Consider the following 111477-nt stretch of genomic DNA (forward strand, 5'->3'; position numbering starts at 1 on the left):
CCTCGCCCTGAACGTAAAGCCCCTTGAACGAGCCGTCGACCGCCGCATCCAGCATGTTCGGAATGCGCAAGCCCGGCTCATTGTTGATTTTCACGCCCCAGAGCTTTTCGAAGATATCGCGCGTCGCATCGTCGGAAATGTGCCGGTAGCCCGGCAGTTCGTGCGGGAAGGAGCCCATGTCGCAGGAACCCTGCACGTTGTTCTGGCCGCGCAGCGGATTCACGCCGACGCCGGGACGGCCGATATTGCCGGTAGCCATCGCCAGGTTGGCGATCGCCATGACCGTGGTCGAGCCCTGGCTGTGTTCGGTGACGCCGAGGCCGTAGTAGAGCGCGCCATTGCCGCCCTTGGCATAGAGTCTTGCCGCACCGCGCAGATCCGCCGCCGGCACGCCGGTGAAGATTTCCGTCTCTTCGGGACTGTGCTGCGGTTCGGCGACGAAGGCGGCCCAGTCCTCGAATTCCGACCAGTCGCAGCGCTCGCGGATGAACCTCTCGTCATAAAGCCCTTCGGTGACGATCACATGCGCCAGCGCTGTCATGACCGCGACATTGGTGCCCGGCTTCAGCGGCAGGTGGTAGGAAGCCTCGATATGCGGCGACCGGACGATATCGGTGCGGCGCGGATCGATGACGATGAGCTTGGCCCCTTGGCGCAGCCGCTTCTTCAGCCGCGAGGCGAAGACCGGATGGCCATCCGTCGGATTGGCGCCGATGATGACCACGACATCCGACTGCTCGATGCTGTCGAAATTCTGTGTGCCGGCCGAAGTTCCGAATGTCTGGCCGAGACCGTAGCCGGTCGGCGAATGGCAGACGCGGGCGCAGGTATCGACATTGTTGTTGCCGAAACCGGCGCGGACCAGCTTCTGCACCAGGTAGGTTTCCTCATTGGTGCAGCGTGAGGAGGTGATGCCGCCGATCGCCTCGCGGCCGTATTGGTACTGGATCCGGCGGAACTCCGACGCCACATGTGCGAAGGCCTCGTCCCAGCTCACCTCCCGCCAGGGATCGCTGACCTTTTCGCGGATCATCGGGTTGAGGATGCGGTCCTTGTGGGTGGAATAGCCGTAGGCAAAGCGACCCTTGACGCAGGAATGGCCGCGATTGGCCTGGCCGTCTTTCCACGGCACCATACGCACCAGTTCCTCGCCGCGCATCTCAGCCTTGAAGGAGCAGCCGACGCCGCAATAGGCGCAGGTGGTGACGGCCGAATGCTCGGGCTGGCCGATCTCTATCACCGACTTCTCCGTCAGCGTCGCCGTCGGGCAGGCCTGGACACAGGCGCCGCAGGAGACGCATTCGGATTCGATGAAATTTTCGTGCGCGCCCGATGAAACGCGCGAGCCGAAACCACGTCCCTCGATCGTCAGCGCAAAGGTTCCCTGCACTTCTTCGCAGGCACGCACGCAGAGCGAACAGACGATGCACTTGGAGGGATCATAGGTGAAATAGGGGTTGGACTCGTCCTTCGGCATCCATTTCAGATTGATATCGCCGTTGTTGCGCGCCTTGACGTGGTTGTCGCCTTCGTAGCCGTAGCGGACGTCGCGCAGGCCGACGGCGCCGGCCATGTCCTGCAATTGGCAATCGCCGTTGGCCGCGCAGGTCAGACAGTCAAGCGGATGGTCGGAGATATAAAGCTCCATCACGCCGCGGCGGATGTCCTTCAGCCGCCCCGTCTGGGTGTGCACGACCATGTTTGCCGCCACCGGCGTCGTGCAGGAGGCCGGCGTGCCGGCGCGGCCCTCGATCTCGACGAGACAGAGCCGGCAGGAGCCAAAGGCGTCGACCATGTCGGTGGCGCAGAGCTTCGGCACTTGGATGCCGGCCTCCATCGAGGCGCGCATGATCGAAGTGCCTTCCGGCACGCTGATCTGCTGCCCATCGATAGTGAGCGTCACCATGGTTTCGGATTTCGAAGCGGGAGTGCCGTAGTCGATTTCATGGATGAGTGACATGGTCGGCCTCCTGTACGGATATGGAATTGAGCAAGTCAGGGCGTGCGGCTGTAACTTTGAAGGACATCACTCAGCCGCCTCCACCATCGGCGCCGGCGAAAAATCCTCCGGGAAATGCGTCATGGCGCTCATGACCGGATAGGGGGTGAAGCCGCCGAGTGCGCAGAGCGAGCCGAATTTCATCGTATTGCAGAGATCGGCCAGCAGCGCCCGGTTCTTCTCCGGCTCGATGCCCTGCGCGATCTTGTCGGCTGTCTCGACGCCGCGCGTCGAGCCGATGCGGCAGGGTGTACACTTGCCGCAACTTTCCACCGCGCAGAATTCCATGGCGAAACGCGCCTGCTTCAGCATGTCGGCCGTCTCGTCGAAGACGACGATGCCGGCATGACCGATGAGCCCGTCTTTGGCGGCGAAAGCTTCGTAATCGAACGGCGTGTCGAACAGCGCCCGCGGGAAATAGGCCCCGAGCGGTCCGCCGACCTGCACGGCTTTGACCGGTCGTCCCGTTGCCGTGCCGCCGCCGATCCTGTCGACGATATCGCCGAGCGAAAGGCCGAAAGCTGTTTCGTAAAGACCGCCATATCGCACATTGCCGGCAATCTGCAGCGGGATCGTGCCACGCGAGCGGCCCATGCCGAAATCGCGATAGAAGGCGGCGCCCTTCTCCATGATGACGGGCACGGAAGCGAGCGAGATCACGTTGTTGATAACGGTCGGACAGTTAAACAGCCCTTTATGCGCCGGCAATGGCGGCTTGGCGCGCACGACGCCGCGCTTGCCTTCGAGGCTGTTCAGCAGGGCTGTCTCCTCGCCGCAGACATAGGCGCCGGCGCCGGTGCGTACCTCCATATCGAAGACGCGGCCGGAGCCGAGCACCGACAGGCCGAGTATCCCGGCCTGCCGGGCGATGCCGATGGCCGCGGTCATCACAGCGATCGCATGCGGATATTCCGAACGCGTGTAGACGAAGCCCTTGGTGGCGCCGGTGGCAAGTCCCGCGATCGCCATGCCCTCGATCAGCACGAAGGGATCGCCCTCCATGATCATCCGGTCGGCAAAGGTGCCGCTGTCGCCCTCATCGGCGTTGCAGACGATATATTTGCGGTCGCCGCCAGCATCGAGGACGGTCTTCCATTTGATGCCGGTCGGGAAACCCGCACCGCCGCGTCCGCGCAGGCCGGAATCGGTGACTTCCTTGACGATATCGGCTGATGCCATCGAAACGGCGCGGCGAAGGCCGGCAAGGCCGCCATGCGCCTCGTAATCCGCCAGCGAGAGCGGATCGATGACGCCGCAGCGGGCGAAGGTCAGGCGGGTTTGTCCTTTCAGGAACGGGAGGTCTTCAACCTCCCCGAGACAGAGCGGATGATCGCCGCCATTGAAGATCCCGGCGTCGAACAGAGCAGGCACATCCCCAGCCTTCACCGGTCCGTAGCCGATGCGCTTGCCGGCGACTTCGACCTCAACAAGCGGCTCCAGCCAGAACATTCCGCGCGAGCCGTTGCGCACGATCTCGGCATCGAGGCCGCGGGCGGCGATCTCCTGGGCAATCGCCTTTGCCACCTTTTCGGCCCCGAGCGCCAGCGCTGCGGCATCGCGCGGAACATATATCCTGACCGTCATCGGCGTGCCTCCGCAACGAGTTCCGCCGCCATCTGGTCGTCGATCCGGCCATAGACCTCGCCGTCGAGCATCGCCGACGGGGCGCAGGCGCAGAGCCCGAGACAGTAGACCGGCTCCAGCGTCACGCTGCCGTCGAGCGTCGTCTGGTGAAAATCGATGCCGAGCAGCGTCTTGACGCGCTCGGCCACCGCATCTCCGCCCATCGACTGACAGGCCTCGGCACGACAGAGCTTCAGCACATGCCGGCCGGCGGCATGGTCGCGGTAATCATGATAGAAGGTCACCACGCCATGCACTTCGGCGCGGGAGAGGTTCAGTTCCTCCGCGATCACAGGAACGGCTTCCCGCGGCACATAGCCGAATTCTTCCTGAACCTCGTGCAGAATGGGAAGCAGCGGCCCTTCGAGGAAGCGAAGATCGGCGATGATGGCACGAGTGCGCGCGGCAATATCGCCTTCGGCGATATGAATGGTCATAAGGCAGCCCTCCCGACGGCTTGCTCGTTGCGGAATGGCGGCCTCCTCCAGCCTGAGTGCTATTCCTCGGGCAGCATCTCAAGGAAGCCGCTGGCGATCAATAACGCTATCACGTCGATTGATAGGTTTTTCCTATCAAAGTTCCTCGTCCTGCACGAGCACTCTGGCTTCGTGCAGCAAGGCCGACACGAGCGGCGTAAAAGGTTCGCGATAAGGCGCAACAAGGCCGACCAGATGATGCGCCTCCGGCTCGACGATCGGGATCATGCGGATTTCCACCGGAAAACCAAAAGATTTGGCGACATTGCGCGGCATGATGCTCGCCCAGCGTCCGGTCCGAACATGCGAGAACAGCACGATCATCGAATTGGATTCGAGGGTCGGATGCACGGTTGCGCCTGCCTCCGTCAGGTGCCGATTGATGATTCGGCGGTTCTGCATGTCGGCCGTCAATAGACAGAGCCGAAGATCGCCGACCTCCTTCCAGGTCACATTGTCGCGATCCGACAACGGGCTGCCTGCAGCCGTGATCAGATGATAGCGCTCGGCATAGAGCGGAACGCTCGTGACACGGCCGAGCGGCTCGTTTTCGAGATAGGTGATGCCGGCATCGATTTCGAGGTTTTCGAGCATGCTCAGCACCTGCAGCGAATTGCGCGAGACAATCGAGAAGGTCACGCCGGGATGCCGTTCCTGAAACGGCGTGGTGATGCGCGACAGCATGGCGAGCGCCGTCGGAATGGCGGCGAGGCGGATGTGGCCGGAAAGGCCGCGGCGGGCGGCGCGCATTTCCTCGCGCATGGTGCGGGCGTCGCCGACGATGCGCCTGGCCCATTCGAGCACGCGCTGCCCCTCCGGCGTCAACCCCTGGAACCGCGAGCCGCGCTGCACCAGCATGACGCCCAATTGATCCTCAAGCTGCCGGATGGCGGCCGAAAGGGTCGGCTGCGAAATCCCGCACTCCTCGGCGGCGCGGCCGAAATGTTTTTCATTGGCAAGGGCGATGAAGAATTCCAGCTTGTCGATCATCCGGTCTCCCGCGACATTTCGCGTCCGGCCTTATCTTCGACGTAGCAGCCGTGCTCCGCAAGGGCGGGTCGCCAAAGCGCGTCCCGATCTTTCAGATTCGCTTCTCGCGCTTTGGGTCTTTATTGTCTCGTATGTCACTATCGCAGACCGCCGCACAGTTTTGCGCGACGTGCTTTAAAAGTTTTCTGCAATCGGAAAAAGATCGAACAGCGATTCGAGGAAGGCGAGCACGCTGACATTGCCGATGCTGTAATATACCAGCCTGCCCTGGCGGCGCGTATTGACCAGGCCTTCGAGCCTCAAACGCGCCAGCTGCTGCGAGACCATTGCCTGCTGTATACCGAGAATATGTTCGATTTCACTGACCGTCCGCTCCTCGCTCGCCAATATGCAGAGGATGAGCAGTCGGGTCTGGTGCGCCAGCGCTTTCAACAGGTCGCTCGCTTCATGGGCTTTTCCAGCGAGTGTGTGCAATTCCTGGCCGGTCATCCCCGGCTTGGGTTTGGGCAACGGCATTCGGTATCTCGAAGGGAGGCGATGGGTAGATCAGCACAATAGCATATTCGCACAATCGAATTCGTCAAAATGACGAAATGCCAAAAAAGGTCCAAGCAAATCAGCAGATAAGCTGACCGCCATTGATCTCGATCACCTGGCCGGTGATGTAGCCCGAGAGCGAGGGAGCCGCCAGGAAAAGATAGGCGGGAGCACAATCCTCCGCCGTGCCGAGCCGTTGCAGGGGGATGGATTTTCTCGTCTGCTCCAGCTTTTCGCGGGAGGAATAGCGCTCGTGGAAATCCGTCTCGATCGTTCCCGGCGAGACGCAGTTGACGCGGATTGCATCCGGGGCAAGCTCGCGGGCAAGCGCCTTGGAATAGGTCGCAACAAAGGCTTTCGAGGCCGAATAGATCGAGGAGCCGGGGCTGCCGCCGGTCAGCGCCGAAATCGAGACGGTGTTGACAATGGCGGCGCCCTCGGCCGCCTTCAATGCCGGCAGCAATGCGCGCGTCAGCGCCACCACCGACGTCTGGTTGAGCCGTATGACCGCCTCATATTCCACATCGGTCAGCGTGGCGGCGGGGAAACGGCCAAGCATGGTGCCGGCATTGTTGACGAGCACGTGCACCCTGTCGAAGAAAGCGAGAACATCTTCTGCAAATTGCGACGCCCCGCCGACGGCAGAGAAATCGGCATGCAGCAGCAGCGCCCGTCTTTCTGATTCAGCCGTCAGCAGAAAATCCGGCAGATCCCGTCCCGGCTTGCGCCCGGTATGGACGATCACCTTCGCGCCGCAGTCGAGAAACTGCCGGGCGACTTCGAGACCGATGCCGCGGCCGGCGCCGGTCACGACGACATTGCGATTTTCGAACAGTCTGGGATGAAACACGAGCCGTCCTCCTCGCGGACAGTGCCGCCGGTTGCGCCACTCGCCCTTAACATATGAGCGCGCCGACCGAAAGAAAGGCAGGCGTCGATCTTTCCCGGGGAAGACCAGGGTTTAGTTTTCGGTCTCCAGAAGCCGCGCGCCCGGTCCCTCCTTGCCGAGCCGGTCGCAGGGATTGCGCAACGGACAGCTTTCAATCGACAGGCAGCCACAGCCGATGCAGCCGGTCAGACGGTCGCGCAGCAGGCTCAGCCGCCTGATTCGCGCGTCGAGATCGTCTTTCCAGAGTGCCGACAGGCTCTGCCAGTCGGCGATCGTGGGCGTACGCCCCTGCGGCAGGGATTCGAACGCCGCCTGGATTTCCGAAAGCGGAATGCCGACACGCTGCGCCACCTTGATGATGCCGAGCCGGCGCAGCACATCGCGCCCGTAGCGGCGCTGGTTGCCGCGGGTGCGAATGCTCGAAATCAGCCCCTTGGTTTCGTAGAAGTGCAGCGCCGAGACGGCCAGGCCGCTGCGCTCCGCCACTTCGCCGACCGTCAGCAGCTTGCCGAGCGGCGTTGCCGGAATTGTATCCATCGCCTCTTGACCTCAAGATTAGTTGAGGTCTTATAAGCCTTGCTCCAGCAATCGTAAAGCCCAATCGCGAGAAGGAGCGACGCATGAAAACATCCATCAGGCTGGCGGTGATCTACGGAAGCACAAGAAAGGGCCGCATCTGCGACCGGGTGGTCAAATGGCTGACGCAGGAGCTCGTCCGCTTCCCGCAATTCGAAATCGACATCATCGATCCACTGGATTTTGCGCTGCCGCCCGACCGCGACATGGCGCACCCCGAAATCGACAGGCTCGCCGGGCGGCTCGGCATGGCCGACGCCTTCATCATCGTCACGCCGGAATACAATCACAGCTTCAGCGCCGCGTTGAAATCGACCATCGATCTGTTTTTCGAGCCCTGGCAGGGCAAGCCGGTCGCCTTTGTTTCCTATGGCGGCATCTCCGGTGGCTTGCGCGCGGTCGAGCAATTACGGCTCGTCTTTGCGGAACTCCATGCCGTCACCGTCCGCGATTCGGTCAGCTTTTCCGCGCCATGGAGCCGCTTCGACGTCGCCGGACGGCTTGACGATCCGAGCGACGCTCTGCACACGCTCGACCGGATGATGGCGCGGCTGGAATGGTGGACACGGGCGCTCATTGCCGCGCGCGGCGATCATCCCTACGCCGATATCGCCGCCTGAAACGAAGGGCTCCGGTTCCGTTCCCGGCAGGTACGGAACCTCTGGGGACACCCGGACAGGACTTCCGTCCGGGTGTTTTCCGATCATGCCAGCCTCATCCCGACCATGCGGACGGGTTGGCAATTTTTGCGGTTGCGGGAAGAAAACCCCGGTGGTAGTTTCCGCGCCGATTAACAGGGGAGCTCCGTATTGCCGGGGCTGAGATGCGAGGCGCAGGCTTCCGGACCCTTCAAAGCTGATCTGGGTAATGCCAGCGGAGCGAGGTTCAGATGTTTTCAGGCGCACAAGTGTCACTCTATCCGATGTCCGGCAATTTCGTCGGCATCATTCTCGATGCCGTCAAGGCGCTCGATCCCTATCGCGACCGGCTGCGGATCGAGACCGACGACATCTCCACACTGCTGGTCGGCCCGCCTGACATTCTCTTCGCCGCCATGCACGATCTTTTCGCCGCCGCCGCCCGGACCGGCGAGCATTGCGTGCTGTCCGCCGCCGTTTCACGCGGCTGCCCCGGCGAGCCCGACGACGCCATCTGCGGGGTCAACCCCGCCCTCGGTCAGGCAGAACCGCTTGCCGACCGTATAACGGCAGGACTTGCCGCCGTAGAAACCACTGCCGAAACCGGGCAGCCGACCGCTGCGCAATTCTCGCTCTATGTCATGGGAACCGGGACCCATATGGACGAGATCTATGGCTGCATCGACTTCCTGAAACGCTCCGGTACCTTCGACCGCGCCAAAAATTTCTGCACCAGGCTCTCGGGCGATGCCGGTGCCGTCTTTGCAACCATTCGTGAAGCCTTTTATTGCTTCGGCGACCCGGAGGGACATGTGACCCTCGATATCACAGTGTCAGCCAATAGCCCGACGAAAGCCTGATCGAACGCTGATGACAACGCTACCACCATCGGATTCGCGTCTTGCCGCGCTCCGCGCGGCTCTCTACCGGAGCATACCCGCTCTGCTCGCCGGCTGCGCCTTTTTGGCAGCCTGGGAGCTCTATGTCGATCTCTCCGGGATCAAACCGTCCATCCTGCCGGCGCCGTCGCGCATCGTCATCCAGGGCTGGCTGAACCGCGAGGCGCTGATATCAAACACCTGGCCGACGCTGGGTGCGACACTCGGCGGTTTCGCGCTGTCGCTGGCCTTCGCCTTCGTCTCATCGATCCTGATGGATTTCATGCCCTTCATGCGCCGGGCATTGCTGCCGATCTTCATCGCCAGTCAGACCCTGCCGCTGGTGGCGATCGCCCCCCTCGTCGTCCTCTGGTTCGGTTTCGGCCTGTTGCCGAAGGTCCTGCTGGTGGCCCTCGTCACCTTCTTTCCACTGCTCGTCGCCCTGCTGCAGGGCTATGAATCGACCGACCGCGACATCGCCGAATTGCTGAACTCGATGAAGGCGAGCCGCTGGCGCATTTTCCGTCTGGCACGGTTTCCCTCGGCGCTGCCCTATTTCTTCGCCGGCCTCAGAATCTCGATCACCTATGCCGTCGTCGGCGCGATCTTTGCCGAATATGCCGGCGCCGCCCGCGGCCTCGGCATCTATATCCTCAACGCCAAGAACAATTTCCGCCCCGATCTGGTGCTCGCCGCCGTCGTCGTCAGCGCCGTGCTGACACTCTGCCTCTTCGGGCTGACGTTATTGATCCAGCGCCTGGTCATGCCCTGGCAGCCATCCGGGGAGCGGCGGCGATGAACAAAACAATGCTTGAACTCGGCAATATCTCGAAGTCCTTCGACGGCATGAAGGTGCTGGGCGATATTTCGCTTGCGGTCGCAGACGGCGAGTTCGTTTCGATCGTCGGCCCGTCCGGCACCGGAAAATCGACGGTGCTGCGATTGCTGACGCAGGCGCTGCGCCCCGATTCCGGCACCATGCTTTTCAACGGCGTGCCGCTGGAACAGGCGCCGCATTCCTTTGCCTTCATGCCGCAGCGCGATGCGCTGATGCCCTGGCGCCGGATCATCGACAATGCGGCACTCGGCCTCGAGGTGAAAGGCATGAGCCGCCGCGCGGCCCGCGCCACTGTGGCGCCTTTGTTCGAGAGCTTCGGTCTTGCCGGCTTCGAACACCACTATCCCTCCGAACTCTCCGGCGGCATGCGCCAGCGCGCCGCGCTGCTGCGCACCGTCGTCCAGACCCAGGACATGCTGCTGCTCGACGAGCCCTTCGGCGCGCTCGACGCGCTGACGCGCACGCAGATCCAGGAATGGCTGCAGGGCATGTGGACCGAACACCGCTGGACGGCACTGCTGATCACCCACGACGTTCGCGAAGCGGTGTTCCTCTCCGACCGGATCTACGTGCTTTCGGCCCGTCCGGCGCGTATCATCCGCGAATTCCGCGTTCCCCTGCCCCGCCCGAGAAGCATCGCCGACCTCGGCTCGCCGGCGGCCCAGGCGATTGAAACCGAAATCCTGCAAACCCTGCTTCATCCGCTGCAACAGGATGATTTTAGGCCGGCCGGCCTAAAATCTGAATCCTGTTCTAATTTAAAGAGTTAGAGCATGATGCGTCCGAAAACCGCTCATACTTTTCGGCATCATGCTCCAGAGACCTGAGGAGGTCACCATGCTGCTTCTCACCCGCCGCCAGACGATCGTCGCCGCCATCGCGGCAAGCCTCGCCGGCCGCACCGCCTTCGCCCAATCGGCGCCCGCAAAGGTCCGCATCGCGCTCGACTGGACGCCCAACACCAACCATATCGGCATCTATGTCGCCAAGGCCAAGGGCTTCTATGAGGCGGCCGGACTCGATGTCGAAATTCTTCCCTTCACCGACACCAGCGCCGGAACGCTGGTGTCGAACGGCGTTGCCGATTTCGGCATCAGCAGCGAGATCGAGACCCTGACCCAGCGCGCCGGCGGCGGTGACGTGAAGATGGTCTATGGCGTCGTTCAGACGGAAACTGCGCGGCTGATCTTCAAGGGCGGACGCGACGACATCAAGAGCCCCAAGGATCTCGACGGCAAGACCTATGGCGGCTTCGGCGGCACCTGGGAGAGCGCGCTGATCTCCGCGATGATCCGCAATGACGGCGGCAAGGGCGAGGTCAAGACCGTCACCCTCGGCACCTCCGCTTACGAGGCGCTGGACAATGGCTCGATCGATTTCACGCTGGAGATCTACACCTGGGAAGGCATCGCCGCCGAGTTGGAAAACCGGAAGATCGGCCGTTTCCACTATTCCGATTATGGCATTCCCGACGAGCAGACGACGGTCATCGTCTCTAGCGACGCCTATCTCTCGGCAAACCGGGAACACGCCCGCGCCTTCATCCAGGCCACGCGAAAGGGCTATGCCTACTCCGTCGACCATCCCGACGAAGCCTGCGACCTGCTGATCTCCGGAAGCAACGGCGCACTGATGAATACGGACCTGGTAAAAGCCTCTCAGAAGGCATTGATCGAGGGGCACTTCCTGAAATCCGAGGCCGGCGTGATCGGTAAGCTCGACCCGGCAAAGGCCGAGGCCCTCGGCGGCTTCCTGCTCGAGAATGGCATTCTGGTCGACGCGAATGGCGCCGCGCTTAAGGAGAAGCCGGACTTTTCCACCTATTATACCAACGAACTTCTCGACTAAGCCCAACGCCTGCCTTGCCCGTCGCAGCTTTCCGCTGCAAAGTCTGAGACCCGGAGCATGATGTCGTCCGAAAACCGCTCACGCTTTTCGGCATCATGCTCCGGGCAGGGCGGGAGATAAGATGCGACAACAGCAGAGACTGGCCGGGGCGGACTTTCTGCGCGCGACGGCCTGTCTGCTGGTGTTTGCCCATCATCTCGCGCTGCGGCTGGATATGCGCAGAATTCCCGACGAACTGGGGCCAACCGCAAACATCCTCCGCTTCGGCAATTTCGGCGTCGCCATCTTTTTCGTGCTCAGCGGCTTTCTTCTTGCCCATCCCTTCTGGCGCGCGCTCGACGACGGCAGCAACATGCCGAGCCTCCGGCATTACACGATCCGCCGGGCGGCGCGCATCGCTCCGGGCTTCTGGTTCGCCGCGACCATCAGCTTCGCCCTCAGCCTGACGCTGCTGGCCCTGCCGCTGACGCCGGAGCTTGCGCTCCGCTACCTCTCCGGGCTGCTGTTCATGAGCCAGTGGCATTGGCGCACCTTCTTTCCTGTCGAAGGCGACGGCCCGCTTTGGTCGATTCCCTTCGAGGTCACCAGCTATGTGCTGCTGCCGCTCTGCTTTTTCCTGCTGTTTCGTTTGCCCGTCCTCAGGCAGCGTCCGTTGCTCGCCCGCTTCGCCTGGCTTTGCGTCATCACAGGCGTGCTCCTGGCCCATCTGCTGATCCTCACCCTGTTTCCGCTCGACGACATCGGGCGCGGCTGGCAATACGGCCTCCAGGGCGGGGCGAAGGAATGGATGCCGCGCTATAATCCGATCGGCTTCTTCGCCATCTTCGCCCTCGGCGCGCTGGCCGCCGGGGTCGAGGTCGTGCTCCCCAAAAGGCCCTCCGCCTGGTTCGATGCCGCGGCGCTGCTGGCCCTCGCCATTGCCGGCTACCGCCTCGTCATATCGCCCGGCGGCACCCCCGAAGCTTATGGCTGGCTCGAAATCCCCTACGGCTTCCCGGTTTTTCCGCTGGCAATCGCAACGGCGCTCGTTTCGCTCTGCCATTCGCGATACCTGGGCAGGCTGCTCGACAATGCTCCTGTCCGCTACATCGCCAGGATCTCCTTCGGCATCTATATCTGGCAGGAAATCATCCTGATATCGATCCAGAGGCTCGATCCGGGCTCGTTCGGCGCTGCCTCGGAAAATGTCGTCATCGGCTGGCTGCAGTCCTGCGGGCTGGCGGCAGCGCTTGTGCTGCTGGTTGCAAACCTCAGCTACACCCTGCTGGAAAAACCGGCCATCACTGTCGGAAACCGCCTGACATCCCGCCAATCCAATCGGGCTACTCCTTTCAAAGTATAAATCTCCCGACACCTCAACTAGAGGCATTAAGGTTAACGCGCAATACTCCCATTTTTGGTTTCTTTAGGGTTACGGAATTCTTATTTATCCCGATGACAAACGATACGTGACCATGTATCTGTCTCTGTGCAGTTCAGTATCGCATCTTGTGGGCCTTGCGTAATGAATGCTTTTACTTCGAAGACGAATTCACGCTTCGACCCGTCTCAGCGTCAGGACAAAACCAGGTCCCTGGTTATCGCGAATTCCAACATTCGCCAGCCCGATAGCTTTTCCCTTGTTGAAAGAAAGATGGCTGTGCAGCTCAGCGTGAAGCGTTTGATCGACATCGTCGCCTCGGTCAGCGCCCTCATTGTGCTGGCGCCGTTTTTTCTGGCGATCGCGCTCTTCATCAAGCTCGACGACGGCGGGCCAGTGCTTTTCCGCCAGATTCGCTGGGGACTGAACGGCCAGAAGATCACGGTCTTCAAGTTCCGAACGATGCGCGCCGAAGCTTGCGATCCGAGTGGCATCCAACAGACGGTCAAGGGCGACAGCCGGGTGACAGGCATCGGTGCGGTGCTCCGCAAGACCAATATCGACGAACTGCCGCAGCTTCTGAACGTCCTCAGGGGCGACATGTCGCTGGTCGGCCCGCGCTGCCACGCCATCAACATGCGGGCAGCCGGCCGGCTCTACGAAGAACTGGTGCCCGACTATCATCATCGCCACATCATGCGTCCCGGCATTACCGGTCTTGCGCAGACACGCGGATGGCGCGGCCCGACGGCGCGACCGCTTCAAGCCCGCGCCCGCATCGCCTGCGATATTTACTATGTCAGGAATTTCAGCCTGCTGCTCGACTTGAAGATCCTGCTCAAGACGATCGCTATCGAGCTGCGCGGCGGCACCGGCTTCTGAGATATCCGCCATCGCTGCCAGAGATAAGCGGTCCTGGCGCCGCCCGATGGGCGCTCTCTGCCGTATGCCGACAGATAAATGAACACAAAAAAGGCGGCTGTTGCGGCCGCCTTTGATCGTCGCAGTCGGTTGCCGATCAATCCTGTTGGACGATGCCGCTCAGATGCGTCATTTCCATGATGAAGTGCTCGAGCTTCGACTTGTGCTCGTGCAGCTCCGCATGTTCGAGTTCCTTGCGGGCGGCCTCGATTCGGCGGGTCAGTTCGTCCTTGTGGAGCTCCTCGACCGGAACGGCGGACTCGGCAAGCAATGTGCAGCCGGTCGGCAGGATATCGGCAAAACCACCGAACACCACATAGTCCTGCTTCTTGCCGGAAGCCGAACGCACGCTCACGACACCCGGCTTGATCGTGGTCATCGTCGGCGCATGGTGCGCCATCACGGTCATTTCGCCTTCAGTCGCGGGAATGACGACCTCGGTCACCATCTCCGACAGCAGCAGACGCTCCGGCGAAACGAGCTCAAAGTTGAAATTGTCAGCCATCAGTGACTTACCTTCTCGGCTATGGCTTTCGCATCTTGCAATTTAGTCCCGCAGAACGGGCAGTGCATTATCGCTTGGTCGAGATAACCGAGGCCTTCCTCGCTCTGGATCAGCCCCACCACCATCATCAGCACGCCGTTATCGGCGCGATAGATGGTCGGCGCTGCCGGCTCCGGAAGAGCCGCCACGACCCCTTTCAGGGAGTCGCAGCAGAATATCTCGTCCAGCGCGTCGCTCATTAAGCAGCTGCGAGCTTCTTGGCCTTTTCGACCGCTTCTTCCATCGAGCCGACCATGTAGAAGGCGGCTTCCGGCAGGTGATCATATTCGCCGTTGACGAGGCCCTTGAAGCCCTTGATCGTGTCTTCGAGAGCAACCAGCTTGCCCGGCGAGCCGGTGAAGACTTCGGCGACGAAGAACGGCTGCGACAGGAAACGCTCGATTTTGCGGGCGCGGGCAACAGCGATCTTGTCCTCTTCGGACAGTTCGTCCATGCCAAGGATGGCGATGATGTCCTGCAGGGCCTTGTAGCGCTGCAGTGTCGACTGGACCTTACGGGCCACTTCGTAGTGCTCTTCGCCGACGACCATCGGGTCGAGCATGCGCGAGGTGGAGTCGAGCGGGTCGACGGCCGGATAGATGCCCTTTTCGGCGATCGAGCGCGACAGAACCGTCGTTGCGTCAAGGTGCGCGAACGAGGTTGCCGGCGCCGGGTCGGTCAAGTCGTCGGCCGGAACGTAGATGGCCTGAACCGAGGTGATCGAGCCCGTCGTCGTCGTGGTGATGCGTTCCTGCATCTGGCCCATGTCGGTTGCGAGCGTCGGCTGATAACCGACGGCCGACGGGATGCGGCCGAGCAGAGCCGACACTTCGGAACCTGCCTGGGTGAAGCGGAAGATGTTATCGACGAAGAACAAAACGTCCTGGCCCTGGTCGCGGAAGTGTTCGGCGACCGTCAGGCCGGTCAGGGCGACGCGGGCGCGGGCGCCCGGCGGCTCGTTCATCTGACCGTAAACAAGTGCCGCCTTCGAGCCCTCGCCGCCGCCATGCTTGTTGACGTTCGATTCGATCATTTCATGATAGAGGTCGTTGCCTTCGCGGGTGCGTTCGCCGACGCCTGCAAAAACCGAGTAACCACCATGCGCCTTGGCGACGTTGTTGATCAATTCCATGATCAGAACGGTCTTGCCGACGCCGGCGCCGCCGAAGAGGCCGATCTTGCCGCCGCGTGCATAGGGAGCGAGAAGGTCGACGACCTTGATGCCGGTGACGAGGATCTGCGCTTCCGTCGACTGCTCGACATAGGACGGCGCATCCTGGTGGATGGCGCGCTTGTGAGCGGTAACCAGCGGACCTGCTTCGTCGACGGGCTCGCCGATGACATTCATGATGCGGCCGAGCGTCTCGTTGCCGACCGGAACCAGGATCGGAGCGCCGGTGTCGGCGACTTCCTGGCCGCGGACCAGACCTTCGGTCGAGTCCATCGCGATGGTACGGACTTCGTTTTCGCCAAGGTGCTGCGCAACTTCGAGAACCAGACGGACGCCGTTATTGGTGGTTTCCAGCGCGTTCAGGATCTTCGGCAGTTCGCCTTCGAACGCAACGTCGACGACGGCGCCGATAACCTGGGTGACTCTGCCGACAGAGCCGATCTTGGGGGTAGCTGCCTCAGCCATTTTCTGACCCTCTTTTCCTAGCCTCAGAGCGCTTCCGCGCCCGAAATGATTTCAATGAGTTCCTTGGTGATCTGCGCCTGACGCTGGCGGTTGTAGCTCAGCGTCAGCTTATTGATCATCTCACCGGCATTACGCGTCGCATTGTCCATAGCGCTCATCTTGGCGCCCATTTCGCCTGCGACGTTCTCGAGGAGCGCGCGGAAGATTTGGACGGAGATGTTGCGCGGGATCAGATCTTCGAGGATCGATGCCGGATCCGGCTCATATTCGTAGACGGCGCCTGCATGGGCGGCATCTTCGTTCTGCACCGCACCCGTCGACGCCGGGATGAGCTGCTGCGCCGTCGGGATCTGGCTGATCACCGACTTGAACTCGGAATAGAACAGCGTGCAGACGTCGAATTCGCCGGCGTCATACATCTCGATGATGCGCTTGCCGATCTGGTCGGCATTCTCGAAGCCGATCTTCTTGACGTCGCGCAACTCCTTGCGCTCGATGATCAGCGAAGCGAATTCGCGGCGAAGGATGTCGTAACCCTTCTTGCCGACGGTGAAGATCTTCACCGTCTTGCCTTTGGCAAGCAGCCTGCGGACATGTTCGCGGGCGAAACGTGCGATCTGCGAGTTGAAGCCGCCGCAGAGACCGCGTTCGGCCGTGCAGACCACCAAAAGGTGAACCTGGTCCTTGCCGGTGCCGGTCATCAGCGTCGGTGCGCCGTCCGCGTCGGTGACGGCCTTGGCGATGTTCGCCAGAACCGCACCCATGCGCTGCGAATAGGGACGCGCGGCCTCGGCCGCCTCCTGCGCACGCCGAAGCTTCGCCGCGGCGACCATTTTCATCGCCTTGGTGATCTTCTGCGTCGCCTTGACGGAGGCGATCCGGTTTTTCAGATCCTTAAGTGAAGGCATCCGTGATCCGTCCTAACTTAGGGCCTGATTACGAGAAAGACTTTGCGAAGCTATCGAGAGCAGCGGTGAGCTTGCCCTTGATATCGTCGCTGATTGCCTTTTCCGTGCGGATCGCGTCGAGGATGGCAGAGCCTTCCGAACGCAGATATGAGAGGAAGCCCTGCTCGAACTTGCCGACCGAAGCAACCGGCAGCTTGTCGAGATAGCCGTTGACGCCTGCAAAAATCACAGCGACCTGCTCTTCCGTCTTCAGCGGCGAGAACTGCGGCTGCTTCAGGAGTTCGGTCAGGCGTGCGCCGCGGTTCAGCAGGCGCTGCGTAGCAGCGTCAAGATCCGAACCGAACTGGGCGAAGGCGGCCATTTCGCGATACTGGGCGAGTTCGCCCTTGATCGAGCCGGCAACCTGCTTCATCGCCTTGATCTGTGCCGCGGAACCGACGCGGGAGACCGAGAGACCGACGTTCACGGCCGGGCGGATGCCCTGATAGAACAGGTCGGTTTCAAGGAAGATCTGGCCGTCGGTGATCGAGATGACGTTGGTCGGAATAAAGGCCGACACGTCGTTGCCCTGCGTTTCGATAACCGGAAGAGCGGTCAGCGAGCCGGCGCCCTGGTCGTCGTTCATCTTCGCAGCGCGCTCGAGGAGACGCGAGTGCAGGTAGAAAACGTCGCCCGGATAGGCTTCACGGCCCGGCGGGCGGCGCAGCAGCAGCGACATCTGACGGTAGGAAACGGCCTGCTTGGAAAGGTCGTCGTAACCGATCAGCGCGTGCATGCCGTTGTCACGGAAATATTCGCCCATGGCGCAGCCGGCAAACGGTGCCAGATACTGCATCGGAGCCGGATCGGAAGCGGTGGCGGCAACGATGATCGAATACTTCAGCGCGCCGCGCTCTTCGAGCACCTTGACGAACTGGGCGACGGTCGAGCGCTTCTGGCCGATGGCGACGTAGACACAGTAGAGCTTTTCGCCTTCCGGACCGTTGTCGTGAATGGCCTTCTGGTTGAGGAAGGCATCGAGCAGGATCGCGGTCTTGCCGGTCTGGCGGTCGCCGATGACGAGCTCGCGCTGGCCGCGACCGACCGGGATCAGCGCATCGATGGCCTTGAGGCCGGTCGACATCGGCTCATGAACCGACTTGCGCGGAATGATGCCCGGAGCCTTGATATCGACGCGCGAACGACGCGTCGCGTTGATCGGGCCCTTGCCGTCGATCGGATTGCCGAGCGCGTCGACGACGCGGCCGAGCAGTTCCGGACCAACCGGAACGTCGACGATGGCGCCGGTCCGCTTGACGGTGTCGCCTTCCTTGATGTCGCGGTCGGAGCCGAAAATAACGACGCCGACATTGTCGGATTCAAGGTTCAGAGCCATGCCGCGGATGCCGCCGGGGAACTCGACCATTTCACCGGCCTGGACATTGTCCAGACCGTAGACACGAGCGATACCGTCACCGACGGAGAGAACCTGGCCGACTTCCGAGACTTCTGCCTCTTTGCCGAAATTTTTGATCTGGTCTTTGAGAATTGCGGAAATTTCCGCGGCGCGGATATCCATCAGCCAACCTCTTTCAATGCGAGCTTAAGGGTAGAGAGTTTGGTACGAAGAGACGTATCAATCTGACGGGACCCGACCTTCACGATCAGACCACCAAGAATTGACGGATCAACCGTGACGGCAATCGTCACGTCTTTGCCGGTAACGCTCTTGAGTGCCACCTTCAATTCGGTTTCCTGCGCTTGCGACAGCGCATGCGCCGAGGTGACCTCGGCGGAGATTTCACCGCGATGGTTCGCGGCGATGATGCGGAAGGCCTTGATCATGCCCGGCAGGGCGAACAGGCGGCGGTTGCGCGCCACGACCTTCAGGAAATTGGCAAAGAAGCCGCTGATGCCGGCCTTCTCGCTGATGGCGACGATCGCCTTCAGCTGGTCTTCAGCGGAGAAAACCGGGCTTGCGACGAAGCGCTTCAGATCGGCGCTCTCATCCAGCATCGCCTGGAAACGGTCAAGATCGGCGGTTACGCTGTCGACGGCGCCCTGCTCGAGCGCCAGATCGAAAAGCGACGAGGCATAGCGCTCGGCAACACCAGATGTAAGCTGGGACGTGTCTGCCACTGGCACAAATTTCCCTGATTTCAACCCAAAATCCGGCTCTCGGCGGGCGCCGAACCTATGATCTTGAATTCGTTTTGATTTCCCCCAGAAATCACAAGAGAAGCCTCTTGCTTCTTCCGAAATTCGGGGTCCGTCTAACATAGGATGTTCGGACTCGCAACACGCGTAATGCCCGAATACGCCTTTCACATGAATTTCTGTTCGCAAAATTGCGCAATGGCCTGAAAGCAGGCCACAGAAGCCGTCTGCCGGCAGCAAGAGTCACGTCTGGATGAAACCGAAAGCGTAGAGCAGCGGTAGCGCGGCCAAAGCGATTTGCACAACCAGGAGTAAATAGTTGACGATATTACTCCCCTTATCGGACAGGATCGAGATGATACGGGCAAAGGCCGCCATCGCGAAAGAGGCGCCGAGCGCCATGTAGATCCAATCCTGGGCGAGCATGATCGCCGACAGACCGAAGCCGAGATAGAAACCGCCCATCGAGCGTCCCTCACCGAAGCCTTCCGGCCGTCCCTCCTGCGCCTGCAGACCGAGAAGACGGAAAGTATGGCCCGGCGCGAACATCATGATGAAGCCGGCGAGCGCCGTGAAAGCGGCGGCGCAAAAGGCAAGCTGCTCGCCAAGCTCGGTCGGAAAATAAAACTCCATGCGTCAGCCCCAAATCACCCGAATGATTCGGTGTTTTATGGCATGCGCCGGAAAAGGAGGAAATGGCGGCATTCTGTTTTAGAGAAAACTCTGCGGATCGATATCCAGCTGCACTTGCACCGATCCGCGCTCCTTGGGCGATTGCGACAGCATCGCCCGTAGAAACCCCTGCATATCAGAGTTCCGCCGGCCGTGCACCAGGAGGCGGAAGCGGTGGCGGCCGCGGACCAGCGCGAGCGGCGCTTCGGCCGGGCCGAGCACCGAGATGCCCGACACCTGCGGCGCGGCGTTGCGTATGCCGCGCGCATGGTTTTCAGCGTCATGGCGGGTTTCGGCCGAAACGATAATCGAGGCGAGCCTACCGAAGGGCGGCAACACGGCGCGTTCGCGTTCGGTGATTTCGCGCTCGTAGAAGGCGTCGGAATCGCCTGATACGATCGCCTGCATCACGGGATGCTGCGGCTGATAAGTCTGCAGCAGCCCATGGCTCTTGAGGCCGGTGCGGCCGGCCCGGCCGGTCACCTGCGACAAAAGCTGGAACGTGCGTTCGGCCGCGCGCGGATCGCCGTTGGCAAGCCCGAGATCGGCATCGACAATGCCGACCAGCGTCATCAGCGGAAAATTATGCCCCTTGGCGACGAGCTGGGTGCCGATGACAATATCCGCCTCGCCCTTGGCGATCGCGTCCAGCTCCAACCGCAGCCGCTTCACCCCGCCCATGATATCCGAGGAGAGAACGATCGTCCGCGCCTCCGGGAAATGCCGTTCCACCTCCTCGGCGATGCGCTCGACGCCTGGCCCGCAGGCGACGAGATGATCGAGCGTGCCGCATTCCGGGCAGGCCTCCGGCGTGCGCTCGGCATGGCCGCATTGATGGCATTGCAGCTGCTTGCGGAAACGATGCTCCACCAGCCAGCTCGAACATTGCGGGCACTGGAACCGATGGCCGCAGACCCGGCAGAGCGTCAGCGGCGCATAACCGCGCCGGTTGAGAAACAGCAGCGCCTGTTCGCGCTTCTCCACCGTCTTGCCGATCGCCCGGATCAGCACCGGCGACAGGAAGCCGCCCCGCTCCGGCGCGTGCCTGCGCATATCGACCAGATGCAGGTCCGGCATCGCCGCATCGCCGAAACGCGTCGGCAGGTGGACAGTGCTGTAGCGTCCGCTCTGCCCGTTGACCTGGCTTTCGACCGACGGCGTCGCCGATACCAGAATGACGGGAAAATCACCGATGCGGCCGCGCACCACAGCCATGTCGCGAGCATTGTAAAAGACGCGATCCTCCTGCTTGTAAGCGGGATCGTGCTCCTCGTCGACGATGATCAGCCCGAGATCCTCGAAGGGCAGGAAGAGCGCCGAGCGGGCACCGGCCACGACGCGCACCTCGCCGGTCACCGCCTGGCGCCAGACCTTCTCGCGCATACGCGGCGCCAGATCGGAATGCCATTCGGCCGGTTTTGCCCCGAAGCGGTCCTGGAAACGCTCCATGAAACTTGCCGTCAGCGCAATTTCCGGCAGCAGGATCAGCACCTGCTTGCCGCGTTTCAGCGTCTCGGCAATCGCCTCGAAATAAACCTCGGTCTTGCCGGAACCGGTCACCCCGTCGATCAGCGACACCGAAAATTCGCCCTTGCGGACGTCGGCAACGATCTCTTCGGCCGCCGCCTTCTGCGGCCCTTCGAGGCGCGCGGCAGCAAAATCGGGATCAGGCATCGCCACAACAGGCGGCGGTGGCAGGAATATCGTCTCGAAGATGCCGAGCGTGATCAGCCCGTCGACGACGCTCGTCGAGACGCCTGCCGCGTGCGCCAGGCCGCTGCGTGTCCAGGAAAGGCCGTCGGAGGCCGTGTCGAGCACCCGGGCGCGCGCCGGCGTCATCCGATCCGGTTCGCCGCCGACGAGCTTCAATCCCTCCACCATCGGTTCCGGCTCGAAGGCGTTCGGCGCCCTCAGCGCCATGCGAGCGACGAGGCCGGGCGGTGAGAGCGTGTAGGTCGCCACCCAGTCGATGAAATCGCGCATTTCCCGGGAGAGCGGCGGGCAGTCGAAGACATGGCTGATCGGCCTAAGCTTCTTCGGATCGACACCGTCCTCGCCGCCGTCCCAGACGACGCCGATCACCTGCCGGGGCCCGAGCGGCACCTGCACGACCGAGCCGGGCTCGACCGCCATGCCATCCGGCACCGAATAGGAATAGGGTTTGGGCGCCGGCATCGGCACCAGCACGGGAACCGTTCGGTTCGCGGGCGGTGCCTCGAAAAGCGCGCCAAAGAGATCGGACGAATCTGTGCTCATCGGGCGAGACCATGCCCGCAAATCGACGGAATTGGAACCGCAAAGACAAGGCGGCGTCTCCGGCGGAGAATGTGATTGCGCTCCTTTGCCGAGATCGCCCGTATCCCGAACGAAAAGGTTGCCGGGCAAGCGATTGGCCGCATAGATTGCCGGAAAATCTTATTCGAAATGCCGAAGCGCTGTTCTTCGGCCGCGGAAGTGGAGAGCACCAATGGCCAGACTGACCGAAGATGCCAAGGGCGTCTATGTGATCGCCGTAACCCCGTTCACCGATGACGGCGCGCTCGATCTCGAAAGCATCGACAGCATGGTCGATTTCTACGAGGGCGCCGGCGTCACCGGCCTAACGGTGCTTGGCCAGCTCGGCGAGGCCTCGAAGCTGACCGCCGAGGAATCGCGGATCGTGGTCGAACGGGTGCTGAAGCGGCTGGGCGGCCGTCTTCCCGTCGTCGTCGGCGTCTCGGCGCCGGGACTTGCGCCGATGCGCGAACTTGCCGAAGCGGTCATGGGAGTGGGAGCTGCCGGCGTCATGGTTGCGCCGCCCTGGACCGTCAAGACTGACGACCAGGCCTTCGCCTTCTACCAGTCGGTCGGCGAGGCCCTTAACGATACGCCCTTTGTGCTGCAGGATTATCCGCTCACCACCAATGTGACGATCGCGCCCCAGGTCATCGAGCGCATCGTCAACCAGGTGCCGAATTGCGTCATGCTCAAGCACGAGGATTGGCCGGGTCTTTCGAAGATCACTGCACTTCGCGCCGCTAGCGACAAGGGCGGCATGCGGCGCATCTCCATCCTTTGCGGCAATGGCGGGCTTTTCCTGCCCGAAGAGATGGGCCGCGGCGCCGACGGCGCCATGACCGGCTTCTGTTATCCTGAGATGATGGTCGGCGTTGTCGAAGCCTATGCCGCCGGAAATCCCGATCGTGCCCATGCGATCTTCGATGCCTATCTGCCGCTCGCCCGCTACGAACAGCAGCAGGGCATCGGCCTTGCCTCGCGCAAATATGTGCTTGCCAAGCGCGGCGTGATCAAATCCGCCACCCTGCGCAAACCGGGCGCCCGGCTCTCGGCGCTCGATATTGCCGATGTCGAGCGGTTGTTGGCGCGTCAGACGATCCGCCTCAAGGAGATCGGGGCGTGAGGCTCGACCCGTGCAGATCGAGACGATGTGTGTGTCCGTCCCGTCCGTTGGCCGGAAATCCGAGCGACTCCCAGAATTTCGCCGCGCCATCGTTTCCCGCATGAACGGTGACGATGCTGCAGGACGACCGCGCATGCTCGAGCAGCGCCGGGGCCAGCATCCGGCCGATGCCGCGCCTGCGCATTGCAGGGCTGATGTAGAAACGCCGCATCCGCAACGCCCCTGACATGGCGCCTTGGACGGTCATGCCGCCGATGCCGGCGAGCGCCTCCCCAACATAGGCGCTAAGCAATCTTTCACCGTCGCGCTCGAACCTGATATCGCCAGCCGCCCATTCGTCGACAAGGCGGGTGATATGGCGATACCCCTCTTGCCGGGCCGCGCTTTCGAGATCTGCGATTTCCCGCGGCAATCGATCGCGGATCATATGGATATCGATTGTCATGATCGTGGCGGGAATCTAGGCTGCAGGAACCGGGAGCTCGCGGCTCACCGCCGCAGCCGGCTGGCTGACCGGCATAAAGATCGCGTCGCCATCCCCAGCCATGTCGTGCACCGTATGTTTCTCCAGCGCCTTCGTCACCTCGTTGAGGTCGCCGTCCAGATGTTCGGCCGGAATGAGATTGCCGATCACGAAATCGAAGCGGTCGCCGCGTTTGTTCAGCAACTCGTGAAAGACCGTCATGTCGCGAAGCTCCGTCGACCATTTCGCCAGCCAGTAGAACAGGCCGGAATTGCGCGCCGTCATATGGACGGGAAGGATCGGCAAATTGTATTTGCGCGCCAGCCCGACGGCCGAGTTCTTCCATGGGCGCTCGTTCAGCCGGCCGTTCGCCCAGTAGGCGATGCGGCCCGAGGGAAAGAGCACCGTCGCCTTGCCTTCCCTTACCGCATGGTTGGTCAATTGCAGCGTCTCTCGCGCCTTCAGCTTGCTCTTGTATTCCTCCCGCCATTCGACGGGAATGATCATCTCGGCAAAGCGCGGATTGACGCGGATCGCATCGCGATTGGCAAAGAACATCATATCCGGCCGGCGCGCTTTCAGGAGATCGAACACGGCGACACCGTCGGCGATGCCGGTCGGGTGGTTGCTGACGAGGATGAAACCGCCAACATCGGGGATGCGTTCGCCATTGACGATGCCGATGTCGAGTTTCAGCACGTCGCTCAGATATTCGAACGACTGGAAACCTGGCATTTTGGCAACTGCATTGGCGAATTCGAGCGCCTTGTTATAGCGCAGCAGCGTGTAGAGGAACGGCCGCATGAGCGGCCAGAGTGGATTTTTCACAATCCTCTGCCCGCGTTCGGCAATCAGCGTGTCGACGATATGACCAGGCTTTCCCTGTGAAACGAGTGCGATCGCTTCCGCGAGCTGTCCGAAAGCCGTCATGGAATCGCGCCGTGCCATGAAAGATCCTGTCTATGGGGTATAAAACTATCGCAGTAGAATATGATCCAGGGATGACAAAGGTTTGGCCGGTATTAGCAATTTCATAACCGTTCCTGCTTCAAATTGGCGGACTTGAAGGCAAATTCAAGGCCAGCGACGTGAATGAACTGCTTGTAATCGCCGATCCCGGCCTGATGGCGGAACGGGCCGCGTGGCTCGAAAATCTCGCCCGCGAGCGCCGTCTTTCCGAGCACACACTCGATGCCTATGAACGCGACACCCGCCAGTTCCTGACCTTTCTGACCGGCCATCTCGCCGGCCCGGCGACACTTGGCGATATCAGGGAATTGCGCCCCGCCGATTTCCGCGCCTTCCTCGCAGCGCGGCGCAAACAGGGGTCCGGCGCGCGCTCGCTCGGCCGCAATCTCGCCGGCCTTCGCTCGCTGCTGCGCCATCTCGAAAAAAAGGGCCTGGTCAATGCCGCCGGTGCTGCTGCGATCCGTTCGCCGAAGCAGCCGAAATCGCTGCCCAAGCCGCTGTCGGACACCCAAGCAATCACCATCGTCAGCGACGAAGCCCAGCTCCATGACGAACCCTGGATCGCCGCCCGCGATGCGGCTGTCATGACCCTGCTTTACGGTTGCGGCCTGCGCATCTCCGAGGCGCTGGCTCTCGTTCCCGCTGACCTGCAGAAGGGCGCGACAACGCTGCGCATCACCGGCAAGGGCAACAAGACGCGGCTGGTGCCGCTGCTCTCGGTGGTTTTCGACGCGGTCGAGAAATACCGCACGCTCTGCCCCCATCATCTCGAAAGCAGTGAGCCGCTGTTTCGCGGCGCCCGCGGCGGCAAGCTGCAGGCGGCGATCATCCAGCGCGCCATGCAGAAGCTGCGCAGCGCCTTCGGCCTGCCGGAGACGGCGACGCCGCATGCGCTTCGCCACTCCTTCGCCACCCACCTGCTTGCCGGCGGCGGCGATCTGCGCACCATCCAGGAACTGCTCGGCCATGCCAGCCTTTCGACAACGCAGGTCTATACCGGGGTGGATGCCTCGCGGCTGCTCGAAGTGTATGATCGGGCGCATCCGCGCGCCTAATGCATGTCGCCCAAAAGTGCGCAGCGGTTTTGGGACAACGACATGCATAAACTATAGACCTAAAGCTTAAAGCGCATCGCATGCACCGGATTGAATGTGATGCGCTTTAAGCTTTCGTTAACGCATCCTCTTAAAGGAATATGCGCAAGCCGGGCGTAGAGCATGAAGCCTATAGAGCATGTGATCGGAACACCCATCATGACGACATCAATCGGCCGCCGGACGTCTTACCTCGCAGTGCCGGCCAATCTGTTGCTCTGGCTGATTGCAGCCTTTCACATGCTGCTTCTTGCCGCGCTGTTTGTCGCCTTCCTGGCCGCCAGGCCGGCGGCGGCCGAAGACGCGGCCTGCACCGGCCGCAACCTGATAGTCGAGCTGCAGCAGAACGATCCCGCCCGCTATGCCGAGGCGGTGAAGGAAGCCGACGCAACGCCGAACGGCAAGGGCATCTTCTGGAAAATCGAAAAGCCCGGACTTGCACCCTCGTGGCTGCTCGGCAGCATGCATGTCACCGATCCGCGTGTGCTGGCCCTGCCGCCGCGCGCCCAGGCCGCCCATGATGCGGCAAATACGATCATCATCGAATCCGACGAGATCCTCGATGAGCGCAAAGCGACCGCGGCCTTGCTCGCAAAGCCTGAATTGACGATGTTCACCGACGGTACGACGATCGACAAGCTGCTTTCTCCCGAGGACTACAAGCGCCTCGAAGCCGGCTTGAAGCAGCGTGGCATCCCGCTCGGTGCCGTCTCCCGCATGCGGCCGTGGATGATCTCGAGCGCCGTCGCCCTGCCGGCCTGCGAAATCGCCCGCAAGGCAAAAGGCGTGCAGTTCCTCGACCAGAAGATCGCCACCGACGCCGCTGCTCAGGGCAAACAGGTCAAGGGGCTGGAAACGCTCGCCGAACAGATCCAGGCCATGGCCGACCTGCCGATCGAATTCCATCTGAAATCGCTGATCGAGACGCTGGAGCTCGGCGACAAGATGAGCGATGTGGTGGAGACGATGACCGACCTCTATCTCTCCGGCGACATCGGCATGACCATGCCGATGCTGAAGACCGTGACGCCGGAGAATAAGGACGAAAGCAACGACTACGCCGCCTTCGAACAGCGCGTCATCCTCGACCGCAACAAGGTCATGGCCGAGCGCGCCGCCCCCATTCTCGACGGCGGCAATGTCTTCATGGCCGTCGGCGCCCTGCACCTGCCAGGCAAGGACGGCGTCATCGAACTGCTGCGCCAGCAGGGCTTTACCGTTACCGCGGTAAACTAAAGACTGACAGCACCTTTGAAGTGAACTTTGATTCCGAAAACCAATTGCTTTCGCCGGAGATGGAAACCATTAATCAGGCCGGCTCTTTATCGTCACCGCGGAAGCACAAATTGAAAATTATCAGCCATTTGCGAATGGTCGCAATTCTGGCCGCTTGCAGTATCTCATGCATCGCCACCGCCACTGAGGACCATCGCTTGCCGGCGGGGACGTATTGCGGACAGCTCCTGTCGGGCGGCGTCATGACAGAGGCGGAGACGACCTTCGTTTCAAGTGTCACAGACAGCAAGATAACGGGAAGCTACGTGTTCTTCGATAAAGGGCAAGCCGTCACGGGCTCCCTGTTCGAGCCGAACGACGACGATGACGGGAATGATTTGACTCGCAAACTCGTCTGGCAAGACAGGTATGGCCACGGGAATCTGGTTATAATCTTCACATCGGATTTCTCGGCATTCCAAGGAAACTGGGGTGACGGTGGGAAGGCGTCTTTTCCATGGAACGGGAAGCGTTGTGAACCAACGATAGCCAAGTCGAACTCCCGATTATTGCCGCCTGATCGATCAGTTGCAGCAAGTGAACCCAGCCCGCCGGCGATCACCCGAGCGTCATGCGGCGCAGCACATTGCTTTTCCAATAGAACTGATGAACAAGGGCGCCGGCGACATGCGCCGCGATCAGCGCCCAGAGAATGATCTTCAGGATATCCGCGTGGAACGAACCGGCGGGATCGATACCGAAATAGTAGGCGGCGATGCCGGAAAGCGGCATCGCGAAGATCAGGATGTAGAGGCCGGCATGGGCAAGCCTCGCTGCAAGACGGAAGATCGCCGGCTCCTGTGCGACCTCGTCTGGAACGCCCTTGGTAAAGCCCGAGCCTGAGGACGGCAAGCAGCAGGATGGCGATGCCGACATAGGCATGGATATTCGCCGACGAAATCTGCTCTGGCGTCGGTACCTGGCCTCTGCGCATCAGCCGACGCCAGATATTCATACCGTCGGGAAACAGCAGGTTGAAGAAGATCAGCAGCGCCACCGCCCAGTGAAGAAAACGCTGGCTCAGGCTGTAACTTATGATGGACGGCTGCTGCATTTTCTGGACCTTCGCGGATGCTGAATTCTACGATACGCAACAACTAAAACAGCCGCCTGCCTTCCGGCAAGCGGCTGTATGCTTTGTTACGAATATGTAAGATTACATATGGATCGGCTTGAAGAAGGTCGCGAGCGCGGCCTCTTTCACCGCTTCCGACATTGTGGGATGCGCGTGGCAGGTACGGCCGAGATCTTCCGACGAACCGCCGAACTCCATCAGTACGGCGATCTCGTGAATCATCTCGCCGGCGCCGAAGCCGACGATGTGGCCGCCGAGCACCCGGTCGGTTTCCTTGTCGGCAAGGATCTTGACGAAGCCGTCGGTCGCCAACATCGCGCGGGCTCGGCCGTTCGCGGTGAACGGGAACTTGCCGACCTTGTAGGCGACGCCTGCCGCCTTCAGCTCTTCCTCGGTCTTGCCGACCGAAGCGATTTCCGGCTGGGTGTAAACGACGCTCGGAATGACCTCGTAGTTCACATGGCCGTGCTGACCGGCGAGGATTTCGGCAAGCGCCACGCCCTCGTCTTCCGCCTTGTGCGCCAGCATCGGACCCTTGACCACGTCACCGATCGCATAGATGCCGTCGACATTAGTCTTGAAGTGACCGTCGATCTCGACGCGGCCGCGATTGTCGAGCGCCACGCCGGCCTCTTCCAGACCGAGACCCGCTGTATAGGGTTTGCGGCCGGTGGCGATCAGCACGACTTCGGCGTCGAGCGTCACCTTGTCGCCGCCCTTGACCGGCTCGAACGTGACCTTGGCGCCCTTGTCGCCCTTTTCGACGCCGGTCACCTTGGCGCTGAGATTGAAATCGATGCCCTGCTTGGCGAGCATGCGCTGGAACTGCTTGGATACTTCGCCGTCCATGCCGCCGAGGATGGTGTCGAGATATTCGACGACAGTGACCTTGGCGCCGAGGCGCGACCAGACCGAGCCGAGCTCGAGGCCGATGACGCCGCCGCCGACGACGATCAGCGTTTCCGGCACTTTCTCCAGCGCGATGCCGCCGGTGGACGAGATGATGGTCTTTTCATCGATCTCGACCTGGACGCCGGGAATGCCGGCGACGTCGGAGCCGGTGGCGATGACGATGCTCTTGCCTTCGATCTCCTGGACCGTGCCGTCTTCGGCGGTGACGGAAACCTTGCCGGCCGAGACGATCTTGCCGGTGCCCTTGATGGCATCGATCTTGTTCTTCTTGAAGAGGAAGGCGACGCCGTCGACATTCGCCTTCACCGTCGCATCCTTATGCGCCATCATATTGCCGAGGTTAAGCGTCGGCGCCGGGACGTCGATCCCGAGCGCGCTCATGCCGTGGCCGGCCTGATGGAACATTTCGGAGGCATGCAGCAGCGCCTTCGACGGAATGCAGCCGACATTCAGGCAGGTGCCGCCATAGGTCGCCCGCTTTTCGATGACGGCCACCTTAAGGCCGAGTTGGGCAGCCTTGACGGCGCAGACATAGCCGCCCGGGCCGGTTCCGATAATGATCACATCGTAGGACATTGCTTCTTTCCCTTTGGATTTTTCGTTTAATCGGCCGCGCGCGACAATGCGAGGCGGAAGCCGAAGCCGACGAGCGCCGCTCCGGTGACGCGGTTGAACCATTTGCCGCTGGCGATGAAGCGGTCACGGATCGTCTTGACCGTGAAGAAATAGGAGACGCCGGCAAACCAGGCGACCAGCGCCGTCGCCATGCCGATGCCGTAGGAAAACTGGATCAGCGCCGGCGTATCGTGATGCACGAGCGTCGAAAACAGCGACAGGAAGAACAGCACCGGCTTCGGGTTCAGCGCATTGGTGATGAAGCCCATGCCGAGGCACTTCAGCATCGAGACCGGCTCGCGGTCTTCGGCCGTCACCTCAATATCCCTCACCTTGAAGCCAGGCTCGCGGAACGACTTGATGCCGAGATAGACGAGATAGGTGACACCAGCCCATTTGATCATCGCAAACAGCATCAGCGATTTCGACACGATGAGACCGAGGCCGAGGATCGTGTAGCTGATGTGGAAGAGCAGCGAGAAGCCCATGCCGAGCCCGGTCATGACAGCGGCGCGGCGTCCATGCACGATGCTCTGACGCAGGATGACGGCGAAATCGGCGCCCGGCACGACGATGAAGATCGAGAAGACGGCCATCAGGCCAAGGAATTCGAGAATATACTGCATGCTGTTTTTGCCCCGTCGCTCTAGCGGCCGCCGCTCACATTGAGGATCGCGCCGGTTATATAGGAAGCCGAAGGTGACAGAAGATATAGGATCGCATCCGCCACCTCATCGGGCGTACCCGCGCGCTGCATCGGGACCGACGGCGCCATCTCGCGCGCCCGGTCGGGCAAGCCGCCGGAAGCATGGAGGTCGGTTTCGATGATGCCTGGCCTTATGGCATTCACGCGGATGCCTTCGGCTGCAACCTCGCGCGCCAGCCCGACGGTGAACGTGTCGATCGCCGCCTTCGAGGCGGCATAATCGACATACTGCGTCGCCGAACCGAGGATCGCCGCCATCGACGAGACGTTGACGATCGCGCCTCCCTCGCCACCGTGCCGGCTCGACATGCGGCGTATCGCCTCTGCGGCGCAGAGCATGGAGCCGGTCACATTGATGCGCAGCATGCGCTCGATCCGCTCCGCCGACATCTCGTCGACCCGCTGCGGATAGTCGACGACGCCGGCATTGTTGACGAGCCCGTCGAGCCGGCCGAAATGCCGGTCGACGGCCGCAAACATCGAGACGATATCTGCAGCCTTGCCGACATCGCCCTCAATCGCCACGGCCTCGCCGCCGCCTTTTGCAATCGCCGCAACGACGGCATCCGCGGCCTTGCGGTTGGAGGCGTAATTCACCGCGACACGCCAGCCCCGGCGCGCGGCGAGGCGCGAGACCGCAGCGCCGATGCCTCGGCTTCCGCCGGTCACGAGAACAACAGGTGCATCGCTCATGTCGCACACTCCTTGAAAACAAGCACGTCCCAAGGCGCCACGGAAGCCTTGCCCTCGCCCCAGGCGCTGGATTCGCGAATGGCAGGACCAAGGCCGGGAAGCACGAGCTTTTCAGCCGCCGCAGCGCCTTCCGGCTGCAGATTGTCCAGCTCACCCTCTGCATCCATGCCGTAGACGGCGCCCTGCCAGACCGTGCAGGCATTGAGATCGGCGCCGGTGGCGTCGCCCTCGGGGCAATTGAACATCAGGATGCCGATGGCACGCACCGGATCTTCCGATGGCATGACATAACCTTCCATCACGACTGCCGTCCTGAGCGCGCGGACCTTGAACTGGTTGCTGGCGGCGGCGGATGGAGAATTCAACGGTGCAAATCGCAATTCATAGGCACCGTCGCGATCGACATAGACGGCCCGTTCCTGCTTGCAGGCGGCGGCGAAGGCGGTCACAGGAACGCCGAAAAATGCGGCCGCCGCGATTGCAGCCACACCCTTCCGCCCCATCGTGATACCGATCCCACCGCTCATTGCAGCTTCGGCTCCCTTCGTCCGTCGGCATTCTCGATCACGCTGAAATCCGTCAGCAGCACCAGCGCGCGGCCGTCCTTGTCGAGCCCCCAGAAAACCGGATAGAAACCGTCACCCCAGCCGCTCCAGAACACCGCGACATTGCCCTTTTTGCCGGCGACCGGCCGGTGCAGTGCATAGGTGCCCTTGTTGGCATCGAGATCCGAGGCCAGCACATCGTCGTAGTAATTGATGTCGGCGTCAGGCTTCTGCGCCTGCAGCTGCGCTTCGCGTTCACCGATCAGAGGAAGCGTCTCCGCATCCATGTAGCAACCGAGACCTGCATCGACCGGATAGCCGAAAATCTCGCCGTCCTTCAGCGTCGCCGGATCCTGCCCGGGCAGGACCGCAAGCTCCCAATGATCCGGCTTGCCCTCGGCAAACCGCATGCTGGCGGCCGCGATGCGCCCGAAGGCCTGGTAGAGCGTCACCGGATATTCGCCCGGCGCAACCGTCCTGGCGAGCGGCGGACGATCGGGCTGCGCGAGCGGGTCGGCCGCGACGATGCGTCCGGAGGTCAGCTCGACATTCCCCATATGGATCACGCCGATCGACCGTCCGGAAAGTTCGGCGTCGCTGAGTGCCGCCAGCTCGAAATTGCTGCTTGCCTTGCCAACGTCCCAGCCGGCCGCCGACGCAGAGACCGGGACATGCGCGGCGGCAGCGCAAAGAAGAAGGCGCGCCGCTCGCATGATCCGGTTCCGCATCAAAAATGCTCCTTAGAGGTCGAGAACCAGACGTTCCGGATCTTCGAGGCTTTCCTTGACACGCACGAGGAAGGTGACCGCTTCCTTGCCGTCGACGATGCGGTGATCGTAGGAAAGCGCCAGATACATCATCGGACGGATGACCACCTGGCCGCCGATCGCCACCGGCCGCTCCTGGATCTTGTGCATGCCGAGAATGCCGGACTGCGGTGCGTTCAGGATCGGCGAAGACATCAGCGAACCGTAGACGCCGCCATTGGTGATGGTGAAGGTGCCGCCCTGCATATCGGCCATGGAGAGCGAGCCATCACGGGCTGCCTTGGCAAGACGGCCGAGCTCCTTCTCGATTTCGGCGATCGACATCTGGTCGGCGTCGCGGATGACAGGAACGACGAGGCCCTTGTCGGTGCCGACGGCCATGCCGACATGGCAGTAATTCTTGTAGATGACGTCGGTGCCGTCGATTTCGGCGTTGACGGCCGGCAATTCCTTCAGCGCATGCGTCACCGCCTTGGTGAAGAAGCCCATGAAGCCGAGCTTGACGCCGTGCTTCTTCTCGAAGATGTCCTTGTACTTGTTGCGCAGATCCATGACCGCCTTCATGTCCACCTCATTGTAGGTGGTCAGCATGGCGGCGGTGTTCTGCGCGTCCTTGAGGCGCTTGGCGATCGTCTGACGCAGACGCGTCATCTTCACGCGCTCTTCGCGCGAGGCATCCTCGACCGTCGACGGGCCACGCGCAGCGGCAGGAGCGGCGGGTGCGGCCGCCGGAGCGGAAATGCCCTTGGCGACGGCGGCGATGACATCACCCTTCAGCACCTGGCCGCGCTTGCCGCTACCGTCGACCTGGTCGGCGGAGAGGTTGTTTTCGGCCAGCATCTTCGAAGCCGCCGGGGCCGGCGGCATGGTGGAGACGGAAGCGCTCGCCGACGATGCCGCCGCAGCGGCAACCGGTGCCGGCTGGGCGGGAGCAGCCGGGGCTGGCCGGGCAGGCGCGGCGGCCGGTGCAGCAGCAGCCGGCGCGGCGGCAGCGGCAGCACCTTCGGCGATCTGGCCGAGCAGTGCGCCGAGCCCGACGGTTTCGCCGGCGGCAGCGACGATTTCCGAAAGCGTGCCGGAGGCCGGTGCCGGAACTTCGATGGTCACCTTGTCGGTTTCAAGCTCGAGAATCGGCTCATCGGCCTTGATGGCGTCGCCGACCTTCTTGAACCAGGTGCCGACGGTTGCCTCGCTGACGGATTCACCGAGAGTTGGAACGCGGATTTCTGTGGCCATTGTTCAGATCCTGATTTCGTGTGTTTTCGTTTATGCGTTTCAGACGGCGGGCGGCCGCAAAATGATCGAGGGCATCGGCAGAATTTCGAAACGGAAACCGAAACCGGAAGCGATGATCGGATCGCCGTCGGCAAGAAGCTGTGCCGCCGGCTGATCCTCGACTTCGACGATCGCCATGCCCCAGGCGCCTTCACCCTCGAAGACGGGACCGACTATAACAGCCGATCCCGCAAGGGCGTGCCGATGCCAGTATTCGACATGGCGTTTCATCGCCGCCATTTCCTCCCCGGTCCCGTCATGCGGGAAAGTGGGGCGCGGCGGCAGCAGTCTCAGAAAGAAATAAGCCATTGCGCCCCCCTTGTTTTAGCCGCCCAATGCATCCTCGAGGAATGCGGCGAGCTGCGACAGATGCTTGGACATCAGGCCCGTTGCCGGCGAGGCGGCGGCCGGACGGCCGGTGTAGCGGACGCGCTGGTACTTCGCGTCGATATGGGCGAGCACCCATTCGAGGAAGGGGTCGATGAACGACCACGCGCCCATGTTCTTCGGCTCTTCCTGGCACCAGACCATCTCGGCATTGCGGAAGCGCGACAGCTCGTTGATCAGCGCCTTTGCCGGGAACGGATAGAGCTGTTCGACACGCAGGAGATAGATGTCGTCGATGCCGCGCTTTTCACGCTCTTCGAGAAGATCGTAATAGACCTTGCCGGAGCACATGACGACACGGCGGATCTTGTTGTCCTTCTGCAGCTTGATCGGGCCGTCCTTGATCACCTCGGCATCGTCCCAGAGCAGGCGATGGAAGGCGGATTCGCCGGCCATTTCGGCAAGCGTCGAGACCGCCCGCTTGTGGCGCAGCAGCGACTTCGGCGTCATCAGGATCAGCGGCTTGCGGAAGTCGCGCTTCAGCTGCCGGCGCAGGATGTGGAAGTAGTTCGCCGGCGTCGTGACGTTGGCGACCTGCATATTGTCTTCGGCGCAAAGCTGCAGGAAACGCTCGAGGCGGGCCGAGGAATGTTCCGGACCCTGACCTTCATAGCCATGCGGCAGCAGGCAGACGAGGCCCGACATGCGCAGCCACTTGCGTTCGCCCGACGAGATGAACTGGTCGAAGACCACCTGCGCGCCGTTGGCGAAATCGCCGAACTGCGCTTCCCAGAGCGTCAGCGCATTCGGACGGGCGAGCGAATAGCCGTATTCGAAACCGAGCACGGCCTCTTCCGAAAGCATCGAATTGATGACTTCGTAGCGTCCCTGCGTCGGCGAGAGATTGGCAAGCGGGATGTAGCGTTCTTCGGTTTCCTGATCGTAGAGCACGGAATGGCGCTGCGAGAAGGTGCCGCGTTCGCAATCCTGGCCGGACAGACGGATCTTACTGCCTTCGACGCAGAGCGCGCCGAAGGAGAGCGCTTCGGCCATCGCCCAGTCGATACCCTCGCCGGTGGCGATCATATTGGCGCGGTTTTCCATGAAGCGCTGGATCGTGCGATGCGCGTTGAAGCCCGCCGGGATCTCCGACAGCTTGCGACCGATCTCCTTCAGCGTCTTCATCGGCACAGCGGTCTTGCCGCGGCGCTGCTCATCGGCATTGTCGGCCGTACGCAGGCCCGACCACTCACCGTCCAGCCAGTCGGCCTTATTCGGCTTGTACTGCTGGCCGGCTTCGAACTCCTGCTCGAGGTGGAGGCGCCAATCGGCCTTCATCTTCTCGACCTCACCTTCGGTGAGCAGGCCCTCGGCGACGAGACGGGCCGCGTAGAGCTGCAGCACGGTCTTGTGGGCGCGGATCACCTTGTACATCTTCGGCTGCGTGAAGGACGGTTCATCGCCTTCATTGTGGCCGTAGCGGCGATAGCAGAACAGGTCGAGCACCACGGGCTTGTGGAACTTCATGCGGAATTCCGTGGCGATCTTGGCCCCGTAGACGACCGCTTCCGGATCGTCGCCGTTGACGTGTAGGATCGGCGCCTCGATCATCTTGGCGACGTCGGACGGATAGGGCGACGAGCGCGAGAAGGCCGGGTTCGTGGTGAAGCCGATCTGGTTGTTGATGATCACATGCATGGTGCCGGCGACGCGGTGGCCGCGCAGACCGGAAAGGCCGAGGATTTCGGCAATGACACCCTGGCCGGCAAAAGCCGCGTCGCCATGGATCAGCAGCGGCAGAACCTTGGCGCGTTCGGAAAGCGGGATGATGTCACCGTCCCAGACCGCGGCATTCATGTCCTGCTTGGCGCGGGCCTTGCCCATGACGACAGGATCGACGATTTCGAGATGCGACGGGTTCGCCGTCAGCGAAACGTGGATCTTGTTGCCGTCGAATTCGCGGTCGGAGGAGGCGCCGAGATGGTACTTGACGTCACCAGAGCCCTCGACCTCGTCGGGAGCGGCCGAGCCGCCCTTGAACTCGTGAAAGATCGCCCGGTGCGGCTTGCCCATGACCTGGGAGAGCACGTTCAGGCGGCCGCGATGGGCCATGCCGAATACGGCTTCCTTGAGGCCGAGATGGCCGCCGCGCTTGAGGATCTGCTCCAGCGCCGGGATCAGCGATTCGCCGCCGTCAAGACCGAAACGCTTCGTGCCCTTGAACTTGACGTCGAGGAACTGTTCGTAGCCTTCGGCTTCGACGAGCTTGGCAAGGATCGCCTTCTTGCCTTCCGGCGTGAAGGCCACACCCTTGTCCGGTCCTTCGATGCGCTCCTGAATCCACGCCTTCTCTTCCGGATTGGAGATATGCATGAATTCGACGCCGAGCGTCGAGCAATAGGTGCGCTCGAGAATATCGATCATCTCGCGGATGGTCGCATATTCCAAGCCGAGCACGTTGTCGATGAAGATCCTGCGGTCGTAATCAGCGGCCGTGAAGCCGTAATTCTCCGGCGACAGTTCGCGATAATCGTCGACCGAAGCGGCGATGCCGAGCGGGTCGAGCTTGGCATGCAGGTGGCCGCGCATGCGATAGGCGCGGATCATCATGATGGCGCGCACGGAATCGCGCGTTGCCTGCAGCACGTCGCCAGCACTCGCCGGCTGGCCGGCAGCTTCGGCCTTCGCCTTGATCTTGGTCTCGATGACCTTCTCGACGATGCCCCAGTCGCCATCCAGCGCCGAGACGAGATCGCCGCTTGCCTGCAGCGGCCAATTCTTCCTGCGCCAGGAAGCGCCCTTGGCTGCCTTCTTCACATCGTTCGGATCGTCTTCCAGTGCCTTGAAGAAGGACCGCCACTGATCGTCGACCGAGTTGGGATCGTCTTCATAACGGGCGTAGAGCTGCTCGATATAGGCAGCATTGGCGCCATCCAGAAACGAGGTGATCTGAAATTGCTCGTTGGCTTCTTGCCGTGCCATGGTTTTACGCGGACGCTTCCGCCCGCCTCCTGACTTTGATGAATTTGCCGGCTCGATCGCCGACTGCCGCATTTCGATTGCCGCCTGTCCGCGGCGCATCTGCATGTCTCTTACCGTCAAGGCCGGGCGGAAAGGCGCAGATGCCGTTCCTCCGCCCGGGGTCTTTAAGTGGTTTTAGCCCTTGAGGACTTCCACCAGGGTCTTGCCGAGGCGGGCCGGAGACGGCGACACCTTGATGCCTGCCGATTCCATCGCCGCGATCTTCGATTCCGCATCGCCCTTGCCGCCGGATACCACAGCACCGGCATGGCCCATGGTGCGGCCCTTCGGCGCCGTACGGCCGGCAATGAAGCCGGCCATCGGCTTCTTGCGACCCTTCTTGGCCTCGTCCTTGAGGAACTGGGCTGCGTCTTCTTCAGCCGCACCACCGATTTCGCCGATCATGATGATCGAGGTCGTGGCTTCGTCGGCCAGGAACAATTCCAGGACGTCGATGAACTCGGTGCCCTTGACCGGGTCGCCACCGATGCCGACGGCCGTCGTCTGGCCGAGACCTTCGTTCGATGTCTGGAAGACGGCCTCATAGGTCAGCGTGCCCGAGCGGGACACGATGCCGACCGAACCCTTGCGGAAGATCGAGCCCGGCATGATGCCGATCTTGCACTCTTCCGGCGTCAGGATGCCCGGGCAATTGGGCCCAAGCAGTCGCGACTTGGAGCGGTCGAGGCGGGCCTTGACGCGCACCATGTCCATGACCGGGATGCCTTCGGTAATGCAGGTGATGAACGGGATCTCGGCGTCGATCGCCTCGATGATCGCATCGGCTGCACCGGCCGGCGGAACATAGATGACGGATGCATTGGCGCCGGTCTTTTCCCTGCCCTCGGCAACGGTTGCGAAGATCGGCAGGCTTTCGCCCTTCGAGCCGGCCCAGGTTTCGCCGCCCTTCTTCGGGTGGATACCGCCGACCATCTGCGTGCCGTAGTAGGCGAGCGCCTGTTCGGTGTGGAACGTGCCGGTCTTGCCGGTCAGACCCTGAACAAGGATCTTGGTGTCTTTGTTGACGAGAATGGACATGCGAGGCCTTTGTTTAGGAGAGGTTGGAAGACGTGGGGGACGTGCGACGATAGATGCCGCTGACGACCTCCTGCCAAGTATCGCTGCCTGCAGGCGAAAAGCGGACGCCCATCCGGTAGCAGTCTTCATTTTCAAAAGTGAATGCGGTGCGCTGTCTGCCGCGCGGCGAAATCTTCATCAGCACGAGTTCATTGCCGTTCCACGCGCCGGAAGCCGGCATGGGCGGCGCAAAACCTGCGGTATCGAACTGGTAGAGTTTGTAGCTCTGGTCCGATGTATCGAAGCCGAAAACATTTCGGGCCTCGAACGAAACTGCACCATCGCGCGTCTGGCGATAGCGCTGTTCGAGGAAAAACCCGCCGAACAGCGTCTCGCCGGAAAGCTCCGCACTGGCCTTGCCTTCACTCGTCCACGCCGACCCCGCGATGCACTCCTCCCCTTCCCATGCGCCGGCGAAGGCGTTGAGACGGAAATGAGCAGCGGAGGGCGTGGACTGGAAGGCCATGATCGTTCTCAGCCGTTGATCGCCGCGACGATCTTCTTGGCCGCATCGTCCAGGTCGTCAGCCGCCGTGATCGCCAGACCCGACTCGTTCAGGATCTTCTTGCCGAGCTCGACATTGGTGCCTTCAAGGCGCACGACGAGCGGAACCTTGAGGCCGACTTCCTTGACCGCGGCAATTACGCCCTCGGCAATGACATCGCACTTCATGATGCCGCCGAAGATGTTGACGAGAATGCCTTCGACCTTGGGGTCTGCGGTGATGATCTTGAAAGCCGCAGCAACCTTCTCCTTGCCGGCGCCGCCGCCGACGTCGCAGAAGTTAGCCGGCTCCTTACCGTAGAGCTTGATGATATCCATGGTCGCCATGGCAAGACCGGCACCGTTGACCATGCAGCCGATATTGCCGTCGAGCGCGACATAGGCGAGGTCCCACTTCGAGGCCTCGATTTCCTTAGCGTCTTCTTCGGTCTCGTCGCGCAGAAGCTTGACGTCGTCGTGGCGGAAGAGCGCATTGCCGTCGAAGGACATCTTCGCGTCGAGAACGCGCAGATGACCATCCTTCATGACGATCAGCGGATTGACCTCGAGCAGCGCCATGTCCTTCTCGTTGAAGGCCTTGTACAATGCCGGGAAGAGCGACTTGGCATCTTCGGCGGCAGCACCCTCGAGCTGCAGAGCCTTGGAGATCGTGGCAATGTCGGCAGCCGTCACGCCGGCTTCCGGATCGATGGCGATCGTCTGGATCTTCTCGGGCGTGTCGTGGGCGACAGCTTCGATGTCCATGCCGCCTTCGGTGGACACCACGAAAGCCACACGACCGACCGAGCGGTCGACCAGCAGCGAGCAATAGAGCTCGCGGGCAATGTCGGCACCGTCCTCGATGTAAAGGCGGTTGACCTGCTTGCCGGCTTCGCCGGTCTGCGCCGTCACCAGCGTATGACCCAGCATTTCCTTGGCATGGGAAACGACTTCGTCGATCGACTTGGCGAGCCGTACACCGCCCTTGGCCTCCGGCGACAGCTCCTTGAACTTGCCCTTGCCGCGGCCGCCGGCATGGATCTGGCTCTTGACCACGTAAAGTGGGCCGGGAAGCGACTTGGCGGCAGCCTCGGCCTCTTCGACCTTGAGAATAGCCACACCCTCGGCAACCGGCGCGCCATAGCCCTTCAGCAGAGCCTTGGCTTGATATTCATGAATGTTCATGGGTCTATCCCTATTTCGATTAGTTCAGCCCATCGACTACTTGAGGGCAGGCGCGATGTTGATGCAGGCTTCGCAGAGACCGGCGACGGCGCCGACGGACTTGTCGAAGGCTTCCTTCTCGGTCTTGTTGAGGTCGATTTCGATGATGCGCTCAACGCCGCCGGCACCGATGACGGTGGGAACGCCGACATACATGTCCTTGACGCCGTACTGGCCGGAAAGATGAGCAGCGCAGGGCAGAACGCGCTTCTTGTCCTTGAGGTAGGATTCGGCCATTTCGATCGCCGAGGCGGCCGGAGCGTAATAGGCGGAGCCGGTCTTCAGAAGGCCGACGATTTCGGCGCCGCCGTCACGGGTGCGCTGGATGATTTCTTCGAGGCGTTCCTTGGTGACCCAGCCCATGGTGACGAGGTCGGTCAGCGGGATGCCGCCGACGGTGGAGTAACGGGCAAGCGGCACCATCGTGTCGCCGTGGCCGCCGAGCACGAAGGCCGTGACGTCCTGGACGGAGACGTTGAATTCCTTGGCTAGGAAAAGACGGAAGCGCGAGGAGTCGAGAACGCCGGCCATGCCGACGACCTTATTGGCCGGGAGGCCGGAGAACTTCTGCAGTGCCCAGACCATGGCGTCGAGCGGATTGGTGATGCAGATCACGAAGGCGTTCGGCGCATATTTCTTGATGCCGGCGCCGACCTGCTCCATGACCTTGAGGTTGATGCCGAGAAGATCGTCGCGGCTCATGCCGGGCTTGCGGGCGACGCCGGCGGTGACGATGCAGACGTCGGCGCCTTCGATCGCGGAATAGTCGCTGGCACCGGTCAGATTGACGTCGAAGCCTTCGACCGGCGAGGACTGGGAAATGTCGAGACCCTTGCCCTGAGGAATGCCGTCCGCAATATCGAAAAGGACGATGTCGCCCAGTTCCTTCAGGCCGGCGAGGTGCGCCAGCGTGCCACCAATCATGCCAGAACCAATGAGTGCGATCTTGTTACGCGCCATTTCGCTGTTTCCTTTGCGATCAAATTCGTCGAGCAGCGCGCAGCAAGGCACCGCCCAATGACGCAATCGCATAGACCCAAAGCCAAAAAATGGCAAACCATTAATTTTGATGCAGCGTTTTCAATCGTTTAGATACAAAAATTCTTACGTAAACGTAAGATATTCTGTCACCGAATTGTTACTCTGCGGCGCGTTTCTCATGGTGCAGCGCAAGATATTCGGCACTGCGCATCTCGAACAGGCGGGATGCCGTGCGGTCGAATTCGAAGCCCTCGGTGCCCCGGCGCTGCACCAGCAGTTCCTCCGGCATAGCGGCTGCGGAAATGTAGAGCCGCACGGCATGATCGTAGAACGTATCGACCAGAATGATGAGCCGTTTGATCTGGTTCCGCTTTTCCGGCCCGAGCAAGGGAATGTGATCGACGAAGACCATATCGAAACGCCGGGCGATGGCCAGGAAGTCGGCCGCCCCGAGCGGCTTGTCGCAAAGATCAGCGAAAGAGAACCGCGCCATGCGGTCGACGGCGAGCGGCACATGAATGTGGCGGCCCTTCATCGGAATATCCAGCGGCTGCGCCTTGCGCCCATGCAGCGCCTGCGTCCACGACGCATCCATCGCCATGTCGTTGTGCTCGCTGATCGGCACCAGATAGACCGGCTGGCTGTTCAGCTTCTCCATCCGGTAATCGGTCGGCGAATCCAGCGTGACGACATCGACATGCTGCTTGAGCAGGACGACGAAGGGCAGGAAGAGGCCGCGATTGAGACCATCCGTGTAGAGATTGTCGGGTTCGACGTTCGAGGTCGCGACCAGCACGCAGCCGCGCGCGAAGAGTTCGGAAAAGAGCCGCGACAGGATCATCGCATCGGCGATGTCGGTGACCGTGAATTCATCGAAGCAGAGCAGTTCCGCTTCCTCGTAAAGCGCTGCGGCGACCGGCGGCATCGGATCGGCCTGCTTGGTTTCGCCGTTCTTGAGCTTCAGCCGGTGGGCGGCGATGCGGTTGTGCACATCCGCCATGAATTCGTGGAAATGCGCCCGGCGTTTCTTCCGGCACGGCGCCATTGCGAAGAACATGTCCATCAGCATGGTCTTGCCGCGGCCGACGCTGCCATGGATGTAAAGCCCCTTGGTGCCGTCGGCGGATTTCTTCTTGGCGGCAAACAGCCAGCCCAGCGCACTCGATTTGGCCGCCGGCCGCCGCTGTTTCAGTCCGGCAAGCACCCGGTCGAGGCTCTTTGCCACGTCCATCTGGGCGGAATCGACCTGAAGCGCACCCGATGCGGTCAGCGCTTTAAGCTGTTCGCAGACGCTGAGCGCATAATCCGGCATTGGTTGCATGAGGGCATGTCCGCCTGTCAGTCCACGGCGGAGACCCGCCGGATCGTTTGCCGCGCCGGTTCCTTACCGGCTGAGGCTGATCTGCTGGCCTGTGCTCGTCTGTCCGTCGAAGCGGTTGTCGGCCGTCTTGTAGACACTGCCGAGCTGGTTGCCCGAGCGATCCTTGAGCAGCACCTGCTTGCCGGAGACCTCCCAGGAGCCCATCGCCGTCAGCTCGCCGACGCAGCCGCGGGTACCGCCTCGTGAACCGCTGCCGAGATTGGTCAGCGTCAGGAACATGTCGCAGCTGCCGTTGACACGCCAGCTTCCGACCATCGATTCCTTGGTGACGTCAAGCGCATTCGCCGCCATTGCGCCGGTCTGAGCACCCGGCAGCGATGCCGGCGTCGCCGTCGGTGCCGCCGGAAACTGCGAATTGTTGACCGGCGGCAGCTGCCCGCCCTGCACCGAGGGCACCGGCTGCGCCGTCAACGGCGCCGGCCCGGCATTCGGGCTGGAGCTGTAATCATATGCCGTACGCTGACAACCGGCTAGCGCGAGAGCCACCACCAGACCTGTCATCGCATATCGCAACTGCATCATCATACTCCTGAATTCGGCTAGCGCCGCAGAGAAACGGGCGTGAGACAAGTCCGATTATCGTAATTCGCTTTGGTTAATCAAGTCGGGCTGCATAAATTGCCCGTGACAACAACTAACCGAAAAACGATACAGTTCAACTGTCCCGCTGCAAAACTTCCTGCACATAGAATTTGTCAGCAAGGTGTTGCGCGCGTTGATCTCTCTGCGGATCACTGCCGAAATCCCGCAATGTCTCGGAATAATCATCGAACGAGCTCTCCAGAAAGGATTCCGCCCGCGCTAAAGCCAGCCGCGGCCGGACTTAAAGACGGCTTCGGGATCGCAGCCGTCTATTCCGCCGTCGGCATGCATGCTGATCAAACGCGGCGCTCGACCATCATCTTCTTGATTTCGGCGATCGCTTTGGCCGGATTGAGGCCCTTCGGGCAGGTCTGCGCGCAGTTCATGATCGTGTGGCAGCGATAGAGGCGGAACGGGTCCTCGAGATTGTCGAGACGCTCGCCGGTCGCCTCGTCTCTGGAATCGATCAGCCAGCGATAGGCCTGCAGCAGAACGGCCGGACCGAGATAGCGGTCGCCGTTCCACCAGTAGCTCGGACAGGAGGTCGAGCAGCAGGCGCAGAGGATGCACTCATAGAGACCGTCGAGCTTCTGACGGTCCTCATGGCTCTGCTTCCATTCCTTGGCAGGCGCCGGCGACACCGTCTTCAGCCACGGCTCGATCGAACGATGCTGGGCATAGAAGTTGGTGAGGTCGGGCACAAGATCCTTGACGACGGGCAGATGCGGCAGCGGATAGATCTTCACCGCACCCTTGATATCGTCTAGGCCCTTGGTGCAGGCGAGCGTGTTGGTGCCGTCGATGTTCATCGCGCAGGAGCCGCAGATGCCCTCGCGACAGGAGCGCCGCAGCGTCAGCGTCGGGTCGATCTTGTTCTTGATGTAGAGCAGGCCGTCGAGCACCATCGGCCCGCAATCGTCGACATCGATGTAGAAGGTGTCGATCGACGGGTTCTGCCCGTCATCCGGGCTCCAGCGGTAGACGCGGAACTCGCGGGTGTTCGTCGCACCCGTCGGCTTCGGCCAGACCTTGCCTTCGCGCATCTGAGAATTCTTGGGGAGAGCGAGTTCAACCATACCGGGTTCCTCTTGAGATCAGTACACGCGAGCCTTCGGCTCGATCTTATGCGGATCGATGCCTTCGGCGATGAGCTCGGTGTGAACCGGCCGGTAGTCGAGTTTCACGTCGCCCGCCTCGTTCACCCAGGCAAGCGTGTGCTTGCGCCAGTTGAGGTCGTCGCGGCCGGCAAATGCACCCTCGTTATAATCCTCGCGCGCATGCGAACCGCGGCTCTCCTTGCGGGCCTCGGCGCCGTAGATCGTCGTGATGGCGTTGGCCATCAGGTTCTGCAATTCGAGCGTTTCCACGAGGTCGGAATTCCAGACCATCGAACGGTCGGTGACCTTGATGTCCTGCATCTCGCCCCAGATCGCCGAAATGCGCCGGCAGCCGGATTCCAGCGATTCCTGCGTGCGGAAGACGGCGGCGTCTTCCTGCATGGCGCGCTGCATCTTTTCGCGCAGATCAGCCGTCGGCGTGCCGCCGCTGGCGTGACGCAGACCGTCGAAGCGGTCCATGATCCTGTCGCAGGCTGCGACGTTAAGATGCGGGATCGGCGCTGCGCGGTCGATCACCTCGCCGGCGCGGATCGCCGCGGCGCGGCCGAAGACCACGAGGTCGATCAGCGAGTTGGAACCGAGGCGGTTGGCGCCGTGCACCGAGGCGCAGCCGGCTTCACCCACGGCCATCAGGCCGGGGATGATCCGTTCCGGATTGGCGCTGTCGGCGTTCAGCACTTCGCCCCAATAATTCGTGGGAATGCCGCCCATATTGTAGTGAACGGTCGGCAGAACCGGGATCGGCTCGCGCGTGACGTCGACGCCCGCGAAAATCTTGGCGCTCTCGGAAATGCCCGGCAGCCGCTCATGCAGAACCGCTGGATCGAGATGATCGAGATGCAGGAAGATGTGGTCCTTGTTCTTGCCGACGCCGCGGCCCTCGCGGATCTCCAGCGTCATGCAGCGCGAAACGACGTCGCGCGAGGCCAGGTCCTTGGCCGAAGGTGCGTAGCGCTCCATGAAGCGTTCGCCCTCGGAGTTGACGAGGTAACCGCCTTCGCCGCGCGCGCCTTCGGTGATCAGACAGCCCGAACCGTAGATGCCGGTCGGGTGGAACTGGACGAATTCCATGTCCTGCAGCGGCAGGCCGGCACGCGCCACCATGCCGCCGCCGTCGCCGGTGCAGGTATGGGCAGAGGTTGCCGAGAAATAGGCGCGGCCGTAGCCGCCGGTCGCCAGCACCACCATCTTGGCGGCGAAGCGATGGATCGTGCCGTCATCCAGACACCAGGCGACGACGCCGGTGCAGCGGCTGCCGTCTTCCGACATGATCAGGTCGAGCGCGAAATACTCGATGAAGAATTCGGCATTGTTGCGCAGCGACTGGCCGTAGAGCGTATGCAAAATGGCGTGGCCGGTACGGTCAGCGACGGCGCAGGTGCGCTGTACCGGCGGGCCTTCGCCGTAATTCTGCATGTGGCCGCCGAACGGGCGCTGATAGATCTTGCCTTCCTCGTTGCGCGAGAACGGCACGCCGTAGTGTTCCAGCTCATAGACCGCCTTCGGCGCTTCCATGGTGAGATACTGCATGGCGTCGACGTCGCCGAGCCAGTCGGAACCCTTGACGGTGTCGTAAAGGTGCCACTGCCAGCTGTCCGGCGTCATGTTGCGCAGCGAGGCGGCGATGCCGCCCTGGGCCGCGACCGTGTGCGAGCGGGTCGGGAACACCTTGGTGATGCAGGCGGTGCGGAAACCCTGCTCGGCCATCCCGAGCGTGGCGCGCAGGCCGGCGCCGCCGGCGCCGACGACGATCACGTCGTAGGAGTGATCGATATACTTGTAGGCCTTGCCGTTCTGGGCGGGTGAAGTCGGTGCCATATCGAGCTTATCCTACGAATGCAATTTTCAGAATGGCGAAGAGACAGAGGCCGGCGATCAGGATCGCAAAGAACGTGTTCAGCATCAGCAGCGCGATCTTGCCGAATTCGCCATGCACGTAATCCTCGATGATGACCTGCATGCCGAGTTTCATGTGGATGACGCCGGAAATCACCATCAGCCCCATGACGACGGCGACGAAGGGGTTCGACAGGGCGCGAACCACATCCGCATAGGGCGCGCCGGCATAGGCGAGCATGAAGAAGAGGAAGAAGAGGATGAGCGGAACATTGGCGACAGCCGTCAGCCGCTGACGCCAGAAATGGTCCGTGCCGTCCTTGGCGGAGCCGAGCCCGCGAACCTTGCCGAGGGGGGTGCGCATATCCATGAGAGGACCTTCAGAAGCGAATGAGGAAGCCGATCACCCAGACCAGCACGGTCAGACAGAGCGACCCGATGACATTGGCGATGGCGAGCTTGGTCGAGAATTCCTTCTCGAAGCCGTAGCCGAGATCCCACATGAAGTGGCGGAAACCACCGAGCATGTGGTGCAGCAGCGCCCAGGTATAACCAAGCAGCACGAGCTTGCCGAGAAGGCTGCCGAGCACCCAGTTCGCCCAGTCATAGGAGCCCTGGCCGCTTGCCGCCGCGATCAGCCACCAGGCGACCAGCAGCGTGCCGACATAAAGCGCCCCACCGGTAATCCGGTGGACGATGGACATGACCATAGTGGGAATAGGTTTGTAAATTTGCAAATGCGGCGACAGGGGCCGGTTATTTGTCACGTTCGCCATCAGAACCTCGCGGCGGCTTCTCTGCGCTCCCGGATTTCGGAGCATGCTCAGTCAACCACACGAATGACAAAATCCTCTGTGTGCGTTGCATCAATTGCGACGTTTAATCACCGGAAACGCCGACGACAAGCACAATCGCTGTCTGCTTCTAATTTAATCGATTCGGGTTGCCGGGAAGTTTGCCGGCATGAGCAACTCCAGGAAAATGCGAAGCGGTTTTCCCAGACCAGGTGCGACGCCATTTTGCCGGCACTTGGCTAAAAACAAACGATTAGAAGATTCTGCGCCTTCACAAGAAACTGAACCCCCCTCATAAAACTGACCTTTTACGCTCAATATTTATCTCGTTCTTTCCCGGCACATGGACAAGCTCCGGCTTTTGGCGCAATCTGGCGTTAACGATTTGTTTACGACTGGATTTTCGGAGGCCGGCGCCCATGTTTCGCAGTCTGTCCGTCGTCACCCTGATTGCCCTGTCCGCGCTTGTCGCACTTCCGGCCGCCGCCGGCGAGCGCCGCCATGATCGCTTTCCCGGCCATCGCCACACCTTCCACAACGGATTGCTGCTCGGCGAACGCGCAAGCTGGCGAGATCGCGGCATCCGTGTCGACCACGCTTTCGGCCACCGATCCGGTAGGGGGATGCCGATGCTGACACGGTTTTCCTCGCCGGCGACACATCGCTTGGGCCGCGGCAATCTCATCATCGTCACAGGCGCGGCGCCGACTGGCGACGACGGCACCTATGCCGGCTCTTCCTATGCCTATCAGGTCGATGGCGGAACTTATGTCGGCGGCTACGGCTACTACGCGGCGGCACAGCCCGAGCCGCAGGCCCCGAAGGCGAAGGTCATCGATGTCGCCGTCCAGGACGATCCTTGCGCCTACGAGGCCAATGTCTGCGTCATCCGGCCCTAGAGTATTTTAGGAACCGGAGCCGAACCGCCACACCGTCGTCTTCTTGATTTCGCTATCCTCCAGCGCCCGCGTCACCGGCACCTCATAGGCTGCGCAGAATTTCAGCCGATCTTTCGGCAGATAGCTGCGGCCGGGATCACCGACCAGCACCGGCTTGCCCTCGGTCGCCAGCCTGGCGAACCAGGGAACGAGCGCATCGGCGAACGCGCGGTCGTAAAACACGTCGCCGGCAAGCACGATATCCGCATCGATCGCCTGCCCGATCAGATCGGCGCCGGTAAATCCGAGAGGAACGCCATTCGCCTCGGCATTCAGCCGGACCGCGGCTCCCGCCCAGGGATCGATATCACAGGCCGTGACCTCCCGGGCGCCGGCCATGACAGCCGCAATGCCGACGAGGCCGGAGCCGCTGGCGAAATCGAGCACGCGTTTGCCGCGCACCGTTTCCGGGTGATCGAGGATGTAGCGCGCCAGCCCCTGCCCACCCGCCCAGGCGAAAGCCCAGAAGGGCGGCGGCAGGCCGATCGCCTCCAGCTCCTCCTCCGTCTTCAGCCACAGCTCATGCGCCTCGCTTGCCAGATGGAGCGAAATCTCCGGCACGTGCGGCGGCGCCATCACGCTGGTATTGGCGCGGATGAAGGCTTGCGGATCGGTTTTCAACGCGGCGGATTGTCCAGCCCGCCCATGCGGCAGACTTCGAGATATTCCTCCTCGGTCACCGGCTGCACCGACAGCCGCATCGAGGTGACGAGCGCCATCTTGGCAAGCTTCTCGCTCGCCTTGACATCCTTCAGCGTCACCGGTTTCGGCATGTCCATGACGGCGCGGATATCGACGCAATCCCACTTCGGATCATCCTTGGCGGTGGAATCGGGATGCGACAGCGCCGCGACTTCGACGATGCCGACGATCTCCAGCCCGTCATTGGAATGATAGAAGAAGCCTTTGTCGCCGATCTGCATTGCCCGCATGTTGTTGCGCGCCAGATAGTTGCGGACGCCGGTCCATTCCGTGCCCTTTTCACCGGCGGCCTTCTGCTGCTCCCAGGACCAGGAGGCGGGCTCGGATTTATAAAGCCAGTGCGCCATGCTCACGCCTCCGGCTTGTTGAAGACCCAGTTGTAGGCCTTGACCTCGACGCTTTCGAACAGCCCGGCCTTGGCGTAAGGGTCGGCATCGGCAAGCGCACGCGCCGCCTCCTTCGATTCCGCTTCGACGATGATCAGGCTGCCGCAGGCCTTGCCCTCGTCATCCAGAAACGGGCCGGCGATCTTCAACGTGCCCTCGGCATTCAGCCCGTTCAGATAGTCGATATGTGTCGGACGCGTCTCCATGCGCACGTTCAGATGTCCCGGCTTGTCCTTGCAGAGAAGGGCGAAAAGCATGTCTGTCTCCTATTCGGTGGTGATCGGGCGCGTCATCAGCTGCTCGATCGCCTCTGATATATCGAGCCTGCCGTCGATGATCGCGGAAACGGCATCGGTGATTGGCATGCTGACCTTCAATTCGGCCGCAAGCCGCGCGGCGACGGAAGCGGCAAACGCGCCTTCCACCAGTGCGCCCTGCAGCGGATCGGTCTTGTCGCCGCGCCCGAGCGCGATGCCGAAGCGCAGGTTTCGCGATTGATGGCTCGTCGCCGTCAGCACCAGATCGCCGAGACCGGAAAGCCCGCGCACCGTATCCGCCTGGCCGCCCTTGGCGACGACGAAACGCGACATTTCCGCAAGCCCGCGCGCAATCAGCGCCGCACGCGCGGAATCGCCGATGCCGCGGCCTTCGACGATACCGCAGGCGATCGCCAGCACATTCTTGAGCGCGCCGCCGAGCTGGACGCCGATCCGGTCGTTGGAAGCATAGAGCCGGAAGGTCCGGCCCGATATCGCCTGGGCCAGCCGCTCCGCGGTCTCGATGTCATCAGCCGCGATCGCCATCGCCGTCGGCAGGCCTTTGGCGATATCGGCGGCAAAACCCGGGCCCGAGAGCACGGCGACGGAATGGTCCGGCAGTTCCCGTTCCAACATGTCGGTCAGAAGATTGCCCGTCGCCCGCTCGATGCCCTTGGCGCAGGTGACGACCACAGCATCCTTGGCAAGATAGGGGCCATATTGCCGCGCCGCATCGGCCTGCGCCTGCGACGGCATCGCAAAAAGCACGATGGAGGCGCCGGTGATCGCATCCGCCTCGGCGGAAAATTCCAGCGTATCGGGCAGAGAAATGCCGGGCAGCACAGCATCATGCAGCCGTTCGCTCTTCAGATCTTCCATCAGTGCCGGATTACGCCCGACGAGCGTCACGGCGCTGCGGCCGGCAAGGGCGATGACGGTGGCGAGCGCCGTGCCGAAAGCCCCCGATCCGACAACGGCGATGTTTTCGCTCATGCCTTGGCCCCCCTTTTTCCGAAACCGACCAGCGTCTCCGCCCTGGAGTCAAGCGGCCAGCGCGAGCGCGGCTGCACGTCGAGCGTATCAGGCGCCGCACCTGTGGCCATCCGCTCCAGTCCTGCCCAGGCGATCATTACGGCATTGTCGGTGCAGAGATGCAGCGGCGGCGCGACGAAACGGAAGCCGTTCTTGTCGCACAGCGCCTGCAATGTGGCGCGCAGTTCGAGATTGGCGGCGACACCGCCGGCAACGACGAGCGCCGGCTCTTCGCCAGGAGCAGGGAATTCCGTCTTGAACCGCTGCAGACCGCGGCCGATGCGGTCTTTCAGCGTCCGCGAAATCGCCTTCTGGAACGAGGCGCAGATATCCGCCACATCCTGATCGCTGAGCGGCGCGATATCCTGTGCCGCCTGCCGCACCGCCGTCTTCAGGCCGGAAAAGGAGAAGTCGAGCCTAGCCTCGCCAACCAGCGGCCGCGGGAAGTCGAAACGATCGGCATTGCCGTCGCGCGCCATCCGCTCCACCGCCGGTCCGCCGGGATAGGGCAGGCCGAGCAGCTTTGCCGTCTTGTCGAAGGCTTCACCCAGCGCATCGTCGATCGTCGTGCCCCAGCGCTCATATTGCCCGACGCCGCGCACCAGGATCAGCTGGGTATGGCCGCCCGAGACGAGCAGCATCAGATAGGGAAAGGCAAGCCCATCCGTCAGCCGCGCCGTCAGCGCATGGCCCTCGAGATGATTGACCGCATAAAGCGGCTTGCCGGCGGCTCTGGCAATCGCCTTGCCGGTCATCAGCCCCACCAGCAGCCCGCCGATCAGCCCCGGCCCGGAGGTGGCGGCAATGGCATCGACCTCGTCGAGCGACACATTGGCGCGCTTCAGCGCCTCCGCGATCAGCTCGTCCAGTGCCTCGACATGGGCGCGTGCGGCGATCTCGGGCACCACGCCGCCATAGGCGCTATGCTCGTCGAGCTGGGAAAGCACGACATCCGACAGCACGTTGGAATGCCCCTCCGCATCGCGCTCGACGACCGCGGCGGCGGTCTCGTCGCAGCTCGTTTCGATGCCAAGGATGCGCAGAAAGGGAACCATGAAGCCTGTTCGTTGATTGCGATGGGATGGAAACCCGTTTACGAGAACTCCGGTAACAACGGAATAGAGCGGATGCAAACAAAACCTTTCCGGATCGGCACGCGAGGCAGCCCGCTGGCCCTTGCCCAGGCGCACGAGGCTCGCGACAGGCTGATGGCGGCGCATCATCTGCCCGAGGAAATGTTCGAGATCGTCGTGCTGACGACCAAGGGCGACCGCATCACCGACCGGTCGCTGGCCGAGATCGGCGGCAAGGGCCTGTTCACCGAGGAACTTGAACAGAAGCTTACCGCCGGCGAGCTGGATTTCGCCGTGCATTCCGCCAAGGACATGGCGACGAAGCTGCCCGAGGGGCTTTATCTCTCCGCCTACCTGCCACGCGAAGATATCCGCGACGCCGTCATCGGCCGCACCGCGCGCAAACTGATCGACCTGCCGCATGGCGCCACCGTCGGTTCCTCATCGCTCCGCCGCCAGGCGCTGATCCGCCGCATGCGGCCTGACATCAACGTCATCACCTTCCGCGGCCTTGTCGAAACCCGCCTGCGCAAGCTCGAAGAGGGCGAGGTGGATGCGACCCTGCTGGCGCTTGCCGGCCTGAAACGCCTCGGCAAGGTCGACGTACTGACCGATATCCTCGATCCCGACACCTTCCCGCCGGCGCCGGCGCAGGGGGCGATCTGCATCGAAAGCCGCATCGGCGATGCCAGGGTCGACGATCTGCTGGCGCCGGTCAACGACGCGCCGACGTTCGACACCGTCTCTTGCGAACGCGCCTTCCTCGCCGCACTCGACGGTTCCTGCCGCACGCCGATCGGCGGTTACGCTGTCTGCGAGGGCGACCTGATCCGGTTCTCCGGCCTCATCATCACGCCCGATGGCCGCAGCCAGCATGCGGTGACGACCGACGGCCACCGCCGCGACGCGGCCGCGCTCGGCACCCGCGCCGGCCAGGACGTGCGCGCAAGGGCCGGCAGCGCTTTCTTCGACGACTGGCACTGACGCGGCCATGCGCGTGCTCGTCACCCGCCCCGCGCATTCGGCAACGCGAACCGCACAACGCCTGCGCGATATGGGCCACGAGCCGCTGCTGCTGCCGCTGCGTCAGCCGCTGCACGACAGCGTCGCCCCGTTAGCCGCGCTTGCAACCACCAGCGGCGCAATCGCGGTGACCAGCGCCGAGGCCATCAGGGTCCTCTCCGCTCTCGGTGAGAAACTTCGTCCGCATCTTGCCCGCCCGCTTTTCGCGGTGGGGGAAACGACGGCGGAAGAAGCGCGCAGCCTCGGCTTCCGATCAGTCGCCTCATCCCAGGGCAACGGTCGTGATCTCGCCGATCTCGTCGCGGCGGAGAAACCGGGCACGCTGCTCTACCTCGCTGGCACCCCGCGCGCCGAGACTTTTGAAGGAAGATTGCGCGAGCTCGGCATCCATTTTTCCGTCGCCGAATGCTACCGCATGCAGCCGGCCGCCCCCGATCCCGCCGAGATCGACGCGATCTTCGCTAACGGTTACCCGGACGCCATCCTCTTCTATTCCCGCCAGACGGCCGTGGATTTCTTTCGTCTGCCGGAGCCGTGGTCGGCCCTGCCGAAGCGCAGCGCAATTCGCCTCCTGTGCCTTAGCGAGGCGGTCGCGGAGGCCGTTCCGGGGGCGCTCCGAAAAAACGTAACGATTTCGCCGATGCCGGATGAGAAAAGCCTTTTGTCGCTGCTTTGAAGGCTTTAGAGCCTTCCTGGTCAGATTGCAGCATTCTGCCGGAGCAGGTTTTCGTCAGGGCAGAGGCGATTGGCGAAGGGCATACCCCAAGGTACGTCCGAGCCGATCGCCTCTGATCCTGGCGCAAAGATGCCCGGCCCTCCGGGTTGGCTGAAACGGGCCGCCTGCTCGACCGGCCGGCTTGGCCGTAGAGCTGGGCTACGACGCGCGCCGGCCGGTCGAGCATCCGACTCCGTTTGAGCCAACAGAATGATTCAATCTGACCAGGAAAGGCTCTAACCGCCCAAATTTGATCTAACCTCTTCCCTTAACTGGCATCACTGTCTAGTTTCGTTGCAATGCAGAATAAAGAGGACCTCATGGTATCGGGAAACCCGCCACGCCATTCGAAGAGCGCCGACGAGCCGGTCACGATCGACCTCGATGCACAGGAATTCGCCGCTGCAGCCGATACCGAAAAACCGGTAGACAATGAAACCGCCGACGCCGACAGCGCCGCTGCGGCCGATGTCGGCCTGCCGCCCGGAACCGAGACTGCGTCGCATGCCGAATATGAAGAGAAGCCTGCGATGGATGCGCCGGAGGAGGAACCGGCAGCTCCAGAACCTTCCTTCACCCCTCCTTCCGAACAGCCAGCGCCGAAGAGCGCCGGCACCTCCGGTCTCATTGCCGCCGGCATCTTCGGCGGCCTCGTGGCGCTGCTTGGCGCCGGCGCTATCCAGTATGCCGGTTACCTCCCGAGTTCCTCCGCACCGCAGACGACCTCGCCGGAAACGGCCGATCTTGCCGGCGAGATCGACGGCCTGAAACAAGCCGTCGCCAACCTTGCCGCCAATCCGGCGAGCGCGGATAGTGGTGAGCTTGAGAAGCGCGTCGCTGCGCTGGAAACGGCAGCGAAGGCCCCCACAGTCGCCGCACCGGCCGATTCTGGTAACGTCGAGGCACTCAACCAGAAGATTGCGGAACTGACCGGTCAGGTCGATCAGCTGCGCTCGACGCTTGCCCAGTCATCCGAGCAGCAGACGACCAACGGCGCCGATATCGCCAAGCGCTTGGAAGAGGCCGAAAAGAAGCTGAACGAACCGCGCGAGGATGTCGCCGTCGCCAAGGCGATCGCCGCGGCCGCCCTCAAGGCGGCGATCGATCGCGGCGGCCCGTTCCTGGCCGAGCTCGATACCTTCGCCGGCGTCGCACCCGACGATCCGGCCGTCGCCGACCTTCGGGCCTTTGCCGAGACCGGCATTCCCTCGCGCACCGAACTCGTGCGGCAGGCTCCCGATGTCGCCACCGCGATCGTCGAAGCCGTCAACCAGCCGGATCCGAACCAGAGCTGGTCGGACCGGCTGATGTCGAGCGCAAAGTCGTTGGTAACAGTCCGTCCCGTCGGCAATATCGAGGGCGAAAGCGTCGAAGCGATCGCCGCCCGCATGGAGGAGAAGGTGAAGAACGGCGATCTGCCAGGCGCTTCCGCCGAATGGAACTCTTTGCCGGCCATAGGCAAGCAGGCATCCGCCGCTTTCAAGCAATCGCTCGAAGCGCGTATCCGCGTCGAGGAACTGGTCGGCGGGGCGCTGTCGAAAGCGGTGTCCGGCACCGGTAAGGAAGGGTGAGACCATGTTGATCCGTCTTGTCGTCTTCGCCCTCTTCGTGCTGCTTCTCGCCTATGGCTTCTCCTGGCTCGCCGATCGCCCCGGCGATCTCTCGCTGATCTGGGAGGGCAAGATCTATCAGACGAGGCTGATCGTCGCCGCCAGCGCCATCATCGCTCTGATCGCCGCCGTGATGATCGCCTGGTGGTTCGTCCGCCTGATCTGGACCTCGCCGCATTCGGTGACGCGTTATTTCCGCGCCCGCAAGCGCGACCGCGGCTATCAGGCACTGTCGACCGGCCTGATCGCCGCCGGCGCCGGCAATGCCCTGCTCGCCCGTAAGATGGCCGCCCGCTCGCGTGGCCTGATCCGCGCCGATCAGGAACCACTGATCAACCTGCTCGAGGCCCAGGCCGCCCTGATCGAGGGCCGCCATGACGAGGCACGCGCCAAATTCGAGGCCATGGCCAACGATCCCGAAACGCGCGAGCTCGGCCTGCGCGGCCTCTATCTGGAAGCCCGCCGGCTCGGGGCCAATGAAGCGGCCCGCCAATATGCCGAAAAGGCGGCCGATAACGCGCCCTATCTGCCCTGGGCCGCCCAGGCGACGCTCGAATATCGCAGCCAGGCCGGCCGTTGGGACGACGCGCTCCGCCTGCTCGAGCAGCAGAAGGCCGCCCGGGTCGTCGAAAAGCCTGAAGCCAACCGTCTGCACGCCGTCCTCCTGACGGCGCGCGCCGGCGAGAAGCTGGAAAGCAACCCGACGGGTGCCCGCGACGACGCCCTGCAGGCGCTGAAGCTTGCCGCCGATTTTATTCCGGCTGCTCTCGTCGCCGCAAAGGCGCTGTTTCGCGAAGGCGGCGTGCGCAAGGCTGCCTCGATCCTCGAACAGGCATGGAAATCGGCACCGCATCCCGAGATCGGCCAGGCCTATGTCAGGGCGCGCAGCGGCGATTCCACGCTCGACCGGCTGAAACGTGCCGAACGGCTGGAGGGGCTGCGCCCGAACAATGTCGAATCCCTTCTCGTCGTCGCCCAGGCAGCACTCGACGCCCGGGAATTCGCAAGAGCCCGCGCCAAGGCGGAAGCGGCAGCCCGCATGCAGCCGCGTGAAGCCGCCTTCCTGCTGCTTGCCGATATCGAGGAAGCCGAAACCGGAGACCAGGGCCGTGTGCGCCACTGGCTGGCCCAGGCGCTCAAGGCGCCGCGCGATCCGGCCTGGGTGGCGGACGGCTTCGTCTCCGACACATGGCTGCCGGTGTCACCGGTGACCGGCCGCCTCGACGCCTTCGAGTGGAAGGCGCCCTTCGGCCAGATCGAGGGTCCGCTCGAAGACGGTGCGGCGCCTGCCACGATCGAAACCGCCTTGAAGACCCTGCCGCCGTTGCGCGACGTCAGGCCGGAAAGCCCGGTCAACGATCATCGCATCATCGAGCTGGAGCGCGCCGCGACGATTGCCGAGGCGGTGCGCCCGGCATCGACACCAGCAAAACAGAAGCCTGTCGAACCGGCCGTCGGCGATAAGGCACCTGCACCGAAAGAGGCAAAGCCTTTCTTTGGCGGACTGCCGGATGATCCCGGCGTTCGCGACCCCAGGGTGGAACCGGAACCCAAGACACGGCTCCGCCTTTTCTGAAATGGAATGAAAACCGTATGTTCGAACGCTTTCAGGCATTCTTCCAGAATCTCACTGCCGACCGTCCGAAGAAGGGTTTCGCGCCGGATGATGTGCGCATCACAGTGGCAGCGCTCTGCATGCAGGTCATGGAGGCCGACGGCCAGATCAAGGCCAGCGAAAAGAAGCGGCTGCGCAAGCTCCTGAAGGAGCAATATGCGCTCGACGGCAAACAGCTCGATGCTTTGATGGCCGCCGGCCTCGAAGCTGAAAGCTCGGCCGTCGACTATTATCGCTTCACCGCCGACCTGAAGCGCCATCTCAACACCGAGCAACGGCTGGAGCTGATCGGCATTCTCTGGGACATCGTCTATGCCGATGGCGAACGCAGCGAAATGGAAGACCATGTGATCTGGCGTATCGCTGATCTGCTCGGCGTATCCTCCCGCGAGCGCATCCAGAAGCGGCAGGAGGCCGCCGCCAGGGTGACTGATGTTCAGGTTGCGCAAGACGATGCCGACTGACCCAAGCGCGCCCCGCGACAAACGCCCGATCCTTATCGTCCTGCATCAGGAGCGGTCGAGCCCCGGCCGTGTCGGCCAATTGCTCGTCGAAAAGGGCTACCGCCTCGATATCCGTCGCCCGGTTCTCGGCCGGCCGCTTCCGACGACGCTCGAAGACCATGCCGGCGCCGTCGTCTTCGGCGGGCCGATGAGCGCCAATGATCCCGATGACTTCATCAAGAAGGAAATCGACTGGATCGACGTTCCGCTGCGGGAAAAACGCCCCTATCTCGGTATCTGCCTCGGCGCGCAGATGCTGGTGCGTCAGCTCGGCGGCAAGGTGCAGTCGAACGCCGACGGCTCGACGGAAATCGGCTGGTATCCGCTGCACCCGACCGAGAAGGGCCGGCTGCTGATGCATTGGCCGAAGATGGTCTATCATTTTCACCGCGAGGGTTTCGAACTGCCACACGGCGCCGATCTGCTGGCCGAAGGCGATGCCTACCCGAACCAGGCCTTCCGCTACGACGGCAATGCCTGGGGCCTGCAGTTCCATGCCGAACTCACCCGGGTGATGATGCACCGCTGGGTCGTGCATGGCGCCCATCGCTTCATTCTGCCGAACGCCCAGCAGGGCCGCGAACACCTCGAAGGCCGCATGCTGTTCGACGCGCCGCTGAGAGCCTGGCTGACCGAATTCCTCGATATCGTCTTCGAGGGCAAGGCGGCGAAGGCGACGTCTTCCGTCGCGCTACGCGCATAGTCTTTTGCCCAATCGATTTCCGACTATGCCGTCGGCGCGTCGAGCGCATCGATCCTGCGCAATTTGGGAAAACTCGAAGCCCAGATCGCCGCCACAGCAAGCGTTCCGATGCCGCCGATAACGACCGCCGGCACCGCGCCGAAGATCGATGCCATCGTGCCCGCCCTGAATTCCCCGAGTTCGTTCGAGGCGCCGACGAAAACCATGTTGACCGCATTGACGCGGCCGCGCAACTGATCCGGCGTCCAGAGCGCAATCAGGCTCTCGCGGACATAGACCGACACCATGTCGGCCGCCCCCATCAGCGCCAGCGCCGCGATCGAGACCTCGGTGTTGGTCGAGACGCCGAAGATGATCGTTCCGACGCCGAACAGGGCGACGCCGATGAACATGTAGACGCCGGCGCGATGTTTGAGCGGATAGGCGGCCAGGAAGATCGCCATGACGATGGCGCCCAGGCCGGGTGCGGCGCGCAGCAGTCCGAGCCCCCAGGGCCCGAGGGTGAGGATATCACGCGCAAAAATCGGCATCAGTGCCGTGGCCCCGCCGAGCAGCACGGCAAAGAGATCGAGCGAGATCGCCCCGAGCACCACCTTTTCGGCGCGGATGAAACTGAAGCCGCCGAGGATCATCGCCCAGCTCTTGGTCTCGCCGGTCGTCTTCTGCACCGGTTTCGGGATCATGTAGAGAAGGGCGGCACCGAGCATGGAAAAGATCACCGCCACCGTATAGGCGGTCGATGCACTGACGCCGTAGAGCAGGCCGCCGAGCACCGGCCCGGAGATTGCCGCAAGCTGCCAGGACGACGAATTCCAGGCGATCGCATTGGAGAGTGCTTCCTCCGGCACGAGATTGGGCGCCAGCGACTGCACGGCCGGCGACATGAAGGCGCGTTCGATGCCGAAGATCAGAAGGACGGCGAAAACAGGCAGGGGGGTGAAGCTCCCCATGACGGTCATGACAAGCAGCGCCAGCGTGCAGAGCGCGCTCATCAGCGAGCAGAGAGCGGCGATCGCCCGGCGATTGTAGCGGTCGGCCACCGAACCGGTGACGAGAATGAGCAGCAGCGACGGCAGGAACTGCACGAGACCGATCAAACCGAGATAGATCGCGCTGCCGGTCTGGTCGTACATCTGCCAGCCGACGGCGACGCTGACGATCTGCTGCGAGAAGGAAAGCAGGAAACGCGCGAAGAAGAACCGCGTGTAGGACGAATGCCGGAACGCGGCAAAACGGTCTCCGGTGGGCGAAAACGACATGGGTGTTTTCCGAGGAGACGGGCGCCGGAATAGCTGCAAAGCCGCCCGTTAAACATGATTCACCGTGCGTCTCCACACGGCACTTGCTCGTTTAGTCGCCAATGTCTACATGTCTGTCAACAACGAATTGGAGACGACGATGTTTGCGCTGTTTCAAACCATTGATTTGGCTTTGAATATTTACACCTGGATCCTGATTGGTAGCGCCATTTTTTCCTGGCTCTATGCGTTCAACGTTATCAATTCCAGCAATCAGTTCGTCAACTCGGTCGGCACGTTCCTCTATAACGTCACTGAACCGGTACTGAAGCCGATCCGCCGTTTTCTGCCGAACCTTGGCGGCATCGACATTTCGCCGATCATCCTGCTGCTGATTATCTTCTTCCTGCGCACCTTGCTTTGGACGACGCTGTACCCGCTGGTCGCTTGAGCCGTCCCTGGAGCCTTTTCGGTAATCAACTGCGCCTCGTCGTCCGGCTGACGCCGAATGGCGGGCGTGACGCGATCGATGGCATCGAGGTCGATGGCGAGGGCAAATCCCATCTGAAGGCGCGCGTCATATCCGTGCCGGAAAAGGGCAAGGCCAACAAGGCGCTGATCCTTCTCGTCGCCCAATCTCTCAGCATTCCCAAATCGTCCATCAGCCTCGTTGCCGGCGACACCGCGCGCAAAAAAATCCTCCGGATCGACGGCGACCCGGAGGATTTGGCAAAAAAACTCGAAGCACTTTTCGGCTGAACAATCAGCCTTTCGTCTTCTTGGCGCGCTCGACCGCTTCGAGGATAAGCTGGCCGGCTTCCTTGGAGTCACCCCAGCCGAAGATCTTCACCCACTTGCCGGGCTCCAGATCCTTGTAGTGCTCGAAGAAGTGCTCGATCTGCTTCAGCGTGATCTCAGGAAGGTCGGTGTAATCCTTCACCTTCTCATAGCGCAGCGTCAGCTTCGGCGACGGCACGGCGATGATCTTCTCGTCCTTGCCGGAATTGTCTTCCATCTTCAGGACGCCGATCGGGCGCACATTGATGACGCAGCCGGGAACCAGCGGACGGGTGCTGGCGATCAGGACGTCGATCGGGTCGCCGTCTTCCGACAGTGTGTGCGGCACGAAGCCGTAATTGCCCGGATAGGTCATCGGCGTATAGAGGAAACGATCGACCACCAGCGTACCGGCTTCCTTGTCCATCTCATACTTGATGGGATGGCCGCCAACTGGAACCTCGACGATAACGTTGACGTCCTCAGGTGGGTTATTACCGATTGAAATGGCATCGATGCGCATAGGAAACTCCCGCGAAGTTGAATTGCTCGCAGCCAGATAATCAGTTTCATGTGGCAACGCAACATTGGAGATCACCAATGCGTGATGGCACCGGCGCAAAGAAGTCGAATCTTTGGAACAGGCATGTCGCGCAGAAGAGTGCCGCGGTTTTGCGACACCGACATGCGTAAAAACAAGACCTAAAGCACGTCAAATGTATCAAGTTTGATGCGACCTGCTGTAGGAGATAGCGAGCGCCAACCGGCCCGATCAGCTCCAGATGAAGCCGATCTTCTTCAACTGCTTGTGGTCGAAACTTTCCATGCCTTCGCAGAAATCGACACCGCCATGATTGCGGTAGAAGCGGCCGGCGGTCTCGTTTTCCTCGAGGCACCAGACGACCAGCCCCTTGCAGCCGAGCGACTTCAAGAGCCGGCGCGCCTCCCCGAACAGCATTCGGCCAAGGCCGATGCCCTGATATTCAGGGCGAAGGTAAAGCTCGTAAATCTCGCCTTCCTGCGGCAGAGCGCGGGCGCGGTTGAGGCCCAGTGTCGCGTAGCCGGCGACCGTTCCGGCGACATCGAGAACCAGCAGCGTTGCCGGCCCGCGGGTCGCCTTGCGCCACCAGTTTTCGCCGCGCCGCTCGATCATCTGCGTCAGCGCCCGATGCGGAATGATGCCCGCATAGGTATGCTGCCAGGCGAGCCTGTGGGTTTCCGATATGGCGCGGGCATCGTGCGGTTCGGCCCGCCGGACATCGATCGACAACGTCTTCATAACGTTTACTCTGGCCCTGCCAAAGGCAATTAACCATATGCGGCCGGCGCATCGTGATCGATTGCCCACAGACTTGATATGTGGACGACAGATAAAATTTAACGCTTTTTTAACGATTGTCACAAGACGGAATCAGCGCGGCGCACAATAAAAAACCCCGGCTCGAAGGCCGGGGTTTTAAAACGCTGTCTCTAAAGCATTTTGTCCTTACGCATGTCGCTATACCCCGGCTGCACGTCCGGGCTGCCCAGCATGAAGCGCTCAGAGAGCCGCTTTGGACTTTTCGAAACGCTTGCGGTCGTTGGCGTCGAGATACATCTTGCGCAGGCGAATGTTCTTCGGCGTCACTTCCATCAGCTCGTCGTCCTGGATCCAGGAGAGCGCGCGATCGAGCGTCATGCGGATCGGCGGGGTCAGCTTCACCGCTTCGTCCTTGCCGGCGGCGCGGATGTTGGTGAGCTGTTTGCCCTTCAGGACGTTGACTTCAAGGTCATTGTCGCGCGAATGGATGCCGATGATCATGCCGGCATAGACCTTTTCGCCCGGCTCGATGATCATCGGGCCGCGATCTTCCAGGTTGAACATGGCATAGGCGACGGCTTCGCCGGCCGCGTTGGCGAGCAGCACGCCGTTGACGCGGCCACCGATCACACCCTTGTAGGGCTGGTAGTCGTGGAACAGGCGGTTCATGATCGCCGTGCCGCGCGTATCCGTCAGCAGTTCCGACTGGTAGCCGATCAGGCCACGGGTCGGTGCGTAGAAACGCAGGCGAAGGCGGTTGCCGCCCGACGGCCGCAACTCGACCATTTCGGCCTTGCGCTCCGACATCTTCTGCACGACGACACCAGAATGTTCTTCGTCGACGTCGACGACGACTTCTTCGATCGGCTCCAGAAGCTGACCGCTTTCATCCTTGTGCATCACCACGCGCGGACGCGACACGGCAAGCTCGAAGCCTTCGCGACGCATGGTTTCGATGAGAACGGCGAGCTGAAGTTCGCCGCGGCCGGACACGTAGAACGAATCCTTGCCTTCGGCTTCTTCGATCTTCAGGGCAACGTTGCCTTCTGCTTCCTTGAAGAGACGGTCGCGGATGACGCGGCTCGTGACCTTGTCGCCCTCGGTGCCCGCCAGCGGGCTGTCGTTGACGATGAAGGACATGGTGACCGTCGGCGGATCGATCGGCTGCGCCTTCATGGCTTCCGAGACGGCCGGATCGCAGAAGGTATCGGCGACGGTCCCCTTGGAGAGGCCGGCGATCGCGACGATGTCGCCCGCATGTGCTTCTTCGATCGCCGTGCGCTCGATGCCGCGGAAGGCGAGGATCTTGGAAATTCGGCCGGTTTCGATCAGCTTGCCGTCCTGGCCGAGTACCTTGACGGCCTGGTTCGGCTTAATCGAGCCCGATGCGATGCGGCCGGTGATGATACGGCCGAGGAAGGGGTTGGCTTCGAGGATCGTGCCGATCATGCGGAACGGGCCTTCTTCGACGGTCGGCTCCGGAACATGCTTGAGCACCAGGTCGAGAAGCGGTGCAAGACCCTGATCCTTCGGGCCTTCCGGATTGACGTTCATCCAGCCGTCGCGGCCCGAACCGTAGAGGATCGGAAAGTCGAGCTGCTCGTCGGTCGCGTCGAGGTTTGCAAAGAGGTCGAAGACTTCGTTGATGACTTCTTCGTGGCGGCCGTCGGGACGGTCGATCTTGTTGATCGCGACGATCGGGCGAAGGCCGACCTTCAGTGCCTTGCCGACGACGAACTTGGTCTGCGGCATCGGGCCTTCCGAGGCATCGACGAGAACGATCGCGCCGTCCACCATCGAGAGAATGCGCTCGACTTCACCGCCGAAGTCGGCGTGGCCGGGGGTGTCGACGATGTTGATGCGAACACCCTTCCATTCGACCGAAGTCGCCTTGGCGAGAATGGTGATGCCGCGTTCTTTTTCGAGATCATTCGAGTCCATCACGCGTTCAGCGACGCGCTGATTTTCGCGGAACGAGCCGGACTGCTTGAGAAGCTCATCCACCAGGGTCGTCTTGCCATGGTCAACGTGCGCGATGATCGCGATATTGCGAAGTGCCATTTGTGAAATCTCTGAGGCTGGGGCGCACGCTCTTGAGGACGCGCCTATTAGTTTGGGGCGTCCATACAGTTTTTTTTGCGCTTGCGAAAGGGGGAAACGCGCAAAAGCTGCGGCAGGGCTTTCGCCCCGCCGCATCGTAGCGTGTCATCAAATTGTCTTAGGCGTCGCTGCCTGTCAATTCCTCGAAGGTCGAAAGTCCCTTTTTCAGAAGCATCGCATCGGGGCTCGGAAGCTTGCCGCGGAAGGCCTTGTAGGCGTCCTCCGGATCGACCGAGCCGCCGACGGAATAGATGTTTTCCTTGAGCTTGCGCGCCATCTCGCCGTTGAAGGCGTCGCCCGTCTCCTCGAAGGCGGCAAAGGCGTCGGCGTCGAGCACCTCCGACCACATATAGGAGTAATAGCCGGCCGAATAACCGCCGGAGAAGATGTGCTGGAAGTGCGGCGTCGCATGGCGCATGACGATCGACTTCGGCATGCCGATCTCGGCCAGCACCTCCGCCTGCACCGCCATCGGGTCCTCGACGGTCGTTCTCGTGTGAAACGCCATATCGACAAGCGCCGACGAGGTGAACTCGACGGTGTTGAAGCCGGCGTTGAAGGTGCGGGCGGCCAGCACCTTGTCGAGCAGAGCCTGCGGCATCGGCTCGCCGGTTTCGACATGAACGGCGTAGCGCTTCAGAATAGCGGGCACCGTCAGCCAGTGCTCGTAGAGCTGCGACGGCAGCTCGACGAAATCGCGCGAAACGCCGGTGCCGGAGACCGAGGGATAGGTGACGTTCGACAGCATGCCGTGCAGCGCGTGGCCGAATTCGTGGAACAGCGTGCGCGCGTCGTCGAGCGACAGCAGCGCCGGCTTGCCTTCCGCCGGCTTGGCGAAGTTGCAGACATTGTAGATGATCGGCAGCTCGCCGTGGCGGCCGTTCTTGAGTTCCAGCTTGTGCTGCGATTGCAACGAGCTCATCCAGGCGCCGGAACGTTTCGAGCCGCGGGCGAAATAATCGCCGAGGAACAGGGCAACCAGCCGGTCCTCGCGGTCCCTGATTTCAAACACCCTGACATCCGGATGATAGGCGGCCACGTCCTTCTTTTCGACGGCGCGGATGCCGAACAGCCGGCCGGCCACGTCGAAGCAAGCCTCGATGATCTTCTCGAGCTGCAGATAAGGCTTGAGCTCGGCCTCGGAGAAATCGAACTTCCGCGCCCGGATCTTTTCGCCATAGTGGCGCCAGTCCCAGGGCATCACCTCGTGGTTCCGGCCCTCTTCGGCGATCAACGCGGCGATATCGGTCTCCTCCTCGCCGGCGCGCTTCACCGCCCGCGCCCAGACGGCCTTGAGCAGGCCGTTCACCGCATCCGCCGTCTTCGCCATGGTGTTGTCGAGCTTCAGCTCGGCGAAATTGCCGTAGCCGAGCAGCGTCGCCACCTGATGACGCAGCGCCAGCATTTCTCTGATGACGGCGCGATTGTCCGTCTCGCCGTCATTTTCGCCGCGCGCCACCCACGCCTTGAAAGCCTGCTCGCGCAGATCGCGACGCTCCGAGAAGGTGAGGAACGGCTCGATGATCGAGCGTGACAACGTCACCGCATATTTGCCCTCTTCGCCACGCTCGCGCGCTGCCGCCGCCATCGCGTCACGAAGGAATTCCGGCAGGCCCTCGAGCTCGGCGCTGTCCGAAAGTACCAGTGCCCAGGCCTTTTCGTCGGCCAGGACGTTCTGGCCGAACTGCGTCCCGAGGCCGGCAAGCTTTTCATCGATCGCGGCGAGTTTTTCCTGCTCGGCCTTTTCGAGCTTGGCGCCCGATTTGACGAAGCCTTTCCAGTGGCGTTCCAGCACGCGTGTCTGTTCGAGCGTCAGGCCAAGGCTCTCGCGATTCTCCCAGAGCGTGTCGATGCGGGCAAAAAGCGCTGCATTCATCCCGATCTTCGAATAGTGACGCGACATCTTCGGCGAGATCTCCCGCTCCAGCGCCTGGATCACATCATTGGTATGCGCGCCGGCCTTGTTCCAGAACAGCGCCGAGACACGCGACAGCGCATCGCCGGCAATCTCCAGCGCCACGACCGTATTCTCGAAAGTCGGCGCATCGCCGTTTCCGGCAATTTCGTCGATCTCCTTCTCATGCGCGGCAAGCGCGGCTTCGAAGGCGGCGGCAAAATCACCGTCATCAACCGCATCGAAACGCGGCAGGCCGTGAAGACCGTCCCAGGTCACCAGCGCCGGATTGAAATCATGTGGAGAGGGCATCGGAGAATTCCTTTTGGCATGCAGATGGATCGTCAATATAGGCGGGCTGTCGTAGAATTGGTATGTTGCCGGCAAGGACCTTTTGCCTCGCCCGCCAAATCCGGCGGGCGCCTGCGAAATCTGGTGGACAAAAATTGGTCCGTGAAATTAACCAATCGTTAACGATTGACGCGAATCGCGCGCAAGCGCTAATTTCCGGCTGATCTCCTTGTACGAGGACATGCGCCATGGAAATTTTTTCTGTGCGGTCTTCTCAGAGTTTGCTGTTTAAAAACAATCCTAATAACGCAAAAAATTCGAAGACCTCTGATATTGCAATCGAGACCAAAGCTCCGGCCCCGGCCTCGTTCCACATCGAAGACAATGTTGACGAAGGGCCGGATTTCACCGCGGTCAGCCCTGGAGAACTGCGCAATTACGCGCGCCAGAGTTTCGACAGCGGCCTGATCGATCAGAACACCTACGCCGCGATCTCCGAGCCGCTGCCGATGCATGCGATCGATCCGCTCGGCAACGTCATCGATCTCTCCAGCGTCACCGACGGCACCAGCTTCAATTTCCTCGACTATTACAAGAACCAGCTGCAGGTCGCCATGTCGATCGGCGATGCTGACGAGGTCCAGACGCTGAAATCGATCGTCAATTTCCTCGATGGCTGATCGGAGCATGATGCCGAAAGTCTAGATCAGGCCTTGCGCCAACCGAGCAGGCCGGGCGTTGCGTGCCAGAGCGCCTGGGCGGCAAATCCCATGAAAAGCACGCCGGAGCAGCGCACGATCAGCCGCTCATGGGCGCGATAGAAGCGCCGCACCGTACCGGCACCAATGATACCGATCAGGATGATGTCGGCCGTCACGAAACCGACGAACGACACGCCGAGCAGCACCGGCATCGCCTCGAAATCGAGCGCGCCGGCCGAGCCTGCAACGAGTGCGGTGAAGGTGGCGAGCGCCACCGGATAACCCTTCGGATTGGTGACGCCGAAGATCAGACCGCGGCGAAACGGCCGCTCGACTACAACAAGCGCCTGCCCCTCCGTTTTCGGCTTGGCATTGACGGTGCTCCAGCCGATCCAGGCGAGGTAGAAACCGCAGGCAAGGCCGAGCAGGTCGAAGACGAAGGTTCCGATCGTCTTTGCGCCGACGATCGCGATCAGCGCCAGCGACGACCAGATGAGATCCCCGACCAGATGCCCCATCATGAACAAGGCGCCGGCCTTGCGGCCCTGCCCGGCGCCGATGCCGAGCAGTTGCAGGAAGGCGGGTCCCGGAATGAGCACGTAGAAGAGCGCCGCCAGAAAGGCGCCGAAGAGCAAGGACTGCGTCATGGAAATGCTCCGGAGGATGATCGCAGCAGAGTAAGCGATCCCAACCATCCGTCAAGATTGGGATCCGTCAAGGCCGGCTACACCGCCACGAAAAGGGAGATACCGCCAGCGGCAGCTTCCGGGCGAAGGGAATATTTCGCTCAGATTCTCCTGTCGAACAGGGCCAATGGCGTCTTCAACCGATAGAGTGTCGTCGGACGCCGCGCCCGCTCGGTCTGCCGTTTTTCGCCCTCGACCGGTTCGAGCAGATCGAGATCGTTGATCTTGCGGCGAAAGGCGCTTTGGTCCAGCCGTTCGCCCATCACCGTTTCATAAATTGCCTGCAGTTCCGACATGGTGAAGATCTCCGGAAGCAGCCTCGCCGGAATGGTCGAATATGCGCCCTTGCCGCGCAGCCGCTCCAGGGCGGCGGTGACGATCGCATTGTGGTCGAAGGGCAATTCGCCAACCGCCTCGACCGGCCGTAATTCGAGGGGGCCGGCGCCGCCCGTCAGCGCTCCCCGCGGAACCAGGGCAAAATAGGCGATCGACACCGACCAGTCGCGGGGGTCGCGCCGCGCCGAAGCGAAGGTCGCGAGCTGTTCGAAGAATATGCCCTCGAGCCCGGCCTTGACCTTGAGGATGCGCCGCACGGCTGCCTCCGCATCGGCGTCCTCGTCCGTATGCACGTAGCCGCCGATCAGCGCCGGAACGCCGGCAAACGGTTCGGCGGACCGCGGCAGCAGCGCCCCGCACAGCCGTCCTTCGTGCAGCGTCAGCAGGACGATGTCGACCGTCACGATCGGCCGTGCGAATTCAGCCTCTGCCATCAACATCTCCCCGCTTGCATGTTCCGGCTCTCATAGCCGCCAGTCATAAAAATAACAATTTGCAAATAGCAACTTGCAAAATGCACTTTGCAAGTTTATATCATAGGCATCGAACGGCAGCGGGTGACGCCCACGCCGAATCGCCAGGACAAAAGCAAAGGAGTGACGCCATGGGTATGGGACGTTTCAGCACGGCCGACTGGGCCGCCTACAATGCACGCCATGTGGATGGCCGCAGCCGGTCCGAAGTCTTCGGCGCCACCGGCATCGATCCGCAATTCGATCCGGCGCGCTTTGCCGCCCGCGAGAGCCGCGACAGCGCCTACAATCCGCAATCGACTCCGATTATTCTGGCCTCGGATGTGACCGGCTCGATGGGCATGATCGCCCACGAGCTGATGCGCGGCGGGCTCATCACCCTGACATCGGAGATCTACGACCGCCGTCCGGTATCCGATCCGCACATCATGGTGGCGGCGGTCGGAGATGCGTTTACCGATGCAGCACCTCTGCAGGCGACCCAGTTCGAGGCCGATATCTCGCTTGCCAGCCAGATCCGCGCCTTGTGGCTGGAAGGCAATGGCGGCGGCAATGACGGCGAGAGCTACAGCGCCGCCCATCTTTTGGCGGCTCTCAAGACCTCGACCGATGCCTTCGAAAGACGCGGCCGCAAGGGCTATCTCTTCACCATCGGCGACGAGCCGGTGCACAATGGCCTGGCCGCCCATCAGATCGCCCGCATCTTCGGCATCGAAGCGCCGCGCGGTCTGAGCGCCCGGGAATGCCTCGCGATGGCGCAGAGATCCTACGAAGTCTTCCACATCATCATCCGCGAAGGCTATGCGGCCACCAGGCTCGACCGGGTGCTCGCGAGCTGGCAGCCGCTGCTGCCCGGCCGCACCTTCGTGCTCGATGATTACAGGCGTATTGCCGAGTTGGTGGTGTCGATCATCGAGATCACCGAGGGTCGCGACCCCGGCGACGTGGCCGCCAGCTGGCCCGGTGCGGCAGCCGCAGTCGTCGCTAAAGCCATCGGCGAACGCCCGAAGCGGCGTCTGCTGCCTTTCTTCTAAATCAGATATTCCAAGAGCCCCGGCGCGATCGCTTCGGGCGCCCTTTTGAGGAGCAGAATGATGAGTACCGAAGCACAGGCCGTGATCGGCGCGCTTTACGGCGACGAAGGCAAGGGACTAATGGTCGATCGCCTTGCCGCGGCGACACCGGCGGCCGTGGTGGTTCGCAGCAACGGCGGTGCGCAAGCCGGCCACACGGTGGTTGGTGAGGCCGGCGCCCGCCATGTCTTTCACCATATCGGCTCCGGCAGCTTTGCCGGGGCCGCCAGCCATTTCAGCCGCTTCTTCGTCGCCCATCCGATGCTGCTGCTCGACGAATTGGCGGCCCTCGATGCGCTTGATGTCAAGCCCGACATCAGCAGCGATCCGCGCGCCTCGGTGACGACGCCGTTCGACGTCATCATCAATCAGGCCCTGGAGCTGGCGCGCGGCGCCGCCCGTCACGGCAGTTGCGGCCTCGGCTTCGGCGAGACCGTCGAGCGCAATCTGCGCCCGGAATTCGCCCTGTCGACGAAAGATCTGTTCCGCCCCGATCTGCACGACCGCCTGGTCTTCATCCGCGACGCCTGGGTGCCGGTCCGGCTTGCCGCGCTCGGCATCACCGCCTTGCCCGCAGACCTTGCCGCCGCACTGGCTGACGAAACCACCATCGCCCGCTTCGAGGCCGATTGCGCCGCCTATCTCGACCGCGTCACGCTCTGGCCCGACCGACGGCTGTGCGAGCGCGGCGCTGTGATCTTCGAGGCCGCCCAAGGTTTGCTGCTCGATCAGGATGGCGGCGGCTTTCCCCATGTCACCCGCTCGAATACCGGGCTCTCAAACATGCTCGCTATATCAGCCGAGGCCGGCATCACCGAGCTCAACGCAACATATGCGACGCGCTGCTATACCACCCGGCACGGCGCGGGCCCCCTCAAAGGGGAAATTTCCGCTCTGCCCGGCATCAAAGTCGTTGATCCCACCAACGCGCCAAACGAGTGGCAGGGTAGCCTCAGGCTCGCCCCGCTCGATCTCGGCGTGTTGCGCGACGCCATTGCCCACGATCTGGCGTTGGAGCGCAGCGGTATCACGGTCAGCGCCGGGCTGGCGGTGACCTGCCTCGATCAGGCCGACGATGGCTTTGCCGTGACGGATCGCGGAGAGGCAATGCGGCTTGATCCTGCCATAGCGGCAGCGCGCATATCGGAGCTTGTCGGCCTGCCGCTCTCCGCCGAAAGCTGGGGACCGCGCCGCGGTAATGTCAGGCTGTGTGTGGATGTCGATGCCGCGCGAATCGCGGCGCAATAAAAGAGCCCGCGCGGCATGCCGGCGGGCTCCTGTCGAATTCGAAGGCGCAGCGTGATTACTTCGCGAGGTTGCGTTTGCCGAGCGTGCGCAGGCGCAGCGCATTGAGCTTGATGAAGCCGGCCGCATCCTTCTGGTCGTAGGCGCCCTGGTCGTCCTCGAAGGTGACGAGCTTGTCGGAATAGAGCGACTTTTCGCTCTCGCGGCCGATGACCATGACATTGCCCTTGTAGAGCTTCAGCGTCACTTCGCCTTCGACATGCTCCTGGCTCTTGTCGATCAGCGCCTGCAGCATCTCGCGCTCCGGCGAGAACCAGAAGCCGTAATAGATCAGCTCGGCGTAACGCGGCATGATCTCGTCCTTGAGATGGGCAGCACCGCGGTCGAGCGTGATCGATTCGATGGCGCGGTGCGCCGAGAGCAGGATCGTGCCGCCTGGTGTTTCGTAGACGCCACGCGACTTCATGCCGACAAAGCGGTTCTCGACCAGATCGAGACGGCCGATGCCGTTGTCGCGGCCGTAATTGTTAAGTGTCGCGAGCAGCGTCGCCGGCGACATCTCGACACCGTTGATCGAGACCGCATCGCCCTTGCGGAAGCCGACCTTGATCACCGTCGCCTTGTCGGGCGCAGCCTCAGGCGAGATCGTGCGCATATGCACATATTCCGGCGCCTCCTGAGCGGGGTCCTCGAGAACCTTGCCCTCGGAAGAGGAATGCAGAAGGTTGGCGTCGACGGAGAACGGCGCCTCGCCCTTCTTGTCCTTGGCAACCGGGATCTGATGCTGCTCGGCAAAGGCAAGCAGGTCGGTGCGGCTCTTGAACGCCCAGTCGCGCCACGGCGCGATGATCTTGATGTCGGGGTTCAGCGCATAGGCGGAGAGTTCGAAGCGGACCTGGTCGTTGCCCTTGCCGGTCGCACCGTGGGCGATCGCATCCGCGCCCGTCTTGCGGGCGATATCGATCAGATGCTTGGAAATCAGCGGCCGGGCGATCGACGTGCCGAGCAGGTAGACGCCTTCGTAGACGGCATTGGCGCGGAACATCGGGAAGACGAAATCGCGCACGAATTCCTCGCGCACATCCTCGATATAGATCTCCTTGATGCCGAGCATCTCGGCCTTCTTGCGCGCCGGCTCCAGCTCTTCGCCCTGGCCGAGATCGGCGGTGAAGGTGACGACTTCGGCGCCGAGTTCCGTCTGCAGCCACTTCAGGATGATCGAGGTGTCGAGACCGCCGGAATAGGCGAGAACGACTTTCTTCACGTCTTTGTATGATGCCATGATGATGAGGTCCGTTGCATAAAAGGCCGGCGAAAACCCGGTATCGCGGCACTTTTAGCGAGATTGGCGCGTGACGCAAGGGCAAGCCGGACACCACAAGCCCAGTTTAGAGATGGGCCGCGATATTCATGCGCCGATGCAGGATGCGAATAACTATCAACGCTTCTTCGGTATCAGCGTAAATGATGAAATGCGAGCGAAACGCCAGAGCGGTGTAGCCGCTCCTCAATCCAATGATTTTGCGGCCACGCTTTGTCTGTGCTGCAAGCGCCCCGCAGTCATCCCGGAGTGCAAGGATATAGTCCTCCGCTTGATCCTGCCCCCATTTCTCTTCGGTATAGTCATAAATCCTGTCGATATCGTCGGCAGCGGCTGGCGAGAGAGCAAGCGTTTTCATTGGCGGCTGCGGCGTGCTCGCTTCCCCTCCATAAAAGCATCAAAATCAAAAGGCCGTGGCTTGCCGGATTTCTCACCGTCGATAATGGCTGCCTCGATTGCTGCAAGCTCCGCCTCGCGCTGCAAAAGCCTCAAACCGGCGTCGATCACCTCGTCTGCAGAGCCATAAGTTCCCTGATCGAGCTGATTGCCGATAAATTCTTCCATGTGATCATCGATTCTGATGGACACGACCTTGGCCACGCGCGGGTACCTCGCAGGTTTGACTTGCACATCGAAACTACCATATTCGCCAGCGTCCGAACAATGCTCGAGGAGAGGCTGCCCGTGACCAATATTCAAGACATTTTCAAGAAGTCCAATGTTGCCGTCATCACCGGCGGCGCCTCCGGCATCGGCCTTGCCGCGGCGAAATATTTCGCCGGACGCGGCATGAGCGTGGCGATCGCCGATCTCGGCGGCGATCGGCTGGCCCATGCCGCCGACGAACTCAAGGCCATTGCCGGCGAGGAAAATGTGATGGCGGTCGAGACCGACGTCGCAGTCAAGGAATCCCTGGAAGCGCTCGAACGCACCGTGCTCCAGCGTTTCGGCCGTGTGCACGTGCTGATGAACAATGCCGGCATCGGCCCGGAAACCTCGATCTTCAGCCCGCAGGCGAACTGGGACCATATCTTCGCCGTCAACCTGATGGGCGTGATCAACGGCACCCGCACCTTCGGTCCGAAAATGCTGTCGCATGGCGAGCCTGGCCTGATCATCAACACCGGCTCCAAGCAGGGCATCACCACGCCGCCCGGCAACCCCGCCTACAACATCTCCAAATCAGGCGTGAAAGTCTTCACCGAAGCGCTGGAGCATGAACTTCGCAACATCGAGGGCGGGAAGATTTCCGCCCATCTTCTGATTCCCGGCTTCGTCTTCACCGGCCTCACCAAGGGCGACCGCTCGGAAAAACCGGCCGCCGCCTGGACGCCGGAGCAGACGGTCGATTTCATGGTCGAGAGCCTAGAACGCGGCGATTTCTATATTCTCTGCCCCGACAATGACGTGGCGCGCCCGGTCGACGAACGCCGCATGGCCTGGGCAGCCGGCGATATCATCGAGAACCGTCCGCCGCTGTCACGCTGGCACAAGGACTATGCGGAGAAGTTCAAGGCCTACCTGGAACAGAAGTGATCGGCGCTATTAGAAGGTTTGATTGGTAATTTTCTGAAAGCCGGGTAAGAAATCCTTCGATCTTCCCGGCTTTCAGAGTGTGCCATGGATTTCCTGCCCAGCCTGCCGACCCTTTTGGCCTTTGCCGCCGCGACGCTATTGCTGGCGGCGACCCCGGGTCCAGACATGACGCTGTCGATCAGCCGTTCGCTGGCCCAGGGCAGGAAAGCGGCCCTTTTCGTCGTCGTCGGCACCAGCCTCGGCATCGTCGTCCACACCATGCTGGTCGCTTTCGGCATTTCGGCGCTGATCACCGCCTCACCGACCGCCTTCCTGATCCTGAAGACCGGCGGTGCTGCCTATCTGTTCTGGCTGGCGCTACAGGCGATCCGCTTCGGCTCCAAGCTCACCGTCGCCAAGGTCGAAGAGCAGAAGGGCACCGCACTTTCGAACATCTCGTCGGGTTTCTGGGTCAATCTTCTGAACCCCAAGGTCATCATCTTCTTCATGACCTTCCTGCCGCAATTCGTCAGCGCCGGCGATCCCGCCGTCACGCAGAAGCTGCTTTTCCTTGGGCTTTGCTTCATCCTGATCGGTATGCCGGTCAATGCCGGCGTGGTCTTTGCCGCCGACTGGCTGGCCTCCTGGCTGCAGAACAACAGGAAGGTGCTGCGCGGCATGGACTATACCTTCGCCGGCGTCTTCTCGATCTTCGCTGCCAAGATCCTGCTCACCCAGGCCAGATAATCAGCCGATCCCGCGGTCGCGAAGCGATCCGCACGCTGTCGGCGTTAGCTAGCCGATCAGCAACGCATCGTCATCGAGCGTCTGGCCGCGCATCTTGCGGAACATGGCGATCAGGTCCTCGACCTGCAGGTTCTTTCTGTTGTCACCCGCCACATCGAGAACGATCTCGCCGCCATGCAGCATAATCGTGCGGTGGCCGTAATCCAGCGCCTGCCGCATCGAGTGCGTCACCATCATCGTCGTCAGCTTGCGCTCGGCAACGATCTTCTGCGTCAGGTTCATCACGAACTCAGCCATCCCAGGATCGAGTGCTGCCGTATGTTCGTCGAGCAACAGCACTTCCGAGCCCGCCAGCGTCGCCATGACGAGAGAAACGGCCTGCCGCTGCCCGCCGGAGAGCAGATCCATGCGGTCTTTCAGGCGGTTCTCCAGACCGAGATTGAGCTCGGCGATCCGTTCCTTGAAATAGTCGCGCCGCTTGCTGCCGAGCGCCGATACAAGTCCGCGCTTCTCTCCACGCCGGGCCGCCAGAGCGAGATTTTCCTCGATCGACAAGGCGCCGCAGCTTCCCGTCAGCGGATCCTGGAAGACACGCGCCACCAGGCCGGCGCGCGCCGCCGTCGATTTGCGTGTGACCTCGTGCTTGCCGATCAGCACTTGCCCTTCGCTCGGAATGACGTCGCCGGCGAGCACGCCGAGCAATGTCGATTTGCCGGCGCCGTTGGAGCCGATGACGGTGACGAAGGAGCCTTGCTCGATGGTCAGGCTGACGCCGTTCAGCGCCTGCTTCTGCAGCGGCGTGCCGCGCCCGAAAACAACCTTGATGTCCTTGACGCTGATCACGATGCGGCACCTCCGCGAAGACGGGGAAGGATGAGCGCCACGGTCACCAGCACCGCCGTCACGAAATTGAGGTCGGATGCCTGCAAGCCGATGACATCGCTCGAAAGCGCCAGCTGGATCGCGATGCGATAGAGGATCGAGCCGAGCACGCAGCCGATCAACGCAATCAGCAGACCGCGCCGCCCGAGCAACGTCTCGCCGATGATGACGGCGGCAAGCCCGACGACGATCGTGCCGACGCCTGAGGTGACGTCGGCAAAGCCGTTCGTCTGAGCAAACAGCGCACCACCGAAGGCGACCAGCGCATTGGAGATCGCCATGCCGAGATAGATCTGCCGGTTGGTATCGACGCCCTGGGCGCGGGCCATCCTTGCATTGGCGCCGGTCGCCCGCATGGCAAGCCCGGCATCACTTTCCAGGAAGCGCCAGACCAGGATGAGCGCGACGATCACGAGCACGCCGACGAAGAGCGGCCGCACGTAGAAATCACGCAGGCCATGGCCGAAGAACGGGCTGATCATCGTATCGGCATTGATAAGGGCGACATTGGGTTTACCCATCACCCTGAGATTGACGGAAAACAGCGCAATCATCGTCAGGATCGAGGCGAGCAGATTGAGGATCTTGAAGCGCACGTTGAGCAGCGCCGTCACCATGCCGGCGCCGGCACCGGACGCCATCGCGATCAGCGCCGCGAGCCAGGCATTGACGCCGGCAATGATCAGCACCGCGGTCACCGCCGCGCCGAGCGGAAAGGAACCGTCCACCGTCAAGTCGGGAAAGTCGAGAACGCGGAAAGCGAGATAAACGCCGAGAGCGACGAAGGAATAAACCAGGCCGAGCTCGACGGCTCCCCAGAATGCGATTTGGCTCAAGGCTTTCAGCCCCTTTTTGTGTCCGTTCCGCCCGTCGCGAAACCGGAGCCTTTTAATACAGGGAGCCGCCCCCGTGCAAACGGGGGCGGCTGAATGCGGATAAGCCGATGAAATTATGGCCGATTATTCGATGACTTTGTTGGCGCGCGAAAGCACGCTTTGCGGCAGGGTGACGCCCATGTTCTGAGCTGCGGCCTTGTTGACGACGAGGTCGCTACCGGCGGCGGTCTTGACCGCGATGTCGCCGGGGTTTTCGCCCTTCAGCACCCGCACGACGATCTCGCCGGTCTGCTTGCCGACATCGTAATAGTTGAAGCCGAGGGCGGCGATCGAACCGCGCGAAACCGAATCCGTATCGGCGGTGAAGAGCGGCAGCTTGCTCTCTTCGGCAACCGCGACAGCACCTTCGAGCGCCGAGATGATCGTGTTGTCGGTCGGGACGTAGATCACATCGGCGCGTCCGACGAGAGCGCGTGCTGCGCCCTGGACCTCGGCCGACTTGGTGGCGGCCGATTCCACAACCGTCAGTCCGGCCTTTTCGGCCTCGGCCTTCAAGACAGCGAGCAGCGAAACGGAATTCGCTTCGCCGGAATTGTAGAGATAACCGATGGTTTTCGCGTTCGGCACGATTTCCTTGATCAGCGCCAGATGCTCGGCCACCGGCGACATGTCGGAAAGGCCGGTGACGTTGCCGCTGGGCTTGTCCATATCCTTGACGAGCTGGGCGCCGAGCGGATCGGAGACGGCGGTGAAGACGACCGGAATGTCACGCGTCGAGGAAACGACCGCCTGGGCCGAGGGCGTGGAGATCGGCACGATGACATTGGGCTCGTCGCCGGCGAACTGGCGGGCGATCTGGGCAGCGGTGGCCGGATTGCCCTGCGCCGACTCGAACACGAATTTCAGGTTCTCGCCTTCCTTGTAGCCGGCAGCCGTCAGCGCATCGAGAACGCCTTTGCGGGCTGCATCCAGCGCCGGGTGCTCGACGATCGCCGTCACGGCAACCGTCACATTGTCAGCCTTTGCCGGCAGGGAAAGGGCCAAAGTGGCGGCAAGAGCGAGCAGAATCGGGCGCATGGGTGTCCTCCTGAATGATTTTGGCGGCACTATTAGGAAAAGCGCATGCTTAAATCAATGCAGGAGAATTGTAGCGAGGATCAAACTTGCTGATCAGTCGTCGGCGCCGTGATTGGCGATCATCATCGCCTCGAAGGCCAGACGCTCGGTCTTGCGCATGCGCTCGGATTCCGATTTCAGCTGGCCGCAGGCGGCAAGAATGTCGCGGCCGCGCGGCGTGCGGATCGGCGAGGCATAACCTGCCGAATTGATGAAATCGGCGAATTTCTCGATCTGCTCCCAGTCGGAACACTGATAGTTGGTGCCGGGCCAGGGATTGAACGGAATGAGGTTGATCTTCGCCGGCACGCCCTTCAACAGCTTGATCAGCCCCTTGGCGTCTTCCAGACTGTCGTTGACATCCTTCAACATCACATATTCGAAAGTGATGCGCCGAGCGTTCGAAAGGCCGGGATAGGCCCGGCAGGCATCGATCAACTCCTTCAGCGGATACTTCTTGTTGATCGGCACCAGAATATCGCGCAGGTCGTCGCGCACCGCATGCAGCGAAATCGCCAGCATGACGCCGATCTCCTCGCCGGTGCGGAAGATCTCCGGCACGACGCCCGAGGTGGAAAGCGTCACCCGGCGCCGGGACAGCGACAGGCCGTCGCCATCGGTGGCGATCAGCAATGCCTGCTTGACGGCATCGAAATTATAGAGCGGCTCGCCCATGCCCATCATGACGATGTTGCTGACCTTGCGGCCTTCGGCAGGCATGATCGTTCCCTGCGGCGCTTCGCGATCCGGGAAGTCGCCGAGCCGGTCGCGGGCAAGCAGCAGCTGCGACAGAATTTCCTCGGCCGTCAGGTTGCGCACCAGCCGCTGTGTCCCGGTATGACAGAAGGAACAGGTCAGCGTGCAGCCGACCTGGCTGGAGATGCAGAGCGTGCCGCGGCCCTCTTCCGGAATATAGACGGCTTCGATCTCGACCGGGCGGCCTGCGCCGCGGGCGGGAAAACGCAGCAGCCATTTGCGCGTGCCGTCATTGGAGACCTGCTCCTCGACGATCTCGGGACGCTCGATGGTGAAATGCTGCTTGAGCATCTCCCGCATGTCCTTGGCGACATTGGTCATATGGTCGAAATCGGAGACGCCGCGCACATAGATCCAGTTCCAGAGCTGCGCGACGCGCATCTTGATCTGCTTCTCGGCCACACCCTTTTCACGGAGTGCTGCCGCCATCTCCTCGCGCGACAGCCCGATCAGCGACGGCTTCTCGACACCGGGAGAGAGGCGGGCGGCCTGGGGCTTGTTGACGACGATCGCATCCATCACGGACATAGTCTTTCATCCTGAATTCGAACACGTAACCGTTTCGCAAGCCGCGGACTTCAGGGTCTGATCCGGAAGACTGCGGGCGCATGACGGCACATTGGCAGAAATTGATGGCGGACGGCGACTGACATCGCGATCTGTCCGCTGTTTGCGCGGCCTTTAGCATCATTTTGCTCGCGCGTCACTACAAAGCATGTCGCGCAAAAGTGTGCAGCGGTTTTGCGGAAACCAAGGACCTAAAGCGCGGCAAGGCTCTAGATGGAAATAACGAAGGCCGGCGCAAGGCCGGCCTTTTGAACTCTGTCGACGAAACGCTGCTTACTTGCAGCTTTCGATCTGCTTCAGCGCCGCCGAGATGCCCGAGAGCGAATAGCTGTAGGAGGTGCCGGTGCCCTTGCGCGAGACGGCATTCACCGTCATCGAATGGCCGGTCTTCATCGCCGCGACCAGGGCCGGCTCCTGCGCGGCATTCTCGACCCAGCCGGCCTTGTCCTTGGTGAACATCACGAAGGTTTTGTTGTCGATGACGACATTGATCTTCGAATTTTCCTTCACCGTATAGCCCATCATCGCCTGCGGCTCATAAGAGATGTTCTGGCCCGGACGCTGCGAGACGATGAAGAAGTTGTCGCCGTGGTCGACGCTTGCCGGCTGCTTTGCCGTCGGAACGGACAGCACGTAGCAGACGGTGCTGTTCCCCGACTTGTAGGAGTAGGCGCCCCATGCCTGGAACTGCTGGATGCGGTTCGGCGCGGCCTGCTGCGCTGTCGCAACTCCGGCCATAACAAGGGTGAGTGCGAGAGCGGATACGATACTTTTTACAAACATGGATTCCTGCCGGTTCTTGCGATTCAAGGCCCGAAGCGATCATAGCGGGCGCCGCATAATCACGATCTGCTTTATTTTGACTTAATTCAGGTTACCAAATGGTCAACAATAGCTGCGATTTGTATTTGCCTGTGTCATTTCAGCTCGAATGTCATTTTCGACCCTTTGACGGTATCGGCCGCGACACGGTGCCCCGATGGCACTGGCCGTCCGTTCGGCTGAATTTAAGACACAAAGATTCAGGCAAGAGTTTGACCTTTCCCATTTCCGTTGTACCTCATTAAGGCTTGGAAATCCGGGACGAAATTTCGCCGCAGGGGGCTCGTGAGGAGACATGGATGCCGAGGAAAGACAGCGTTTCGCTTCCCTCGCGAAGGCCGTCGCCAGGGATCGCGACCAGCAGGCCTTTTCCATCCTGTTCGACTATTTCGCCCCCCGCCTGAAGGCCTGGCTGATGCGCCAGAAAATGACGTCGGGCGAGGCCGAGGAACTGGTGCAGGAGATCATGATCGTGCTCTGGCACAAGGCAGATCTCTACGATGAGACGCGAGCTTCACTCTCGACCTGGCTTTTCCGCATTGCCCGCAATCGCCGCATCGACCTGCAGCGCCGCACCAATACCCGCATCTTCGATGAGACCGACCCGGCCCTGCAGCCGCCGGCCGAGATCGGCGCGGAAGACATCATCGCCAATGACGATCGCGACGCCAAGATACGCGCCGCTGTCGGCCAATTGCCGGAGGAGCAGCGCGACATGCTGCGCGCCGCCTTCTTCCTCGGTCAATCGCATTCGGAGATCGCCGAATCAACCGGGCTGCCGCTCGGCACGGTGAAATCGCGCATCCGGCTTGCCTTCGGCAAGCTTCGCAAGGTGCTGGAACGCGAAATCGCCTGACGCATATCGCCCAAAACTGTGCAGCGCTTTAGATCGTCTTCATCGCTTCCGGCCGGTCGGCGAGAACACGGTCGGCCGCTTCGTAATGGCCGGGCCGGATATGGCCGCGCACCATGGCGAAGGCGGCTGAGAGCACAGCGATGTCGTCGGAAAAGCCGATGACGGCGAAAACATCGGGAATCATGTCTATCGGCATGACGAAATAGGCGAGCGCTGCAAGCAGCACGCCGCGCACCTTGGTCGGTGTTTGCGGATCGAGCGCGCAATAGAAACCGGCGACCACATCGCGAGAGAAGGGGATTTGCCGCACCGCCCGCCGGAACGTCGGCCAGAATTTCTGCCTTACGGTCTTCTCGCGCCGGCTCTGGGTGTCGTCGTCGCCCGGCAAGAGGATTTCCCCGAATTTAACCTCGTCCATCCCTGCATCCCTTTCGTCCAAGCGAACATATGGTGATGGCGGACCGGCTTTCAATCGGCCCCACTTTCAAACGACACGTCGCGCCGCAGCCTTCTCCATGGCTTTGGCAAGCTTGAAATCCAGCTCCGTCAGTCCGCCGGCATCATGCGTGTTGAGCGTCACATCCACTCGGGAATAAACGTTGAACCATTCGGGATGGTGGTTGAGCTTCTCGGCGGCGAGTGCTGCCTGCGCCATGAATCCGAAAGCCTCGATGAAATTTGAAAACTTGAATGTCTTCGAGATCGCGGAGGCCGCATCGTTGAGCGCCCAGCCTGCAAGCCCGGCCAGCTCAGCCTCGACCGCCGTCCGTTCCAGTTTTTCCATTTTCATGCGATCGTCCTCTCATCTGTCGACAGGTTTACCGATGAAACGCATCAGCATCCTCTTCGTTTGCATGGGCAATATATGCCGTTCTCCGCTCGCGGAGGGAATTCTTCGTCAGCTCGTCGCCGAAGCAGGTTTGACCGGCCATTTTACGGTCGATTCGGCCGGCACCGGCGGCTGGCATGAAGGTGAGCCGCCCGACCGGCGTTCGATCGCCACCGCGAAAAGCCACGGTATCGATATATCAGGACAGCGCGCCCGCCGCATCAGACCGAGCGACCTCTCGGATTTCGACCTGATCCTGGCCATGGACCGGCAAAATCTGGCGGCGCTCGGCAAGAGCGCACGACCTGGGGCAAACATCCATCTCTTTGGTGAGATCGCGCTGAGAACGGGAGAGGATATTCCCGATCCCTATTATGGCGGCCCGGATGGTTTCGAGTTGGTCTATACCAGGCTCTTGGCCGGCTGCAGCAGTCTGCTCGAAACGCTGGGCGTCGAACGTGCCTCGTGCAGCGGAAACACTTCCTCGGTGAGGTAAGGGCCGCCGCCGACCGATTCGCGCGACGACAGCAGCACGAAGCGCGGCGCAGTGAAGGTCGCCGTGTGGAAATTGCCGCGACCCGCCAGATATTGCACGACATCGTCGAGCCGCGAGGATTTGAGCCGGGCCAGCGTCACATGCGGCGTGAATTTGCGCGGATCCGGCGGCAGGCCGATGCGCTGGCAGATGCGCTCGATCTCACCCTGCAGGGCATACATTTCAGGCGATTGCGAAACGCCGGCCCAGACCGAATGTGGTTTCTTCGAGCCGAAGGAACCGATACCTTCGAGCCTGAACTGGAATTCCGGCCGGTCGATCCGGTCGAGGCGTTCGACGATTTCATCGGCCGTGCGGCCGTCGACATCACCTATGAAGCGCAGGGTGATGTGGTAATTCTCCACATCGATCCATCGTGCTCCGGGGAGGCCACCGCGCAGCAATGAAAGGCTCATCGCCGCATTGCGCGGAATTTCGAGGGCGGTAAACAGTCTCGGCATCACGAGCACTCCCCGAATCTTTTGCAGGTGCTTACACGGAATCACGCAATCAATGGCCGCGCAAGCCCCTATTTCTTCACAGTAGAAATCGTTTCGACGAAATTTGTGACAGCAGGCTCCATCTTTTCGACCATGACGTCGACCCCTCTCGCATTTGGATGCATGCCGTCGTCGAGCTTCAACCCAGCCTCCAGCGCGACGCCGTCAAGAAAGAAGGCATAGAGTGGAAGCTTATGTTTTTCCGAGAGTTTCTGATAGATCGGATTGAATCGTGCGGCATAATCCGCTCCCATGTTCGGCGGCGCTATGATACCGGCGAGCAGCACGGCAATCCCACGCTCCTTTAGCCGGGTAATCATTTGATCGAGATTCTTCTCGCTCTCCTCCGGCGGGACGCCGCGCAACGCATCGTTGGCGCCAAGCTCGAGAATGACCCCATCGGTGCCGTCGGGCACCGACCAGTCGATGCGCGCAAGACCTGCCGTCGTCGTGTCGCCGGAGACCCCGGCATTGGCAATGGTGACGTCGAGACCCTTTGCCTTCAGGGCCGCCTGCAGCTTTTCCGGAAAACCGTCGCCGGGCGGCAGCTGATAGCCCGCCATCAAACTGTCCCCAAAACCGACGAGATTGATCGTCCGGGCATTGGCTGCAGCGGCAAAGATCAGCGAAACGGCGATGACGGTGAATTGAAGCGCGGCAACTTTAAATCTCATCCTGGCTTCCCTAGATTGGCGAAGTGCTGTTATGCGGCCATTCGATTACGGATTATATAGGGCGATTTCTGTTGGCAAAAACCATCATCGAGTTGAAGGGTGCCGATCTCACCCTTGGCAGTGCGGCCGCCTCCGTCCATGTGCTGAAGGGCATCGATCTCGATGTCGCGGCCGGCGAATCCGTCGGCATCGTCGGCCCGTCCGGTTCCGGCAAGTCCACCCTGCTGATGGTGCTTGCCGGTCTGGAGAAGCTCGACAGCGGCGAAATCAACATCAACGACACGCCGCTCCACGCGCTGAGCGAGGATCAGGTGGCGGATTTCCGCGGCCGCAACATCGGCATCGTCTTCCAGTCCTTCCACCTGATCGCCAATATGACAGCGCTGGAGAACGTCGCCGTGCCGCTGGAACTCGCCAATGTCGGCAACGCCTTCGAGATCGCCCATCGCGAGCTGAATTCGGTCGGCCTCGGTGAACGGCTGAACCATTATCCCGGTCAGCTTTCCGGCGGCGAACAGCAGCGCGTGGCGATCGCCAGGGCGCTCGCCCCCTCGCCCGCTTTGCTGATCGCCGACGAGCCCACCGGTAATCTCGACACCGAGACCGGCCGCCAGATCGCCGACCTTCTGTTCGCCAAGCAGGCAGAACGCGGCATGACCCTGCTTCTCGTCACCCACGACGTCTCGCTTGCCAACCGCTGCTCGCGCCAGATCCGCGTCCGTTCCGGCAGGATCGAAGGCGACAGCGCCGCCCGCCGCAGCGAGGCGGCGATCGCATGAGGATCATCACACCGCGCGTGTCGCTCGCTTTTCGCCTGGCGCTGCGCGAGCTGCGCGGCGGCATCCGCGGCTTCTACATTTTCCTGGCCTGCATCGCCCTCGGCACCGGCGCGATCGCCGCCGTCAATTCCGTTTCGCAGTCGATCACCGACACGATCGCCTCGCAGGGGCAGGAACTGCTGGCGGGCGACGTCCGCTTCGAGCTCAACAACCGCGAAGCCACGCCTGAGGAGTTGGGTTTCCTCGAAGGCCTGGGCACGGTGTCGGTCTCGACGGGCCTGCGCTCGATGGCCCGCAAGCCTGACGGTTCCGACCAGGCGCTGGTCGAGGTCAAGGCGGTCGACGACGCCTACCCGCTCTACGGCAAGTTCGTCGCCGAGCCGAACTATCCGCTCGCAGCCCTGCTTTCAGGCCAGGGCGGCACCTATGGCGCGGTCGCAGCGCCGCTGCTTCTCGATCGGCTCGGCCTTGCGGTCGGCGACGAATTGCTGCTCGGCAATGTCAAGCTCAGCGTAACAGGCACTGTTAAAACCGAGCCGGATGCGCTGTCGGAAGGTTTCGGCTTTGCGCCGCGCCTGCTCGTCAGCCGCCGGGCGCTCGAAGCCTCCGGGCTGATCCAGACGGGAAGCCTGGTCGAGCATGCCTATAAGATCCGGCTGGAAAACAAGGCCGCGATGTCGGGCATCCAGGCGCGTGCCGCCAAGGAATTCCCCTCCGCCGGCTGGGCGATCCGCACCAGCGACCGCGCCGCACCCTCGCTCACCGAAAACATCACCCGTTTCTCGCAGTTCCTGACGTTGGTCGGTCTCACCGCGCTGATCGTCGGCGGCGTCGGCGTCGCCAATGCCGTGCGCGCCTTCCTCGATGCCAAACGCACCACCATCGCCACCTTCAAATGTCTCGGCGCGCCGGCGCAGGTCGTCGTGCTGATCTATCTCTTCCAGATCGCTATCATCGCGCTTGGCGGCATCCTGATCGGTCTGATCATCGGCGCCCTGTCGCCGATCTTCGCCGCGCAGTTCCTGGCGCAATTCCTGCCGGTCTCGACCACGCCGACCCTTTATCCCGGCGCCCTGCTGCTTGCGACGCTCTTCGGCATCCTGACGACGCTGGCCTTCGCCATCCTGCCGCTCGGCCATGCCCGCGAAGTGCCGGCGACCGCACTCTTTCGCGAGCAGGGCTTCGAAGCCCGCCGCCTGCCGTCCTGGCCCTATATCCTGCTTGCCGCGCTGTTCATGGCCGCTCTCGCCGGCCTCGCCGTCCTCACCGCCTATGACCGCTTCATCGCCGTCGTCTTCGTCGGCGCGATCGTCTTCGCCTTCGTCGTCCTGCGCCTCGTCGCAGCAGCGATCGCCTGGCTTGCGCGCCGCAGCCCGCGCGTCAATTCGCCGGCGCTGCGGCTTGCGATCGGCAACATCCACCGCCCCGGCGCACTGACGCCCTCGGTCGTGCTCTCGCTCGGCCTTGGCCTGGCGTTGCTGGTGACGCTGACCCTGATCGACGGGAACCTGCGCCAGCAGCTGACCGGCCGCATGAACGAGGGTGCGCCGAACTTCTTCTTCGTCGATATCCAGAGCGCCGAGGTCGACGCCTTCCGCGATCTCGTCCAGGCGCAGGCGCCGCAGGGAAAGCTCGTCGAAGTGCCGATGCTGCGCGGCCGGATCGTCGCCTTCAACGGCGAGGACGTCACCAAGATGGACGTGCCGGCGGCCGGCCGCTGGGTGCTGAACGGCGACCGCGGCATCACCTATGCCAACACTCTGCCTGAAAACGCCGCCCTCACCGAAGGCAGCTGGTGGGACAAGGATTACAGCGGCGAGCCGCTCGTCTCCTTCTCCTCGGAAGAGGCCCATGAACTCGGCCTCAAGATCGGCGACAAGGTGACCGTCAACGTGCTCGGCCGCAATATCACCGCGAAGATCGCCAATCTGCGCCGCGTCCAATGGGAATCGCTGTCGATCAATTTCGTCATGGTCTTCTCGCCGAACACCTTCCGCGGCGCCCCGCATGCCTGGCTGGCGACCCTGACCGATCCCTCCTCGACACCGGCCGAAGATGCGGCGATCCTGAAATCCGTCACCAACACCTATCCGACGATCACCAGTGTGCGCGTCAAGGATGCGATCGATATCGTCAATCAGCTGGTCGCGCAGCTGGCGACCGCGATCCGCGCCGCAGCCTCCGTCGCCCTCATCGCCTCGATCCTCGTCCTTGCCGGCGCGCTTGCCGCCGGAAACCGGGCGCGCACCCATGACGCGGTGGTGCTGAAGACGCTCGGCGCCACGCGCGCCATGCTGATCCGCGCCTTCAGCTACGAATATCTGATCCTCGGGCTCGCAACCGCAATCTTCGCGCTGATCGCCGGCGGCGTCGCCGCCTGGTTCATCGTCGCCCGCATCATGCGCCTGCCCTCGGCCTTTCTGCCCGACGTCGCGGGGCTGACGCTGGTGACCGCGCTCGTCCTGACCGTCGGCATCGGCCTGATCGGCACCTGGCGCATCCTCGGGCAGAAAGCGGCACCTGTCTTGCGCGAGCTTTGAGCCGGCAGCGGCACCCAAACCCTTCACCTTACGGCGATTTAACCGGCCGAGCCCTCGCAAGGCTCTTGTTTGCGAGGGGCGAAAGCCTCATATTATCCGCAGGCATGCTGGAGCTCCGCAGCGGCGCCCGGGTCGAAAACCCCGACACCGTATCTCCATCGGAGCTTGTAAGAGGAAACTATGGCTGATCTTCGTAACTATCAAAGCCGCGCTCAGACCGGCGAGATGATTGATCAAGGCCTGCGCGCTTATATGCTCAAGGTCTACAACCTGATGGCGCTGGGTCTGGCGATCACCGGTGTGGCCGCATATCTGTCGTTCCAATTCGCTTTCGCCAACGGCGAACTGACCGCTTTCGGCCAGGCGATCTATGTGAGCCCGCTGAAGTGGGTGGTCATTCTGGCGCCGCTGGCTCTGGTGTTCTTCCTGAGCTTCCGGATCCATAGCATGACGGTGAGCGCCGCCCAGACGACGTTCGCGATCTATGCCGCGCTTGTCGGCCTGTCGCTCTCGTCGATCTTCCTGATCTACACCGGCCAGAGCGTCGTGCAGACCTTCTTCGTCACCGCCGCCTCCTTCGGCGCGCTGTCGCTTTACGGCTACACGACGAAGCGTGACCTGTCGGCGATGGGCTCGTTCCTGATCATGGGTCTCTTCGGCCTGATCATCGCATCGCTGGTCAACATCTTCCTGGCTTCGTCGGCCGTGCAGTTCGCGATCTCGGTTCTCGGCGTTCTGATCTTCGCAGGCCTCACCGCCTACGACACACAGCGGATCAAGGAACTGTACCTGGAAGCCGATGACGTCGCTGTCGCCGGCCGCAAGGCGATCATGGGCGCACTGACGCTCTATCTCGACTTCATCAACCTCTTCATGTTCCTGCTGCAGTTCATGGGCAATCGCAAATAAGCAGGCACGCTGAGATCGAAAAGGCGGCTTCGGCCGCCTTTTTTGTTGCGCCGGTTTCGCAGCAGTGGTTTTAGGTAAGCCCGCTCATTCCGATGGACCAGCCGCCGAAATGTCCTTCCTCCTGCGCGATGCCTCGCAAGCCGACATTCCCGCCATTGCCGATATCTATCGCGAATCCGTCCTGAACGGCGTGGCGAGCTATGAGATAGTGCCGCCCTCCGAGGCCGAGATGACGCAGCGTTTTTCGGCGATCGTCAGCCAGCGCTATCCTTATATCGCCGCCGTCGATGCCGATGGAGGTCTGCTCGGCTATGCCTACGCCTCGGCCTTTCGCACGCGCCCCGCCTATCGCTGGATGGTCGAGGATTCGATCTATCTGGCCCCTGAGGCGCGCGGACGCGGCATCGGCAAACTGTTGATAGCCGAGCTGATCAACCGCTGCACCGATCTCGGTTTCCGTCAAATGACCGCCGTCATCGGCGGTGCCAGCCCTGCCTCGATCGCGCTTCATCTCAAGGCAGGCTTCGTGGAGGTTGGGCTGATGAGGGGCACCGGCTACAAGCACGGCCGTTGGCTGGATACGATGTTCATGCAGCGCGCCCTCGGCGAGGGCATGACAACCGCTCCGGATCCGTCCACCTATCCCGGCACGCTGTTTGCCGGCTGATACGGCCTACTTGTCGACGAGCTTCAGGGCCTTGTCGAACACCTTCAGCACCTGATTCAGCTCGTGACCGCGCTTCAGGATCGTGCCATGGATATTGATCACCGAATAGGCGCCCTGCTTGGCCGCCATCTTCGGATTTTTCTCGATGCGGAAGAGCGGCATTTCGCCGGAGCGCTTGAAGACGGAGAAGACCGCCTTGTCCTTCAGGTGATCGATGGCGTAGTCGCGCCATTCGCCGTCGCCGACCATGCGGCCGTAGATCCACAGGATCGCGTCCAGTTCGCGCCGATGAAAAGTCACCGGAAGCGGGTCCTTGCTTTGTTTGTATTCCCTGAGATCGACGACGACTGAGGAACTATTGTCGACGGAACGGCTTTCGCCGTGTCGCAAATCCGGCTGATCTGTCATCAGGTCTCCCAAGGCCTCCGCTTGTGACAGGAGAGTGACAGTGTGCCCGACCCGCCGCAAATTGCAAGAGTACCGCCCGTCACATTCGGCCGCACCTGATAGCGCTAACGCTTTCTCTGCAGCGCCGCATTTCAGTCAAAACAGCGCCTCATTTGCAGGAGAATTATGAATCCCCGGTTTGGCGCCAGCGCGCCAAAGGGCCCGGCGGAGCGTATCGACCTTAACCCCAGCCCCGAATACGCTCAGCCGGGCCGCCCGGTACTTCATCCGCAACCGGATGAAATCTCAGATGTTTTTTCCAGCCATCACCACGGTCGCGCCAAGGATCGCAGCCGGATCGCCGTTGTCGGTCGCCGATTGTAGCAGGATCGCGCAGCCTTCGAGCTGCGGCCGCTGCAGGACGCTCGCCGGCAGCGTCAGACTGGTCGCCTTGCCGTCCCACATACCGACCGTTTCGACATTGGTGACGCTGTGCAGATAGGAGATCTTCTTCCCGCTGTTTTCGCCTTTTTCGACGTCGATCGTCTTTTCCTTGTCGAAATAGACCATCACGACATTGGCTTTGCCCTGCCCCGCGCCGATCTTGATCTCCAGCTCGTCGCCGCGCATCGCCGCGCTGATCGGGACGGTCAGCCCGTTGCCTTCGCTGCTATAGGTGTCGATCTTGCCGTTGATGCCGTTGAGATCAGCGCCGGCCAGATGGCCGCGCCCGTTGACGATGGCCTGCGGCGTGTAGACGTTGCTGCGGCCCATCGTTCTGGCATAGCCGTATTGCCGCTCGGTGTTTTCCTTGGAGCTCAGCGTATCGGCCCAGCCGAGATAGTTCCAGTAATCGACATGATAGGCGAGCGCGATGACATCGCCCTGGTTCACCAGCTTGCGGAAAGCGGCATCAGCCGGAGGACAGGAAGAGCAGCCCTGCGCCGTGAACAGTTCGACGACACCTTTCGGCGTGCCGTCTTCGGCCTGCAAGGGGCCTGAGAGAACAACGCCGGCGATCAGCGGAATCAAAAAACGGGGGGACATTCACCTGCACCTCTTTTTCAGCGCCGACGGCGTGTTGGAACCGGAGGCTCTGACATATGAACGTACGAATAATCCTTCCGGGTCCAAACGAAAAGTCACGAACGGGTGAGACGCAGCGCTGCCGGAACCCGCGGAAAACAAATCATCGTGAGCTGGCCAAATTACTGTCGCCGCAAAGAAAAGCCGCCGGAAACTGCTCTCCGGCGGCCATTATCAGTCGAGTCTCTTAAAAATCAGGCAGCGAGATCGCGCAGAACCGTCTGCAGGATGCCGCCATTGTTGAGGTAGACCACCTCGTCGAGCGTATCGACGCGCGACAGCAGCGGAACTTCCTTCACGGTGCCGTCGCCATAGGTGATCTTGGCGATCTTCTTCTCGCGCGGCTTGATCTTTTCCAGACCTTCGATGGTGACGAGTTCGTCGCCCTTGAGGCCGAGGCTCTGCCAGGTCGTGCCCTCTTCGAAGACGAAGGGAATGATGCCCATGCCGACCAGGTTCGAGCGATGGATACGCTCGAAGGACTGGGCGACCACCGCCTTGACGCCGAGCAGGTTGGTACCCTTGGCAGCCCAGTCGCGGGAAGAGCCGTTGCCATATTCGACACCGGCGAAGATCACCAGCGGCACGCCCTCGGCCTTGTACTGCATCGCCGCGTCGTAGATCGAGGTCTCTTCCTTCGACGGGTAGTGGATGGTGTAGCCGCCTTCCTTGCCGTTCGGGCCGAGCATGTGGTTGCGGATGCGGATATTGGCAAAGGTGCCGCGCATCATCACTTCATGGTTGCCGCGACGCGTACCGTACTGGTTGAAGTCGGCAACGGCAACCTCGTGGCCGAGCAGGTAGGCGCCTGCCGGCGATGCCGCCTTGATCGAACCGGCCGGGGAAATATGGTCGGTGGTGATCTTGTCGCCGAACAGGCCGAGAACGCGGGCGCCCTTGATGTCGGAAACGCCAGTGCCCTTCTTACCCATGCCGACGAAGTAGGGCGGGTTCTGAACATAGGTCGAATTGTCGTCCCAGGCATAGGTCTGGCCCGGCGGAACCTGGACGGCCTGCCAGTTGACGTCGCCCTTGAAGACATCGGCGTACTTGGATTCGTAGAGCTCGCGGGTGACGTATTTCAGGATGAATTCCTGGACTTCCTTCGAAGTCGGCCAGATGTCCTTGAGATAGACCGGGTTGCCGCTCTGGTCCTCACCGATCGGCTCCCTGGTCAGATCCTTCTGCACCGTGCCGGCAAGCGCATAAGCGACGACAAGCGGCGGGGATGCGAGGTAGTTCGCCTGCACGTCGGGCGAGATACGGCCTTCGAAGTTACGGTTGCCGGAAAGAACGCCGGAAACGATGAGACCTTTGTCATTGATCGTCTTCGAGATCGGCGCCGGCAGCGGGCCGGAATTGCCGATGCAGGTGGTGCAGCCGAAGCCGACGAGGTTGAAGCCAAGCTTGTCGAGATCGGCCTGCAGGCCCGACTTGGCGAGATATTCGCCGACGACTTGGCTTCCCGGTGCCAGCGAGGTCTTCACCCACGGCTTCGTCTTCAGGCCCTTGGCAACGGCGTTGCGGGCGAGAAGGCCGGCAGCGATCAGCACCGACGGATTGGACGTGTTGGTGCAGGACGTGATGGCGGCGATCGCCACGTCGCCATGGCCGAGATCGAAGTCCGTGCCTTCGACGGCATAGCGGTTGTTGAGTTGGCCGGGCTTCTTGTAGTCGGCATCCATGGAGCCGGCAAAACCGGTCGCGATGTTCTCGAGCGAGATGCGGCCTTCCGGACGCTTCGGACCGGCCATCGACGGCACGACGTCGCTGAGATCGAGTTCCAGCGTGTCGGTGAAGACGAGCTCGGAGCCGTCGCCCTCACGCCACATGCCCTGTGCCTTCGAATAGGCTTCGACGAGCGCGATACGGTCCTTGGTGCGGCCGGACATGTTGAGGTAGTTGATGGTTTCGCCGTCGACCGGGAAGAAGCCGCAGGTCGCGCCGTATTCCGGGCCCATATTGCCGATCGTCGCGCGGTCGGCGAGCGGCATATTGTCCATGCCGGGGCCGAAGAATTCGACGAACTTCGAAACGACGCCCTTCTTGCGCAGCATCTGCACGACGGTGAGGACGAGGTCGGTGGCGGTCACGCCTTCCTTGAGCTTGCCGGTCAGCTTGAAGCCGATGACTTCGGGCAGCAGCATCGAGACCGGCTGGCCGAGCATCGCGGCTTCCGCTTCGATCCCGCCCACGCCCCAGCCGAGAACGCCGAGACCGTTGATCATCGTCGTGTGGCTGTCGGTGCCGACGCAAGTATCGGGATAGGCGATCGTCTCGCCGTCCTCTTCCTTGGTCCAGACGGTCTGGCCGAGATATTCGAGATTGACCTGGTGACAGATGCCGGTGCCGGGAGGCACGACGCGGAAATTCTTGAAGGCCTGCTGGCCCCACTTCAGGAAGCGATAGCGCTCGCCGTTGCGCTGGTATTCCAGCTCGACATTCCTCGCGAAAGCCTGCGGCGTGCCGAATTCGTCGACGATGACGGAGTGGTCGATGACGAGATCGACGGGAACGAGCGGGTTGATCTTCTCGGGATCGCCGCCGAGCGACACCATCGCGTCGCGCATCGCGGCAAGATCGACGACGGCGGGAACGCCGGTGAAGTCCTGCATAAGCACGCGCGCCGGCCGATAGGCGATTTCGTTTTCGACCGCGCCCTTATTATCAAGCCATTGGGCGACGGCCAGGATGTGCTCCTTGGTGACCGACTGGCCGTCTTCGAAGCGCAGCAGGTTTTCGAGCAGCACCTTCATCGAATAGGGAAGCTTCGAGACGCCGGGCAGACCGTTTGCCTCAGCCTTGGGCAGGCTATAATAGACATAGTCTTTCCCGTTCACGGAAAGCGTGGAACGACAATTGAAACTGTCAAGAGATTTAGACACGAGAGACCCCGTTTCTGATAGCCAACACAGTCGTGCGAACGCCTATGCACTTAATGCACATCAGGATGCGGGTACGGCCATTTCCGCTGTCCGCACGTGGAACAGACGCTCCAAGTTCGGCGCAAGGATGAAATTCACGCCGACCGCTGGCGTGGTTGCAGGTCTTATAGATAATTTCCTAAAAACTTGCCATACCCGAACGCAGTCAAAATCGGACATTTTTTGACCCCTCCGGAAGCCGAAACCAGGAAAGACCCGACGTATGCATCTCACCGCCGAAAATCTGGCCGCAAGGCGCGGTGAGGATCTGATTTTCGTTAACATTTCCTTTCACTTGGCAGCCGGCGAGGCGCTTGTGCTGACGGGCAGAAATGGATCGGGAAAGTCCACTTTGCTGCGTGTCGTCGCCGGCCTTCTCAAGCCGGAAAAAGGCACCGTCATCTTCCGCGACGGAGAGGGCTGGAAAGACCGGCATCCGGGCGAAGCCAGCCACTACCTTGGCCATCGAAATGCGATGAAGAATGAACTTACAGTTGCAGAGAATCTGGAATTCTGGCGAGCCTTTCTCGGCCACCCCACTGCCGGCCTCCCGCTTGAAGAAGCCGCTGAGGCCGTCGGCCTCTCAGGAATCACCCACCTTCCCTTCGGTTATCTCTCCGCCGGCCAGCAGCGCCGGATAGCCTTCGCCAAACTGCTCGTCGCCCACCGCCCCGTCTGGATCCTCGACGAACCCACAGCCGCACTCGATGCCAGCGCCGACCGGCTGCTGGCCGAATTGATCACAGCGCATCTGGCAGAAGGCGGCATCGTGCTGGCGGCAACACATCAGCCGTTGGGGCTGGAGAATGTGCAGCAAATGAAGATGACGGGCTTTGCCGGCGTGGATCATGGGGTATGGGGATGATGGTCTGTGGGTATTTGTCAGAGTTTGAGGGCAAGACCCCTCCCCAACCCCTCCCCATAAGGGGGAGGGGCTACTTTGCCGCGCCGTCCGATGCAAACCTCATCGTTGCAGTCAGCGGGACGGTAACAGCCTGCCAGATCTTTGCTTTTGGCCACTGCCGCGCACCGCAACTTAGCCCCTCCCCCTTGTGGGGAGGGGTTGGGGAGGGGTCTTTTCAACACACCTCTTCAGAGCACTCCGCATGACCGCCCTCTTCCTCCGCGACCTCAAGCTCTCGATTCGCGCCGGCGGCGGCGCGCTGATCGGTGTGCTGTTCTTCCTGACCATCGTCGCCGTCATTCCCTTCGGCGTCGGTCCCGATCTCAAGCTGCTGTCGCGCATCGGCCCCGCCATCGTCTGGATCGGCGCATTGCTTGCCGCCCTTCTCGGCCTCGACCGCCTGTTCCAGGCCGAGCGCGACGACGGATCGCTCGACCTGATGCTGATGCAGGAAACGCCGCTCGTCCTTACCGTGCTGGTCAAATGCCTCGCCCACTGGACGGCCACCAGCCTGCCGCTGGTCATCGCCTCGCCGCTGCTCGGCCTCTTTATGAATATGGACGAGACGGCGATCGGTGCGACCATGTTGACGCTGCTTGTGGGATCGCCGGCCATCACCTTCATCGGCGCCGTCGGCGCCGCCGTCGCCGTGGCGCTGCCTCGTGGCGGCCTGCTGGTCTCGATCCTCGTGCTGCCCTTGACCATCCCGGTGCTGATCTTCGGCGTCAGCGCCACCTATGCTGCGGTCGAAGATCCGGCCCCCTTCCTCCCACCTTTTCTGATCCTGATCGCGCTGACACTCTTCTTTGGCGTTATCGGTCCGGCCGCCGCTGCCCTGGCGCTGCGAAACACGGCGGATTGACCAGCCATTCGATTGCGGGAAAAGCCGGATCAAGGTAAGGAACGGTTATGAACGAAACGAGCCTTGCCATCAGCAAATTCAGCGATCTCGCCAACCCGACGCGGTTTCTGGCGCTGGCGGCGCGCGCCATTCCCTGGCTGGCCGGCATCACCGCCCTCTGTTTTATCGTCGGCCTCTATCTGAGCTTCGCCACCGAGGGCGATTATCAGCAGGGCGAGACCGTGCGCATCATGTATATCCATGTGCCCTCGGCCTGGCTTTCGATGATGTGCTACACGATCATGAGCATATCGGCGATCGGCACGCTCGTCTGGCGCCATCCGCTGGCCGATGTCTCGGCCAAGGCAGCAGCCCCGCTCGGCGCCGCCTTCACCCTGCTTGCCCTCGTTACCGGCTCGCTCTGGGGCAAGCCGATGTGGGGCACCTGGTGGGTCTGGGATGCGCGGCTGACCTCCGTCTTCATTCTCTTTCTGATGTATCTCGGGCTGATTGCGCTCAGCCGCGCCATCGACGATCCGTCGAAGGCCGCACGCGTCAGCGCCGTGCTGATCCTCGTCGGCTTCGTCAACATCCCGATCATCAAATTCTCCGTGGAATGGTGGAACACGCTGCATCAGTCGGCAAGCGTGCTGCGTCTCGACGGTCCGGCGATCGATCCGGAATTCCTGCGGCCGCTCTTCGTCATGGCGATCGCCTTCACCCTGCTCTTCTTCACCCTGCATATCATGGCGATGAGGAACGAGATCTGGCGCCGCCGCATCGCCGCCCAGCGCCGCATCGCCGCCCGCATGGCCAGCCGCGAGGAACAGACTTGACGCACGCCTTCTACGTCTACGCCTCCTACGGCTTCGCAGCCCTCGTAACGGTCGCCGTCACGCTCTGGACCTGGGCCGACGGGCGGGCGCGCCGCCGGGAACTCGCGAGCCTCGAAGCCGCGGGCATTCGCCGCCGCTCGGCACGCACTGGGGACGGGCAATGAGCGAGACGCCGGAAATCCCGCCCGCCAAGCAGCGCGGGCGCGGCAGCTTCGTGCTGGCGCTTCTGCCGCTGATCGTCTTCGGCGGCATTGCGGCAACTGCCGCGAAGATGCTCTACGACCAGGATTTCCACGGCAAGAACATCACCGAAATCCCTTCCGCCCTGATCGGCACCAAGGCGCCGGCGCTGAAGCTTCCGCCGCTCGACGGCGCCAACCTGCCGGCGCTGACCGATGCAGCGATCAGGGGCAAGCTCACCCTCGTCAATGTCTTCGCCTCCTGGTGCATTCCCTGCCGCGACGAACATCCTGTTTTGAAAGAACTGGCAAAAGACGGACGGCTGAACATCGTCGCCATCAACTACAAGGACCAAAGCGACAACGCCCTGCGTTTCCTCGGTGAGCTCGGCAATCCCTACCAAGCGATCGGCATCGATCCGAACGGCAAGGCGGCGATCGACTGGGGCGTCTACGGCATTCCGGAAAGCTACCTGGTCGCCCCCGACGGCACGATTCTCTACAAGCGCGTCGGCCCGTTCGACGATGTCAGCCTGAAGGAAGGGCTGTTTCCGGCGATGGAAAAGGCATTGGGCAAGCCGGTTTCCTAGCGAGGGGTCTTTCCGGGACAAAGAAGCATTAAAGCCCGCTTTGCCAGACCTTGATCGCCTCCACCGGCCAGATCAGCATCACCACATTGAGCGTCAGATTATCGCGGATCACATAGCCGGTGAAAATTTCGAAGAAGATGGCGATCGCCACCGTCAGTGCCACCGGCGCGCGCGATGCGAAGAAGAAGCCGACGCACATGAAGACGGTATCCATCGCTGAATTCAGGATGCTGTCGCCGTAATAGTCGAGGGCGATCGTCGCCGTGCGGTAACGGTCGATGATGAGAGGTGAATTCTCGAGCAGCTCCCAGCCGGATTCGATGAACAGCGCCAACAGCAGTCGTGCCGCCAGCGGCTTGCGGCGCAGGACGAGATGGCCGAGCCCGTAGAACAGGAAGCCGTGGATGATGTGCGACGGCGTGTACCAGTCCGACAGGTGCTGCGAATTGCCGCTGGTATTGACCCCGCCCTCCCAGAGTTTGACATAACCGCAGGCGCAGATCGGCACGCGGCCCATCATATATTCGGCGACGATCTGGGCGATCAGCACCGCAAGGCAGGCGACGAACCAGTAGGTCTGGTGTCTCACACGATGTTCAACGTCTGCCGCACTCACTTCTCGACGTCCGTTTCCAGGTTGATGCTATGCTTGAGCACCAGCGGCATCTGCGCCAGCGTGAAGATGATGGTGATCGGCATCGTGCCCCAGACCTTGAAGGCGACCCAGGTGCCGTCGGAAAAATTGCGCCAGACGACTTCGTTCAGCACGGCGAGGAAGAGGAAAAAGATGCCCCAGCGGATGGTGAGCTTGCGCCAGCCCTCGGCGTCGAGCTGGAAGGCGGCATTGAAGACATAGCCGAGCAGCGAGCGGCCGAAGGCAAGCCCGCCGAGCAGCGCCACCCCGAAGAGCGCGTTGACGATGGTCGGCTTCATTTTGATGAAGGTCTCGTTCTGCAGCCAGATCGACAGCGAGCCGAAGATGACGACGACGATGCCGGAGACAAAGGGCATGATCGGCAGATGGCCGAGCACGATCTTCGAAACGATCAGCGAGATGATCGTCGCCGCCATGAAGAGCCCGGTCGCCACGAACAGCGGTCCACCCAGTTCGGAAAGCGCCGGAAACTTCTCCACCAGCCACTGGCCGCGCAGATTGGCGAAGAAGAAGATCAGCAGCGGCCCGAGTTCCAGCGCCAGTTTCAGCAGCGGGTGATGCCGGTCAGCCGCGGTCGGGGTGATATCGCTTTCGGTGCTCATGCCTTCTTCAAACCTGTTCTTCCTGGAAACCTGCGGGCCGGCCGTGCCTTGCAGGCTTTCGGCGGCATATCTGTGGCATCATTGCCCAAGTCCGGCAATGGCATGCGCGAAATCCTCGGCCTCGAACGGCTCGAGATCGTCGACACCTTCGCCGACACCGATGAAATAGACCGGCAGCTTGTGCTTGGCGGAAATGGCGACGAGGATGCCGCCGCGCGCCGTGCCGTCAAGCTTTGTCATGATCAGCCCGTTGACGCCGGCAACGTTGCGGAAGATCTCGACCTGGCTGAGCGCATTCTGCCCCGTCGTGGCATCGAGCGTCTGCAGCACGGTATGCGGCGCATCGGGATCGAGTTTGCCGAGCACGCGCACGATCTTCTCGAGTTCGGCCATCAGCTCGGCCTTGTTCTGCAGCCGGCCGGCGGTATCGACGATCAGCACGTCGCATTTTTTTGCCTTCGCCTGTTCGAAGGCATCATAGGCAAGGCCCGCGGCATCGGCGCCGAGCTTGGTGCCGATGAATTCGGAATTGGTCCGCTCGGCCCAGATCTTCAGCTGCTCGATCGCTGCCGCACGGAAGGTGTCGCCGGCGGCCAGCATCACCTTCAGCCCGGCGCCGGAGAGCTTCGCCGCCAGCTTGCCGATCGTCGTCGTCTTGCCGGTGCCGTTGACGCCGACGACGAGGATGACATGCGGCTTGTGCGAGAGGTCGAGCTGCAGCGGCTTGGCGACCGGCTTCAGGACCTTGGCGATTTCGGACGCCATGATCCGGCTGACATCCTCGCCGGTGACGTCCTTGCCATAGCGCTCGGACGCGAGTGTGTCGGTGACGCGCAGCGCGGTCTCGACGCCGAGATCGGCCTGGATCAGCAGGTCTTCGAGATCCTGCAGCGTCTCGTCATCGAGCTTGCGCTTGGTGAAGAGCGCGGCGATCTGGCCGGTCAGTTGCGAGGAGGTGCGCGCAAGCCCGTTGCGCAGCCGCTGGAACCAGCTGAGCCTCGGCTGGAGGACAACGGGCTCGGGTTCGGCGATCTTTGGGCCGGTGGCGAAGCCTTTTGGGAGGATGGGGTCAGACTGCGCCGATTCGACCAATTCCGGTGACGGCAGGGGCGTTTCGGCTGAAATGTCGCGATCCGCGGCCTCCCCCCCTACCCCGCCGGGCATCCCCTCCACAGGTGGGGGGAGACTCGTGGCGATGTTATCAGCCGCATTGACCGAATCGTCCGAAGATGCGGGCTCACTCTCAGCTTCTATTGTCTGGCGAACGGCGTCCGACTGCTCAGTCCCCCCACCTGTGGAGGGGATGCCCGGCGGGGTAGAGGGGGTATCTTGCGCGGCCTCCGCCTCGGCTTCCAGCAATGAAAGCGGCACGACGCCCATGTCGCTCAACCGGTCGGCGGCGGGCAGAATTGCGGCTTCGACATCATCTTCAGCAACCGGCGCCTCGATCCCGGCCTCGTCAATATCGGCAGCCGGCCCGCCGGCCGTATCCATTTCCTCGGTCAGCACCGGATCGTCAGCAATCGGCAGATCTTCGTCGCGCGAATGTGGCTCCAGCTCCTTTTCCACGGCTGCAGGCACTGGCTCTTCAGCCGGCTTGCCGAAGGTGAAGACCTTTTTGATGAAACTGAGCGCCATGGGGATTCCGTGAAAGTCAGGCCGCGGCAGCGGCCGTCAATTGCATGTCGAGATGCTTGCCATTGTGGCCGGTGATCGTGACCGGCACAAGTTCGCCGGGACGAAGGCCGGGCGCGGCAACCAGCGTGAAGTTTTCCGTATGCGCCAGGCCGTTGTTTTCAACAAGCAGCCATTGCCGGGTTCCGATCATGCCGTCGAGATGGGATTGATGCAGCCTATGTCCAGTGGCGCGCAGCCTGGCGGCGCGATCCTTGACCAGCGACTGGTCGAGCTGCGGCATGCGGGCGGCCGGCGTGCCGGGACGCGGGCTGTAGGGGAAAACATGCAGGTGGGCGATATCAGCCTCTTCGGCCAGCCGCACGGCATTGTCGAACATCTCTTCGGTTTCGGTGGGAAAGCCGGCGATCATATCGGCGCCGAAGCTCGTCTCGGGGCGAAGGCGGCGTGCCTCCTCGATGAAACGCAGCGCATCGGCGCGCAAATGCCGGCGCTTCATGCGCTTCAGGATCATGTCGTCGCCGTGCTGCAGCGAGAGATGCAGATGCGGCATGAAGCGCGGCTCGTCGGCAATCAGATCCATCAGATGGGCATCGGCCTCGATACTGTCGATCGAGGAAAGCCTGAGGCGGCGGACATCGGGGAGCTGCTTCAGCAGCGTCTTCGCCAAAAGCCCGAGCGTCGGGGCGCCGGGCAGATCGCCGCCATAGCTGGTGGCGTCGACGCCGGTCAGCACGATCTCGCGGTAACCGCTGTCGACGAGCTTGCGGGCCTGGTCGACGACCGCCCCCATCGGCACCGAGCGGGAATTGCCGCGGCCATAGGGGATGATACAGAAGGTGCAGCGATGGTCGCAGCCGTTCTGCACCTGGATGAAGGCGCGCACATGGCCGTCGATATGCCTGACCATCTGCGGCGCCGTCGCCTTGACGCTCATGATGTCGTTGACGCGGAGCTTCTCTTCGGCCGAAACGCCGAAATCCGGCAGGCTGCGATAGGAGGCGCTGGTCAGCTTCTCCTCATTGCCGAGCACGGCATCGACCTCCGCCATTTCGGCAAAGGTCTGTTTTTCCGTCTGCGCGGCACAGCCGGTGACGATGATGCGGGCATGCGGATTGTCGCGCCGCGCCCGGCGGATCGCCTGGCGGGCCTGGCGCACGGCCTCGCCGGTCACCGCACAGGTGTTGACCAGGATGGCATTGTTGAGCCCGGCCTTTTCAGCCTGCGCCTTCATCACTTCGGATTCATATGTGTTGAGGCGGCAGCCGAAGGTAATGACCTCGACGCCGCTCACTGCGCCTCCGCCTCTCGGGTATCCTCGCGCGACCAGAGACCCGTCGACGGATCGAGCCTGCCCGACCATTCCCATTCGGCCGGGCCGGTCATGATGACATGGTCGTCGCGCTCGCGCCATTCGATGGAAAGCGTGGCCGGCGGCTTGGCGCTCGCCACATTGATCGTCACAGTGCGGCCGGTACGGCCGGTGCGCGCAGCGCTGACGGCGGCAGAACAGGCGGCCGAGCCGCAGGCAAGCGTCAATCCCGCACCGCGCTCCCAGGTGCGCGTCGTCAGGGATGTCGGTGAGGTCACTTGCGCCAGCGTGATATTGGCGCGCTCGGGAAACATCGGATGGTTTTCGAGCAGCGGTCCGAAACGGGCGAGATCATAGGACATCACGTCTCTGTCGACCCAGAAGATCGCATGCGGATTGCCCATCGACATCGCCGACGGCGAATGCAGCACCGGATTGTCGATCGGGCCGATCTGCAGTTCGATGCGGCTGGTATCGTGGAATTCTTCCGCCAGCGGGATCCTGTCCCAATTAAAGACCGGCCGGCCCATATCGACGGAAATCGTCCCGTCTTCATGCTCGACCGCATTGAGGATGCCCGCAACCGTCTGGAAGGTGAAGGCCTTTCGGCCGGTCTCGGCGGCAAGCGCCTGCACGACGCATCGCGTGCCATTGCCGCAGGCCTGCGCCTTCGAGCCGTCGGAATTCAGGATATCGATGAAGGCATCGGTGCCGTCGGCCTTCGGATCATGGATCGCCATGATCTGATCGAACTCGGTCTGCGGATCGGCATTGAGTGCGACCGCCGCCGCCGGCGTCACCTTATCCGGCCGCCCGCGCATGTCGACGACCAGGATCTTGTTGCCAAGCCCGTTCATCCTCGCGAATTCGACCGTTGCGCTCATGATATCATTCCGTCCGTCTTTCCGCTGTATATGGCGGAAATGCGAAGGAATTACCAGTGGGTGAGTGCCGGGCAGGTTTGCCGCCGGCTGCCCTTTCGAGGCAGTTCAGCCTTTAACGCCGCGCACCGTCGGAATCGAAAGACGCCGCATGTGCTTCGACGATAGCGGCGGTGATGACTTTTCTCAGCTCGTAGACCAGCGAGCGGGACCGTTTGCGGTCCAGGTCCTGTGCCGCCTTAGCAAGGTTCAGGCCTTCATTCAGGACAATATGGTGAGCCCGTGCCAGCGCCCAGCTCTCAATATCAGGATTTATCATTCGATATCTCCGCCGAATCATTCGGCATCAAGGATATTTACGAATCATTTTACAGGATGCACTTAAGTAGAAAGTAGAATCATAAGTGGAATATTTTGCAACTGGCCTATATCGCGAATTTGGACTGTCGGCCGGAATTTTAATCGCTCGCGCCAGGTCGCAGCGCTTCCGACAAGCCCGCCACGCGGTCCTTCCGAGCATTCGCCTTGACTTTCCCACTGCTTTCCTGTTTATCGCGCCCAATCCGCGACGAGCCTGATGACTCCGAGCCGCCGACCGGGACCCTGATATCCCGGAGGTCAACACCCGACAGCGCGATGCGCCCTCGGGTGCTTTTTGGCTTTGCGTCTTGTTTTCGTCAAGGAAAAGCACGACGTTTCCGGGCATATCGAACCCGCCCGAAACGTATCAAGGAAGAGCCGATGTTTGAAAACCTCCAGGACCGTCTTGGATCCATTCTGAATGGACTGACAGGCCGTGGCGCGCTTTCGGAAGCCGATGTTTCCGCAGCGCTGCGAGAGGTTCGCCGTGCGTTGCTGGAGGCCGACGTCGCGCTCGACGTCGTACGTTCCTTTACCGACCGCGTGCGTGAAAAGGCCGTCGGCGCCGAGATCCTGAAGTCGATCAAGCCCGGCCAGATGGTCGTCAAGATCGTCCATGACGAACTGATCGAGATGCTGGGCGGCGAAGGGGTGGGCATCGACCTGCATGCGGCCGCCCCCGTCGTCGTCATGATGGTCGGCCTGCAGGGCTCCGGCAAGACGACGACGACGGCGAAGATCGCCCATCGCCTGTCGACGCGCGATAAGAAGAAAGTGCTGATGGCGTCGCTCGACACGCGCCGTCCGGCAGCCCAGGAGCAGCTTCGCCAGCTCGGCGCGCAGGCGAGCATCGACACGCTCCCTGTTATCGCAGGCCAGTCTCCGACAGATATCGCTGCCCGCGCCGTGCAGGCGGCCAGACTCGGCGGCCATGACGTCGTCATCCTCGATACCGCCGGCCGCACCCATATCGACGAGCCCTTGATGGTCGAGATGGCCGACATCAAGAAGCGCTCGAACCCGCATGAAATCCTGCTGGTCGCCGACAGCTTGACCGGTCAGGATGCCGTCAACCTCGCCCGCAATTTCGACGAACGCGTCGGCATCACCGGCCTGGTGCTGACCCGTATGGACGGCGACGGCCGCGGCGGTGCCGCCCTTTCGATGCGCGCCGTCACCGGCAAGCCGATCAAGCTGATCGGCGTCGGCGAGAAGATGAGCGAGCTCGAGGAGTTCCATCCCCGCCGCATCGCCGACCGCATCCTCGGCATGGGCGACATCGTCTCGCTCGTCGAGCGCGCCGCGGAGAATATCGACGCCGAAAAGGCGGCCGCCATGGCCGCCAAGATGGCCAAGGGCAAGTTCGACCTCGACGACCTCGCCGATCAGCTGCGCCAGATGCAGAAGATGGGCGGCATGGGCGGCATCATGGGCATGATGCCGGGCATGGCGGGCATGAAGGACAAGATGGCCGCAGCCGGCCTCGACGATAAGCTTTTCGGCCGCCAGATCGCCATCATCCAGTCGATGACCAAAGCCGAGCGCGCCAATCCCGACCTGCTCAAGCATTCGCGCAAGAAGCGCATCGCCGCCGGCTCCGGCACCGATGCCGCCGCCATCAACAAGCTTCTGAAGATGCACCGCCAGATGGCGGACATGATGAAGATGATGGGCGGCAAGGGCAAAGGCGGCATGATGAAGCAGATGATGGGCGGCCTTGCCGGCAAGATGGGACTTGGCGGCGGTATGGGCGGCATGCCCGATCTCTCGAATATCGACCCGAAGCAGCTTGAAGCGCTGCAGAAGCAGGCGGAAGCCGCGGGTCTCGGAAAGCCGGGTGGGGGTATGCCCGGTCTAGGCGGAGGCTTGCCGGGCGGATTGCCCGGTCTTGGCGGCGCAAAGCTGCCGGGCCTCGGTGGTGGTTTCCCGGGCCTGCCCGGATTGCCCAAGAAGAAGTGAAAGGATCGCCTGCCCCATGATTGATCCAGACGTCAAAGCCCAGCTTTCGAGCTACCGCCAGTCGATCGACAATATCGATGCGGCGCTCGTCCACATTCTGGCCGAACGCTTCCGCTGCACCAAAGAGGTCGGCGTGCTGAAGGCCAAGTACAAGTTGCCGCCGGCCGATCCGGCGCGCGAGGAATACCAGATCGCTCGTCTTCGTCAGCTTGCCGAAGATGCGCATCTGGACCCGGATTTCGCCGAGAAGTTCCTGAACTTCGTCATCAAGGAAGTCATCCGGCATCATGAGCAGATCGCTGCGGATCACGCTGAACAGAGCGCCGCAGCCCGATAGTCATTACCGCCCATGAAGCGGTCAAGAAAAGCCTAAGGAGTAAAGAACATGGCACTGAAAATTCGTCTCGCCCGCGGTGGCTCCAAGAAGCGCCCGTACTACCACGTCGTTCTCGCCGATGCGCGCAGCCCGCGTGACGGCCGCTTCCTCGAAAACCTCGGCTCGTGGAACCCGATGCTCGCCAAGGACGACGAGAAGCGCGTTCAGCTCAACGCCGAGCGCATCAAGCACTGGATCGAAAACGGCGCCCAGCCGACCGACCGCGTTCTGCGCTTCCTCGATGAAGCCGGCGTTGCCAAGCGCGAAGCCAAGAACAACCCTGAGAAGGCAAAGCCCGGCAAGCGCGCCCAGGAACGCGCCGCAGAAAAGGCTCAGAAGGTCGCTGACGCCGCCGCTGCTGCTGCCGACGCCGCGGAATAATCGGGATAGTCCCTCGATCGAACGGGCGGCATGGCGACATGCCGCCCGTTTTCGTTTCCAATCCTGCGCACTTCGTTTATGAGAAACCTGTCTTCCGGCTTCACATGAAGGAACCCATGACAAAGCTTGAAAACCCCGTTCTGATGGCGACGATCGGCGGCGCGCAAGGCCTCCGGGGAGAGGTGCGCGCCAAGGCCTATACGGCCGATCCGAGCGCCCTTGGCGACTACGGCCACCTGCACAGCATGGACGGCCGCAGCTTCGAAGTCCTCGAAATCCGCGAGACCAAGAATGTCGTCGTCGTCCGCTTCCGCGGCGTCAACGACCGCAATGCCGCCGAGGCGCTGAACGGCCTTGAACTTTATATCGAGCGCGACAACCTGCCGGACGAGGAGCTGGAGGACGACGAGTTCTACTACGCCGATCTCGAAGGGCTCGAAGCACTTGACGACAAGGGTGTCAGCTACGGCACGGTCACCGGCGTCTTCGATTTCGGCGCCGGCGATCTCTTGGAGCTCAAGGGCCCGGGCAAGCGCCCGGTGCTGATCCCCTTCTCCGAAGTTTCGGTGCTGGAGATCGACCTCGAGGCCGGCACGCTGCTGATCGATCCGCTGGCGGCAGGACTGGTCGACGATCCCGAAGAGCTTTCGAAATTCACCGCGGACAAGCCGAAAAAGAAGAAGTGATGGCCTTCCGGGCGAGCGTGCTGACACTTTATCCGGAAATGTTTCCGGGGCATCTGGGCTTCTCGCTCGCCGGCAAGGCGATGGAGCGTGGGCAATGGTCGCTGGACGCGGTGCAGATCCGCGATTTCGCCACCGACAAGCACCGCACCGTCGACGACACCCCGGCCGGCGGCGGCGCCGGCATGGTGCTGAAACCAGACGTTCTTGCCCGCGCCATCGACAGCACCTCGGAAAATGATGCCCGTCCGCGGCTGCTGATGAGCCCGCGCGGCCGGCCGCTGACACAGGAACGCGTGCGCGAGCTTGCGTCCGGCGACGGCATCATCATCGTCTGCGGCCGCTTCGAGGGCGTCGACCAGCGGGTGATCGAGGCGCGTGGACTGGAAGAGGTTTCGATCGGCGACTATGTGCTGTCAGGCGGCGAGCCGGCCGCACTGATCCTGCTCGATGCCATCATCCGCATCCTGCCCGGTGTCATGGGCAACGACCTTTCCGGCCTGCACGAAAGCTTCGAAGGCGGGCTGCTGGAACATCCCCATTACACCCGGCCGCAGGCGTGGGAAGGCCGGGAAATCCCCTCCATCCTGACTTCGGGCAACCATGGCGCCATCGACAAATGGCGATACGAAGAGGCGGTGCGGCTGACGCGGGAGCGGCGGCCGGACCTCTTCGAAAGGGCTAAAGCCGAGAAAAGCGGCTGATTCCACCCTCCCCTTCACAAAAATGTCGTGCGAGGGATGACAAGCCCCGGTCTTTCGTGTATTGGCGCACGCGGAAATGGGGTTATCCCCGTCTGCCAGCAAACAAAGAATGGCGAACCCGCTCCCGCCCGTTAAGGGCAAAGTCCTGAGGCCAGTTCCAAAGGATCAGTGTCGAGCGCTCTGGCTGTTTCAGAAGAACCAAAGGTTAAGACGATGAACATCATTCAGCAGCTTGAGGCCGAACAGGCCGCCAAGATCGAAGCCAAGCGCACGCTTCCCGAATTTTCCCCGGGCGACACCGTCCGCGTCAACGTGAAGGTCACGGAAGGCAACCGTACCCGCGTTCAGGCCTATGAAGGCGTCTGCATCGCCCGCTCCGGCGGCGGCCTGCAGGAAAACTTCACGGTCCGCAAGATCTCCTACGGCGAAGGCGTCGAGCGCGTATTCCCGGTTTACTCGCCGATGATCGAAAGCGTCGACGTCGTTCGCCGCGGTAAGGTCCGCCGCGCCAAGCTCTATTACCTCCGCGACCGTCGCGGGAAGTCTGCCCGTATCGTTGAAGACACCGGCGTCCGCGCCCGCAAGCTCAACGACGCCGAGCGCGCCGCCATTGCCGAGGAAAAGGCACGCATCGAAGCCGAGAAGGTCGCAGCAGCCCAGGCGCTCGCCGCCGAGAAGGCAGCAGCCGAAGCTGCGGAAGCCAAGGCCGCTGCTGAAAAGGCCGCCGCAGAAGCAGCCGCCGCTGCAGCGGAGCCGGCAGCAGAATAAGATTTGCGCCACGCAAAATTCTTTGCTTGAGGCAAAATTCTTCGCTTGGAAAGGCGGCCTTCGGGTCGCCTTTTCTATTTTTTGCTTGGTCACGCAGCCGGCGGCCTTGCCTCGGGCCTATCTTCCGTGACAATTTTGCCGTTCAATTTTTGGGAACCATTCAATGTTGTTTCGTCGTACCGTTCTTGCGAGCCTCGCCGCCCTTGCTCTTCTACCCCTCGCCGCATCGGCCGCCGAGCTGCCGGATCTCGGCGGCAAGAGCGTCGTCGTCGTCACCGAGAATGCCTATCCGCCGCTGCAATTCGTCGACCCGAAATCCGGCAAGGCGATCGGCTGGGAATATGATGCGATGAACGAGATCGCCAAGCGGCTGAATTTCAAGGTCGAATATCAGAACACCAGCTGGGACGCGATGATCCAGGCGGTGTCCGATGGCCAATACAATATCGGCATGACCGGCATCACCATCAAGGAAGACCGCAAGCAGAAGGTGGATTTCTCCGACCCCTATTTGCGCTCGCAGCAGTTCATGCTGGTGCGCGGCGACGAGAAGCGCTTCACCGACGCCAAGTCCTTTGCCGCCCTCAACGACGGCCTGATCGGCGCCCAGCCCGGCACCTCGCCTTTCTACACTGCCGTCTATGAAATCCTCGACGGCAATGAGCAGAACCCGCGCATCAAGCTTTTCGAAACCTTCGGGGCAACCGTGCAGGCTCTGAAAACAGGCGACGTCGATCTCGTCCTTACCGACAGCGTCGCTGCCAAGGGCTATGTCGATTCCTCGAACGGCGCCCTGAAGGTGGTCGGCGAACCGCTCGGCACCGAGGATTTCGGCTTCATCTTCCCGAAGGGCTCCGATCTCGTCGCTCCCGTCAATGCCGCCATTGCCGCGCTGAAGGCGGACGGCACCTTCGATGCGCTGAACAAGAAGTGGTTCCTCGACTACAAGATGGGCGAATAATCCCCGAGCGATCGCAGATGGCACTACCACCGTCCCCGCGACACGGGAAGGACGACCGCCCCTGGTGGCTGGTCGTCCTTATCCTGATCGGCATCGTCCTCGCCGCCGTCATCGTCACCAACGACATTTACACGCAGGTCTTCCGGACCGTGGTCAACGGCGCCGGCATTACCGTGTTCGTGACGCTCGTCGCCTTTGTGCTGGCGACAGTGCTTGGCCTCGGTATTGCGCTGCTCGGCCTGGCGGACAGCCTCGTGCTGCGCCAGATCGCTCGTTTCTACATCGAGATCATCCGGGGCATCCCGATGCTGGTGCTGCTCTTCTACGTCGCCTTTGTCGGCGCGCCGGGTTTTGTCGCAGCCTATAACTTCGCAATCACGCCCCTGGTGAAATCAGGCGTTGCCGAGCCGATCCTCGTGCGTGACCTGTCGCTGATGTGGCGCGCCATCTTCGCCTTGATGATCGGCTATTCCTCCTTCATCGCCGAAATCTTCCGTGCCGGCTTCCAGTCGGTCGATATCGGCCAGATCGAGGCGGCCAAGTCGCTCGGCCTGTCGCGCTACCGCCGCTTCCGGCTCGTCGTCTTTCCGCAGGCGATCCGGGTTATCTTCCCGCCGCTCTCCAACGACTTCGTCTCGATGGTGAAGGATTCGTCGCTCGTCTCCGTTCTCGGCGTCGCCGACATCACCCAGATGGGCAAGGTCTATGCCTCCGGCTCCTTCCGCTTCTTCGAAACCTATTCGATCGTCACCTATATCTACCTGATCCTGACAATCGGCCTGTCGCTGGCGCTACGGCGGACGGAGAAGTGGATGAAGTCGCGGTGACCACCACCAGTTTTTTGTTTGCGCTTTGTCCACCAGCAATTTTCAGTTTGCGCAGTCCCGGAGTCTTTTAGATGACCACGCCTATCCCATTTTTTTTGGCGATCGTTGTTTTTGCCGGCACGATATCATTTCCGGCTGAAGCCACCGAATTTCCTGCATTTCAAGGGGAATTTTGCACAGAAGTCGCAAAGAAGCCGATAAAGCCCGCCGACCGTTTCCTTACTCTTTTAGAATGCAATCGTTCCGAAAATCGCTTTAAGGAGCAATTGCAGAAACATTGGTTCCTGGTCACCGACGACGACATGAAAATCTGCATGAAATCTAAAGGAACCATGGATGAGATTAAATCCTATATGCAGCTTATGGGATGCCTTTCAGATATTATTGGCCGCAAATGCTATTCGGGAACCCTGACTTGTCGCGGAAAAACGCTATGAGGATACCGCTCCTAAAATTTTCGGCCGCCACGCTTCTTTTGGTAGCCGCTATTGCAGAACCGTATTCTGCGGAAGCAGCGGAGTTACCTGAATATGACGGTTCATACTGTGTCCGGCTGACCTCAAAGATGCTGAATGCGGATGAAAAAAACGTCGAGACGAACAAATGCTTTCAGGATGAAGCCGACACAAAGAAGAAACTCGCCGAGCACTGGGCGATTGTCTCTGAAAAATCATTTGCCTACTGCCACACTTCAGACCCGGGATCTTATCGATCGCTCCTACGCTGCTTGGCAGGCAATGTCGGCTATCGTTGCTTTCAAGACGAACTCAGCTGTAATTGGAAATAAGGCCGACGGTACCGGCTTTATCCCCTGGCCCACGTGACTTAGCAGAACATTGCTCAGGCGGTGGAAAGTTGATATATGCAGGCCATGGAATCCAAGTTCAGATGCACCGGCGCGCATATTTTCGTGCTGCAGGACCATTATCGCCTGCCGGCGCGGTTTTTTGCGTGCGTGTCCGGTGCGCTCAACAGCCGACTTCGTTGATCGAATGACGGCCGCGGAGCCTGATCCGCATTCTCGATTTTCCAAAGCTTCCAAAAAACGGACTTAACGCCATGAGCGCACCGCGTACCCTCTACGACAAGATCTGGGACGATCATCTGGTCGACGAACAGGCAGACGGCACCTGTCTTCTCTACATCGACCGCCATCTGGTCCATGAAGTCACCTCGCCGCAGGCGTTCGAAGGCCTGCGCATGACCGGCCGCAAGGTTCGCGCGCCGGAAAAGACGCTCGCCGTCGTCGACCATAACGTACCGACCTCGCCTGATCGCCATCTCGGCATCAAGAACGAGGAAAGCCGCATCCAGGTCGAGGCGCTCGCCACCAACGCCGCCGAATTCGGCGTCGAATATTATTCGGCAAGCGACAAACGCCAGGGCATCGTCCATATCGTCGGTCCGGAACAGGGCTTCACCCTGCCCGGCATGACCATCGTCTGCGGTGACAGCCACACCTCGACGCACGGCGCCTTCGGCGCGCTGGCGCATGGCATCGGTACCTCCGAGGTCGAGCATGTGCTGGCGACCCAGACGCTGATCCAGAAGAAGGCGAAGAACATGCTGGTGCGTGTCGACGGCCTGCTTCCGCCGCACGTCACCGCCAAGGACATCATCCTTGCCATCATCGGCGAGATCGGCACCGCTGGCGGCACCGGCCACGTCATCGAATTTGCCGGCGAAGCGATCCGCTCGCTGTCGATGGAAGGCCGCATGACCATCTGCAACATGACGATCGAAGGCGGCGCCCGCGCCGGCCTGATCGCGCCTGATGAAAAGACCTTCGAATACATCAAGGGCAAGCCCCGCGCGCCGAAGGGCGAGGCGCTGGAACAGGCGATCGCCTATTGGAAGACGCTGCAGACCGACGAAGGCGCTCACTACGACCGCGTCGTCGTGCTCGATGCCGCCAGCCTGCCGCCGATCGTCTCCTGGGGCTCTTCGCCCGAGGACGTCATCTCCGTCCAGGGCATCGTGCCGAACCCCGACGATATCCAGGACGAGACCAAGCGCACCTCCAAGTGGCGCGCGCTCGACTATATGGGCCTGAAGCCGGGCACCAAGATGACCGACATTACGCTTGACCGCGTCTTCATCGGCTCCTGCACCAACGGCCGCATCGAGGATCTGCGCGAAGTCGCCAAGGTCGTCGAAGGCAAGACGGTGGCCGCCACCGTCGACGCGATGATCGTTCCGGGCTCCGGCCTCGTCAAGGAACAGGCGGAAGCCGAAGGCCTCGACAAGATCTTCAAGGCCGCCGGCTTCGACTGGCGCGAGCCGGGCTGCTCCATGTGTCTTGCCATGAACGATGACCGCCTGAAGCCGGGCGAGCGCTGCGCTTCGACCTCGAACCGCAATTTCGAAGGCCGCCAGGGCTTCAAGGGTCGCACGCATCTCGTCTCGCCGGCAATGGCGGCAGCTGCCGCGATCGCCGGTCACTTCGTCGATATCCGCGAGTGGAACTGATCTGTCATCCGACAGATAAAGAATGAAAGCCGCCCGATGCGCTCCGGATGCATCGGGCGGTTTCGTATTTCATGGCGCCTCTGCTTCGCTCGCCGACAGTTATGAATGAGCGGGTGAACCCGTTTGTGCGTGGCCCTCTTTCCGATTTCATCCTTTCGGGCAATCGACATCCGGCAACGCCTGTGGCCTCATTGATATAGAGCGCGATACGCGACTGATACCATTCAGGCTCCGGCGAACACCGCGCCATCGGGGTACTGGCCATGAGGCGGAAAATAGTAGGGAGCTTACTGCAAGCCAGCCTGATCGTGTTTGCATCGCAGGCATCGATCGACGCCGGCGCCGCCGCGCCGATCCATCCGACGATACCGCCGGTCATGGCCTCTTCCGGCCTGCTGCACCCGATCGCGCAAAGCAAGATACCCTATCTCAACGGATATCGGGGCTATAGCAGCCCCCGCTCCGGCTATATCAAGAGCTCGAACGGCTATTGGTATCCGGCGCGCGCCTTCAACGATTATTATACCGGCTCGATCGGACGGCCGCAGCGCCTGAACGATAGCTGCGACCATGGCTTTACGCCGACCAACGGATCCTCGAACTGCAATTATTGACAGGAAGGCCATCGCCGCCCCGGATGATCTCTCCTCAGGGGCGGCCGCTGATCGGCTGACTTAGAACATCGCACAAAGGCGTGCAGTCGCTCTGATGAGCGCAAAGACGGTCAGAAGGTTGCCGTCAGCGGGTCCGGTCCCATGCGGGCGCCGGCGCTGTCGAGCCTGGCGATCGCCGCCATGTCGTCGGCATCGAGCTTAAAGTCGAACACCTGGAAATTCTCCTCGATGCGCGACGGCGTCACCGACTTCGGAATGACGACGAGGCCGGTGTCGATGTGCCAGCGGATGATGACCTGGGCCGGCGTCTTCCGATGTTTGCCGGCAATCTCGCCGATAACGGCATTGGTGATGAACTTGCCCTGGCCGAGCGGGCTCCAGGATTCGGTGATGATACCGAGCTTCTTGTGCGCTTCCTGCGCCGCCCTCTGCTGGAAGTCGGGATGCAGCTCGATCTGATTGATGACCGGAACAACGCCGGTCTCGCCGATGATGCGATCGAGATGCTCAGGATTGAAATTCGACACGCCAATCGAGCGGGCGCGGCCCTCTTCGCGGATGCGCACGAAGGCCTTCCAGGTCTCGGTATAAAGGCCGCGATGCGGCGACGGCCAGTGAACGAGATAGAGGTCTACATAGTCGGAGCCGAGCTTCTTCAGGCTGCCGTCGAAAGCGCGCAGCGCATTGTCGAAGCCCTGGTCGGTATTCTTGAGCTTGGTGGTGACGAAGATATCCTTGCGGTCGAGGCCGGAGGAGCGGATGCCTTCGCCGACGCCCTCTTCGTTGTCGTAACCGGACGCCGTGTCGATATGGCGGTAGCCAGCGGCGATCGCCGTGCGCACGGTGGGAGCGGCGATCTCCTGCGGCGTCTGCCAGACGCCGAGGCCGACCTGGGGAATGGAATGTCCGTCATGGAAAGTGATGATGGGTTGAGCGGTCACAATATATCTCCGGGAGTTTGAAGAATTGGACGAGGCATGAATTGCGCCCGCGCATGCGCGGACGTCCCGGAACGCTTTTCAGCCGGAGCGCTCGGTCACGGAAAGCATATAGGCAGCCGCATCCGGAAGACAATCAGAGCACCCGGACAATCGTTCCCTTTCGAATGTGCGGCAGCAGGCGGCGCATGTCGCTGAGGCTCACCGCCACGCAGCCGGCAGTCGGCTCGTAGCCTGGCCGGATCAGATGGAAGAAGATCGCCGAGCCGCGATAACGGGCTCGCGAGGAAATATTCCAGTCCATCACCAGGCAGATATCGTAGAGCCCGTCGCTGCGCCGCATCTCCTCATGGCTTGCGCCAAATGGCGCTCTGACGAGGCGGTTGTAGCTGGCATTGTCAGGCTGATCACACCAGAGCATGTCGGGGCGGATGCGGCGGATGGGAAGGGACGTGGCGAGCCGGCCGTTCCGCTCACCACGCCGGAAACCGGAGAGCAGCCTCATCGCGGCGATCGGCGTGGCGCCGTCGCCCTCGCGTTTGATCACGGTGCGGCCGGACCGGCCGATCGCCGCAGGCACGGTGATCGCGCCGAGCCGGACGATGGCTCGGCTCTTCTTTCCCGGCGCGGGCCGCACGACGATCGTCGACGGCATCATCCCCGGCTCCCGCCTTGTTTTTTCCATTTTTCTCGCATGTCTTGGATTGTCTGGGACTCCAATTGAAATCATATGAAAACCTGTGCGGCAACAGTCCGCCGCCCGATCCTTGCCAAACCAGGAATTTGGCGTAGGACTAGGGAACTTAACATGAGGACGCAACGGCATGACCGCACGCACCATTCTTCTGGTGGATGACGACGACGACCTTCGTCAGACCCTGACGGAGCAATTGTCGCTGTATGAGGAATTTTCGGTTCTGCAGGAAGCCAATGCCGGCAAGGGTGTTGCGACCGCCCGCTCGACACCCGTCGATCTGCTGATCATGGATGTCGGCCTGCCCGATATGGACGGCCGCGAAGCGGTGAAGCTGCTGCGCAAGGGCGGCTTCAAGGCGCCGATCATCATGCTGACCGGCCACGATACCGATTCGGACACGATCCTCGGCCTCGAAGCCGGCGCCAACGACTATGTCACCAAGCCCTTCCGTTTCGCCGTGCTGCTCGCGCGCATCCGTGTGCAGCTGCGCCAGCATGAGCAGAGCGAAGACGCGACCTTCACCGTCGGCCCCTATCTCTTCAAGCCGAGCCAGAAGCTGCTCACCACCGACAACGGCCAGAAGATCCGGTTGACGGAAAAGGAAGCGGCGATCATCCGCTATCTCTACCGCGCCGAGCAGAAGGTCGTCACCCGCGACGTGCTTCTCGAAGAGGTCTGGGGCTATAACTCAGGCGTGACGACGCATACGCTGGAAACCCACGTCTACCGGCTGCGCCAGAAGATCGAGCGCGATCCCTCGAATGCCGAAATCCTCGTGACGGAAAACGGCGGCTACAAGATCATACCCTAGAGCATTTCCGTTTTCTCCGAACCACGGAAATGCTCTATCTCTTTGTTTTCACGCAATTCCCGGCAAAAACGTTTCACGTAAAACCTCCAGGCACTTTTGCTGGAATGGCTCTAAGGCGAAAAGCCCGCATGGCGCTGACCGACGACATCCACCTGCTCGCGCAGCTTCCTCTGTTCAAGGACATGAGCGAGGATCAGCTGCGCTTGATCGCCTTCGGCGCCGACCGGCGCATGATCGCTGCCGGCCAGATGCTGTTTCGCCAGGGCTCACCCGCCGAGAGTGCCTATGTCATCCTCAGCGGCAGCCTGGAGCTGAGCGCGACGAGCAGCGACGGCATGCAGAGGACAGAGGGGATCGCCGGTCCCGGAACCCTGGTTTCCGAGCTGGCGCTGGTGACGCTCGTAGAGCGCAAGTTCACCGCGGTAGCGCGCGAAGACACCAGCATCATCCGCATCACCCGTGCCCTCTTCCACCGGCTGATCGAAGAATATCC

The 111477-nt window shown here is 61.9% G+C and carries 119 protein-coding genes, 1 pseudogene and 1 riboswitch (2 of these 121 only partly in view); of the genes and pseudogenes, 49 read left to right on the top strand and 71 right to left on the bottom strand.

Going from position 1 to position 111477, the window contains the following annotated elements; translation table 11 throughout:
* From fdhF to soxR, 7 genes are all read right to left on the bottom strand, one after another.
* Positions 1-1960: the 5' portion of a formate dehydrogenase subunit alpha gene (fdhF, locus tag PO860_RS18845; protein ID WP_273881442.1), read on the bottom strand. The gene continues 920 nt to the left of window position 1, outside the view; 1960 of the gene's 2880 nt are visible here — the first part of the coding sequence; the start codon lies at positions 1958-1960; the stop codon falls past the left edge of the window.
* A 66-nt stretch (positions 1961-2026) separates the two neighbouring features.
* Positions 2027-3583 carry a formate dehydrogenase beta subunit gene (locus PO860_RS18850; protein ID WP_273881441.1) on the bottom strand — a complete coding sequence of 519 codons (1557 nt, stop codon included), beginning with the start codon at positions 3581-3583 and terminating at the stop codon, positions 2027-2029.
* Positions 3580-4059 (bottom strand): formate dehydrogenase subunit gamma, encoded by a 480-nt coding sequence (locus PO860_RS18855; protein ID WP_272783634.1) that lies wholly within the window; start codon positions 4057-4059, stop codon positions 3580-3582. Before PO860_RS18855 ends, PO860_RS18850 begins: the two co-directional genes overlap by 4 nt.
* Positions 4060-4194: 135 nt before the next feature.
* Positions 4195-5088 carry a LysR family transcriptional regulator gene (locus PO860_RS18860; RefSeq protein WP_003589869.1) on the bottom strand — a complete coding sequence of 298 codons (894 nt, stop codon included), beginning with the start codon at positions 5086-5088 and terminating at the stop codon, positions 4195-4197.
* Positions 5089-5262: 174 nt separating this feature from the next.
* Positions 5263-5604: an ArsR/SmtB family transcription factor gene (locus PO860_RS18865; RefSeq protein WP_272783633.1), complete on the bottom strand. Its 342-nt coding sequence runs from the start codon at positions 5602-5604 to the stop codon at positions 5263-5265.
* 100 nt (positions 5605-5704) lie between these two features.
* Positions 5705-6475, bottom strand: a complete 771-nt coding sequence (locus tag PO860_RS18870; RefSeq protein WP_273884495.1) for an SDR family NAD(P)-dependent oxidoreductase — start codon at positions 6473-6475, stop codon at positions 5705-5707.
* 111 nt (positions 6476-6586) lie between these two features.
* On the bottom strand, positions 6587-7051 hold the full coding sequence (gene soxR, locus PO860_RS18875; RefSeq protein WP_183608663.1) for a redox-sensitive transcriptional activator SoxR: 465 nt from the start codon (positions 7049-7051) through the stop codon (positions 6587-6589).
* A gap of 83 nt (positions 7052-7134) precedes the next feature.
* Here soxR and PO860_RS18880 point away from each other — a divergent pair, with 83 nt between their 5' ends.
* The 7 genes from PO860_RS18880 to PO860_RS18910 all read left to right on the top strand — a co-directional run bounded on the left by PO860_RS18880 (position 7135) and on the right by PO860_RS18910 (position 13534).
* Positions 7135-7710: an NADPH-dependent FMN reductase gene (locus tag PO860_RS18880; protein WP_273884494.1), complete on the top strand. Its 576-nt coding sequence runs from the start codon at positions 7135-7137 to the stop codon at positions 7708-7710.
* A gap of 165 nt (positions 7711-7875) precedes the next feature.
* Positions 7876-7989: riboswitch (TPP riboswitch) on the top strand.
* Positions 7980-8588, top strand: a complete 609-nt coding sequence (locus tag PO860_RS18885) for a YkoF family thiamine/hydroxymethylpyrimidine-binding protein (protein WP_272783631.1) — start codon at positions 7980-7982, stop codon at positions 8586-8588. Its footprint overlaps the riboswitch before it by 10 nt.
* A gap of 10 nt (positions 8589-8598) precedes the next feature.
* Positions 8599-9405 carry an ABC transporter permease gene (locus tag PO860_RS18890; protein ID WP_183608661.1) on the top strand — a complete coding sequence of 269 codons (807 nt, stop codon included), beginning with the start codon at positions 8599-8601 and terminating at the stop codon, positions 9403-9405.
* Positions 9402-10214, top strand: coding sequence for an ABC transporter ATP-binding protein (locus tag PO860_RS18895; protein ID WP_273884493.1), 813 nt, complete (start codon positions 9402-9404; stop codon positions 10212-10214). The genes PO860_RS18890 and PO860_RS18895 overlap by 4 nt, the downstream gene beginning before the upstream one ends.
* A 67-nt stretch (positions 10215-10281) precedes the next feature.
* The gene (locus tag PO860_RS18900) at positions 10282-11292 is read left to right on the top strand and encodes an ABC transporter substrate-binding protein (protein ID WP_273884492.1); all 1011 of its coding nucleotides are present in this window, start codon (positions 10282-10284) and stop codon (positions 11290-11292) included.
* A gap of 121 nt (positions 11293-11413) precedes the next feature.
* Positions 11414-12634: an acyltransferase family protein gene (locus PO860_RS18905; protein ID WP_273884491.1), complete on the top strand. Its 1221-nt coding sequence runs from the start codon at positions 11414-11416 to the stop codon at positions 12632-12634.
* A gap of 162 nt (positions 12635-12796) precedes the next feature.
* Positions 12797-13534, top strand: coding sequence for a sugar transferase (locus PO860_RS18910; protein ID WP_272783626.1), 738 nt, complete (start codon positions 12797-12799; stop codon positions 13532-13534).
* A 136-nt stretch (positions 13535-13670) separates the two neighbouring features.
* On the opposite strand, the gene PO860_RS18915 is transcribed toward PO860_RS18910, so the two are convergent.
* From PO860_RS18915 to PO860_RS18950, 8 genes are all read right to left on the bottom strand, one after another.
* Positions 13671-14078, bottom strand: a complete 408-nt coding sequence (locus PO860_RS18915; RefSeq protein ID WP_183608656.1) for a F0F1 ATP synthase subunit epsilon — start codon at positions 14076-14078, stop codon at positions 13671-13673.
* A complete protein-coding gene (locus tag PO860_RS18920; protein WP_183608655.1) occupies positions 14078-14317 on the bottom strand; it encodes a hypothetical protein in 240 nt (79 codons plus the stop codon). The genes PO860_RS18915 and PO860_RS18920 overlap by 1 nt, the downstream gene beginning before the upstream one ends.
* The gene (gene atpD / locus PO860_RS18925) at positions 14317-15753 is read right to left on the bottom strand and encodes a F0F1 ATP synthase subunit beta (protein ID WP_183608654.1); all 1437 of its coding nucleotides are present in this window, start codon (positions 15751-15753) and stop codon (positions 14317-14319) included. Before atpD ends, PO860_RS18920 begins: the two co-directional genes overlap by 1 nt.
* A 23-nt stretch (positions 15754-15776) precedes the next feature.
* Positions 15777-16661 carry a F0F1 ATP synthase subunit gamma gene (locus PO860_RS18930; protein ID WP_275037941.1) on the bottom strand — a complete coding sequence of 295 codons (885 nt, stop codon included), beginning with the start codon at positions 16659-16661 and terminating at the stop codon, positions 15777-15779.
* Positions 16662-16689: 28 nt separating this feature from the next.
* On the bottom strand, positions 16690-18219 hold the full coding sequence (gene atpA, locus PO860_RS18935; protein WP_183608652.1) for a F0F1 ATP synthase subunit alpha: 1530 nt from the start codon (positions 18217-18219) through the stop codon (positions 16690-16692).
* Complete coding sequence (locus PO860_RS18940; protein WP_003589849.1) at positions 18219-18785, bottom strand: F0F1 ATP synthase subunit delta; 567 nt, start codon at positions 18783-18785, stop codon at positions 18219-18221. The genes atpA and PO860_RS18940 overlap by 1 nt, the downstream gene beginning before the upstream one ends.
* A 255-nt stretch (positions 18786-19040) precedes the next feature.
* The gene (locus tag PO860_RS18945; protein WP_272783623.1) at positions 19041-19430 is read right to left on the bottom strand and encodes an AGROH133_08824 family phage infection protein; all 390 of its coding nucleotides are present in this window, start codon (positions 19428-19430) and stop codon (positions 19041-19043) included.
* A gap of 78 nt (positions 19431-19508) precedes the next feature.
* Positions 19509-21725, bottom strand: a complete 2217-nt coding sequence (locus PO860_RS18950) for a primosomal protein N' (protein ID WP_273884490.1) — start codon at positions 21723-21725, stop codon at positions 19509-19511.
* A 211-nt stretch (positions 21726-21936) separates the two neighbouring features.
* Here PO860_RS18950 and PO860_RS18955 point away from each other — a divergent pair, with 211 nt between their 5' ends.
* Positions 21937-22869, top strand: a complete 933-nt coding sequence (locus PO860_RS18955; protein ID WP_183608649.1) for a dihydrodipicolinate synthase family protein — start codon at positions 21937-21939, stop codon at positions 22867-22869.
* On the opposite strand, the gene PO860_RS18960 is transcribed toward PO860_RS18955, so the two are convergent.
* Entirely contained in the window at positions 22850-23314 is a 465-nt protein-coding gene (locus tag PO860_RS18960) for a GNAT family N-acetyltransferase (RefSeq protein ID WP_183608648.1), read from the bottom strand. The genes PO860_RS18955 and PO860_RS18960 overlap by 20 nt on opposite strands.
* A 15-nt stretch (positions 23315-23329) precedes the next feature.
* On the bottom strand, positions 23330-24280 hold the full coding sequence (locus tag PO860_RS18965; protein WP_273881431.1) for a GNAT family N-acetyltransferase: 951 nt from the start codon (positions 24278-24280) through the stop codon (positions 23330-23332).
* Positions 24281-24420: 140 nt separating this feature from the next.
* On the opposite strand from PO860_RS18965, the gene PO860_RS18970 reads away from it, so the two are divergent.
* Both PO860_RS18970 and PO860_RS18975 read left to right on the top strand, forming a co-directional pair.
* A complete protein-coding gene (locus PO860_RS18970) occupies positions 24421-25356 on the top strand; it encodes a tyrosine recombinase XerC (protein ID WP_273884489.1) in 936 nt (311 codons plus the stop codon).
* Positions 25357-25554: 198 nt separating this feature from the next.
* Positions 25555-26631, top strand: coding sequence for a TraB/GumN family protein (locus tag PO860_RS18975; RefSeq protein WP_273884488.1), 1077 nt, complete (start codon positions 25555-25557; stop codon positions 26629-26631).
* Between the two features lie 597 nt (positions 26632-27228).
* On the opposite strand, the pseudogene PO860_RS18980 reads toward PO860_RS18975, so the two are convergent.
* From PO860_RS18980 to sdhC, 19 genes and pseudogenes are all read right to left on the bottom strand, one after another.
* Positions 27229-27724 (bottom strand): annotated as a pseudogene (locus tag PO860_RS18980) (cytochrome b).
* Between the two features lie 102 nt (positions 27725-27826).
* The gene (lpdA, locus tag PO860_RS18985) at positions 27827-29233 is read right to left on the bottom strand and encodes a dihydrolipoyl dehydrogenase (RefSeq protein ID WP_183608643.1); all 1407 of its coding nucleotides are present in this window, start codon (positions 29231-29233) and stop codon (positions 27827-27829) included.
* A gap of 26 nt (positions 29234-29259) precedes the next feature.
* Positions 29260-29898 carry a LysE family translocator gene (locus tag PO860_RS18990; protein WP_183608642.1) on the bottom strand — a complete coding sequence of 213 codons (639 nt, stop codon included), beginning with the start codon at positions 29896-29898 and terminating at the stop codon, positions 29260-29262.
* Between the two features lie 20 nt (positions 29899-29918).
* On the bottom strand, positions 29919-30671 hold the full coding sequence (locus PO860_RS18995; RefSeq protein ID WP_273884487.1) for an SDR family oxidoreductase: 753 nt from the start codon (positions 30669-30671) through the stop codon (positions 29919-29921).
* On the bottom strand, positions 30668-31198 hold the full coding sequence (locus PO860_RS19000) for a hypothetical protein (protein WP_273884486.1): 531 nt from the start codon (positions 31196-31198) through the stop codon (positions 30668-30670). The genes PO860_RS18995 and PO860_RS19000 overlap by 4 nt, the downstream gene beginning before the upstream one ends.
* On the bottom strand, positions 31195-31944 hold the full coding sequence (locus tag PO860_RS19005; RefSeq protein WP_273881427.1) for a DUF4241 domain-containing protein: 750 nt from the start codon (positions 31942-31944) through the stop codon (positions 31195-31197). The genes PO860_RS19000 and PO860_RS19005 overlap by 4 nt, the downstream gene beginning before the upstream one ends.
* A gap of 12 nt (positions 31945-31956) precedes the next feature.
* Complete coding sequence (gene odhB / locus PO860_RS19010; protein WP_183608638.1) at positions 31957-33219, bottom strand: 2-oxoglutarate dehydrogenase complex dihydrolipoyllysine-residue succinyltransferase; 1263 nt, start codon at positions 33217-33219, stop codon at positions 31957-31959.
* A gap of 39 nt (positions 33220-33258) precedes the next feature.
* Positions 33259-33567: a YciI family protein gene (locus PO860_RS19015; protein WP_272783613.1), complete on the bottom strand. Its 309-nt coding sequence runs from the start codon at positions 33565-33567 to the stop codon at positions 33259-33261.
* 15 nt (positions 33568-33582) lie between these two features.
* Positions 33583-36567 carry a 2-oxoglutarate dehydrogenase E1 component gene (locus tag PO860_RS19020; protein WP_183608636.1) on the bottom strand — a complete coding sequence of 995 codons (2985 nt, stop codon included), beginning with the start codon at positions 36565-36567 and terminating at the stop codon, positions 33583-33585.
* 174 nt (positions 36568-36741) lie between these two features.
* Positions 36742-37644 carry a succinate--CoA ligase subunit alpha gene (gene sucD / locus PO860_RS19025; protein ID WP_183608635.1) on the bottom strand — a complete coding sequence of 301 codons (903 nt, stop codon included), beginning with the start codon at positions 37642-37644 and terminating at the stop codon, positions 36742-36744.
* 13 nt (positions 37645-37657) lie between these two features.
* Entirely contained in the window at positions 37658-38149 is a 492-nt protein-coding gene (locus tag PO860_RS19030) for a DUF1579 family protein (protein WP_273884484.1), read from the bottom strand.
* An 8-nt stretch (positions 38150-38157) separates the two neighbouring features.
* Complete coding sequence (gene sucC / locus PO860_RS19035; protein ID WP_183608633.1) at positions 38158-39351, bottom strand: ADP-forming succinate--CoA ligase subunit beta; 1194 nt, start codon at positions 39349-39351, stop codon at positions 38158-38160.
* 36 nt (positions 39352-39387) lie between these two features.
* Complete coding sequence (gene mdh, locus PO860_RS19040) at positions 39388-40350, bottom strand: malate dehydrogenase (RefSeq protein WP_003543522.1); 963 nt, start codon at positions 40348-40350, stop codon at positions 39388-39390.
* A 178-nt stretch (positions 40351-40528) separates the two neighbouring features.
* Complete coding sequence (zapE, locus tag PO860_RS19045) at positions 40529-41692, bottom strand: cell division protein ZapE (RefSeq protein ID WP_273884482.1); 1164 nt, start codon at positions 41690-41692, stop codon at positions 40529-40531.
* Positions 41693-41755: 63 nt separating this feature from the next.
* On the bottom strand, positions 41756-42271 hold the full coding sequence (locus tag PO860_RS19050; RefSeq protein WP_183608631.1) for a protease inhibitor Inh/omp19 family protein: 516 nt from the start codon (positions 42269-42271) through the stop codon (positions 41756-41758).
* A 359-nt stretch (positions 42272-42630) separates the two neighbouring features.
* On the bottom strand, positions 42631-43410 hold the full coding sequence (locus tag PO860_RS19055) for a succinate dehydrogenase iron-sulfur subunit (RefSeq protein ID WP_273884480.1): 780 nt from the start codon (positions 43408-43410) through the stop codon (positions 42631-42633).
* A gap of 18 nt (positions 43411-43428) precedes the next feature.
* Positions 43429-45270, bottom strand: a complete 1842-nt coding sequence (sdhA, locus tag PO860_RS19060; protein ID WP_273884479.1) for a succinate dehydrogenase flavoprotein subunit — start codon at positions 45268-45270, stop codon at positions 43429-43431.
* A gap of 7 nt (positions 45271-45277) precedes the next feature.
* Positions 45278-45658, bottom strand: coding sequence for a succinate dehydrogenase, hydrophobic membrane anchor protein (sdhD, locus tag PO860_RS19065; protein ID WP_183608629.1), 381 nt, complete (start codon positions 45656-45658; stop codon positions 45278-45280).
* Between the two features lie 10 nt (positions 45659-45668).
* Positions 45669-46064 (bottom strand): succinate dehydrogenase, cytochrome b556 subunit, encoded by a 396-nt coding sequence (gene sdhC, locus PO860_RS19070; RefSeq protein ID WP_003582820.1) that lies wholly within the window; start codon positions 46062-46064, stop codon positions 45669-45671.
* Between the two features lie 437 nt (positions 46065-46501).
* Between sdhC and PO860_RS19075 the strand changes: the two genes are divergently transcribed.
* Complete coding sequence (locus PO860_RS19075) at positions 46502-46981, top strand: hypothetical protein (protein WP_183608628.1); 480 nt, start codon at positions 46502-46504, stop codon at positions 46979-46981.
* A 6-nt stretch (positions 46982-46987) separates the two neighbouring features.
* Here the strand turns inward: PO860_RS19075 and PO860_RS19080 are convergent, their stop codons facing one another.
* From PO860_RS19080 to tsaD, 5 genes are read right to left on the bottom strand one after another with little or no spacing between them, the layout of a single operon-like run.
* On the bottom strand, positions 46988-47641 hold the full coding sequence (locus tag PO860_RS19080) for a class I SAM-dependent methyltransferase (protein ID WP_183608627.1): 654 nt from the start codon (positions 47639-47641) through the stop codon (positions 46988-46990).
* Complete coding sequence (locus PO860_RS19085) at positions 47638-48069, bottom strand: EVE domain-containing protein (RefSeq protein ID WP_097617990.1); 432 nt, start codon at positions 48067-48069, stop codon at positions 47638-47640. The genes PO860_RS19080 and PO860_RS19085 overlap by 4 nt, the downstream gene beginning before the upstream one ends.
* A 2-nt stretch (positions 48070-48071) precedes the next feature.
* The gene (locus PO860_RS19090) at positions 48072-48365 is read right to left on the bottom strand and encodes a YciI-like protein (protein ID WP_183608625.1); all 294 of its coding nucleotides are present in this window, start codon (positions 48363-48365) and stop codon (positions 48072-48074) included.
* A 9-nt stretch (positions 48366-48374) separates the two neighbouring features.
* Positions 48375-49358, bottom strand: coding sequence for an NAD(P)H-dependent glycerol-3-phosphate dehydrogenase (locus tag PO860_RS19095; protein WP_273884478.1), 984 nt, complete (start codon positions 49356-49358; stop codon positions 48375-48377).
* Entirely contained in the window at positions 49355-50452 is a 1098-nt protein-coding gene (gene tsaD / locus PO860_RS19100) for a tRNA (adenosine(37)-N6)-threonylcarbamoyltransferase complex transferase subunit TsaD (RefSeq protein ID WP_183608623.1), read from the bottom strand. Before tsaD ends, PO860_RS19095 begins: the two co-directional genes overlap by 4 nt.
* A 72-nt stretch (positions 50453-50524) precedes the next feature.
* Here tsaD and hemC point away from each other — a divergent pair, with 72 nt between their 5' ends.
* From hemC to PO860_RS19130, 6 genes are all read left to right on the top strand, one after another.
* Positions 50525-51454 carry a hydroxymethylbilane synthase gene (hemC, locus tag PO860_RS19105; protein WP_273884477.1) on the top strand — a complete coding sequence of 310 codons (930 nt, stop codon included), beginning with the start codon at positions 50525-50527 and terminating at the stop codon, positions 51452-51454.
* Positions 51455-51461: 7 nt separating this feature from the next.
* A complete protein-coding gene (locus tag PO860_RS19110) occupies positions 51462-52169 on the top strand; it encodes a uroporphyrinogen-III synthase (protein WP_273884476.1) in 708 nt (235 codons plus the stop codon).
* 338 nt (positions 52170-52507) lie between these two features.
* Positions 52508-53779, top strand: a complete 1272-nt coding sequence (locus tag PO860_RS19115; protein ID WP_272783607.1) for a COG4223 family protein — start codon at positions 52508-52510, stop codon at positions 53777-53779.
* A 4-nt stretch (positions 53780-53783) separates the two neighbouring features.
* The gene (locus PO860_RS19120) at positions 53784-55394 is read left to right on the top strand and encodes a heme biosynthesis protein HemY (protein ID WP_273884475.1); all 1611 of its coding nucleotides are present in this window, start codon (positions 53784-53786) and stop codon (positions 55392-55394) included.
* A 17-nt stretch (positions 55395-55411) separates the two neighbouring features.
* Positions 55412-55897 carry a tellurite resistance TerB family protein gene (locus tag PO860_RS19125; RefSeq protein ID WP_183608618.1) on the top strand — a complete coding sequence of 162 codons (486 nt, stop codon included), beginning with the start codon at positions 55412-55414 and terminating at the stop codon, positions 55895-55897.
* Positions 55866-56639, top strand: a complete 774-nt coding sequence (locus PO860_RS19130) for a glutamine amidotransferase (protein WP_411195880.1) — start codon at positions 55866-55868, stop codon at positions 56637-56639. The genes PO860_RS19125 and PO860_RS19130 overlap by 32 nt, the downstream gene beginning before the upstream one ends.
* Before the next feature lie 23 nt (positions 56640-56662).
* Here PO860_RS19130 and PO860_RS19135 read toward each other — a convergent pair whose 3' ends face one another.
* Positions 56663-57898 (bottom strand): MFS transporter, encoded by a 1236-nt coding sequence (locus PO860_RS19135; protein WP_272783604.1) that lies wholly within the window; start codon positions 57896-57898, stop codon positions 56663-56665.
* A gap of 139 nt (positions 57899-58037) precedes the next feature.
* Between PO860_RS19135 and PO860_RS19140 the strand changes: the two genes are divergently transcribed.
* Together PO860_RS19140 and PO860_RS19145 are read left to right on the top strand one after the other, a co-directional pair.
* Complete coding sequence (locus PO860_RS19140) at positions 58038-58328, top strand: YggT family protein (RefSeq protein WP_245433086.1); 291 nt, start codon at positions 58038-58040, stop codon at positions 58326-58328.
* Positions 58325-58636 carry a DUF167 domain-containing protein gene (locus PO860_RS19145; RefSeq protein WP_183608616.1) on the top strand — a complete coding sequence of 104 codons (312 nt, stop codon included), beginning with the start codon at positions 58325-58327 and terminating at the stop codon, positions 58634-58636. Before PO860_RS19140 ends, PO860_RS19145 begins: the two co-directional genes overlap by 4 nt.
* 4 nt (positions 58637-58640) lie before the next feature.
* Here PO860_RS19145 and ppa read toward each other — a convergent pair whose 3' ends face one another.
* The 4 genes from ppa to PO860_RS19165 all read right to left on the bottom strand — a co-directional run bounded on the left by ppa (position 58641) and on the right by PO860_RS19165 (position 64260).
* On the bottom strand, positions 58641-59177 hold the full coding sequence (gene ppa / locus PO860_RS19150; RefSeq protein ID WP_012559229.1) for an inorganic diphosphatase: 537 nt from the start codon (positions 59175-59177) through the stop codon (positions 58641-58643).
* Positions 59178-59426: 249 nt separating this feature from the next.
* Positions 59427-59933 carry a GNAT family N-acetyltransferase gene (locus tag PO860_RS19155; protein ID WP_097617979.1) on the bottom strand — a complete coding sequence of 169 codons (507 nt, stop codon included), beginning with the start codon at positions 59931-59933 and terminating at the stop codon, positions 59427-59429.
* A gap of 261 nt (positions 59934-60194) precedes the next feature.
* On the bottom strand, positions 60195-62015 hold the full coding sequence (gene typA, locus PO860_RS19160) for a translational GTPase TypA (RefSeq protein ID WP_125846072.1): 1821 nt from the start codon (positions 62013-62015) through the stop codon (positions 60195-60197).
* 157 nt (positions 62016-62172) lie between these two features.
* On the bottom strand, positions 62173-64260 hold the full coding sequence (locus tag PO860_RS19165; RefSeq protein WP_183608615.1) for a M3 family metallopeptidase: 2088 nt from the start codon (positions 64258-64260) through the stop codon (positions 62173-62175).
* A gap of 227 nt (positions 64261-64487) precedes the next feature.
* On the opposite strand from PO860_RS19165, the gene PO860_RS19170 reads away from it, so the two are divergent.
* A complete protein-coding gene (locus tag PO860_RS19170) occupies positions 64488-64919 on the top strand; it encodes a hypothetical protein (protein ID WP_272783602.1) in 432 nt (143 codons plus the stop codon).
* 26 nt (positions 64920-64945) lie between these two features.
* On the opposite strand, the gene PO860_RS19175 is transcribed toward PO860_RS19170, so the two are convergent.
* Positions 64946-65587, bottom strand: coding sequence for a LysE family translocator (locus PO860_RS19175; protein WP_273884474.1), 642 nt, complete (start codon positions 65585-65587; stop codon positions 64946-64948).
* Positions 65588-65727: 140 nt separating this feature from the next.
* On the bottom strand, positions 65728-66396 hold the full coding sequence (locus PO860_RS19180; protein WP_273884473.1) for an NUDIX hydrolase: 669 nt from the start codon (positions 66394-66396) through the stop codon (positions 65728-65730).
* A gap of 170 nt (positions 66397-66566) precedes the next feature.
* Here PO860_RS19180 and PO860_RS19185 point away from each other — a divergent pair, with 170 nt between their 5' ends.
* Entirely contained in the window at positions 66567-67469 is a 903-nt protein-coding gene (locus PO860_RS19185) for a hypothetical protein (RefSeq protein ID WP_273884472.1), read from the top strand.
* A gap of 60 nt (positions 67470-67529) precedes the next feature.
* The gene (locus PO860_RS19190; RefSeq protein ID WP_273884470.1) at positions 67530-68756 is read left to right on the top strand and encodes an adenylosuccinate synthetase; all 1227 of its coding nucleotides are present in this window, start codon (positions 67530-67532) and stop codon (positions 68754-68756) included.
* A gap of 55 nt (positions 68757-68811) precedes the next feature.
* Here PO860_RS19190 and PO860_RS19195 read toward each other — a convergent pair whose 3' ends face one another.
* The 3 genes from PO860_RS19195 to PO860_RS19205 form a co-directional block, all read right to left on the bottom strand.
* On the bottom strand, positions 68812-70035 hold the full coding sequence (locus PO860_RS19195; RefSeq protein ID WP_183608611.1) for an argininosuccinate synthase: 1224 nt from the start codon (positions 70033-70035) through the stop codon (positions 68812-68814).
* A gap of 106 nt (positions 70036-70141) precedes the next feature.
* Positions 70142-70432: a type II toxin-antitoxin system RelE/ParE family toxin gene (locus PO860_RS19200; RefSeq protein WP_273884469.1), complete on the bottom strand. Its 291-nt coding sequence runs from the start codon at positions 70430-70432 to the stop codon at positions 70142-70144.
* Positions 70429-70674 (bottom strand): type II toxin-antitoxin system ParD family antitoxin, encoded by a 246-nt coding sequence (locus PO860_RS19205; protein ID WP_273881409.1) that lies wholly within the window; start codon positions 70672-70674, stop codon positions 70429-70431. The genes PO860_RS19200 and PO860_RS19205 overlap by 4 nt, the downstream gene beginning before the upstream one ends.
* Positions 70675-70758: 84 nt before the next feature.
* Between PO860_RS19205 and PO860_RS19210 the strand changes: the two genes are divergently transcribed.
* Together PO860_RS19210 and PO860_RS19215 are read left to right on the top strand one after the other, a co-directional pair.
* Entirely contained in the window at positions 70759-71610 is an 852-nt protein-coding gene (locus PO860_RS19210; RefSeq protein ID WP_183608609.1) for an SDR family NAD(P)-dependent oxidoreductase, read from the top strand.
* An 84-nt stretch (positions 71611-71694) separates the two neighbouring features.
* Positions 71695-72336 carry a LysE family translocator gene (locus PO860_RS19215; protein ID WP_183608608.1) on the top strand — a complete coding sequence of 214 codons (642 nt, stop codon included), beginning with the start codon at positions 71695-71697 and terminating at the stop codon, positions 72334-72336.
* A gap of 48 nt (positions 72337-72384) precedes the next feature.
* Here PO860_RS19215 and PO860_RS19220 read toward each other — a convergent pair whose 3' ends face one another.
* The 5 genes from PO860_RS19220 to PO860_RS19240 all read right to left on the bottom strand — a co-directional run bounded on the left by PO860_RS19220 (position 72385) and on the right by PO860_RS19240 (position 77276).
* Positions 72385-73179 carry an ABC transporter ATP-binding protein gene (locus PO860_RS19220; RefSeq protein WP_171604563.1) on the bottom strand — a complete coding sequence of 265 codons (795 nt, stop codon included), beginning with the start codon at positions 73177-73179 and terminating at the stop codon, positions 72385-72387.
* Positions 73176-74054, bottom strand: a complete 879-nt coding sequence (locus tag PO860_RS19225) for an ABC transporter permease (protein WP_273881407.1) — start codon at positions 74052-74054, stop codon at positions 73176-73178. The genes PO860_RS19220 and PO860_RS19225 overlap by 4 nt, the downstream gene beginning before the upstream one ends.
* Positions 74055-74177: 123 nt before the next feature.
* Positions 74178-75131, bottom strand: a complete 954-nt coding sequence (locus tag PO860_RS19230) for an ABC transporter substrate-binding protein (RefSeq protein WP_273884468.1) — start codon at positions 75129-75131, stop codon at positions 74178-74180.
* 93 nt (positions 75132-75224) lie between these two features.
* The gene (gene rlmN / locus PO860_RS19235) at positions 75225-76454 is read right to left on the bottom strand and encodes a dual-specificity RNA methyltransferase RlmN (RefSeq protein ID WP_273884467.1); all 1230 of its coding nucleotides are present in this window, start codon (positions 76452-76454) and stop codon (positions 75225-75227) included.
* A 312-nt stretch (positions 76455-76766) separates the two neighbouring features.
* Positions 76767-77276: an invasion associated locus B family protein gene (locus tag PO860_RS19240; RefSeq protein WP_097610316.1), complete on the bottom strand. Its 510-nt coding sequence runs from the start codon at positions 77274-77276 to the stop codon at positions 76767-76769.
* A gap of 334 nt (positions 77277-77610) precedes the next feature.
* On the opposite strand from PO860_RS19240, the gene PO860_RS19245 reads away from it, so the two are divergent.
* Positions 77611-78171: a sigma-70 family RNA polymerase sigma factor gene (locus PO860_RS19245; protein WP_273884465.1), complete on the top strand. Its 561-nt coding sequence runs from the start codon at positions 77611-77613 to the stop codon at positions 78169-78171.
* A 28-nt stretch (positions 78172-78199) separates the two neighbouring features.
* On the opposite strand, the gene PO860_RS19250 is transcribed toward PO860_RS19245, so the two are convergent.
* Both PO860_RS19250 and PO860_RS19255 read right to left on the bottom strand, forming a co-directional pair.
* Positions 78200-78589, bottom strand: coding sequence for a YkvA family protein (locus PO860_RS19250; RefSeq protein ID WP_183608590.1), 390 nt, complete (start codon positions 78587-78589; stop codon positions 78200-78202).
* Between the two features lie 66 nt (positions 78590-78655).
* A complete protein-coding gene (locus PO860_RS19255; protein WP_183608589.1) occupies positions 78656-78961 on the bottom strand; it encodes a 4a-hydroxytetrahydrobiopterin dehydratase in 306 nt (101 codons plus the stop codon).
* A 34-nt stretch (positions 78962-78995) separates the two neighbouring features.
* Between PO860_RS19255 and PO860_RS19260 the strand changes: the two genes are divergently transcribed.
* Positions 78996-79496, top strand: coding sequence for a low molecular weight protein-tyrosine-phosphatase (locus PO860_RS19260; RefSeq protein ID WP_273881402.1), 501 nt, complete (start codon positions 78996-78998; stop codon positions 79494-79496).
* Here the strand turns inward: PO860_RS19260 and thpR are convergent.
* Both thpR and PO860_RS19270 read right to left on the bottom strand, forming a co-directional pair.
* Positions 79403-79996, bottom strand: a complete 594-nt coding sequence (gene thpR / locus PO860_RS19265; RefSeq protein ID WP_183608587.1) for an RNA 2',3'-cyclic phosphodiesterase — start codon at positions 79994-79996, stop codon at positions 79403-79405. The two genes, PO860_RS19260 and thpR, sit on opposite strands and share 94 nt — an antisense overlap.
* A 68-nt stretch (positions 79997-80064) precedes the next feature.
* Positions 80065-80709 (bottom strand): arylesterase, encoded by a 645-nt coding sequence (locus PO860_RS19270; protein WP_273884464.1) that lies wholly within the window; start codon positions 80707-80709, stop codon positions 80065-80067.
* Between the two features lie 71 nt (positions 80710-80780).
* Between PO860_RS19270 and PO860_RS19275 the strand changes: the two genes are divergently transcribed.
* From PO860_RS19275 to PO860_RS19290, 4 genes are all read left to right on the top strand, one after another.
* Entirely contained in the window at positions 80781-81488 is a 708-nt protein-coding gene (locus PO860_RS19275; protein WP_183608585.1) for an ABC transporter ATP-binding protein, read from the top strand.
* Positions 81485-84028, top strand: coding sequence for an ABC transporter permease (locus PO860_RS19280; RefSeq protein ID WP_273884463.1), 2544 nt, complete (start codon positions 81485-81487; stop codon positions 84026-84028). Before PO860_RS19275 ends, PO860_RS19280 begins: the two co-directional genes overlap by 4 nt.
* A gap of 180 nt (positions 84029-84208) precedes the next feature.
* The gene (locus tag PO860_RS19285; protein ID WP_097617953.1) at positions 84209-84937 is read left to right on the top strand and encodes a Bax inhibitor-1/YccA family protein; all 729 of its coding nucleotides are present in this window, start codon (positions 84209-84211) and stop codon (positions 84935-84937) included.
* 109 nt (positions 84938-85046) lie between these two features.
* Positions 85047-85604 (top strand): GNAT family N-acetyltransferase, encoded by a 558-nt coding sequence (locus PO860_RS19290; RefSeq protein ID WP_273884462.1) that lies wholly within the window; start codon positions 85047-85049, stop codon positions 85602-85604.
* Positions 85605-85610: 6 nt separating this feature from the next.
* On the opposite strand, the gene PO860_RS19295 is transcribed toward PO860_RS19290, so the two are convergent.
* The 3 genes from PO860_RS19295 to acnA form a co-directional block, all read right to left on the bottom strand.
* Entirely contained in the window at positions 85611-86012 is a 402-nt protein-coding gene (locus tag PO860_RS19295; RefSeq protein WP_097617951.1) for a DUF2794 domain-containing protein, read from the bottom strand.
* Positions 86013-86297: 285 nt separating this feature from the next.
* Positions 86298-87038: a DUF1223 domain-containing protein gene (locus tag PO860_RS19300; protein ID WP_273884461.1), complete on the bottom strand. Its 741-nt coding sequence runs from the start codon at positions 87036-87038 to the stop codon at positions 86298-86300.
* Between the two features lie 233 nt (positions 87039-87271).
* Positions 87272-89962 (bottom strand): aconitate hydratase AcnA, encoded by a 2691-nt coding sequence (acnA, locus tag PO860_RS19305; protein WP_273884460.1) that lies wholly within the window; start codon positions 89960-89962, stop codon positions 87272-87274.
* Between the two features lie 262 nt (positions 89963-90224).
* On the opposite strand from acnA, the gene ccmA reads away from it, so the two are divergent.
* The 5 genes from ccmA (at position 90225) to PO860_RS19330 (ending at position 93351) form a co-directional block, all read left to right on the top strand.
* Positions 90225-90866: a heme ABC exporter ATP-binding protein CcmA gene (gene ccmA / locus PO860_RS19310; RefSeq protein ID WP_273884459.1), complete on the top strand. Its 642-nt coding sequence runs from the start codon at positions 90225-90227 to the stop codon at positions 90864-90866.
* 241 nt (positions 90867-91107) lie between these two features.
* Positions 91108-91767, top strand: coding sequence for a heme exporter protein CcmB (gene ccmB / locus PO860_RS19315; RefSeq protein WP_275037942.1), 660 nt, complete (start codon positions 91108-91110; stop codon positions 91765-91767).
* A 47-nt stretch (positions 91768-91814) separates the two neighbouring features.
* Entirely contained in the window at positions 91815-92582 is a 768-nt protein-coding gene (locus PO860_RS19320) for a heme ABC transporter permease (protein ID WP_273884458.1), read from the top strand.
* Complete coding sequence (gene ccmD / locus PO860_RS19325; protein WP_183608578.1) at positions 92579-92746, top strand: heme exporter protein CcmD; 168 nt, start codon at positions 92579-92581, stop codon at positions 92744-92746. Before PO860_RS19320 ends, ccmD begins: the two co-directional genes overlap by 4 nt.
* Positions 92743-93351: a DsbE family thiol:disulfide interchange protein gene (locus tag PO860_RS19330; protein ID WP_273884457.1), complete on the top strand. Its 609-nt coding sequence runs from the start codon at positions 92743-92745 to the stop codon at positions 93349-93351. Before ccmD ends, PO860_RS19330 begins: the two co-directional genes overlap by 4 nt.
* Before the next feature lie 28 nt (positions 93352-93379).
* On the opposite strand, the gene PO860_RS19335 is transcribed toward PO860_RS19330, so the two are convergent.
* The 6 genes from PO860_RS19335 to PO860_RS19360 all read right to left on the bottom strand — a co-directional run bounded on the left by PO860_RS19335 (position 93380) and on the right by PO860_RS19360 (position 98776).
* Positions 93380-93967: a DUF2585 domain-containing protein gene (locus tag PO860_RS19335; protein WP_273884456.1), complete on the bottom strand. Its 588-nt coding sequence runs from the start codon at positions 93965-93967 to the stop codon at positions 93380-93382.
* Positions 93964-94608 carry a septation protein A gene (locus PO860_RS19340; RefSeq protein ID WP_273884455.1) on the bottom strand — a complete coding sequence of 215 codons (645 nt, stop codon included), beginning with the start codon at positions 94606-94608 and terminating at the stop codon, positions 93964-93966. The genes PO860_RS19335 and PO860_RS19340 overlap by 4 nt, the downstream gene beginning before the upstream one ends.
* Before the next feature lie 78 nt (positions 94609-94686).
* Entirely contained in the window at positions 94687-96246 is a 1560-nt protein-coding gene (ftsY, locus tag PO860_RS19345; protein WP_273884454.1) for a signal recognition particle-docking protein FtsY, read from the bottom strand.
* Between the two features lie 16 nt (positions 96247-96262).
* Positions 96263-97537: a tRNA (N(6)-L-threonylcarbamoyladenosine(37)-C(2))-methylthiotransferase MtaB gene (mtaB, locus tag PO860_RS19350; protein ID WP_273884453.1), complete on the bottom strand. Its 1275-nt coding sequence runs from the start codon at positions 97535-97537 to the stop codon at positions 96263-96265.
* Positions 97534-98439, bottom strand: a complete 906-nt coding sequence (gene dapF, locus PO860_RS19355) for a diaminopimelate epimerase (protein ID WP_183608572.1) — start codon at positions 98437-98439, stop codon at positions 97534-97536. The genes mtaB and dapF overlap by 4 nt, the downstream gene beginning before the upstream one ends.
* A gap of 112 nt (positions 98440-98551) precedes the next feature.
* The gene (locus PO860_RS19360; protein WP_183608571.1) at positions 98552-98776 is read right to left on the bottom strand and encodes a hypothetical protein; all 225 of its coding nucleotides are present in this window, start codon (positions 98774-98776) and stop codon (positions 98552-98554) included.
* Between the two features lie 401 nt (positions 98777-99177).
* Here PO860_RS19360 and ffh point away from each other — a divergent pair, with 401 nt between their 5' ends.
* From ffh to PO860_RS19420, 12 genes are all read left to right on the top strand, one after another.
* Positions 99178-100755 carry a signal recognition particle protein gene (gene ffh / locus PO860_RS19365; RefSeq protein WP_273881391.1) on the top strand — a complete coding sequence of 526 codons (1578 nt, stop codon included), beginning with the start codon at positions 99178-99180 and terminating at the stop codon, positions 100753-100755.
* Between the two features lie 16 nt (positions 100756-100771).
* Positions 100772-101092 (top strand): chorismate mutase, encoded by a 321-nt coding sequence (locus tag PO860_RS19370; protein ID WP_037101839.1) that lies wholly within the window; start codon positions 100772-100774, stop codon positions 101090-101092.
* Between the two features lie 48 nt (positions 101093-101140).
* Positions 101141-101512, top strand: coding sequence for a 30S ribosomal protein S16 (gene rpsP / locus PO860_RS19375; RefSeq protein WP_272783574.1), 372 nt, complete (start codon positions 101141-101143; stop codon positions 101510-101512).
* A gap of 116 nt (positions 101513-101628) precedes the next feature.
* Entirely contained in the window at positions 101629-102198 is a 570-nt protein-coding gene (gene rimM / locus PO860_RS19380; RefSeq protein ID WP_273884450.1) for a ribosome maturation factor RimM, read from the top strand.
* Complete coding sequence (gene trmD / locus PO860_RS19385) at positions 102198-102899, top strand: tRNA (guanosine(37)-N1)-methyltransferase TrmD (protein ID WP_183608568.1); 702 nt, start codon at positions 102198-102200, stop codon at positions 102897-102899. The genes rimM and trmD overlap by 1 nt, the downstream gene beginning before the upstream one ends.
* Positions 102900-103112: 213 nt before the next feature.
* Positions 103113-103667, top strand: a complete 555-nt coding sequence (rplS, locus tag PO860_RS19390) for a 50S ribosomal protein L19 (protein ID WP_028758031.1) — start codon at positions 103113-103115, stop codon at positions 103665-103667.
* A 163-nt stretch (positions 103668-103830) separates the two neighbouring features.
* Complete coding sequence (locus PO860_RS19395; RefSeq protein ID WP_183608567.1) at positions 103831-104628, top strand: basic amino acid ABC transporter substrate-binding protein; 798 nt, start codon at positions 103831-103833, stop codon at positions 104626-104628.
* A 17-nt stretch (positions 104629-104645) separates the two neighbouring features.
* Entirely contained in the window at positions 104646-105455 is an 810-nt protein-coding gene (locus PO860_RS19400) for an amino acid ABC transporter permease (protein WP_275037943.1), read from the top strand.
* A 71-nt stretch (positions 105456-105526) separates the two neighbouring features.
* The gene (locus tag PO860_RS19405) at positions 105527-105892 is read left to right on the top strand and encodes a hypothetical protein (protein WP_275037944.1); all 366 of its coding nucleotides are present in this window, start codon (positions 105527-105529) and stop codon (positions 105890-105892) included.
* Positions 105889-106242 carry a hypothetical protein gene (locus PO860_RS19410; protein ID WP_272783569.1) on the top strand — a complete coding sequence of 118 codons (354 nt, stop codon included), beginning with the start codon at positions 105889-105891 and terminating at the stop codon, positions 106240-106242. Before PO860_RS19405 ends, PO860_RS19410 begins: the two co-directional genes overlap by 4 nt.
* A 272-nt stretch (positions 106243-106514) precedes the next feature.
* Positions 106515-107924 (top strand): 3-isopropylmalate dehydratase large subunit, encoded by a 1410-nt coding sequence (gene leuC, locus PO860_RS19415; protein WP_085738673.1) that lies wholly within the window; start codon positions 106515-106517, stop codon positions 107922-107924.
* Positions 107925-108187: 263 nt separating this feature from the next.
* Positions 108188-108538 carry a cell surface protein gene (locus PO860_RS19420; RefSeq protein ID WP_275037945.1) on the top strand — a complete coding sequence of 117 codons (351 nt, stop codon included), beginning with the start codon at positions 108188-108190 and terminating at the stop codon, positions 108536-108538.
* Between the two features lie 110 nt (positions 108539-108648).
* Here PO860_RS19420 and PO860_RS19425 read toward each other — a convergent pair whose 3' ends face one another.
* Both PO860_RS19425 and PO860_RS19430 read right to left on the bottom strand, forming a co-directional pair.
* Positions 108649-109479, bottom strand: coding sequence for an aldo/keto reductase (locus PO860_RS19425; protein ID WP_272783567.1), 831 nt, complete (start codon positions 109477-109479; stop codon positions 108649-108651).
* Positions 109480-109612: 133 nt separating this feature from the next.
* Positions 109613-110134 (bottom strand): L,D-transpeptidase family protein, encoded by a 522-nt coding sequence (locus PO860_RS19430; protein WP_275037946.1) that lies wholly within the window; start codon positions 110132-110134, stop codon positions 109613-109615.
* A 166-nt stretch (positions 110135-110300) separates the two neighbouring features.
* Between PO860_RS19430 and PO860_RS19435 the strand changes: the two genes are divergently transcribed.
* Complete coding sequence (locus tag PO860_RS19435) at positions 110301-110984, top strand: response regulator transcription factor (RefSeq protein ID WP_003582964.1); 684 nt, start codon at positions 110301-110303, stop codon at positions 110982-110984.
* Between the two features lie 128 nt (positions 110985-111112).
* Positions 111113-111477: the 5' portion of a cyclic nucleotide-binding domain-containing protein gene (locus PO860_RS19440; RefSeq protein ID WP_183608562.1), read on the top strand. 91 nt of this gene lie beyond the right edge of the window; only the first 365 of its 456 coding nucleotides appear in the window; its start codon is at positions 111113-111115; the stop codon falls past the right edge of the window.

It is taken from the genome of Rhizobium binxianense, assembly GCF_028994275.1.
In the GTDB taxonomy this organism is placed as follows: domain Bacteria; phylum Pseudomonadota; class Alphaproteobacteria; order Rhizobiales; family Rhizobiaceae; genus Rhizobium; species Rhizobium binxianense.

Coding starts and splice junctions, on each gene's coding strand:
- PO860_RS19130 (WP_411195880.1), top strand. CDS start 55,866: ATGTTCAGGTTGCGCAAGACGATGCCGACTGACCCAAGCGCGCCCCGC.
- rimM (WP_273884450.1), top strand. CDS start 101,629: ATGACAAAGCTTGAAAACCCCGTTCTGATGGCGACGATCGGCGGCGCG.
- PO860_RS19175 (WP_273884474.1), bottom strand. CDS start 65,587: ATGACGCAGTCCTTGCTCTTCGGCGCCTTTCTGGCGGCGCTCTTCTAC.
- PO860_RS19075 (WP_183608628.1), top strand. CDS start 46,502: ATGTTTCGCAGTCTGTCCGTCGTCACCCTGATTGCCCTGTCCGCGCTT.
- lpdA (WP_183608643.1), bottom strand. CDS start 29,233: ATGTCCTACGATGTGATCATTATCGGAACCGGCCCGGGCGGCTATGTC.
- PO860_RS18945 (WP_272783623.1), bottom strand. CDS start 19,430: ATGGAGTTTTATTTTCCGACCGAGCTTGGCGAGCAGCTTGCCTTTTGC.
- ffh (WP_273881391.1), top strand. CDS start 99,178: ATGTTTGAAAACCTCCAGGACCGTCTTGGATCCATTCTGAATGGACTG.
- PO860_RS18885 (WP_272783631.1), top strand. CDS start 7,980: ATGTTTTCAGGCGCACAAGTGTCACTCTATCCGATGTCCGGCAATTTC.
- PO860_RS19300 (WP_273884461.1), bottom strand. CDS start 87,038: ATGTCCCCCCGTTTTTTGATTCCGCTGATCGCCGGCGTTGTTCTCTCA.
- PO860_RS18860 (WP_003589869.1), bottom strand. CDS start 5,088: ATGATCGACAAGCTGGAATTCTTCATCGCCCTTGCCAATGAAAAACAT.
- rpsP (WP_272783574.1), top strand. CDS start 101,141: ATGGCACTGAAAATTCGTCTCGCCCGCGGTGGCTCCAAGAAGCGCCCG.
- PO860_RS18865 (WP_272783633.1), bottom strand. CDS start 5,604: ATGCCGTTGCCCAAACCCAAGCCGGGGATGACCGGCCAGGAATTGCAC.
- PO860_RS18850 (WP_273881441.1), bottom strand. CDS start 3,583: ATGACGGTCAGGATATATGTTCCGCGCGATGCCGCAGCGCTGGCGCTC.
- mdh (WP_003543522.1), bottom strand. CDS start 40,350: ATGGCGCGTAACAAGATCGCACTCATTGGTTCTGGCATGATTGGTGGC.
- atpD (WP_183608654.1), bottom strand. CDS start 15,753: ATGGCTGAGGCAGCTACCCCCAAGATCGGCTCTGTCGGCAGAGTCACC.
- typA (WP_125846072.1), bottom strand. CDS start 62,015: ATGGCACTTCGCAATATCGCGATCATCGCGCACGTTGACCATGGCAAG.
- rlmN (WP_273884467.1), bottom strand. CDS start 76,454: ATGTCCGTGATGGATGCGATCGTCGTCAACAAGCCCCAGGCCGCCCGC.
- PO860_RS18915 (WP_183608656.1), bottom strand. CDS start 14,078: ATGGCTGACAATTTCAACTTTGAGCTCGTTTCGCCGGAGCGTCTGCTG.
- PO860_RS19420 (WP_275037945.1), top strand. CDS start 108,188: ATGAGGCGGAAAATAGTAGGGAGCTTACTGCAAGCCAGCCTGATCGTG.
- PO860_RS19090 (WP_183608625.1), bottom strand. CDS start 48,365: ATGCTTTTCGCCCTTCTCTGCAAGGACAAGCCGGGACATCTGAACGTG.
- PO860_RS19240 (WP_097610316.1), bottom strand. CDS start 77,276: ATGTTTGTAAAAAGTATCGTATCCGCTCTCGCACTCACCCTTGTTATG.
- PO860_RS18900 (WP_273884492.1), top strand. CDS start 10,282: ATGCTGCTTCTCACCCGCCGCCAGACGATCGTCGCCGCCATCGCGGCA.
- PO860_RS19360 (WP_183608571.1), bottom strand. CDS start 98,776: ATGATTCGGCGGAGATATCGAATGATAAATCCTGATATTGAGAGCTGG.
- PO860_RS19290 (WP_273884462.1), top strand. CDS start 85,047: ATGTCCTTCCTCCTGCGCGATGCCTCGCAAGCCGACATTCCCGCCATT.
- PO860_RS19085 (WP_097617990.1), bottom strand. CDS start 48,069: ATGGCGCACTGGCTTTATAAATCCGAGCCCGCCTCCTGGTCCTGGGAG.
- soxR (WP_183608663.1), bottom strand. CDS start 7,051: ATGGATACAATTCCGGCAACGCCGCTCGGCAAGCTGCTGACGGTCGGC.
- PO860_RS19400 (WP_275037943.1), top strand. CDS start 104,646: ATGGCACTACCACCGTCCCCGCGACACGGGAAGGACGACCGCCCCTGG.
- hemC (WP_273884477.1), top strand. CDS start 50,525: ATGCAAACAAAACCTTTCCGGATCGGCACGCGAGGCAGCCCGCTGGCC.
- PO860_RS19120 (WP_273884475.1), top strand. CDS start 53,784: ATGTTGATCCGTCTTGTCGTCTTCGCCCTCTTCGTGCTGCTTCTCGCC.
- tsaD (WP_183608623.1), bottom strand. CDS start 50,452: ATGGTTCCCTTTCTGCGCATCCTTGGCATCGAAACGAGCTGCGACGAG.
- sdhC (WP_003582820.1), bottom strand. CDS start 46,064: ATGGCGAACGTGACAAATAACCGGCCCCTGTCGCCGCATTTGCAAATT.
- sucD (WP_183608635.1), bottom strand. CDS start 37,644: ATGTCCATTCTCGTCAACAAAGACACCAAGATCCTTGTTCAGGGTCTG.
- PO860_RS19270 (WP_273884464.1), bottom strand. CDS start 80,709: ATGAGATTTAAAGTTGCCGCGCTTCAATTCACCGTCATCGCCGTTTCG.
- PO860_RS18995 (WP_273884487.1), bottom strand. CDS start 30,671: ATGAGCGATGCACCTGTTGTTCTCGTGACCGGCGGAAGCCGAGGCATC.
- PO860_RS19170 (WP_272783602.1), top strand. CDS start 64,488: ATGGAAATTTTTTCTGTGCGGTCTTCTCAGAGTTTGCTGTTTAAAAAC.
- PO860_RS19030 (WP_273884484.1), bottom strand. CDS start 38,149: ATGGCCTTCCAGTCCACGCCCTCCGCTGCTCATTTCCGTCTCAACGCC.
- PO860_RS18880 (WP_273884494.1), top strand. CDS start 7,135: ATGAAAACATCCATCAGGCTGGCGGTGATCTACGGAAGCACAAGAAAG.
- PO860_RS19165 (WP_183608615.1), bottom strand. CDS start 64,260: ATGCCCTCTCCACATGATTTCAATCCGGCGCTGGTGACCTGGGACGGT.
- PO860_RS19340 (WP_273884455.1), bottom strand. CDS start 94,608: ATGAGCACCGAAAGCGATATCACCCCGACCGCGGCTGACCGGCATCAC.
- sdhD (WP_183608629.1), bottom strand. CDS start 45,658: ATGGATATGCGCACCCCCCTCGGCAAGGTTCGCGGGCTCGGCTCCGCC.
- PO860_RS19245 (WP_273884465.1), top strand. CDS start 77,611: ATGGATGCCGAGGAAAGACAGCGTTTCGCTTCCCTCGCGAAGGCCGTC.
- leuC (WP_085738673.1), top strand. CDS start 106,515: ATGAGCGCACCGCGTACCCTCTACGACAAGATCTGGGACGATCATCTG.
- PO860_RS19095 (WP_273884478.1), bottom strand. CDS start 49,358: ATGAGCGAAAACATCGCCGTTGTCGGATCGGGGGCTTTCGGCACGGCG.
- PO860_RS18965 (WP_273881431.1), bottom strand. CDS start 24,280: ATGGCACGGCGCGATTCCATGACGGCTTTCGGACAGCTCGCGGAAGCG.
- PO860_RS19285 (WP_097617953.1), top strand. CDS start 84,209: ATGGCTGATCTTCGTAACTATCAAAGCCGCGCTCAGACCGGCGAGATG.
- PO860_RS19250 (WP_183608590.1), bottom strand. CDS start 78,589: ATGGACGAGGTTAAATTCGGGGAAATCCTCTTGCCGGGCGACGACGAC.
- PO860_RS18955 (WP_183608649.1), top strand. CDS start 21,937: ATGGCCAGACTGACCGAAGATGCCAAGGGCGTCTATGTGATCGCCGTA.
- PO860_RS19185 (WP_273884472.1), top strand. CDS start 66,567: ATGGGTATGGGACGTTTCAGCACGGCCGACTGGGCCGCCTACAATGCA.
- PO860_RS19005 (WP_273881427.1), bottom strand. CDS start 31,944: ATGCGGAACCGGATCATGCGAGCGGCGCGCCTTCTTCTTTGCGCTGCC.
- PO860_RS19370 (WP_037101839.1), top strand. CDS start 100,772: ATGATTGATCCAGACGTCAAAGCCCAGCTTTCGAGCTACCGCCAGTCG.
- PO860_RS18990 (WP_183608642.1), bottom strand. CDS start 29,898: ATGCAGTATATTCTCGAATTCCTTGGCCTGATGGCCGTCTTCTCGATC.
- PO860_RS19320 (WP_273884458.1), top strand. CDS start 91,815: ATGAACGAAACGAGCCTTGCCATCAGCAAATTCAGCGATCTCGCCAAC.
- atpA (WP_183608652.1), bottom strand. CDS start 18,219: ATGGATATCCGCGCCGCGGAAATTTCCGCAATTCTCAAAGACCAGATC.
- PO860_RS18855 (WP_272783634.1), bottom strand. CDS start 4,059: ATGACCATTCATATCGCCGAAGGCGATATTGCCGCGCGCACTCGTGCC.
- odhB (WP_183608638.1), bottom strand. CDS start 33,219: ATGGCCACAGAAATCCGCGTTCCAACTCTCGGTGAATCCGTCAGCGAG.
- PO860_RS19135 (WP_272783604.1), bottom strand. CDS start 57,898: ATGTCGTTTTCGCCCACCGGAGACCGTTTTGCCGCGTTCCGGCATTCG.
- ccmA (WP_273884459.1), top strand. CDS start 90,225: ATGCATCTCACCGCCGAAAATCTGGCCGCAAGGCGCGGTGAGGATCTG.
- PO860_RS19190 (WP_273884470.1), top strand. CDS start 67,530: ATGAGTACCGAAGCACAGGCCGTGATCGGCGCGCTTTACGGCGACGAA.
- ftsY (WP_273884454.1), bottom strand. CDS start 96,246: ATGGCGCTCAGTTTCATCAAAAAGGTCTTCACCTTCGGCAAGCCGGCT.
- PO860_RS19020 (WP_183608636.1), bottom strand. CDS start 36,567: ATGGCACGGCAAGAAGCCAACGAGCAATTTCAGATCACCTCGTTTCTG.
- PO860_RS19195 (WP_183608611.1), bottom strand. CDS start 70,035: ATGGCATCATACAAAGACGTGAAGAAAGTCGTTCTCGCCTATTCCGGC.
- rplS (WP_028758031.1), top strand. CDS start 103,113: ATGAACATCATTCAGCAGCTTGAGGCCGAACAGGCCGCCAAGATCGAA.
- PO860_RS18895 (WP_273884493.1), top strand. CDS start 9,402: ATGAACAAAACAATGCTTGAACTCGGCAATATCTCGAAGTCCTTCGAC.
- PO860_RS18890 (WP_183608661.1), top strand. CDS start 8,599: ATGACAACGCTACCACCATCGGATTCGCGTCTTGCCGCGCTCCGCGCG.
- PO860_RS19395 (WP_183608567.1), top strand. CDS start 103,831: ATGTTGTTTCGTCGTACCGTTCTTGCGAGCCTCGCCGCCCTTGCTCTT.
- PO860_RS19330 (WP_273884457.1), top strand. CDS start 92,743: ATGAGCGAGACGCCGGAAATCCCGCCCGCCAAGCAGCGCGGGCGCGGC.
- PO860_RS19230 (WP_273884468.1), bottom strand. CDS start 75,131: ATGCGCCCGATTCTGCTCGCTCTTGCCGCCACTTTGGCCCTTTCCCTG.
- PO860_RS19260 (WP_273881402.1), top strand. CDS start 78,996: ATGAAACGCATCAGCATCCTCTTCGTTTGCATGGGCAATATATGCCGT.
- PO860_RS19435 (WP_003582964.1), top strand. CDS start 110,301: ATGACCGCACGCACCATTCTTCTGGTGGATGACGACGACGACCTTCGT.
- PO860_RS19430 (WP_275037946.1), bottom strand. CDS start 110,134: ATGATGCCGTCGACGATCGTCGTGCGGCCCGCGCCGGGAAAGAAGAGC.
- PO860_RS18950 (WP_273884490.1), bottom strand. CDS start 21,725: ATGAGCACAGATTCGTCCGATCTCTTTGGCGCGCTTTTCGAGGCACCG.
- PO860_RS19180 (WP_273884473.1), bottom strand. CDS start 66,396: ATGGCAGAGGCTGAATTCGCACGGCCGATCGTGACGGTCGACATCGTC.
- PO860_RS19280 (WP_273884463.1), top strand. CDS start 81,485: ATGAGGATCATCACACCGCGCGTGTCGCTCGCTTTTCGCCTGGCGCTG.
- ppa (WP_012559229.1), bottom strand. CDS start 59,177: ATGCGCATCGATGCCATTTCAATCGGTAATAACCCACCTGAGGACGTC.
- PO860_RS19255 (WP_183608589.1), bottom strand. CDS start 78,961: ATGAAAATGGAAAAACTGGAACGGACGGCGGTCGAGGCTGAGCTGGCC.
- PO860_RS18905 (WP_273884491.1), top strand. CDS start 11,414: ATGCGACAACAGCAGAGACTGGCCGGGGCGGACTTTCTGCGCGCGACG.
- PO860_RS19405 (WP_275037944.1), top strand. CDS start 105,527: ATGACCACGCCTATCCCATTTTTTTTGGCGATCGTTGTTTTTGCCGGC.
- PO860_RS19000 (WP_273884486.1), bottom strand. CDS start 31,198: ATGAGCGGTGGGATCGGTATCACGATGGGGCGGAAGGGTGTGGCTGCA.
- sucC (WP_183608633.1), bottom strand. CDS start 39,351: ATGAACATTCATGAATATCAAGCCAAGGCTCTGCTGAAGGGCTATGGC.
- PO860_RS19110 (WP_273884476.1), top strand. CDS start 51,462: ATGCGCGTGCTCGTCACCCGCCCCGCGCATTCGGCAACGCGAACCGCA.
- thpR (WP_183608587.1), bottom strand. CDS start 79,996: ATGCCGAGACTGTTTACCGCCCTCGAAATTCCGCGCAATGCGGCGATG.
- dapF (WP_183608572.1), bottom strand. CDS start 98,439: ATGAGCGCAACGGTCGAATTCGCGAGGATGAACGGGCTTGGCAACAAG.
- zapE (WP_273884482.1), bottom strand. CDS start 41,692: ATGCAACCAATGCCGGATTATGCGCTCAGCGTCTGCGAACAGCTTAAA.
- PO860_RS18930 (WP_275037941.1), bottom strand. CDS start 16,661: ATGCCTTCACTTAAGGATCTGAAAAACCGGATCGCCTCCGTCAAGGCG.
- ccmB (WP_275037942.1), top strand. CDS start 91,108: ATGACCGCCCTCTTCCTCCGCGACCTCAAGCTCTCGATTCGCGCCGGC.
- PO860_RS19115 (WP_272783607.1), top strand. CDS start 52,508: ATGCAGAATAAAGAGGACCTCATGGTATCGGGAAACCCGCCACGCCAT.
- PO860_RS19410 (WP_272783569.1), top strand. CDS start 105,889: ATGAGGATACCGCTCCTAAAATTTTCGGCCGCCACGCTTCTTTTGGTA.
- trmD (WP_183608568.1), top strand. CDS start 102,198: ATGGCCTTCCGGGCGAGCGTGCTGACACTTTATCCGGAAATGTTTCCG.
- PO860_RS18960 (WP_183608648.1), bottom strand. CDS start 23,314: ATGACAATCGATATCCATATGATCCGCGATCGATTGCCGCGGGAAATC.
- PO860_RS19050 (WP_183608631.1), bottom strand. CDS start 42,271: ATGCAGTTGCGATATGCGATGACAGGTCTGGTGGTGGCTCTCGCGCTA.
- PO860_RS19215 (WP_183608608.1), top strand. CDS start 71,695: ATGGATTTCCTGCCCAGCCTGCCGACCCTTTTGGCCTTTGCCGCCGCG.
- PO860_RS19140 (WP_245433086.1), top strand. CDS start 58,038: ATGTTTGCGCTGTTTCAAACCATTGATTTGGCTTTGAATATTTACACC.
- PO860_RS18975 (WP_273884488.1), top strand. CDS start 25,555: ATGACGACATCAATCGGCCGCCGGACGTCTTACCTCGCAGTGCCGGCC.
- PO860_RS19200 (WP_273884469.1), bottom strand. CDS start 70,432: ATGAAAACGCTTGCTCTCTCGCCAGCCGCTGCCGACGATATCGACAGG.
- sdhA (WP_273884479.1), bottom strand. CDS start 45,270: ATGGCACCGACTTCACCCGCCCAGAACGGCAAGGCCTACAAGTATATC.
- PO860_RS19055 (WP_273884480.1), bottom strand. CDS start 43,410: ATGGTTGAACTCGCTCTCCCCAAGAATTCTCAGATGCGCGAAGGCAAG.
- PO860_RS19295 (WP_097617951.1), bottom strand. CDS start 86,012: ATGACAGATCAGCCGGATTTGCGACACGGCGAAAGCCGTTCCGTCGAC.
- PO860_RS19015 (WP_272783613.1), bottom strand. CDS start 33,567: ATGGCTTATTTCTTTCTGAGACTGCTGCCGCCGCGCCCCACTTTCCCG.
- PO860_RS19155 (WP_097617979.1), bottom strand. CDS start 59,933: ATGAAGACGTTGTCGATCGATGTCCGGCGGGCCGAACCGCACGATGCC.
- PO860_RS18920 (WP_183608655.1), bottom strand. CDS start 14,317: ATGAGCGACGCGCTGGACGAGATATTCTGCTGCGACTCCCTGAAAGGG.
- PO860_RS18910 (WP_272783626.1), top strand. CDS start 12,797: ATGAATGCTTTTACTTCGAAGACGAATTCACGCTTCGACCCGTCTCAG.
- PO860_RS19125 (WP_183608618.1), top strand. CDS start 55,412: ATGTTCGAACGCTTTCAGGCATTCTTCCAGAATCTCACTGCCGACCGT.